We start from the raw sequence: 113,784 nt of genomic DNA, 5'->3' as shown, positions 1-113,784 counted from the left end.
CACAAAGAATATTATCTGCATGTAGTAGATTCTATCCAAAATGGCACAAAAGCTTTGGTAGATGGATTGGAGGGGCGTAAAAGCTTAGAGTTAATTGTCGCAATGTATGAATCCATAGAGACGGGCAAGGAAGTTTTTTTGCGATTCCACCCGCAAAAGTGCAAACTAGGGTATCAAAAATGAAAAAAATCGTTTTTTTGGGAGGCAAGGAGTTAGGAGCAAAATGCTTAGAGGAATTGTTTTCGCGTCAAGCCAAATTAGACTACGAAATTTTAGCTGTTGGTGTCGCACCTAGAGGGAAAGAAATTAAAGAGTTTTGCCAACATAAAGGAATTAGAATCTTAAGCGATATTCAAGAATTGTTGGAGCTAGAATTTGATATTTTGTTAAGCGTGCAATATCACGAGGTTTTATCATCCTTTCTTTTAAAGTGTGCGCAAGAAATTGCACTCAATTTGCATTTAGCACCCTTGCCAGAATATAGGGGGTGTAATCAGTTTTCTTTCGCGATTTTGAATGAGGATAAAGAATTTGGAGTAAGTATTCACAAAATGGAGGGAAGAGTGGATGGTGGAGATATAGCTTTTCAAGTGCGTTTTGAGATTCCTAAAAATTGTTTCGTGGGAGAACTTGTAGATTTGGCAAACAAAAAAGGCTTTGAGTTATTTTGTGATTCTTTGCCTAAAATTTTAAAAGGTGAATATTCCCTTATTTCCCAAGATTCTATTTATTCTTGTAGGCGTGAATTTCACACAAGAGCAGAGATTGAGAATCTTAAAAATATCCATTTAGAATCTTGCGGGGGGGGGGGCTTTAATTGAAAAAATCATCCGCGCCACGGCAATGCCGGGATTTGAGCCACCCTATTGTTTCATCGGAGGGAGGAAATTTTACTTTGTTGAAAAGTCAGATTAAAGATGTAAAAATGGGCAATAATGTTAAAATTGTAGAACCTTGCAATCTCTATGAATGTGAGCTTGGCGATGAAGTGTTTGTTGGTCCCTTTGTAGAGATTCAAAGAGATGTGAGAATTGGGGCAAAAAGTAGAATCCAAAGCCATAGTTTCATCTGCTCACTTGTGGAGATTGGGGAATCTTGCTTTGTTGGGCATGGGGTGATGTTTATCAATGATTTGTTTGAGAAAGGCTGTCCGGGCAGGGATTCCACATTTTGGAGAGAGACCAAAATTGGGAATTGCGTGAGCATTGGTTCTAATGCTACAATATTGCCTGTTGAGATTTGTGATGGAGTGGTAATAGGTGCGGGTAGTGTGGTAACTAAGAATATTACCAAAAAGGGTATTTATGCGGGGAATCCTGCGCGATTAATAAGGGAGTTATAAGGTAAGGGTATGGAAAAGATGAAAGTAGCTTTGATTGGTTATGGCTATTGGGGGATTAATTTGGCAAAAACGATTGTGGCAAATGATAGGTTGGAGCTTTATAGTATTTTTGATTTGAGTTTAGATAGACTAGAGGAGGCACGCAAATTATACGCTTTTAAGGAGTTTAGAAACCTTAAAGATTTGCTTGGTGATGAGAATATAGAGGCGGTTTTTATCGCAACGCCCCCCCAAACACATTTTAGCGTAGGGTTACAAGCTCTAAATGCTCAAAAGCATACTTTCATAGAAAAACCTTATACGACTAATTTAAGTGAAGCATATCAATTACTAGAAATAGCCGATAAAAATAATCTTATCACAATGGCAGACCATGTCTTTGTGTATTCTGAACCCGTAAAATATCTTAAGAAAAATTTATCCAAATTTGGAGATATTATTTATATTAATGCGCGGAGAATCAATCTTGGCTTATTTCAAAGTGCTGTTGATGTTTTGTGGGATTTGGCTGTGCATGATTTGTCTATCATTGAGTATTTAGTGGGGCTTGATATTAAAAGGGCTTCAGCTTTTATTAAAAAATATGGGACTTTCCCCAATAATGCTTTTGGTGATGTCAATTTAGAGTTGGCTAATGGTGTGCTAGTGGGTATCAATGTTTCATGGCTTAGTCCTGTTAAGATTCGTGAAATGATTATTGGAGGGACGAACCTCACCGCACTTTATGATGATACCAAAAACGATAAGATTCGGCTTTATAACGCTGGAGTAATACTCAATGAAGAGTTTGGCAAGGCGAAATTGTATGAAAAAATGGTGCAATATCGCTATGGTGAAGAGGAGACTCCAAAGCTACTAAACAAAATGTCTTTAAGTAATTCTGTGGATTATTTTGTAAGTTGCATTATGGATAAACAAAAACCAAGGGAGAATCATCAAGGGATTATTTCCGTGATTCAAGCATTAGAGCTTATTTCAAAGATAGGATAGAGTATGGTAAAATTTTTGGATTTAAAAAAGCAGTATTTGGGTATTAAAGAGGAAATAGATAGCGCAATCACGCGCGTGATTGAAAGTGGTGCATTTGTCGGTGGTAGTGAGGTTTGCGCGTTTGAAGAAGAGTTTGCGCAGTATTTAGATGATAGGAGCAATGCGCTTAAGGCTTTGGGTGTCGCTAATGGCACGGACGCGCTTGAGATTGCAATAGAAGCGTTGCATTTGCCAAAGGATTCTGTGGTGCTAGTCCCGGCAAATACCTTTGCCGCAAGTGCCGAAGCGGTCGTGCGCAATGGACTTAAAGTGCAGTTTGTGGATTGTGGAGAGGATTATACGCTAGATTTAGAGGATTTACGCTCCAAAATCACTCCGCAAACAAGTGCGATTTTGGTTGTGCATTTGTATGGACAAAGCGCTAAGATAGACGAGATTTTGGAGATTGCTAGGCAGAAGAATCTCCGCGTGATTGAAGACTGTGCACAAGCGCATGGAGCGCGGTTTAATGGACAATGTGTGGGAAGATTTGGAGATATTGCGACTTTTAGCTTCTATCCCGGAAAGAATCTTGGTGCGTATGGTGATGGCGGGGCGATTGTAAGTTGCAATGCAGAATTGCTAAAGCATTGTGAAGAAATCGCGCATCATGGGGGGTTGAAGAAATATGAGCATAGAATCGTAGGGAGAAATTCAAGACTTGATAATCTACAAGCTGCGATTCTGCGCGTTAAACTGCGACATTTGGAATCTTGGAATATAAGGCGCAGAGAGGTGGCAAAAATGTATTTAGAGGGGCTTAAGGATTGTGAAAGTATTGTTTTGCCCCACATTAAAGATTCTTGTCTGTGTGCGTGGCATTTGTTTGTGATTCGCGTGAAGAATCGTCAAGCGGTGATGGAATCTCTTAAAAAAAGCGACATTGAATATGGTTTACATTATCCTATCGCGCTGCCAAATACTCCTGCTTACTCTAATGTGCCCTTTATTGCGGAATCCAAATGCAAAAACGCTTCTCTTTGGCAAGATGAGATTCTATCGCTTCCAATGGGTGAGCATTTAAGTGATTTGGAAGTATTAGAAGTGATTAAGGCGGTAAAGGAAGCCGTATGTGGGTAAAAGAGGGTAAAGGACTTGTAGTTTGGCTTTGTGGCTTGGCAGGAAGTGGCAAAAGCACACTTGGTAAGGCATTATATGAGGCAATCAAAAGCGAGATTCCAAATGTCGTTTATTTAGATGGTGATGAATTGCGTGAGCTATTGGGACATTTTGAATACGATAAGCAGGGAAGGATTGAAGTTGCGCTCAAACGCTCAAAATTTGCGCATTTCTTAAGCTCACAAGGTTTGGTTGTGGTTGTAACCACAATTTCGCTTTTTGATGAGATTTATAAATACAATAGAGAAACTTTGCAACACTATTTGGAAGTTTATGTGGAATGTTCTTTAGAAGAATTGCAAAGGCGCGACCAAAAAGGGCTTTATAGCGGTGCTTTAAAAGGCATAATCCAAAATGTTGTAGGTGTGGATATTCCTTTTGTTGAGCCAAATGCAGATATAATTTTGCAAAATTCCTCTCCAAATGGATTAGAACAAAAAGTGCAGGATATTTTCAATCAAATTGAAGAGTTTTTATCAATTTGTAAGGAGCAAGAATGCACATAATGAAGCGACATATCATCTCGCAGAGAGATTTTAGAGAATCTGCAATTTTATCTTTAGGAGGTTTGAAATGAGACAAGGTGATTTTACGCAAGTGGCGAAACATTATCATAATCGCCCCGCTTATAGTCCGATGCTGTTGTCAAAATTGATTGCTTGTATCAATGATACGCAAAAGCCATTAGAAAATCTACAAATCGTAGAAGTCGGCGCAGGCACAGGGAAGCTCACCAAAATGCTAAGTGAGTTTGGAATGCAAGTGATTGCCGTAGAGCCAAATGATAATATGCGCGAGGAGGGCATTACCTACACCAAAGGCACAAATATCAAATGGCAAAAAGGCAGCGGAGAGGAAACAGGTGTGCAAAGTGGAATCGCGGATTGGGTGATTATGGCAAGCTCATTCCATTGGACTGACCCTGCAAAATCTTTGCCAGAATTTGCGAGAATCTTAAAAGATTCTAAGGCTTCAGAATCCCGCGCGGGGGGGGGGCAATACTTCACTGCTATATGGAATCCTAGAAATATCCTAGAGGATTCTGTATTTTATGAAATTGAAGAAGAGATTAAACATATTGTTCCAGAGCTTGCTCGAGTGAGCAGCGGGACACAAAATGTAAAAAAATGGGAAGAGATTCTGCTCTCCACGGGTGATTTTAAGGATTATTTTTTTATGGAATGTGATTATGTTGAGGTAATGGACAAAGCGCGTTATCTTGGAGCGTGGCATTCTGTCAATGATATTCAAGCTCAAGCGGGAGAGCAGAGGTGGAAGGAGATTCTAGTAATGATTGAATCTAAAATCAAAGGATTAGACATCATAGAAATCCCCTATAAGATTCGGGCTTGGAGTGTGAGGAAAGCATGATGTGATTCCTTATCGCTCTAGCCTTAAGAGTGATAAGGAACACAACAATGGAAAAAATCGTAGAACAAGTTTGGGATTATACAAAACATGCAAAATATTACAGCTATCGCCCTAATTACGCACCAAAAAGTATTGATATGCTCATAGCTTTAGCCTCTGACAAGGGTGCGAAGTCCATAAAAGTAGCCGATATTGGCGCAGGCACAGGGAATCTAAGCATTATGCTTTTGGAGCGTGGGTGTGAAGTCGTGAGTGTCGAGCCAAATGACGCAATGCGTGAGATTGGGCTAGAGCGCACTAAAGGGCAAAAGATAGAGTGGGTGAGGGCTACAGGTGTGGATTCTACTTTGAAGAGTGGGAGTTTTGATTGGGTTACCTTTGGAAGCAGTTTTAATGTCATGGATAGGGTAGAAGCCCTCAAAGAAGCGCACCGACTGCTTAAGGAGAATTGTTATTTTTCTTGTATGTGGAATCATCGGGATTTGAAAGACAAGATTCAAGAAGCGGCGGAAAATGTGATTATGGAAATCGTGCCAAACTACACACGAGGTGTGAGAAGAGAAGACCAAAGACCGATTATCGAAGAGCATAAAGAGCTGTTTGATAATATCCTTTATCTTGAAGAGGATTTTTATTTTCACCAAAGTTTAGAGAATTATCTCAATGCGTGGAAAAGCGTCAAGAATCCTTATTGGGATTTGGAAACCAAAGAGGGGCAGGAGATTTTTGCCAAAATCACAGCCAAAATGCAAGAAGCCTTGCCCAAAGAATTTGACATCAAATACACCACGCGGTGCTGGAGCGCAAGGAAAGTTTAGTTTGTTTTAAGATTGTGTGGATTACTTTGTCGCTACGCTTCATACAATGACACAAGGCAATGCGAAACAATGCAGAATCCCAAAAAGTCAAATACTAATGAAAGCAAACAAGCAATAAGGGAAAGGGATTCCATAGTAGAATCCCTTTGATTCAACATCGTAGATTTGCATAGCGCGGGTAAAATTTGCTTCACAAATTGCACACCACCAAGTTGCATTGAGTAACTTCTTGCAATGACACAAGGCAAAGCAAAGCGCAATATGAAATCCCAACCCAATGTTTCTCTTATCAAAGCATAAATAAGCTATAATACCACCCAAGACTTTTAAAAAGGCAAAGAATGCAAAGATTATCATTTGTTTCCAAAGCGCAAAATCTCTTAATGCTGCAAACAATCCTGAAAAATGCCAAAGTTCTACCGCTTGTTATTACCAGCATGAAAGAGATTCAAGAAAATGAAGACAAAGTGTTAGAATCTATTGCAAAGCTCACCCAAAATAATCCTACAAATCTTTTGATTATCCGTAGTTCTTCCAAGAGTGAAGATAGTGTGGAATCCTCCAATGCAGGTGCATTTTTGAGTATCCCAAATGTCGCTCCCAATGACATAGAAACCTTAAAAGCAAGTTTGGTAAAGGTTGGTAATTCAATGCCAAATTTGGACGATGAAATTTTAATCCAGCCAATGTTGGAAAATATTGCAATGTGTGGTGTGGCAACGAGTGCGGACAAAGATACACTCGCACCTTATTATTGTATTGAATACGATAAAAGTGGGTCTAATAGCTCCATTACAGATGGGAGCGCAAAGGGATTAAGCTTTTTTAGCCATAAAGACGCGGAGTTACCTAATGATTTCGCGCTTCAATCTGTCATAAAAATGCTTAAAGAGTTGGAAGTTTTATTTGATTGCCCATTTTTAGATGTGGAATTTGCCATTGATAAAAAGCAAGATTTGTATTGTTTGCAAGTGCGTCCTTTAGTGATTAAATCTAAACTAAATCTTTACAATGCGTTGCCATTGGAGGTTTTGGAGAGGCTACAAAAGCGTTTTGTTTCCTTGCAAAAGCAGACTCCTGATGTTTATGGGAAGCGCACTATTTTTGGCGTAATGCCCGATTGGAATCCTGCAGAGATTCTGGGGCTTAAGCCCAAGCGACTAGCGTTGAGTTTGTATAAAGAAATTATCACGGATAATATTTGGGCGTATCAGAGAGATAATTATGGATATTTGGCTTTGCGTTCGCACCCGCTAATGCACTCTTTTTTGGGGATTCCATACATTGATGTGCGGCTTTCGTTTAATTCTTTTATCCCCAAAACTCTAAACAAAAAAATCGCCTCCAAACTTGTAGATTATTATTTGGATACATTGGAGGCAAACCCACAATTTCACGATAAAATAGAGTTTAATATCGTATTTTCTTGCTATGATTTAAATATCCCAAATAAACTTAGAGTTTTGCTTGAGAGAAGATTCAATGAAAATGAGATTAAGCGGCTAGAATTTGCTTTGTTGGAATTAACAAATTCTATCATTAATCCCAAAAAGGGCTTATATTTAAAAGACTTAAAAAAGATTCAAAAGCTTAAAGGAATCTATCAAGAATTAGAGGATTCTAATCTCCCAACACTTGATAAAATCTATTGGCTACTAGAATCTTGCAAAAGATATGGGACGCTGCCTTTTGCTGGGATTGCAAGGGCTGGATTTGTCGCAATGAGTTTGCTAAACTCTCTTGTAGAGATTGGATTCTTTACGCATCAAGAAAAGCATGATTTCCTAAATTCTCTAAGCACGGTGAGTAAGAATTTGAGCATAAAAGTCGCTCATCTTGATAGTGAAACAAAAGAAGAATTTCTAGCGGAATTTGGGCATTTGCGCCCTTCAACTTATAATATTTTAAGTCCGCGCTATGATGAGAGTTTTGAGAGTTATTTTGATTTGGATTCTAAACAAAAATTAAATCTAGAAGATTCCCATTTTGTTTTATCAAAACAAAAGCTAGAATCCTTAAATACACTTTTAAGCGAACATGGATTGAAGATTGAAGCAAAAGAGTTTTTAAAATTTCTAAAAAAGGCGATTGAAGGGAGAGAATATGCGAAATTTGAATTTACGCGATTGCTTTCCCGTGCGCTTGTATTAATCGGCGAGTTTGGGGAATACTATGGAATCCCAAAAGAAGAGATGGCACATTTGGATATTCAAAGTATCCTAAATCTCTATGCGTCTTTATATTCTAAAAGCCCTAAAGAGCGGTTTTTAGAAGAGATTAAGCGACACAAAGAGGAATACGCCTTGACTTTGGCATTAAAACTCCCTATGCTTATCACTGATAGAGCACAAATTATCCATTTTTTTGAGCAAGAAATCGTGCCAAATTTTATTACACAAAAGTCTATAAGTGCTATGGTGGCGCAAACTAGTCAGAGTGAGCTAGAGGATAAGATTGTCCTTATTGAGTCTGCTGACCCGGGATTTGATTATCTTTTTGCTAAAGGAATCGCGGGATTGATTACTTGCTATGGTGGCGCAAACTCCCATATGGCAATTCGTGCAAGTGAGTTAGGATTGCCTGCTGCTATTGGCGTGGGTGAAGAGGCGTTTGAAAAATATATAAAAGCAAAGCGCATTAAATTAGATTGCGAAAGTGGGCAGATTATCGTCTTATGAAACTCATCGCAATTTCTCAACGCATTATAGAAAACGAAAGTTATGTAGAAATAAGGGAAGCCTTAAGTGTGGAATGGGGGGAATTTTTCAATGCCTCTCTATTGGGATTCTTGCCTCTGCCATTAAGTTATGCGATTCCTTTTAAAACTTATGCGCAAACTTTAGGCGAATCTTTAGCGGGGGTGATTTTAAGTGGTGGGAATGATTTAGCTTCTTTAAATGATAATCCCATTTCCCAAATGCGTGATGATTATGAGGGTGAGATTATCACGCATTGTATGCAAAAATCTCTTCCCTTGCTTGGAATCTGTCGCGGGGCGCAAAGAATCGCGGAGTATTTTGACTCTACTTTAAAATCCCTAGATGGGCATATCGGCAATCATCAAGTGATGGAATCCCAAAGTAACAGAGAATTTATCGTAAATTCTTTTCATAATTATGGAATTACCACACTCGGGGATTCTTTGCAGTCTCTAGCGAAGGCACAAGATGATAGCATAGAGGCTTTTAGGCATAAAACTAAGCCGATTTTTGGGCTAATGTGGCATATTGAACGCACAAATGGTATGGAAAATGACAAAATTTTTCAAGAATGGCTTGGAGTGGCAAAGAAATCTTTCGGGTAGTTTTGAATTTATTAAAATCAGGTTGGGCTAATTTTGTCTAAAAGTTAGAGAAATTCATAAGGAGATTGAGAGTGAAAGCATTGATTTTAGCAGCGGGGTTTGGCTCAAGGCTTATGCCATTAACCAAAGGGAATCCAAAATGTATGGTGGAATATTGCGGGAAGAAAATTATTGATTATGAGATTAGTGCGCTAAGAGAAGCGGGGATTAGCGAGATTGCAGTTGTGGGCGGGTATTTGTTTGAAGTCTTGCAAACTTATGTGCAGGAGCGATTTGACATTACAAAACTTTATCAAAATCCCAAATTTGATAAAACTAATATGGTGCAAACGCTTTTTTGTGCGCGGGAGTTTATAGAATCTTGTGTGAGAGAGAAACAGGACTTGGTCGTGTCGTATGCGGATATTGTGTATAGTGCAGACATTGTGCAGACATTAGCGCAATCGCAAGGAGATTTAAATATCGTTGTGGATAAGGACTGGCGCACATTGTGGGAAAAGAGATTTGAAAATCCTCTTGATGATGCGGAGACATTGAAGCTTGAATCTGGAAACATCAAAGAGCTTGGCAAAAAACCTATGAGTTATGAGGAAATAGAGGGGCAGTATATCGGGCTTTTTAAGTTTTCGTGTGAGTTTTTGCCACAAGTTTTAGGATTCTATGATAAGCTTGATAGAAATGCGCTATATGATGGTAAGGACTTTGATAATATGTATATGACAAGCTTTTTGCAGGGATTGATTGATGCATTTGATAATGCTAAAGCGGTGGAGATTTATGGTGGTTGGTGTGAGATTGACTTTAAAAGCGATTTGGAGATTTGAGAGTAAATTTGTATGAGATTTAGTTAAAATATAGTTATGCAATAAACCACGACACAGAGTTTTATAAGACTAGGAGAAAATATGTTCCATATTGTTTTTAGTGCGGACGAAAATTATATTCCCTACACAGCAGTTTTGATGACAAGTATTATCCAAAATACCAATGCCAAACAGACATTTAAAGAAATTTGTGAGACTAAAACTTTAAGTGCGGAGTTTGGAGAGACTTATGCAAATGTGCGGAATTTTGATTTTGCAAGTTTAAACAAAGAAAATCAAAATGAGGGTTATGTTTTTCATATTTTAAGCAATTCTATCAGTGGGGTTGTGCGTCAAAAGCTTAACAATCTAGCAAAGCACTTAAGTGCGACTTATCCTTGTGCATATTATGAATGATAGCGACTTCGCAAAATACCCAAAATGTGGTTCAGCACATAGCAATTTTATGACCTATTTTGGGTTAAAAATTGATAAATTTTTAGACAAAATGCCCCACTAGATTTTTAACTTCTCTCATCTAAGATAATTCTTGAACCTTGCAAAAACACTTTGTGTTTAGCAAAATCCAAATGGTCTTTGATAAAATGAGGCTCTAATATCATATCCCCATCAATGATAATGCAATACTCTCCTATTGCAGCTCCGATGGCTTTGTTTCTAATAGCACTCAAGCGGAATCCCTCATCTTCTTGCCAAATATGTTTTAAGGGACAAGGGAAGTTTTGCTGATATTCTTGAATCAGCGCGGCGGTGTCTTCTGTGCTTCTATCATCTGCGATTAAAACTTCATTGGGATAAAACTCAAGCTTTTTGACGCTCTCAAGCACCAATTTCAAGCAGTCCTTGCTGTTATAAGTTGTGATGATGAGCGAACAAGTCGGAATCTTACGCTTTAGCTCATACAGCTTAGCGTATTTAAAAAACACGCCCAAAGCATTGCAAAAGCTTATCACAAAGCCTTTATAACCATAAAAGATTCCTTTCTTTAAAAAATAATCCCTAAAAAACTTCCAAATACTACGAATCACAGCTTGGCTCATTGAAGTTTTTTTGTGCAGATTCTGTTGCGCCCAAAGATTAGAGTATTTTTGGCATTTTTCTAGCAAACCATAAATGCTATCATACGCGTAATGCCTCAAGCCGTTTTGGGTTTTGATAATCTTCGTATTGGGTTGGCAAATCAGGCTTTCATGGACTGCATTATCGTTAAAGCGCGTCCAAGTTTTGTTAAAAAGGCGATAGACATAATCAGGATACCAGCCACATGCCTTAATCCATTCGCCTCTGTAGAGATCCTTTCTAGGCAGTGCGAGGATATTTTCTTTTTCAAGCGAAAGGCTTTTAAGCTCCTCTAGGAAGCTAGATTCCAAAACTTCATCAGCATCAATGCTTAAAATCCATTCATTTTTTGCATAAGAGAGGGCTAGGTTTTTCAAAGGACCAAAGCCGATAAATTCGCTACTATAAATGTGGAGATTCGGGAAATTTTCTTTGAAATTTGTAGCAATCTTTAGTGTATCATCGTCGCTTTGGTTATCCAGCAGGATAATTTCATCAAAATTTTTCAAAGATTCTAGGCATTCTAAGAGGGTTTTTTGGGCATTTTTGACAAGTATTGTAACAGAAATTTTAGAAAAATCCATTTTTGTATAGAATCCTTACAGCTTAGGTTTGCGTCTTGCTATTGTATCAAATTTTTTTGCGATTCTTTAAGTTTGGGCGAAATTTTGATAAGCTTTAAAGTTTAAATTGGATACAAATTAAACTTGATTCAAGCACAAAGGCAAACCAATGCAACATTTACTCTATCAATGTGCGCTCATCGCGCTTCAAGCCGGGAAAGTCGCCATGCGATATTATGGGATAAAGGATTTTGAACTCAAAAGCGATTCTTCGCCGATTACTCAAGCGGATTTGGAATCCAATGCGCTTCTTATGCGCGAATTAAAAGCGCATTCTCCCTATCAAGTCTGTTCAGAAGAGGCGGTTTTGGACTTTAAGGAGCGCGAAAATTTAGAGTATTATTGGTTGATTGACCCGCTTGATGGCACGAAAGATTTTTTAGCCCAAAATGGCGGTTGGACGATTAATATCGCCTTAATCCATCAAAAACGCCCGATTCTAGGTGTCGTCTATGCGCCGGCATTTCATCAACTTTTTATTGCGTTAAAAGACTTTGGGAGTTTTGGTTATGAATCTACTATGCTACAAGACGCGCTAAATTCTAAAGGCATTGATGCCCAATGGCTAGAATCGCGCAAACGCAAACTTAATGGCGATAGAATCGTGCAAGATTCAGGAATCATCGCGTGTGATTCTGTGTTTCATAGCGCGAAAGAAACGCAAGAATTTATCCAAAAATACGATTTAAAAGTGCAAAAGTATGGTTCATCGCTTAAAGTCTGCGCACTTGCAGAGGGCAGGGCGGATATTTATCCGCGCTTTAATGGCACGAGCGAATGGGATACCGCAGCAAGTGATATTATTCTAGAAGAAAGCGGTGGCGTTATGCTTGATTGCCTCACCAAAAATCCTTTGGAATACAACAAACCAAGCGTGAGAAATCACCATTTTATCGCGTTTGCTAAAGCTCAAGTAGGCGGTGCGATTTATAGGGATTTTGTGAGGGATTAACAAGAGCGCAATGAAGCCCTAGTCGTCATTGCGAGACTTCGCAGAAGTTGCGGCAATCCACACTTTGCATACCAAATAATTTACAATGAAATCTTTTAAAGAATCTTGAAATTTTAGTGTAAATTTTTGTATGATTAGAAAATTTTAAATCATTAAAGTTTTAAGGTAAGAGATTTTGAAAAGTTTAATTATCGTGGAATCCCCGACAAAAGCAAAAACAATCAAAAATTTTTTGGGCGGAAAGTATGAAGTGATTGCCTCAAAAGGGCATATTCGTGATTTGCCAAAACACACTTTTGGAATCAAAATAGAAAACCAAACTTTTATCCCAGAATACAAGATTGACGAATCGCACAAGGCAGTAGTGAGTGAGCTAAAGAAATTGGCGAAAAATTCCAAAGAAATTTATATCGCGACCGACGAGGATAGAGAGGGAGAAGCGATTGGTTATCATATTGCTACAGCAATAGAAAAAGACCCGCAAAAATTGCCTAGAATCGTGTTTCACGAAATCACCCAAAAGGCGATAGAGGATTCTTTGAAGAATCCGCGCTTGATTGATATGGATAAAGTCAATGCACAACAAGCAAGACGATTGCTAGATAGAATCGTAGGCTATCGTTTAAGCCCTTTGATTTCCTCTAAGATTCAGCGCGGTTTAAGTGCGGGTAGGGTGCAAAGTAGCGCGTTAAAAATTATCGTAGATAGAGAAAAAGAGATTCTAAACTTCAAGCCTGTTATTTATTATGTGATTGAAAGCAGTTTTGGTCAGTTAGAGAACAAAGCAAGTGGGATAGAAGCGGAGTTGGTAGAATTTGGCGGTAAGAAGATGGAAAAACTAAGTATTCAAAGTCAAGAAGAAGCAAAAAACATCGTAGAATCCCTTAAAAAATCAAATTTCAAGATTCAAAAGATTGAAAACAAAAAACGCAAAAGTGCAACGCCTCCGCCTTTTATGACTTCTACTTTGCAACAAGCGGCAAGTTCTAGTTTGGGATTCTCACCCTCTCGCACAATGCAAACTGCGCAAAAGCTTTATGAGGGGGTAATGACACATAAAGGCTCAATGGGAGTGATTACCTATATGAGGACGGATAGTTTGAATATCGCCAAGATTGCCCAAGATGAAGCAAGGGCGGTGATTGCCAAGACTTATGGTAAGGAATATGTGCCAAGTAAGCCCAAAATCTATGCGACTAAATCCAAAGGCGCACAAGAAGCGCACGAAGCGATTCGTCCGACTTTAATGGACTTCACGCCACAAGTTGCAGCGCAGTATTTAAAAGGTGATGAATTAAAGCTTTATGCGCTCATCTATAAGCGATTCTTTGCTTCGCAAATGAGTGATGCGGAGTTTGAATCGCAAAGTTTGTGGATTGCAAGTGAGAGTGCGTTACTAAAAGCACAAGGGCGCAAACTCGTGTTTGATGGCTTTTATCGTGTACTTGGTAGCGAGGATAAAGACAAATTGCTACCACTTTTAAAAGTCGGAAGTGCGATGAAATTAGAAAAATGCAAAGAACAAAAAAATCAAACAGAACCACCTGCGAGATTCTCTGAAGCGAGTTTGATTAAGACTTTGGAATCCTTAGGAATCGGGCGTCCAAGCACTTATGCACCCACGATTTCTTTGCTAACTTCACGGGATTATATCGCAATAGAAAAAAAGCAAATCAAGCCTCAAGAGATTGCGTTTAAAGTCGTAGAGTTGTTGGAGCAACATTTCAATGAAATTGTGGATTCTAAATTTACTGCGCAGTTAGAGGAAAAGCTAGACGAAGTTGCGGAATCCAAGCAAGATTGGCAGCAGTTGCTATGGCGTTTTTACGAGCCATTTATCCAAAAAATTAGCGAGGGCAAAACAAAAATTCAAAGCCAAAAAATCGCAATCCCAACAGGCGAATTTTGTCCGCTTTGTGGTAAAGAATTGGTGCGTAGAAGTAGCAGATATGGTGAGTTTGTCGGGTGTAGTGGTTATCCGAAATGTAAATTTATCCAAAAGGATTCTAATGCCACAGATGAGGAATCTGAAGATTTGGGCGTATGCGAGAAATGCGGTAAGCCTATGGTTAAAAAACGCGGAAGAAATGGGGAATTTCTCGCGTGTAGTGGCTATCCTGAATGCAAAAACGCCAAACCGCTCAATCCTGCGCAGAGATTCGTTCCGCAAAAGCTAGAGAATGTAGAGTGTCCTAAATGTGGGGGAGAGATTTTAGAGCGTATGGGAAGACGCGGGAAGTTTTATGGTTGTGCGAATTATCCTAAATGCGATTTTTTGGCAAATTTCCCTCCGACAAATTATCGTTGCCCCAAATGCCAATCCTTAATGGCAAGGCGCACATTCCGCAAGAAGCCGATATTAGAATGTATTTCTTGCAAAGAAAGAATTGACGACCCCGAGGCATAAGGGGAATTAAAATCTTAAAACAAAAAGGAATCAAATGACACAAGAAGTTTTAGAATTTTTGGATAAAAATGTAGGATTTTTGGCGACTAAAGGCACATGTGGAAATCCGCGTGTGCGCCCGATTCAGTCTCCTTTGTTTTATGGAGGGAAGCTTTATTCTTGCACTTCTAATAAAAAAGGCTTGTTTAAGCATATTCAAAGCTTTCCAAATGTGGAGCTTTGCGCTTATGATAATGTCGGCACTTGGATTAGAATCCGCGCGGAGATTGTGTTTGAAGACAATCTTGCTGTTAAAGAGGCAATGTTTGCAAAATATCCTTTGGTTAAGCAAATCTGCCAAACGCCACAAAATCCGGAGTTTGAAGTATTTTATTTTAAGAATCCTAGCATTAAGATTCAAAGTTTTGATGGACGCGAAGAAGTCCTCAAGGAATCCAAATGAGTCCGATTTTTTTATGCACAATCTGCAATGTTTCAAGTGGAAGTTGTGCCGAAGATTGTGCGTATTGCACACAGAGTGCGAAGTATAATGCAGACATAGACCGCTATAAATACAAGCCTATTCCTCAAATCCTAGAAGAAGCCAAAAGGGCGAGTGAAAATGGTGCGCTTGGATTCTGTCTTGTTACAAGCGGACGTAATCTTGATAGCAAGAGAACAGAATATATCGCAGAGGCGGCGCGTGAAATCGTAAAAAGCGGATTGCATTTGCATTTGATTGGTTGTAGTGGAATCGCGAGTGTTGAATCGCTGATGGAGCTAAAGAAAGCTGGAATCGCGAGTTATAATCATAATTTAGAGACAAGCCAAAATTTCTTTCCTAAAATTTGCACTACGCATAGTTTTGCGGAGCGGTATGAGACGAATGAAAATGCCCTAAAAGCTGGGCTTGGATTGTGTAGTGGTGGAATCTTTGGGCTTGGTGAGAGTTGGCAAGATAGGATAGATTTACTCTCTGCTTTGCGCACATTAAACCCACACACCACGCCGATTAATTTTTTTATCCCTAATCCTGCATTGCCTCTAAGCCAAGAGATTCTAAGCCAAGAAGAAGCCTTAGAATGCGTAAAGTTGGCGCGTGAGTATTTGCCTAATGCGCGATTAATGATTGCTGGAGGGAGGGAGCGAGTGTTTGGAGATAACCAAAAAATGCTGTTTGAATGCGGGATTAATGCAGTGGTCTTGGGGGATTATCTGACAACTAAGGGCAATACCCCAAAAGACGAAGTGGAGCGCATTAAGTCCTATGGATATGAAATCGCAACAAGCTGTGAGTAAAATTTTATTATTGTGGTGTTGTAGATGTTTTTACTTGTAATGGCGGAATCATCGGTTTTGATGGATTAATAACAAAAGGATAGCAGTGGAATCGCAACACGAAGAAATCAACGAAAAAGGCAGCAAAATTTCGCGTTTATTGGAGTGGTTTGGCACAGAGTGGCTGGAGGGTATTGGCAAGAAGCTTTGGTTTCTTGTGCGGTATTTGTATGTATTTTTAAAGGGTGATTTGCTGTATTTTGCCTCTTCTCTTAGTTTTTATACGATTTTCGCGCTTCTTCCTATGCTGTTGATTATTTTTTCTCTCGTCGCGGCAATGCCGGAGTTTAAGGAATATTTGGAGAGTTTTAAGAATCTGATCATTGCAAATTTCATTCCTACGCATTCTGATGTGTTTTTAAACTATATGGATAGCTTTTTGCAAAACTCTACAAAGCTTGGCGGAATGGGATTCCTCTACGCGTTTATTACTTCTATTTTGTTTTTCAAAAACTATCAAGATATTGCTGGGAAAATTTTTCATTCTAAAGCGCGTGGTTTTTGGGATTCTATCTCGGTATATTGGACTTGTATGACGCTTTTTCCATTGGGGATTTTGTTTTCTATTTATCTAAGCGCGAAAGCCTATGCGTATTTGCAAGAAATCGGCTTTAGCACCTATATTGCTTGGTTTTTTCAACTGATTCCTTATTTGGTTGTGTGGGCGGTGTTTTTTATGCTTTTTAAAATCTCCGCAAATACGAAAATTAGCAACAAAAACACTCTGACAAGCTCCCTTATTACTGCGCTTTTATGGTCTATTTGTAAATGGGGATTTGTGTATTATGTGTTTTATAACAAAGCCTATTTGACGCTTTATGGTTCGCTTAGTATTTTGCTATTTTTGTTTATTTGGGTGTATCTCTCATGGGCGATTCTGCTTTTTGGTATGAGCTTGAGTAGGGGCGTTGATGAGGTGTTTATCCGCGAGTTAGAGGGAGAAAACGAAGAGGCAGAATCTCAAAATAACGCGAGAAAATGTGAAATATAAGGCTTAAAACTAAAAAGTGATGAAAAGTGAAATAAGATTAAAAAAGATGGATTGAAGATAAAGTTTTCTTTCGTTAAAAAAATTATGCTAAAATTGCAAAATTTTCTATTTTTCCATTTTTAAAGGAGTTTTTTTGGATACCGAGTCGTTTCTTTTGGCTCTTTTTGCATTGTTTTTGGTGCTATTAAATGGTTTTTTTGTGCTTTCTGAATTTGCAATCGTCAAGATTCGTCGCTCCCGCCTAGAAGAATTAAGCAAACGCGAAGTGCCAAGCGCAAAACTAGCTCTTAAGATTACAGGAAAATTAGATTCTTATCTTTCTGCAACGCAACTCGGCATTACACTTTCTTCTTTGGGATTAGGTTGGGTAGGAGAACCCGCGATTGCGCGTTTGCTTGAAGGTTCTTTTAAATATTTTTTGGGAGATAATCCTGTATTGCTTCATTCGGTGAGCTTTGTGATTGCTTTTAGTTTGATTACGCTTTTGCATGTTGTAGCCGGTGAGTTGATTCCTAAATCTGTCGCGATTGCCAAAGCCGAAAAAGCTGTTTTGTTTGTCGCGAAGCCTTTGCATATGTTTTGGATTCTTTTCTTCCCATTGATTCGCATTTTTGATTATCTTGCTATTTTTTCTTTGCACAAAATGGGCATTAAACCCGCAAGTGAGGGAGAAGAAAACGCGCATTCTGAAGAAGAACTTAGAATCATCGTAGGAGAAAGCCTTAAAGGAGGCTATTTGGATACAATAGAAAATGAGATTATCCAAAATGCCGTGAGCTTTTCTGATACGATGGCAAAGGAGATTATGACGCCCAGAAAAGATATGATTTGCTTGTATGATGATAATACTTATGAAGAAAATATGAAAATCGTAACTTCTACAAAACACACGCGTTATCCTTATTGTAAAGAGGGCAAGGATAATATCATCGGAATGGTGCATTTGCGTGATTTGCTTGAAACAATGCTAAGCGAAAATTCTTCCAAAGATTTAGAAAGTCTGATTCGAGAGATTATCATCGTGCCAGAGAGTGCTTCTATCTCTAATATCTTGATTCAAATGAATCGTCGTCAAATCCATACTGCGCTTGTTGTAGATGAATATGGCGGGACAGCGGGATTGCTCACAATGGAAGATATTTTAGAAGAAGTCATTGGCGATATTAGCGACGAACACGACAAAAAAAGCGAGGACTATCACAAAATAGATGAGGATTCCTATTCTTTTGATGGTATGTTGGATTTGGAGCGTGTGGCGGATATATTGGGGATTGAGTTTGAAAAAGATACCGAACAAGTAACCATTGGAGGATATGTGTTTAATTTGTTGGAGCGTATGCCTGTGGTGGGAGATATGATTAGTGATGAATATTGTGAATATGAAGTGTTGGCGACACAAGGCGCGAGAATCGTGCGGTTGAGAGCTACAAGAAAAACTTCAAAGGAATCGTGATGTTTGCTTGGTTTTTAATGCTGTTGCAACTTCTTTTTATCGGGTTAAAATTGGCAGATAAGATTCAATGGTCTTGGTGGCTTGTTTTAATGCCGACTTTTATTTATTTGTTTTTTTATTTATTTTTATTCACTTTAGTAGGCGGATTTTTATTAGGGCTTGGGCTTTCGCTATCAGCATTATAAAAGGAGAAATGATGGAATTTGTAGCAATTTTAATGGGAAGTAAGAGTGATTATGAAGTAATGAGTGAGTGTATTAAGGTTCTTAAGAAGTTTGATGTCGCTTATGAAGTGATTATTAGCTCCGCGCACAGAAGCCCTAATCGCACGAAAGAATATGTCCAAAATGCCGAACAAAAAGGCGCGAAAGTGTTTATCGCAGCAGCAGGTATGGCAGCACATTTAGCAGGAGCTGTTGCTTCCATGACAACGAAACCCGTAATTGGCGTGCCACTTAAAGGAGGCGCATTAGAGGGGCTTGATGCGTTGCTTTCCACCGTTCAAATGCCCTCTGGTATGCCTGTTGCTACGGTGGCTTTGGGCAAGACAGGCGCAGTCAATAGCGCGTATCTCGCAATGCAAATCTTGGCACTAAGTGATGCAGAATTGGGCGGAAAACTCAAAGAAGATCGTGTGATGAAAGCCAAAAATGTAGAATTGGATTCTAGTGATATTGAAGTGATTTTAAAGGCTTGATAATGGAAACTTGGGTCATAATAGATGAGTTTATGAAATTGGCGCAGTTAGAAAAGGAAAAAGTGCTAGAAATGGTGGCAAATGGGACACTCAAAAGCAAACAAGAAAATGGGCAGTTTTTCATTGACGCAGGAAGTGGAACACAAGCTTTGGTTAAAAGTGGCATTACAAGCGGTGGCGCAGTGATGGTGCAAGGAGATACGGCTGTAAGTAGCGCGGTGGATAGTGGATTCGTGGAGAAAACTATCGGCACTATTTTAAGTTTGCACGAAAAAGTAGTGAGTTCTAAAGAAGAGACGATTTCAAGCGTCAAGAACGAAAACCAATTTCTAAAAGACGCGCTTTTTAATACACAAGAAGTCTATGAAGATGACAAAAAGACGATTGCGATTCTGCGAGAACAACTGCGTGCAGCGCAAGAAGAGATTGATTTCTTGAAACGCAAATATAAGCTGATGTGGGGTAGGGCGATTGACGCTAAGGCTAAGGAATCCGGTGAAGAACAAGGTGCTGTGCAAGAGGATTTGCCAAAGCCTTAAAAGTCTGTAAAGGATTGAAGATTTACTTAACTTATGAGTGTTTAGAATGTTTGCTAAAACAAGCACAATCTACTGCAAGAATCCTATGCAAACAATCTGATAAGAATCTGCAAGATTCCTTTGAAATGGAACAAAAAGCGCGTGAGGCAGTCAAAGCTATTTTTGAAAACTTGGAGGATTTTCAAGAGTTGAGATTCCAAGACGCGCATAATGAAAATTACACATTGACACCAAAGGATAAGAGAAGATTGCAAGATTTGCTGCGGGAGTTTTTTGAAACCCAATACGCAATCTCATTGACTTCTTCTAAGCACGAGATTCCAAAGAATCCTAAATATCAAATTCCCGATGAGAAATGGGAAGAAGATTTGGAAGAAAATGATTTTGAGATTCCCCCGACAATGTTAGCAGTCCTCGTATATGATGAGATTTGTAAGGCATTAAATACCTCTGCACCTTATGCGCAAATCAAAAAACAAAGTATTGACAAAGCAAGACTTTACAAACAGCAATTCTTAGAATCCCTGCAAGATAAATTGCAAAATAACGCTAAAGCAAGGGAAGTTTTGGAATTTGCGATTCGGATTTGTGTGCTTGGGAATGTCTTAGATTATGGCGCACAAACGCAGTTTAGCCTAGAAGAACAGGCACAAAAGATTCTACAATCTCCCTTTGCTGTTTTTGATTTAGAATCTTTTATGTGCGGTTTAGAAAAGGCTAAGAATCTCATAATTATAGGAGATAATGCAGGAGAAAATGAGTTTGATGAGGTTTTGATTTGTGTGCTTAAGGCACTCTATCCGAAACTGAAGATTTTTTATTTCGTTCGTGGGGCAGAAATCATCAACGATATTACTTTGGTGGATTTAAAAAACACGGATTCTGCAATTTTTCATCTCGCAGAAGTCGTGGATAGTGGAGTGATGAGTCCGGGCTTTATAAAATCTTTCGCTTCTAGTAATGCAAGGAATCTCTACGAACAAGCTGATTTGATTTTGGCAAAAGGTATGGGGAATCTTGAATCTATGGAAAGTGCGGCAAGACTTGATAAAAGAGTTTTTTTCTTGTTTAAAGTTAAATGCGATGTGGTGAAGAATTATTTACAAAAAAACTTGGGGGATTTTGTGTTTTGGAATCCTAATTCACACGCGATTCTAAATTCAAAGAATCCTTGCTAGTTTTTAAGTCTATATTAAGTAAAATTCCCTTTTAAAATTTTCACAAAGGCAATCAATGCTAACCAATCCTGTTGTTGTGTCCATTTTTTTGATGGGAGTGCTGTGTTTAAGTCGTCTTAATGTGCTTCTTGCGATTCTAATTTCTGCTTTGGTTGCGGGAGTGCTTGGGGGAATTGGTCTAGAGAAAAGCATTAGTTTGTTGATTTCTGGAATGGCGGGGAATCTTGAAACCGCGTTGAGCTATATTTTACTTGGTGCACTTGCAAGCGCGATTGCAAGGACAAATCTTACTGCGATTCTAATTGCCTATATTGCTAGATTCGTGCGCAATCGTCGCCTAATGTTTTGTCTTTCCATTGCTTTTTTTGCTTGTTTTTCGCAGAATCTCATTCCTGTGCATATTGCATTTATTCCGATTCTGATTCCGCCTTTGTTGCCTTTAATGAATCGCTTAAAAATTGATAGACGCGCGGTTGCTTGTGCACTTACTTTTGGTTTAAAAGCTCCTTATGTGAGTTTTAGTGTTGGATTTGGTTTGATTTTTCATAATATTTTGCGCGACCAACTAAACCAAAATGGGGTTATTGTCAGCGCGGCAGATGTATCAAGCGTAATGTGGATTGGGGGATTGAGTATGCTTGTAGGTTTGCTTTTGGCGATTTTTGTGTTTTATCGTAAGCCGCGTGAGTATCAAAACACTTATCTTGATGAAACTTCTCTTGCAATGCTGGAATCCCCTCGTATGCAACGCAAAGACTTTGCGGTATTGTTGGGCGCGATTGTGGCTTTTGGTGTGCAGCTTTGGCTTGGCTCATTGCCTCTTGGAGGATTGTGTGGAATCCTTGTAATGGTATTGCTTGGCGGAATCGCTTGGGGTGAGATTGATGAAGTCGTAGAAAATGGCTTTAAGATGATGGCGTTCATTGCTTTTGTGATGTTGGTTGCTGCGGGATTTGGCGCGGTTTTGAAAGAAACAGGAGCAATCCATTCGCTCGTAGAATATGTTGCAACTCTTGCGGGGGGAAAATTAGGTGGAGCTTTGATGATGTTGCTTGTGGGATTATTGGTTACAATGGGGATTGGCACCTCTTTTGGGACGATTCCAATTATCGCGGCAATCTATTGTCCGCTTGGGACTGCGCTTGGTTTTTCACCTGCTGCAATTATTCTGCTAGTTGGAATCGCAGGTGCATTAGGTGATGCAGGAAGCCCCGCAAGTGATAGCACTTTAGGACCTACTGCGGGATTAAATGCAGATAAGCAACACAATCATATTTGGGATACTTGTGTGCCAACTTTTTTAATGTATAATACCTCATTGATTATTGGTGGAACGATTGGCGCGATTTTATTGTAGAGGAGAGAAAAATGCAAGATTGGACTAACATAGCAAAAGAAGTGTTTGATTTGGAATCGGACGCGATTTTGGGGTTGAAATCTTTTGTAGGAGAAGAATTTAATGCGGTGATTGCAAAAGTTTTGAATCTTAAAGGGCGTTTGGTGATTAGCGGTATGGGAAAATCTGGACATATTGGGGCGAAGATTGCCGCAACTCTAGCAAGCACAGGAACGCCTAGTTTCTTTCTGCACCCAGCAGAAGCGTTGCATGGGGATTTGGGTATGCTAACAAGCGAAGATGCATTGCTTGCGATTTCAAACTCCGGAGAAAGCGAAGAGATTTTGCGCTTGATTCCCTCTATCAAAATGCGTAAGATTCCTTTAATCGCAATGAGTGGCAAAGCGGATTCCACACTTGCGAAAGAAAGCGATTATTTTTTGAATGTCAGTGTATCTAAAGAAGCTTGTCCTTTGCAACTTGCGCCAACTTCCTCTACAACTGCAACACTTGCGATGGGAGATGCAATCGCAGTGGCTTTAATGCGTGCGCGTAAGTTTATGCCGGAAGACTTTGCATTATTCCACCCCGGTGGGAGTTTAGGGCGCAAACTGCTAACGCGTGTCAAAGATATAATGATAAACAAAAATCTACCGCTTGTTGCGCCAAATACGCCTTTTAAAGATTTGATTTCTGAAATGACTTCTAAAAAACTCGGTATGTGCTTGGTAGTTGAAAATGATAAATTGTTAGGAATCATTACAGATGGGGACTTGCGGAGAGCTTTGAGCGCGGAGAAGTTTGAAAGCGCAGCGTGTGAGATTATGACGCAAAATCCTAAGACGATTCCAAGTGATACAATGGCGACAGAGGCAGAATCGCTAATGCTAGAACACAAAATCAAAGAATTAGTTGTCCAAGATAATGGGCATCTTGTAGGCGTCGTGCAGCTTTATGAAATCGGTAGAGTGTAGTTTGGGATTCTTTGGTAGTGTTTTTAACTCTATTTTAATGCTATGTTTTGCTTTTTGGAAGCTTAAATTCTAAAGAATCCCTTGAGATTCTGCATTGCAGAGTGCTTTTCTGCGAGATAGAATGCAGAATCCAAGATCCTTAAAAACCAAATCAAAAATGATTTAGCAGATTTTCAAGGCTAAAATTTCATAAAATTCGTTGTGTGAAAATTTCCTGAAATTATGCTTAATATCAGCTTTCATTTACTATTTGTTTAATTTTAAGCTTATGATTATGCAGATTTTTATAAAATACAAAATTCTCTATAAACATTATTGTGAGGGAAATCTTAGAGGAAGGAGCAAATATGCAATCAAATCCTGCGTTAGAGTATGATTACTCCATTGCAAAATTATTTCTTTTTGCAACGATCGCATTTGGTATTGTTGGATTGTTGTTGGGTGTTGTGATAGCTTGTCAAATGGCATTCCCAGACCTTAATTATTTAGCCGGTGAGTTCGGGACATTCGGACGCTTGAGACCTTTACACACAAATGGAATCATTTATGGATTTACATTGAGTGGTATTTGGACAGCCTGGTATTATTTGGGACAGAGAGTTTTAAAAATTTCTTATAATGAGCATTCATTTTTAAAAGTGATTGGGCATTTGCATTTTTGGGTTTATATCGTGCTAATGGCGTTGGCAGTTGTCAGCTTGTTTGCCGGTATGAGCCAATCAAAAGAATATTCTGAACTCGTATGGCCCCTAGACTTATTGGTCGTTGTTGTGTGGGTATTGTGGGGGGTTAGCCTCTTTGGTTCAATGGGCGTAAGACGCGAACAAACTATCTATATTAGTTTGTGGTATTTTATTGCAACATTTGTAGCGATTTCCGCGCTTTATATTTTTAACAACCTTTCAATTCCAACTTACTTAGTTTCCGGGGTGGGCTCTATTTGGCATTCTATTTCCTTGTACGCAGGGACAAACGATGCGATGGTTCAATGGTGGTTTGGACATAATGCGGTTGCTTTCGTCTTTACTTCAGGTATTATTGGTGTGATGTATTATTTCTTACCAAAAGAATCCGGACAGCCTATTTTCTCTTATAAATTGACTTTATTCTCATTTTGGGGATTAATGTTTGTTTATATTTGGGCAGGAAGCCACCACCTTATTTATTCCACAGTTCCTGATTGGATGCAAACAATGGGTTCAATTTTTTCAGTTGTATTGATTTTGCCTTCTTGGGGAACAGCAGTAAATATGCTTCTAACTATGAAAGGACAATGGCATCAGCTTAAAGAATCTCCATTGATTAAATTCTTACTTTTAGCTTCTACATGGTACATGCTAACGACTTTGGAAGGACCGATTCAATCTATCAAATCCGTAAATGCTTTGGCACACTTTACAGATTGGATTATTGGGCATGTTCATGATGCGGCATTAGGTTGGGTTTCATTTACAATTATTGCAGCTTGTTATCATGTGACACCAAGATTGTTTAAACGAGAAATCTATTCTAAAAAATTAATGGATATTCAATTCTGGGTGCAAACTATCGCAATCATTCTTTATTTTTCAAGTATGTGGATTGCAGGAATCACACAAGGTATGATGTGGAGAGCAACAGATGAGTTTGGAAGCTTGGCTTATTCATTTATTGATACTGTAACCGTGTTGATGCCATACTTTACAATTAGGGCAATTGGTGGAGTATTGTATTTTGTAGGCTTTATCATCTTTGTTTATAATATTATTATGACCATTGTTGCTAGTCGGGAACTTGAAAGCGAACCCAAATATGCAACTCCAATGGCAGCGTAAAGGAGGCTTGTGATGTTTCATTGGTTGGAAAAAAATCCGTTTTTCTTTACGGTAGTCTTTTTATTGGTATTTTCTATTGCAGGATTGGTTGAGATTCTACCAGACTTTGCGAAGGCTTCACGCCCAACAGAGAATCTTAAGCCTTATACTCTTTTGGAAACTGCAGGGCGTCAGATTTATATTAGCGAAAGCTGTAATGCTTGCCATTCGCAGTTGATTCGTCCATTCAAAGCGGAAACAGACCGCTATGGTGCTTATAGCTTAAGCGGTGAATATGCTTATGATAGACCATTCTTATGGGGTTCTAAAAGAACAGGACCAGATTTACATCGTGTAGGCGATTATAGAACAACAGATTGGCATGAAGAGCATATGCTAGAGCCAACTGCAGTAGTTCCTGGTTCTATTATGCCAGCATATAAACACTTGTATAGCAAAAATGTAGATGCAGAAACCGCTTATGCAGAAGCTTATACACAAAAAGTTGTTTTCTCTGTTCCTTATGATACAGAAAACAATCCTAAATTAGGAGATTTAGAATCAGCAAAAGCAGAGATTTTAGCAGAGGCAAAACTTCTTGCAGAAGATATGAAAGATCCAGAAGTGAAAGCTGCGCTTGAGAGAGGTGAGATTAAGCAAATCGTAGCATTGATTGCTTATTTGAATAGCTTAGGACAAAAAAGAAGGGCTAACTAATCGTGGAATATGAAACGATAAGAATCATTCAGGGCTATGCCTATTGGTTTATTACGATTCTTTTGGTAGTTTTATTGTATGGATATATTTATTATCTTTATAAAAGCCAAAGAAGCGGAAAGATTGATTATGAAAAATATGCAAGGCTTGCATTAGATGATGACTTGAATGATGCTTTAGTGGAAAAACGAAACAATAAAGACGAAAAGAAGGAGAGCTAAATGGAATGGTTTAACTTGGGCGACAGCGTAAATCAACTTGGATTACTTGGCGCCGTAGCAATTTTAGCTTTGACTATTTTCATTGTCGGTGGTTACATCAAAAAGATGAAAGATAGCAAGGCAGAAGGTGAATTAACAAGTGAAGATTGGGATGGTATTAAAGAGTTTAAAAATGACATTCCAATCGGTTGGGGTGCAACTTATCTTGTGTTGTTGATTTGGGGTTTGTGGTATTGGTTTGTAGGTTATCCTCTCAATACTTATTCTCAAATTGGAGAATACAACGAAGAAGTGAAAGCTTATAATGCAAAATTTGAAGCGCAATGGCAAAATATTGACGCAGCAACTTTAACTAAAATGGGGCAAAACCTATTTTTAGTTCAATGCTCACAATGCCATGGAATTACAACAGAAGGTATGAATGGCACAGCTGCTAATTTGACAGAATGGGGTAGAGAAGAAGGTATTATCACAACCATTAAAAATGGTAGTAAAGGCTTAGGTTATATGCTTGGAGATATGTTGCCACTTAGTGAAGTTGCACCGGGTGTGTTAGATAGTGAAGAATCTCAAAAAGCAGTTGCTGCGTATGTGATGGCGGAGATTTCTGAAACAAAAAGCACAAAATACCCAGAATTGGTAGCTAAAGGTAAAGAACTTTATAGTGCTGCAACTTGTAATGCTTGTCATGGTGATGATGGCGCAGGTATGGGAGGTATGGCACCAGACCTTACTAAATACGGAACTCCAGCATTTGTAGCTGAAGTGCTCGAAAAAGGCAAAAAAGGACATATTGGTATTATGCCAACCTTTAAATCTCAAATGCTAACAGATAAGCAAAAAGAAGCCTTGGCGCATTTTATCTATTCAGAGAAAAACTAAGGAGGTTTGAGTATGAATGGTTTATTTGGAGTTAATGGACTTTTGGGCTATATCGTAGCAGTTGTATTATTGCTTAGTATTGTTTTTTGTTTGGGTTATGCAGCAGTGGTAACACAAAGTGCGCAAGCAAACAATCCTTATGCGATTGAAAATGCGAATACCCTACAAATGAAAAGTATTGATAATGCACAGCATTATAAAGAAGTAGGAGCAAAATAATGATGAGATATAGTGGATTAGAAAAAATTCTTTTTGCGGCTCATATTGTAGTTATCATTGCATCTATCGCAGTTGCTTTCATTCCTGATATGCTTCTTTATGTTGGGTAATGAATGTTAAAAATGCTCAAAATAGGGATTCTTTCCCTATTTTTTTGCACATTGGCGATAGGTAAGCCCTATGTGTTAGAAAATCAAAATCAACTTCTTGATAAAACAACAAATTTTATGGAAATTTTATCTGATGAAGTCTTTGAAAAGACAGGAGTCTCTCTATATGTTGTTGCTCTTGAAAGTTTAGGAACAATGAATCTTGAAGAGCAAGAACAAGAATATTTAAAGAATCTTAAAAGCCCTTTTGTCCTCTTATTTTTTGTGCGTCAAGAAAAAAAAATAGATATTCGTGCGAGCAAGGAAGCAGAAGAATTATTTGATAAAAAGTCTGTTTATTGGGATTATATTGTGCCTTTGATTCCTAAAGATGACAAAGAATTGACCAAACAAAATGTATCCGCTTTTTTGTTGAATGGTTTTGTGGATATTGCAGATAGAATCGCAGACTCAAAAAATATCACGCTAGAGCATGGTTTCCCAAAAGAAAATAAAGGTGTGAAAATTGCAGTGCGCACGACTCTTTATGTGATGTTGTTTGTCTTGCTTTTGCTTTTCTTGTTTGTGTATTTGAGGAGAAATAAATGAAAAACTATTGGCCCCTTGGAATTTTTTTACTTGCGATGGTGGTGGTGGGCTTAATTATCTTGACGATTAAAGTTGCCATTACGAATCCTGTGGAATTACAAAGCCTATGCCAACGCAATTCGCAAGATATTGATGCAAATATCAATGAAATAACTCAAAAAAATGAGATGTTTTTGAAAAAGTATAATGTCTCTTTTGAAGGAGCATTGGAGCAAGAGATACAAAGCTTTCGTCAAGTTTTTGTGCGTTTAAGCAATAAAGCAAACAATAAAATAGAAACGAACGCTAAGGTAAGCTTTTTTATCACACGCCCCCATACCACTAAAGAGGATCAAATCTTGGGAGAAGGGGAGTTGGTTGATGGTTTGTGGCAAAGCAAGACCTTTGAAGTGCAGAATCTAGGACGCTATCAAAGTGAAGCATTGGTAGAAGTTGGTGAAGATTCCATCTGCATTTCTCAAGAATATTTTATTCAAAAATAATTTCCAATCAATGCGTGATTTATTAGTCCTTATCATAGCGGAATCCTAAATTAATCCTATGTTTGGAATCTATGTATTTAAAATAAATCATCGCAAACTATCTTTTATCTAGGAAATGTTATGCAGAATCTTCAAGCAGATGATTCAATAAATTCTCATTGGAAAATGTGGTTAGCAGTTCTTACAATTAGTTTCGCTGCATTTACTTTTAATACCTCCGAATTTGTGCCAATAGGGCTTTTGAGTTTAATTGCTGATGATTTTGGTGTCAGTGAAGCGGAAGCTGGATTTTTGATTAGCCTTTATGCGTGGGTAGTGGCTTTGGCTTCATTGCCTTTGATGTTGGCTTGTTCGCGTTTTGAAATGAAGCGACTTTTGCTTGTTGTGGTTGCACTTTTTGTCTTAAGCCACATTGGTTCTGCACTTGCGAATGGGTATTGGACGCTTATGCTTTCGCGTCTTGGTGTTGCGTGTGCGCATGCGTTATTTTGGTCAATCGCCGCGCCTTTGGCAGTGCGTGTTGCGCCTAAGGGCAAGGAGAGTTTGGCTCTTAGTTGCATTGCCACAGGCACAAGTATTGCATTAATAGCAGGATTGCCTTTAGGTAGAGTGATTGGGCTTCACTTAGGGTGGAGAATGAGTTTTTTCGCAATTGGAATCGTGGCGTTTTTGCTTTTACTGATTTTGTTTAAAAGTTTGCCGAATGTCCCAAGCGGAGGTGCGATTTCTCCAAGAAGTTTGCCTAAATTACTGAAAACTCCCAAATTAATCGGCATTTATGGAATCACTCTTTGCCTTGTGAGTGCGCATTTTATTGCTTATAGCTATATTGAACCTTTCTTGATGCAATATGCAAATTTTGGGGAAAATGTCGTTACTCTTGTGCTGATTGTCTTTGGTTGTGTTGGTTTTTTGGGAAGTTTTTTGTTTTCCAAATATTACGATACACATCAGGGATTCTTTTTGAATTTCGCAATTTTTGGGATTTTTATTGCATTAATGAGCCTTGTTGGAGTGAGTTTTGGTTTATTGAGTGCTTTGTCGATTTGTGTGCTTTGGGGCTTGTGTGTTACGATTTTTAATCTTACTTTCCAATCCAAAGTCCTCAATCTTGTCCCTATTGGCACTTCTGTGGCAATGTCAATGTTTTCGGGAATCTATAATGTTGGAATCGGAAGCGGAGCATTTATCGGTGGAATCGTGATTGGGCATTTGGGGATTGAAAATATTGGTTATGTGGGTGCTGCAATTGCACTTTGTGTTTGCATTTATTATAAAGGTTGGTTTGCGAAGTAAGTGTATCTTTAGGAGTAAAATGTATCGTCTAGGTGGAATCTCGTAATTAAGATTCCACAATGAATTTAAATGTGGTCGGCAATCACACTTCCCATACGCTCACAAGAGCAAATTTCTTTGGCATTAAAGTTTGCAATGTCTTTAGTGCGGTAGCCCTCTTTCAAGACTTTTTCAATAGCGGCGTCTATCGTGTTGGCGGCTTCTTGTTCTCCTAATGAGTAACGCAGCATCATTGCAGCACTTGCAATGGTGGCAATGGGGTTTGCGATTCCTAGTCCAGCAATATCTGGCGCACTTCCGTGGATTGGTTCATAAATCGCCGCTTTGCCCCCAATGGACGCAGAGGGTAGTAAGCCAATAGAGCCACTTAGCATACTCGCTTCATCGCTTAGAATATCCCCAAAAAGATTTCCTGTTAGAATTACATCAAACTGCTTAGGATTCCTAATTAACTGCATTGCAGCATTATCTACATACATATGGCTTAATTCCACATCAGGATATTCTTTTGCCACTTCGCTGACGACTTCGCGCCATAGTTGGCTCACATCTAACACATTTGCCTTATCCACAGAGCAGACTTTTTTGTTGCGTGTTTGTGCGGCTTTAAAGGCGCAATGCGCAATGCGTTCCACTTCTTCTGTGCTATACACCATTGTGTTGTAGCCCCGATTTTTGTCGCGTCCTTTTGGTGTGCCAAAGTAGATTCCGCCGATTAATTCACGCACGACAAGAATATCTACTCCTTGCACAACTTCTGGTTTTAGAGTGCTTGCTTCAAGAAGTTCATTATAGACTTTTGCAGGACGAAAATTCGCAAAAACCTCTAAACTTTTTCTTAGACGCAAAAGTCCGCTTTCAGGTCGTAATTCTCGTGGCAAATTATCCCACTTTTCGCCACCAATAGCACCAAAAAGCGTTGCGTCTGCATTCAAACAACCCGTGATGGTTTCATCAGGAAGAGGATTTTGTGTCAAATCATACGCGATTCCGCCCATCAAAAAATCTTCAAATTCAAACGCAAAATTGAATTTTTGCGCAGTAGCCTTTAAGACTTTGATTGCTTCATTAATAATTTCTGGTCCAATCCCATCACCTTTAATCGCAGCGATTTTATAAGTTTTCATTGTTTTTACCTTTTAAATTATTGGGTTACATTTTGCGCTTTAGCATAAGGAATTAATCCTCCGCTTTTTAGCAATTCAAGCATAAAAGGAGGAATCGGCGCAAAAGGATAAGTGCAATTTTGGGTTTGATTTTTGATGATTCCTGCTTCTAAATCAATCTCTAAAATATCGCCCTCATTAATAGAATCCGCTTGTTCAATCTCTAAAATAGGCAAACCGGTATTAAAAGCATTGCGATAAAAAATACGCGCGTAACTTTTGGCAATCACCGCGCTGATTCCTGCTTCTTTGATTGCCACAGGAGCGTGTTCGCGACTAGAGCCACAGCCGAAATTTTCACCTGCTACGATAATATCGCCTTTGTGGATAATATCCACGAATCCTGCGCGTGCATCTTCCATTAAATGCGAGGCTAAAATTGCCTTGTCGCTCGTGTTAAGATACCTTGCGGCGATAATTAAATCCGTATCAATATTATCGCCAAATTTCCAAGTTTTTCCGCTAAATTGTTTTTGCATAAACGCCCCTTAAAATTTGAAAAATTCTAAACATTATAGCAAAGCAAATATAAATTTTAGGTATTGACAATCGTTATATATTAAAATATAATTTGCTTGTTTTGTTTCGGTTTTAAAAAGCAAAATTTAAGTTTTGGAGGCAAAAATGCAAGTGCAAGGAAGACTCTGGATTAAAGAGCAAGACAAAAATTTCTTAGGGACGGGCAAAGTAGAGTTGCTAGAACGCATTGCGCAAAGTGGTTCTATCTCCAAAGCGGCAAAAGAAATGAAAATGAGTTACAAAGCGGCTTGGGATAGCATTGACTTGATGAACAAAATCACAAAAGAACCCTTAGTTGTGCGTGTAACAGGTGGTAAGGGTGGCGGTGGAACGCAGATTACACAAAAAGGCTTAGAAGCAATCCGAATCTTTCGCGAAATGGAACGCGTGCAAAAGGAGCTTTTTATGCTTTTTGAAGGTAATTTGAATGAATGGGATTCCGTGATGGATTATTCCAAATGGAAACAATGCGTTAAAAGGAGATTTATGATTAAAACAAGTGCAAGGAATCAGCTATTTGGCGAGATTGTCTCTATCAAAGAGGGCAAAGTAAATGCGGAAATTGTGTTGCAAATAAATAAGACAACGCAAATTACTAGCACAATTACTTTGCATTCTTTAAAAGAATTGGGATTGAAAGTCGGAATGGAAGCCTATGCGCTTATTAAGGCAAATTGGATTGTTGTATTCACAGAAGAACCCAAAGGCATTTCGTTAAAAAATTGCATTGGCGGTGTGGTAAAAAACATCGTAGAAGGTGCGGTGAATTGCGAAGTGGAAATGGAAAGTGATAAGACAATTTTTAGCGCAGTGATTACGGAAGATTCTAAAGAGAATCTAGCACTCAAAGTAGGACAGAAAGTTTGGTTTGGATTCAAAGCAAACAATGTAATTTTAGGAATTTAAAGGAGAAAAAATGAATTTTGTAAAAAAATTTTTAGCCGTTGGAATTTGTGGGGCAGTTTTGTCTTTAAGCGCACAAGCAGAAGAAATTAAAGTTTTGGGTGCTGCTTCGTTGAAATATGTATTAGAAGAAATCAAAAATGATTTTCTAAAAGACAAGCCAAATGATAAGATTGAAATTTCTTATATTTCAAGCGGTAAAGCTTATGCGCAAATCAAAAATGGTGCGCCAATTCATCTGTTTGTCGCTGCAGATGTGAGTTATCCCGCAAAACTCTATGAGGAAAAACTTGCACCGGCTAAAGAGGAGATTTATGCGAAAGGTAAATTAGTGCTTTGGAGCAATAATGAGAACTTCAAGCTTAAAGAGTTCAAAGATATTCTCAATCCAAAAATTACGCATATTTCTATCCCAAATCCAAAAGTTGCTCCTTATGGTAGAGCTTCTGTGGAGGCATTAACCGCAACCAAAATGCTAGATGCAGTAGAATCTAAATTTGTAACAGGTGAAAGCATCGGCGCGGCAACTACTTATGTAGAATCCAAAAATGCAGAAGTTGGCTTCACTGCGCTTTCTATGCTTGGAGAGGGCGGAATCAATACGCCAGAGATGAGTTATGTCGCCATTGATGAGAAATTGTATAAGCCTATTGACCAAGCGTTAGTGATCCCAAATTATGGCAAAGATTCTAAACTAGCTCAAGATTTCAAAGCTTATATTCTAGGCGCAGAAGCGAAAGAAAAATTCCTAAAATTTGGTTATAGCGTTGAATAAGCTATATGGGATTTTAGAGAATTTCATAGAACAAAAAGGCATTTCGCGCCTTTTTGTGCGATGTTGGGATTTTATGTGTGTGCAAGAATTGGAGTGCGCACAAAATGTAGAATCCCAAAATTGCATTGCAGTGCTATTGTTGGAAGATTCTAATTTCATTGCCCCGCTACTCCATCAGCCCTTGCAATTGGGCTTTAAAGAAAGCAATGTTGTAGTGGCACTCAAGCTAGAGGGCGTGTGCAATGCTTTTAGGGCGGAGATTCTACAAATAGATGAAGACAATCTTTTCGCGCAATTGACGCTTCAAGTAAAAGAAGCAGAAAATGGCGTAATTTACGCGCTTTGTGATTTGGATTTCATCAAGCGCAATGGATTAAGAGTGGGGGATTTTGTTTTTTGGCATATTCCAGAGAGTGAAATTATGCTCTTTTTTGATACGGAAAAAATGCAACCCAAAGATTGAAAAAGAGAATCCAAAAAGGGCATAGGAGGCAAAATGGAAAACTTCAATGATTTTTTAATCACAATGTTTTTGACTTTTAAAGTCGCTTTGATTACAACCTTTGTCTTATTGTTGATTGCAATTCCATTGGGCTATTTTTTGGCTTTTACGCGAAGTCGCGCGACGCCGATTTTAGAAGCGATCGTCTCTATGCCGCTTGTATTGCCGCCAAGTGTGCTTGGATTCTATCTTTTGATTACTTTTAGTCCGCAAAGTCCTTTGGGGAAGTTTTTGCTAGAAACTTTTAATTTGAAGCTTGTTTTTAGTTTTGAAGGCTTGATTGTAGGTTCGGTGATTTTTTCGCTTCCTTTTATGGTGAATCCTATTCAAGCGGGTTTTGCCGCTTTGCCAAAATCGCTTTTTGAAGCGGCTTTGACGCTTGGCAAAAGTCGCATTAGGATTCTTTATTCTGTTTTGTTGCCCAATATCTCGCGTTCTGTGCTTGTAGGAATTGTCGTAACTTTCGCTCATACGATTGGAGAATTTGGGGTCGTAATGATGATTGGGGGGAATATTCAAGGACAAACGCGCTTGGCGAGTATTGCGATTTATGATGAGGTAGAATCTCTTAATTACGCACTTGCACATCAATATGCCCTGACACTCTTTGTGATTACTTTTTCTGTATTGCTCATTACTTTTTATCTCAACAAAAGAAAAGCAAAATGATATTTTTGGATTTTAAAAAGCGTTTGCATAGCACACAAGGTGATTTGACCTTAGAAGTTTGTTGTGAGTTGAAGTCTCAAGATTTAATTACGCTGTTTGGTAAAAGCGGCGCAGGAAAAACTACGATTCTGCGCATTTTAGCGGGGCTTGGTGAGCCAGATTGTGGAATCATTCAGGTTAATGGTGCGACTTGGTATGATTCTAAAGCCAAAATCAATCTACCGCCACAAAAGCGCGGAATCGGATTCGTATTTCAAGATTACGCGCTTTTTCCTAATATGAGTGTAGAGGAAAATTTGCGCTTTGCTTTGCCTAAAAATGCACCTAAGAATCGCATAGAATCCTTGTTAGAGATTACCGAGCTTGGGGCTTTACGCGACTTAAAGCCTGATATGTTAAGTGGCGGACAACAACAACGCGTAGCATTGGCGCGTGCGTTGGTTCGCTCTCCGGAAATACTACTGCTTGATGAGCCATTTTCTGCACTTGATTATGCGATGGCGCATAAATTACAAGAGGAGTTGTTGCGTATTCATCGGCATTTTAAGCTCACTACTTTTTTGGTAAGTCATAATTTTAGCGAAGTGTTTTTTCTGTCCAATTTCGTTGTGCATTTGGAATCGGGCAAGATTGACAAGCTAGGATTGCCAAATGAAGTCTTTTTGGACGGATTGCCAAGCGGGAAGTTCCGTCAAAATGGACAAGTGTTGGAAGTTAGGGAAAATGGTTTGGTGTGTGTTGTGAGTGTGTTGGTGGGAAATGAGATTATTCAGATTACAACAAGCAAAAAAGAAGCGGAAGGATTGCAGAGTGGGGATTTGGTGATGATTGCCTCTAAAGCGTGGAATCCTGTGTTTGTCAAGATAGGGCATTCTCGTTAGCTTCTAATAGATTCTATGATTGCAAAAGTTGGCAAAACTTTGTTGTAATAATTTGCATTGCAATTTCAGGATTCTAACTTTAAAATAGAATCTAAAAACAAAATTAAGATTCTGCGATTCTACATTTTTTCTTGTAGGAAAAATTGAATTTCCTTTAATGGTTTTATCCTGCAGAATCTTTAAATAATTAAACAATGCTTGAAGTTTAAGTGAGTCATTGAAAGACTTTAATAGTGGAAAATATTTTAAAGTTAAAGAATCTTTTTATTGGATTGATGAGAAAAAGAAAGGGTGGTACGCCCAAGAGGATTCGAACCTCTGACCTACGGCTTAGAAGGCCGTTGCTCTATCCAGCTGAGCTATGAGCGCACTTGGTACCAAAGGGGAGACTTGAACTCCCGACCTCCGGCTTATGAGACCAGCGCTCTAAACCAGCTGAGCTACCTTGGCATACCAAAAGCGGAAATGTAATTTTATCGTTTTTTCTTTAAAGAGGCATTAAAAGTATCATTTGGATTGTATTTTTAGTCACATAATGGCGTGAGGATTGCACTCCAATCTTGGCAGAGTTGATTGAGATTCCACCGCGCATTTGCTGGGCTTGTAGAGGGTAAGGCAGTATGCGGCAAAAGAAGAATCGCAGAATCCTTAAAGGCTTGTTGGTAGATTTGCGCCGCTTTTTTGCCATTAAAGAAAATATGGCGGATTTGCGTGTTTTGAATCAGAGATTCTAGTGGCGCAGTTTTGATGGGTTTGAGAGTGTTGTCGCTCGACTTTGTGATTTTGCATTCTAAGCAAACATCAAAAAGCGCAATTTTGTGCATTTGCAGAAATGAAATTTTTTCTTCGCGATTCTTATCTTGTAATTCACAGGAAAATAATCTTGCTAATACTTGCCAAAAACGATTGTGTGGATTGGAGTAATAGAAATTTTGTTCGCGCGAGATAATGGAGGGAAAAGAACCTAAAATAAGGATTTTGGAATCATGATAGAAAATTGGCGCGAAAGGGTGGAGCAAAATAGAATCCGAAGTTTGTTTGTTGGCATTATGCGTTTTCATTGGGAGATTGGCGTTAGGATAAAAATTGCTCATAAAGCAACTTTGCCGCCATAATAAAGGACATAATAACCACAAGAGGTTTGATGATGCGGATTCCATAAGTGATTGCCACGCGAGAGCCTAAATTTGCCCCGATGAGCTGTCCTATTCCCATAACAAAGCCGATTACCCAAATGATTTTACCACCGAGTGCGAAGAAAATTAGGGAAGCAATGTTGGTAGCGAAATTGTAGAATTTGGCTTGCCCGAGACTTTGAGTGATTCCAAATCCACCTAAAAGGATTAATGCTAGAATGAAAAAAGAGCCTGTGCCCGGTCCAAAAAAGCCATCATATAACCCAAGAAAAGCAAGGGCTAACATTAGGAATCCTTTGTGGATTGTGGTAGCTTTTTGCTCCTCGCTGATTCTTGGAGAAAATAAAAAATAGATTCCAAAGAGGAGAATCAAAAAAGGTAGAATCTTAGAGAGAAATTCTGTGTGGATAAACTGCACTCCAATCGTCCCGATTGCCGAAAAAACAAAGACAAGGATTGCAAAGGGGAAATAGCGTCTAAAATCTATATAGCCTTTTTGATAGAAGTGGTAAGCTGCTGAAGCACTGCCAAAAGTGGATTGTAGCTTGTTGGTGGCTAAGGCTTCAAGCGGTGGGATTCCGCTAAGCAAAAGGGCGGGGATTGTAATCATTCCTCCACCTCCTGCGATAGAATCCACGAATCCCGCGACAAATGCCACGCAGAATAAACTTAAAAGCAGGAAAAAGTCAAGATTGGAGAAAACTTCTTGCATTAAGATTCCTTAGGTTTTGTCTGTTAAAGCTAGATTGCAAGGCATAAACTTTAATCAAAATCCTTGCATTCCAAAGTGAAATTCGGAGGCTTGATTGAAGTTTATCCCCTCCAAAACATTCTTTAAGAATGTGTTGGGGAGTTTAAGGGGAGCTAGTCTATTTGTCTGCGTATAAATGCAGGAATCTCTAAATAGTCTTCATTGACACATTCTCCCCCGCTAACTTTTTTTCTTACGCGAAGAGCATTGTCTTGTTGATTGATTTTTTGGCTCATATCTTTTGGGTTCACAAGCTTTAGCGTGGAAGCATCTTCCGTGCTACTTACTTCTGAAGTTGTAGCGGTAGTTTGTGCAACATCACGCTCGAATCCTGTGGCTACGATTGTAATACGCACTTTATCTCTTTCTACGCTTGAATCGGTTGTTGTTCCAAAGATGACCTCTGCTTCTGGGTCTGTATTGCTTTCTACGATTTCCATTGCATTGGAGATTTCCGCTAAAGGATAATCAGGATTGAAATAAAAATGCACCAAGACGCCTTTTGCGCCATTAATAGACATATTATCAAACAAGGGAGATTCAATCGCCATTTTGATTGCCTCTTTCGCAGCGTCTGCACCGCTAGATTCGCCAATCCCCATAAGTGCCATACCTTTGTGGTGCATCACGGTTTTAACATCAGCAAAATCCACATTAATATCCCCTGCGCTATGAGATAAAATTACACCACTCATTCCATTAACCGCACGCACAAGCACATCATCAACGATTCTAAAACTATCTTTAAGCCCAAGATTTTTATCTACAATAGAGAGGAGTTTTTCATTAGGAATCACAACGATAGAATCACTTTCTGCTTTGAGTTCGCGATAGCCTTCTTCTGCGAGTTTTGCGCGTTGTCTTCCTTCCCAACGAAAAGGCTTAGTTACGATAGATACGGTGAGTGCGCCTACTTCTTTAGCTGCTTTGGCGATGACAGGTGCAGCTCCTGTGCCTGTCCCACCACCAAGCCCAGCGGAGATGAAAACAATGTCAGTATTCTCTAAAAATTGTTTGAGTTCTTCATAGCTTTCTAATGCTGCATCTTTGCCCACTTGAGGTTTCATACCTGCGCCTAAACCCTTTGTAAGTTTCGCCCCGAGTTGGATTCTAATAGGGGCATTTGAACTACTAATCGCTTGTGCGTCTGTGTTTGCAACCGCTAATTCAATACCCTCATAAGTGCCTGTATTGATTAAATGCCCAATCATATTGCTACCACCGCCACCAACGCCAATCACTTTAATATTTGCGCCGAATTTTGGATTGACTTCTTGAATTTCTATCATTGCTTTACTCCTCCTAAATTAAATCAAAACATTTGTGTAAGTTTTTGCCACAGTTGTCCAAAGAAATTGTTATTTTTGGTGTGAATCTTCTTGATTTCTTTGATGTCGCTTAAATCTTGTTTAATATCTGACCCACTTTTTGGCACGCTATTTACGGGATTTGGAATCGTTTGTTGCTTTTCCCTTAATGGATCAAAAGGGAGAATGTTTTTTGTAAATGGTGCAACATCTTCTTCTAACTTCTCATTATGATAGCGAATCCGCTTTTCCGAATCTATTTCATAGTTTGTGTATTTACCTGAAGCATAGAGGATTAATCCGATTCCTGTGGAGTATTCTGGTCCTCTTAAATCTGTAAATAAACCATCAATTTCTATGGGTTTGGCAAGGCGAACAGGGACGCCAAAGAGTGCCATTGCCAAATCACGGATTCCATCTAATTGGGTCATGCCTCCTGTGAGCACGACCCCACTTCCTAATTGATCTTTTAAGTTGCTGTGTTCTAGGGATTTGGCTAGAAATTGTAAAATTTCTTCCACACGCGCATAACTAACACTATACACGGTGGCAAGAGAGACCTGATGTTTGCCACTATCTCCACCGCCAATGCTTGGAATCTCAATAAGATTTTCTGTGTCCTCTGAAGCTTTTGGGAAGCCACCATATTGGATTTTTACTTGTTCTGCAATAGAATGTGGAGTATGGAGTGCCACCGCTAAGTCGTTGGTAATATGATTAGAACCCAAGCACAAGAAATCATTGTATCGCAGAGAATTTCCTACATGAACCATTAGTTCACAAGTGCTTCCACCCATATCAATACAAGCAACTCCTAAGTTTTTCTCGTCTTCGCTTAAAACAGCAATGGAAGAAGCATAAGAGGAAAGCACAATGTTGCTAATTTCAATCCCCGCACCCTTGATAGCCTTTTTAAGGTTTCCTAGACTTGATTTTTGTGCTGTGATGATACGGACTGAAACTTCTAAACGACTACCACTCATACCCATAGGATCATCAATAAAGTCTTGGTCGTCTAGCTTGAAATTATAAGGTAAAATATGCACAACTTCGTATTCGCTAGGGATAGACGCATTATAAAGGGCGGTTTGGATTACGCGGTTAATTTCTTTTATGCCAATTTCATTATTGGGAATATTGACAACTCCGTTGCTGTTGGTGCTTTTGGTATAAGCACCAGAAATGGAGATTGCTGCTTTATTGATATTTGTCCCTGCTACGCGCCTCGCGTCATTTACGGCGTCTTTGATTGCCCGACTTGCTTGTTCTATATTGGTGATAGAACCTTTTTTGAGACCTTGTGATTTATGGAATCCTGTGCCGATGATATGCGGGATTCCGTCTTTGCAAGTGGCGATAATTGCGCAGATTTTTGTTGAACCTATATCAATACCTAAGAGTGTCTGCTCCAAATCCTTATCCTTTGTTCCAAATCATTCTATTATTTTACCATACTTTTAGATTTTTCTAACGATTTTATAAGTTTTTAATAAATATTCCATCAAAGCGACATCTGCTAGTCTTGACTTGACTTGCATACCGCTTTGAGTTAAAAAATCTAAATTTTTCGCCATTATATCAGAATTTTTTAGTCTTTGGTCAAGGATTTCATATAAAATTATCTTATCTTTTAAGAAAATATAATTTTTTGCCTGTGTTTTGGTAAAAAGTTGTGCGATAAATTCTTGACTTTCTTGCTCGTCCAAACCTTCAAGTTTGATACGACTTTCACGACTTAAATAACCAACATCTATGCCCTTAAAATCAGCTAATTGGGCTTTGGCTTTTTCTTCTAGTAGTTTTGCTTTTTCAAAATTAATAAAATCTTCTGTGGCGTCTAATTTGGCGGCTTCATAGGATTTTGGCTCACTTGGAATGATTTTAATCACCTTTGCGGTGATATAACCCTCTTTGGTTTTGATTGGTTTAATTGTGCTTTGTTCTTTTGTCTGGCTTAAGATATTTAAAAGCTCTACCTCATAATGTGTATCACCTTCGTAAATAACGCTCGTTTTGGCATTAGGATTCTCTCCTTTGCGTAGGGAAATATATTCTTTTAGGGATTCTTTTTCTGCTTGGGCGTCTTTATATTTTTCTAAAACCTGCTCCCTAGCTTCTTTGAAAGGCAGAAGTTGTCCATTAGAATCTAAGAATTGGTTTTTGAAATCCTCATAATATTTTTTCAAGCTTTCTTCATCGGCTTGGATTTGGTTGGGAGAGATTAGGACGCTTAAAATTTCATAGCCGCGCTCCGTCTGATAAATATCTTGATTCTCTTCCCAATATTTTTTGATGGCTTCTGATGTGGGTGTGAAAAGAATATCGGATTGTCTTAGAATCTGAATTTTGATATGATCTTCTGTGAAATACGCTGCACTCATCATTTGTGTTTCAAGCGGTGTGAGCGGAATCTCTAAAAGCACATTTAATTTCTCTAGCAACAAACTTTCGCCTACTTCTTCTTCAAAATCTTTAGGACGCAGTTGGTTGTCTGCCAAGAGGCGTTTATAGATTTCATTGTCAAATTTTCCATTGTTTTGGAAAGTATCCATTGAAGCAATCATATTGACAATCTCTTCTTCGCTGACGCGCAAACCTAAATCATAAGCATAGTTAAGTCTTAAAGCGCGTGAAATGAGATTGTTTAAGGCTTGTTCCTCAATTCCTATTTTTTTGGCTTGTTCATTATCTAACGAGCCATTAAAGAGTTGATTGTAGAGGTTGTAAAGTTTGGCGTATTCTCGTTGTAGTTTTTCAATGCTGATTTGTCTTTCTCCTACGATGGCTGCGGCATTGCTCGTGCTTGAAAAGCTATAACTCCCCCAACCTACGAATCCTGCCCCGACAAATGCAATCGTGCTAATCCAAATCGTGATGATTAAATATTTTTTGTGTTTTTGCATCCAACCAATCATAAAAAAACTCCAACTATCATTTAAAATTATTAAAATCTCAATTTTATTTTTGAAATAAGCTTGGGATTCTATTCTAAAAACATTTAAAAAGCGGTAAAATAATCTTATTTTTTGTTTTATTCCTTAAAAAGAGAAGAAAGAATGTTAAGATTATTTTTAGGTGCTTCTTGTGTGCTGGTTTCTTTTGCGCTTTGTGTATCTTGAATCACGCTATCAATTTCTCTTAGCTCAATTTCAAAACCTGTAAGCATAGAAGCAAGACGAATATTGATTCCGCTCTTGCCGATTGCTTTTGGTTTTTGTTCATTTGTAATACTTACGATTGCTTTGTTTTCTTCTATTACAACACTAATTACAAGCGCGGGTGAAAGCGCACGAGCAATGTAGATTTCAGGTTGTGGAGAGTATTCTATGCAATCAATACTTTCGTTTTTTAACTCTTTGGAAACTGCATTGATGCGCACACCTTTGATTCCAACTGTCGCGCCTACGGGGTCAATTTTGGCAGAAGTAGTTTGCAAAGCGATTTTGGCGCGTTCTCCGGGAATTCTTGCGCAATTTACGATTTCTACTTCCCCGTCTTTAATTTCTGGCACTTCTAGTTTTAAAAGCTCTTCTAGCATTTTAGGTGTGGTGCGGCTTAATTCAATCATAATCCCATTTTGGCGGTCAATCCCCACATGTTTAAGCACTGCCCCAATAACTTGCCCGACATTAAACTCTTCGCCTTTAATGCGATTCTTTTTAGGCAGAATCGCACGGATTTCGTCAATCTCCACGAAAGTATTTCCTAGATTGTCAATGCGCACGACATTTCCGCTGACGATTTTGCCAACTTGTGATTTGTATTTATCAAAGAGCTGTGTTTCAATGAGGCGTTGGATTTTAAATTCAAGCTCACGAAATAGCATATTTACCGCACTTCTACTCATGTCTTCTAAGCTTAATTCATAGCGCAATTCATCGCCGACTTTAATTTCATTATCGTGTTTTTTCGCTTCTGATAAAGGAATGAAATTGTTTTTGTCTTCGGTGTTGGGGTCGTCATTCTCGCACACGCGAATCACTTGATAAAGGTGAAGTGTTTTGTTTTTTTTATCAATCTCTGCTTCATAGTAAATGTTAGAATCCAAAGTCTCTTTGGCGACTTTTATCACCGCTTCTTTCACTGCTTCAGAAACATTCTCAATCGGTAATCCCTTTTCATAGGAGATACCTTCAATAATATCCAATATTTTTTCCAAAATCTATCCTTGAAAATTTTTTGTCCAATATCTTAAGTTGTCATTGTGGTTGATAATCTTAAAAATAACTTTTCAATTCTAGCTTATATTTCATTTATAATTGCTTTAGCGTAAGAAGATATTGGGGATAAATTAAAGATTTTGCACTTTAAACCATAGAATCTTATGAGTATTTAAGGGCTTTAGCGCAAATTATTTTGATGTTGGAATCCCTAAATCAAAGTATATTTAAAGAATTGAATCAATTTTTAAGTAAAAAATCTGTATAATCAAATATTTTTCTAAAAAAGTTAAGGGTGAAATATGGATATTAAATTAGCACGCGAACATATCAACGAAAAGCCAATGAAAGTTACAATCAAGAAACTAGAAGAAATGCTAGAGGATAAAAACACGGATATTTTTTATTGCGACAAAGAAAATTCCCACAAAGAAATGCAATCTTTGCTAGAATATTTTGAAAAAAAGGGTAAACGAGCGTATTTTAGGGAAGTTCGCTATGGATTAGACGAGGGCGATTATATGTATGAAATGCACATTTTGTAAGTAGCCCCTTTGAGCAAAAAGCTTTATATTGAAACTCTTGGTTGTGCAATGAATGAGCGTGATAGTGCGCACATTATTGCAGAGCTAGAAGAAAAGGAACATTACTCATTAACGCAGAATCCCAAAGAAGCGGATTTGATTTTGATTAACACTTGTTCAGTTCGTGAAAAGCCTGAAAAAAAGCTATTTTCAGAAATTGGACAATACGCAAAGATTAAGAAAGAAAATGCAAAGATTGGCGTTTGTGGCTGCACAGCAAGTCATTTAGGGGATTTGATTCTCAAAAAAACAAAATCCGTTGATTTTGTGCTAGGTGCGCGCAATGTTTCTAAAATCACGCAAATTATCCACGAAAAGCGTGTTGCTTGGGTGGATATTGATTATGATGAAAGTGCTTATGTTTTTAGCCCAAATCCCCATTCTCCATTAAAAGGTATGATTAATATCTCTATTGGTTGCGACAAAAAATGCACTTATTGTATTGTCCCACACACGCGCGGAAATGAAATTTCAATCCCAGCCGATTTGATTTTAGAGGAAGCAAGGCGTATGGTGGAAAATGGCACAAAAGAGATTCTGCTTTTGGGACAAAATGTCAATAATTATGGCAAATACTTTTCACACAGCCACCGCGCGATAAACTTTACGCAACTTCTTAATGAAATCTCGCAAATTAATGGCTTGGAGCGCATTCGCTTCACTTCTCCGCACCCTTTGCATATGGACGATGATTTTATTATAGAGGTAGCGCAGAATCCCAAAATCTGCAAAGCAATCCATATGCCTTTGCAAAGCGGTTCTAGCGCGATTTTGCAGAAGATGAGGCGCGGATATAGCAAGGAATGGTTTTTGAATCGTGTGGAAAAAATGCGTTCTTTGATTCCGAATTTGAGTATCGGGACGGATATTATTGTGGGATTCCCCACAGAGAGTGAAGAGGATTTTTTGGATACTTTAGATGTGCTAGAAAAAGTGCGTTTTGATACGCTTTATAGTTTTATTTACTCTACGCGTCCGCATACACAGGCGCAGAAATGGCTAGAAGTGGATAGAAGTGTAGAGTTAGTAGAAGAGCAAATCGCAAAAGAGCGTCTCTTACGCCTTAAAGACAGGCATAAAGAAATCTTAACAGAAGATAATTTAAAGCAAATAGGCAGAGTGCATAAGATTTTGTTTGAAAGTTTTGATGCAACACATTCTTTACTTGAAGGTCGCAGTGATACCAATAAGCTCGTTAGGGTTAAGGCAGAGAGCGGTTTGGTAGGAGAGATTTGCGAAGTTAGAATCAGCCAAGTCAAAGGTGCGCAGCTTCTAGGGGAGCTTATTTCATAGATTATTTAAGAATCCGCAATGTATTTGATAGATCCAGCAAAATTAAAAAATTTTAAAAACAAATTGAAGCATAAGAAAAGAGAGGTTTTTATCAAGATTCTTCCTCCAATTTTTGCTTGTATTATCAAAGTTTTATCATATTTGGTTCGTTTTGAATTTCAGATTTCCCCAAAAGTCTTAGAAAGAATCCAACAAAATCAAGCGTTCATCATCGCATTTTGGCATGGAGAATTGTTGCTGCAACCTTTGGTGTGCAATAAATTTTGCAATCAAAATCAAAAGGTTTCTGTTCTCATCAGTCAGCATTTTGACGGAGAGCTAATCAGTAGGACGATTCGGTATTTTGGCATTGATTCTCTGCGTGGTTCAAGTTCTAAAGGAGGAATCCGCGCACTTTTAGAGGCAATAAGAAAGATTCAGAATCAAGAATATATTGCTATTACTCCTGATGGTCCTAGCGGTCCTTATCATAGTGTTGCCGATGGAATCGTGCTTTTATCGCAAAAGTCAAAAACTCCTATCGTGGTTTCAAGGATTCTATATCAAAATGCTTGGGAGTTTAAAAGCTGGGATAGATTCAAGATTCCAAAGCCTTTTAGTAAGGTGCTTTGCGTGATAAAAGAGCCTTTGGAAATAGAATCTTTGGAGCTAGAAGAAGCAAAGAATCTCATTCAATCCAAAATGGAAGAGGATTAAAACTTAACAAGAGGTAATTTTGACGATGAAATGGGCGGCGTGGGGTTTTGTTTTATTGGTTTTGATTGCGGGATATTTTTACTTTTCGCCCTCTTATAGTTTAAGCCGTGAGGCAAAGAGGGAGTTTGCAAAGGGTAATTTTGAAGTTTCTTATCAACTTGCCACACAAGCTTTAGAAGCTGACCCTTATAATCGTTCTGCTTTTGGCATTTCTAGTCAATCCAAACAACGCATTAATATTCAGAATCTTTTACAAAAAACAAAACAAAATTACGAACAAGCTTTAGAGATTCTAAAGCAGGGAAGTTTAAGCCCTCAAGAGTTTTTGCAGTTGCGTTGGATTGTAGAAGAGTTTGATAGAGATTATCACGCGGTTTTAATGCTCAATAATCCAAATCAAGAGGAAGAAATGCAGCTCCAACAATACCAAGATTGGTTCTTGCAACTACAAAATCGCCTAGAAGAGGCGCACGAATCCATACAAAAAAAGCAGGTTCAAGCAAAATAGGCTAAGAATCTTAAGAATATGTTTTATTTTTATTGAAAACTTTATAAATTTTAGATAGAATTTATTTCTTGCATTTAATTCAATATTTTTTAAGGTATCCAAATGAAAATCTTTTATTCTCTCTTATTGATTGCTACTTTTGGGTTTGCAGAATTTGGCGTTATGGGCTATGATACGCATAGTGAGGAAGTCCTAAAAACCTTTGATGTAGAGCCGGAATTTCTAAATAATGAATATTTTGTTGATGTGAAAAACACTTTTTTGAGTGAAGCGCGACAAGATTATTTGTTGGCTAAATTTAAAAATGGCTATGAATTTATCCCCACGCTAAAAGAAATGTTTTTAAAAGAGGGAATCCCGCAAGAGTTTTTGTATCTTGCGATGATTGAATCGGGCTTTTCTCTCACAGCGAAGTCTAGCAAACGCGCAACAGGAATGTGGCAGTTTATGCCCCAAACTGCAAAATCTTTGGGCTTAGAAATCAATGCGCAAATTGACGAGCGCAAAGATCCGATTAAATCCACCAAAGCCGCGATTGCTTACCTTAAAACGCTTAAAGAAAGTTTTGGTAAATGGTATCTTGCTGCGATTGCCTATAACTGCGGTGATGGACGACTAAGACGCGCGATTGAACAAGCTGGTAGTGATTCTCTTAGTGTATTGCTTGACCCAGAGATTAAATATATTCCCCTTGAAAGTCGTATGTATATTCGTAAAATCCTCTCTGTTTCTTTGATGTTTGCCAATGTGGATATACTTAAAACAAGTGATTATGATTATTTTTTAAATCGTGGAGCGACCTCTTTGCTTACCGCGATTGAAGTCCCACCGGCAACTCCTCTTAGTAGAATCGCCTCGCAAACAGGATTAAGTTTGCAAGAATTGAAATATTATAATCCACAATTTAAGCGTAATCTCACGCCAACTTATGCCAAAACTTACGCAGTATATGTGCCTTACCAATTTTTGGCGCGTTACAAAGAAAACGCACAAAATCAAGAAAAACTCCAAGTGAAACCTTACCTAGTTCATCGCGTTAGAAAAGGAGAAACGATTTATTCTATCGCTAAACATTATGGGGTTTCTAGCAAACGCATTGCGCAATACAATGAAATTAAAAATGTCAATGCTCTTTCTATTAACCAAGAAATTATTATCCCGCTTGATAAGGACAAAGCGTGAAAAATTTTTGCAGGATTCCATTAAGTTTTGCGATTTTTTTTGTTGTTGGATTAGGTTGGAGCGGTTGTTCGTTTGGCGAAAATAATGTTTATTATAATCCTTCTCCTACTTCTGCAACAAGCACCCCTGATTATGGAGTGATGAATAATAGCCAACAAGCGCAAAAAGCGACAATGAAGCCTTATAAAGTCAATGGTAAATGGTATTATCCTACCAATGTGGCACTTGGGGAAACTTATGACGGAATCGCAAGTTGGTATGGTCCGAAATTTCATGGCAAAAAAACTTCCAATGGTGAGACTTATAGTATGTATGCGCATACAGCTGCACACAAAACTTTACCAATGAATACGATTGTGCGCGTAACAAGCAAAGAAAATGGCAAATCTACAATCGTGCGCATTAACGATCGTGGTCCTTTCGTTGCAGGAAGAATCATTGATTTGTCCAATAGCGCGGCAAAAGATATTGAAATGGTGGGCAAAGGCACGGCAAGAGTGCGCATAGAAGTGATTGGATTTAATGGGGCGATTTCGGATTCTATGCCATTAAATCAAGAAACACTCGCACGAAGCGAATATAAAGTCGCACATACACAGCAAAGTATGCAGCTTTCCCAATTCCTCGTGCAAATCGGTGCTTTTAGAAAAAAAGAGGGGGCGATTAGCTACCAAAAAACCCACGCAAAGCAATACGATTATCAAGTGGTGATTAAGGAATATATGTTGCAAGGTTCAGTGATTTATCGTGTGATGTTAAGCGGGTTTAAAAGTGAAGCAGAAGCGAGAGATTTTGTCGCTTCACAAAAAATTACAGGCGCATTTATCACGACCGATTAAAGAAAGAATCTTAAAGGTTGAACTTTTATCAAGAAAAGGCGGATTATGGAAACTCTAACACGCAATACCAAAGAAACGCAAATCACAGCGACTTTGGAAGTTTATGGCGAGGGCAAAGCAGAGATTGAAACAAAAATTGGATTCTTTAACCATATGTTGGAATCCCTTTGCAAACACGCAAACTGGAATCTGCAATTACAATGTATTGGGGATTTGGAAGTGGATTTTCACCATAGTGTAGAGGATTGCGGAATCGTGATTGGGAGTTTGCTAAAATCCTTGCTTTTTCCTATTCAAAAAATTGAACGATTCGGCAATGCTTCTATTGTGATGGACGAAGCGTGTGTGGAATGTGATTTGGATATTAGCAATCGTCCTTTTTTGGTTTTTGATTTAGAGCTTGATGGTAAAGTAGGGGATTTTGATTGTGAATTAGTAGAAGAGTTTTTTCGCGCAGTCGTGATGAATGCCGGAATTTCTGCGCATATCATCAAAAAACGAGGCAAGAATAAACACCATTTGATTGAAGCCGCTTTTAAAGCATTTGCAGTGGCTTTGCGTCGCGCAAGTGCCAAAAATGAAACACTTGGAATCCCAAGCACAAAAGGGGTTTTATGATTGAATTAATCGTGTTAGATGTTGATGGCACTTTGAGTGATGGGAGTTTGATTTATAGCAATGAGGGCGTGGAGCTGAAAGCCTTTAATGTCAAAGACGGCTTAGGAATCGCGGCTTGGCTTAAACTTGGAAAAAAAGTGGCGATTATCACAGGCAGAGAATCTAAACTCGTCAAGAATCGCGCAGAAGAGCTAAAGATTACTTATCTAAAACAAGGCATTAGCAACAAAGCAAAGGCACTAGAAGAGATTTTAAAAGAATCCCATCTCACACTTAAAGAAGTCGCAGTCATTGGCGATGATTTGAATGATTTAAGTATGCTAAAGCGTGTGAAATATTCCTTTGCTCCCGCAGATGCGGTTAAAGAAGTGAAGAAGAGCGTGTATAAGGTTTTGAAGCATAAAGGCGGCAAAGGTGCAGTGCGTGAGATGATTCAATGGTTGATTAAAAAAGAAAATTTACAAGCCAAACTCTATGAAATCTTTGCCTAATTCCTTTAAAAGTGGTCGTTTAGTCCCGATATTTTTCCTCTTTCTTTGTGTTTTTAGCCTTGTAATGGTGGTTGTTTTGGGAGGCAAGAGAGCGCAAAATGCTAAAAACATAGAAGAGATTTCAAGGTTTGAAATTTTTGATTTTGAATATTATAGAATCGGAATGCAAGGCGTGAGCATTGTTGCATTTGGCAAAAAAGGGCGTGAGAATCCCCAACAAATCAACGAATTAGAGCATTTTAATGTGAGCAATTTCACTTTTGCCTCTCAAGAAAATACAAAAGGTATGGAAGAGAGTTTGCAATCTAGTTTTGCACTCTATGATAATCAGGAGATTTTTTTCCCACAAGGCGTGAATTATCAGCGAGATAAGACGGAGTTTTGGAGTCAAAAAGCGCGGTATAATCCGGACAAAAAAGAATTAAAGGGCGCGGGAGAATTTATTATCTTAGATGAAAACTATAAGATTCGCGGACAAGATATTACTTATATCGGCGACAAAGTCTATGCCCAAAATATTTATGGAATCCTAAGGACGAATCCATGAAATTTCTAGCGGGATTCTTGTTGGTTTTCTTTGTTTCCTTTGCGTGGGCAGATGAAATTGAAGTGAGTGCAAAAGAGCTGATTGGAGATGAAAAGCGCAAAATGACACAGCTTAAGGGAAATGTAGAAGTCAAACGCGCAAACGATTTGTTAAAGGCAAATGAAGCTTGGATTTATTTGGATTCTAATAATCGTCCTAACAAAATGCAGGCAAAAGGAAATGTGCGTTTTTGGCTTACTTTGCAAGATGGGCGCAAGATTGAAGGAGAAGCCAATGAAGCCCTTTATTTCCCAGCAAATCAAGAATATCAGATTCTAGGAAATGCGATGGTCAAGGAAATTGCCAAAAACAATATCGTGCGCGGAGATAAAATCATCATTCGTTACAAAGAGGGCTTTATCAATGTTATAGGCAACGACGCTAAACCTGCGCGTTTGATTTTTAGATTAGAAAAAGAGCAACAATGAGCCAATATTCTCTTAAATCTGCACGATTCCTCACTTCAGCACAAAATCTTGCACAATGCCCTCCGCCGATGATTTCAGAAGTCGCATTTTTGGGGCGTAGCAATGTGGGTAAAAGCACATTGATTAACCTCATTTGTCAGCAAAAAAATCTAGCAAAAAGCTCTTCAACGCCCGGAAAAACGCAGTTAATCAATTTCTTTTTAAGCGAGTGGAGAGAAAAGTCTCTAAAGGAATCCCAACAAGAATCCAAAAAGATTCAAAATTCTGATTCTGCAGAATCAGAAATCCTCAAAGTAATGTTAGTGGATTTGCCGGGCTTTGGTTATGCCAAAGTCGCCAAAAGTCAAAAAGAATTGTGGAATCGCAATCTAGTAGAGTTTTTGCAAAAACGCGATAGCATTCGTTTGTTTGTGCATTTGGTGGATAGCCGACATACGGATTTGGAGATTGATTCTAATTTGGTTGCATTTATTACGCAATTCCTTAGGGGCGACCAGCAAATCATTCGGATTTTTACGAAGTTTGATAAGCTCAACAAAACAATGCAAAACAAGCTAAAATCCGCATTTCCTGACGCGTTATTTTCTAGTTCTTTGCAAAAACACGCATATAATAGAATCGCGGATTGTATTGTCGCAAAAGTGCTTGGGCGTGAGATTCCAAAAGAATCTATGGAGGCAGTATGATTATTGGACGACCGATTTTAGATGATATTTCTATGATGCGCGAAATTGTGCGCCCAGAAGTTGAAGGTGGCGTGATTTTAGAACGATCTGTTGAAATTATGGCAAATATGATTCGTTCTTATCGTGTGGCGTGGGAAGAAGAATCCGTGCTAGAAGTGGCGATACAAAAACAAAGTAAATTAAAAAGAGAATCCAAAAGTTTTAAAGAACTTCAAAAGCCTATTATGTTAGGATTCTGTGCTTTGCATATTCATTCTTTGGAGTTGGCTGAAATTCGCAGTCTCATCGTTGCGCCAAATGCTAGAAAATTGGGTGTAGGAAGCGCGTTGATATTGGATTGTGAGCTTGAAGGCAAGGCACTTGGAGTTAAGGAAGTTTTGGTTTTGACTTACCAACGCATTTTGTTTGAAAAATTGGGTTTTTGTGAAATCAGTAAAGAAAACATACCCAATCAAAAAATATGGGCGGATTGTATCTTATGCAAACATTTTCCACTATGCGAAGAAATAGCACTAATCAAAAAAATATAAAATACTTTTTTTTGGTGGTTGCGCTGATTGTTTATGTCGCGCTAACAGATATTTTTTATTTTTTGCCCCCGCTTTTGGGTGTAATGTATGTCTTGGCGCAAGAAAATTACGAAGAACATTCAGTAGAAGTTTTTTATTTTTTAGTGCCATTTTTTCTTTATTTTGAAGCGAGTAAGGGTTTGCCATTTTTAAGCTTGATTTTATTTATGGCAGTTTCGTTTGAAGTGGTGTTGCCAAAATTTCGTAAGTTTTTTGGTTCTAGTAAAATCTTCATTCCTTTGTTTATTGTGTATGCGTATTTGGGGTATTTCGCATTTTTAGAGATTTTTGGCTTGTTTTTGGAAGTAGATATGCCACAGATTTCGTGGCTTATGGGGTGGTATATCGCTTGTGAAATCATTTTGGTTTGGTTTTTTATGTGGATTTTGTTATGAATGTGCGATTAAGTGTTATTTTTGTAGCTTTTGTATTGTTTTGGATTGTGTTGTTAATAAGAATCTTTGATTTGAGCATTTTAAAGCAAAAGAGTTTTGAAGAACAAGCGCAGAATAATATCTTGCGTGAGGAATACATCGTCCCTGTGCGTGGGCAGATTTTAGACCGCAATGGAGAGCCGCTTGCGACCAATAATGTAGGCTTTGCGCTGTCCTTGCCACCGCGAATGTCTTTGCGCTCCAATTTGCCTTTGTTGGAGCAAGAAATAGAGCGACTTTTGACATTTTTTCCAATGTATTCTAAAGAAAAATTGATTCAAGAATATAGCAAAAAAGATTCGCCCTATAATCACGATTATATTCCTATTATTGAATTTGTAGAGCATTCTTTCATCTTAGAGCATTACACGCAACTTTCCCAAAGCGAAAGATTGCGCATTACTCCATTGGCGCGGAGATTCTATCCTAATACAACTTCTGCTTCCCATGTGATTGGTTATGTCAGCAAGGCAAATCAAAAAGATATTGAAAGGCAACCCATTGCAAAATACACAGGAAATATTGGCAAAGAGGGGCTAGAGCGGCAATACGATACTTATTTGCAAGGTGAAGTTGGGAAGCGTGTTGTCAAAGTAACTGCACTAAATCAAGAAATGGAAGTCGTTTCGCATAAAGAAGCGACTGAAAACAACAACCTCACCACCACGCTAGATATTAGAATCCAGCGCGTAATGGACGAGATTTTTGAAGATAAAAATGGCGCGGCTATTATTATGGATATTCATAGCGGAGAGATTCTAGCTGCAGGGAGCTATCCCGAATATAATTTAAACCATTTTGTCGGAGGAATCTCGTATGAGAATTGGAATCTTTTGCGCAATAGCCCCTATAAGCCTTTGATTAACAAATTTATCAATGGCTTATATCCGCCCGGTTCTGTCATTAAAATGGGAATGGGATTAGCACTTTTAGAATACGCCGGGATTAGTGAGACGACAGAGATAAAAACCCCCGCTTTTATAGAGCTTGGAGGGAGGAAGTTTCGGGATTGGAAAAAGGAGGGGCATGGAAGTGCGGATTTGTATAAAGCAATCAAGCGAAGCGTAGATGTGTATTTCTATATTCTTTCTTTGCGCACAGATTTTGAAAAGATTGCAGGGGTGCTGAAAACTATGGGATTGGGGCAAAAAACGGGCGTGGATTTGCCCAATGAATTTACAGGAATCGTGCCAAGCCCAAGTCTTAAAAAGTCGCGCTTCAAACAAGATTGGTATTCGGGTGATAATATCGTCAGTTCCATTGGGCAAGGATTGTTTCTCACTACGCCTTTGCAAATTGCCAATTACACCGCTTTGATTGCGAGTGGTAAGTTGCCCGTGCCGCATTTTGCCAAAAAAATAGAGCATGATATTTTTTATAAGCCTAGAGATGTGCTAAATGAGTTTCAAAAAAGCAAACTTCCTGTGCTTAGAGAGGGAATGCGTCAAGTTTGCTCCGAAGTAGGTGGCACAGCAAACTATGCGACAAGAGAATCCAAAGCTTATCTCGCGTGTAAAACCGGAACTGCGCAAGTTGTCGGGATTTCACAAGCGGATAAAGAGCGTATCAAAGAAAAAGATATGGATTATTTTCATCGTTCTCAAGCTTGGATTACAAGCTTTCTTCCAGCGGATAATCCGCGCTATGTGATTACGATAATGGTGGAACACGGAGGTAGCGGAAGTGGGACAGGCGGACCGGTATTAGCTAAACTTGCTAATGTTTTGGTGGATTTAGATTATGTGAAGCCACGCGGGGTTAAAACACCCAAAGTCATTAATGCTGCGGATTCTACCTTTGAAGCGGAGGCGGAATAAAATGCAAACAGAATCCCAAATAGAATTTATAGAATCCTTGCCCAAGTTGCTTAATGGCAAGAAGATTATCGTAGGTGTGTGCGGTAGTGTCGCGATTTATAAGACTTTAGAAGTGATTAGAATCTTGCAAAAGCTAGGTGCAAGTGTGCGCGTGGTGATGAGTGCAAGTGCGCAGGAATTTATTAAGCCTTTGCTTTTTGAAGCGATTTCGCATTTTCAGGTTTTGACGCAAGAATCGCAAAGTTGGGGGAGCAATCCTTGCAATCACATTGAACTTGCAAACTTTGGCGATGTGTTTTTAATTGCACCAACAAGCGCGAACACGCTAAATAAACTTGCCAATGGAATCAGCGATAATGTTTTGTTGGAGAGTTTTTTAGCGTTTGATAAAACAAAGATTCTAGCCCCAGCGGCAAATACCAAAATGTTAGAAAATCCTGCAACACAAGAATCCTTAAGTATTCTACAAAAGCGTGGTGTGCAGATTGTTTTGCCAGAATGCAAGGAGTTAGCGTGTGGAGTGGTGGGCAATGGCGCGTTGGCAAATCCGCTAGAAATTGTGTTTTGCACTTTACGCGCGTTGCTTCAAACGCCTTTTTGGGAGCAGTGCGAAGTCTGCGTGAGCGGAGGCGGAAGTAGGGAAGCATTGGATAGTGTGCGCTATCTCTCTAACTTTTCTAGTGGCAAAATGGGAGCTTCTTTGGCTTTAGCGGCGTATTGTTTGGGGGCGAAAGTTTGCTTTGTAAGCTCACAAATTCCTTATCCTTTGCCTCTAGGAATAGAGATTCAAAGGGTAGAATCTAGCAATGAGTTTTTAGAGTCAATCCTCAAATGGCAAAACCATAAGCCTACGCCAAAAAAACAATCGTTTTTGTTTATGAGTGCTGCGATGAGCGATTATGTCCCGATTCAAAAAGTGAGAGGGAAATTAAAAAAACAAGAAATTGGCAAAGTTTGGAATCTCCAACTTCAAGAAAATAAAGATATTTTAGCTTCTTTAGAAAAGAAACAAAAAACGATTGGATTTAAACTAGAATCTAGCGCGTTAGAAACAAGCGTCCAAAATGCACAAAACGCCTTGAAAGCCAAGAATTTAGACGCGGTTTGTTTAAATACTATCACAGATTCTAGCAATCCTTTAGAATCCCAACACAACCAAATCTTTTGGATTCGCGATTCTTTTAAAGTAGATTTGGGATTTAGCGACAAGTTTAGCCTAAGCTTTAAAATCCTGCAAGAGGCGCAAAATCTATGATTAAGCAATTAAGCCAACTTTCGCAAGTCCAAAACACGCTACAAAACTCCGTGAGTAAGCCCACGCAGTTTAACGCCGCGCTTCCGATGAAGTTAGAGGTTATGGAGAAAATGCAAGGAATCCGCTATATGCTAAAAGTCGGCAATATTGCAATGGAGACTAAAAGCCTTAAAGAATTGGAAGTTGGCGGGAAATATTGGGCGCAAATGGGGCGCGGAAGCACGGGGGCGATTACGCTATCCAATCTCATCAAACAGCCCGATTTGCTAAAAGACCAAAATGTCCCGCTTAAACTTAGTAGCGAAGTGATGCAGCAGTTTTTGGAGGGTGAGAATCCTTTTGAAGCGATGAAAGGGTTTTTGAGTGAGCGTTTGGCAAGTTCGGAATCTCGGTGGGAATTTGCTTTTTTGAGCCATATGTTAATGTCGCTAAAACAAAAGGTTTTGACGATTCCTTTGCATTATGATGATGAAAGCAAAGATGGCTTAATGCAACTACGCAAAAGACGCGTGGGAAGCGAGGAGTGCTTGGAGTTTTATTCTGTGTTTTCAAATCTTGGCGCGACTTGGGGAATGCTTTGGAATTTCAAAGAGGGCGTGAGGCTAGATATTAGCGTGATGTATGAGGGAGTGGCGCGGCTTTTGCGGGAAAATCTAAACGAGCTTGAATTTATCCGCGAAACCAATATTAGCGTAGATAGCGCAATCGTGCCTCTTTATGATTTTAGCGATTCTTTGTTGGATTTAGAGGGTTAGGAATGTTGCGGCATTTAGCGTTGATTATGGACGGCAATGGCAGGTGGGCGAAACAACGCCTAAAACCGCGCATTTTTGGGCATAAAGAGGGGGCGAAAAAGCTAAGAGAAATCACGGAGTTTTGTGCCAAAAGTGGAATCCAATATCTAAGTCTTTATGCGTTTTCTACGGAGAATTGGAAGCGTCCCAAAGCAGAAGTGGAATACCTGATGAATCTCTTAGGGGAGTATTTGATACGCGAAAAAACTACTTATTTGCGTTCTAATATTATCTTTAAAAGTATCGGGGATATTAGCGCATTAAGTGAGGAGTTGCAACAAAAAATCCAATCGTTAGAGGCGCAAACGCAGGAACAATGCAATGGAATGACGCAGATTCTAGCGTTAAATTATGGAGCAAAGGACGAGTTAAGACGCGCTTTTGTGCGTTTAATGGAGGGTGGAATCGCGCCAAATGAGCCAAATCAACTAAGTGAGCAAGATATTTCCTGCGCACTAGATACTAGCAAAATCCCAGAAGTAGATATGCTCGTGCGCACAGGCGGTGAAATGCGACTTTCTAACTTTTTGTTGTGGCAGAGTGCTTATGCGGAGTTATTTTTCACGCAGACTTTGTGGCCTAGTTTTAGCGTAGAAGAGTTGGAAGCTATGATGGTAGAATTTCACCAAAGAGAACGCAGATTTGGGGGATTGTGAGGATTCTGCAATGGAATCTAAAAGCAAATTTAGGCTTTAAGATTCCTACTGCGTCATTGCGAACGAAGTGAAGCAATCCACACTTAGAATCTCGCATTCAATCACAATCCTAACCAAAGCCTAATGCAAAACTCACAAACAAGAAAAGGTAACCTTGATTTTCTCTAAAACAAGTTTTAGGAAAATCTTTCCTTATTGCCTGTTCGCTTTCATTAGGCTTTGTCTTTGTGAGGCAAAGCCTAGGTAATCCATAATGTGGAATCTCACAATGACAGGCTAATTACTTTCATTGCTCACGAGGAAGCGTTGGGGTTTCTCATTATGGATTGAAAAGAAGTTTTGAAAGATTTGCGCTCTGTTTTGCAATCTAGCAAAAGAGCGCGAAAGGTTTGCAATGTTTTGTAAGGAAAGCAACTTAGAATCCAAAGAATCCTTTAGATTCCAAAGTTTAGAATCCCAATTTTGGAATCCTAAGCGTAGATTCTATAAATCCACGCTTAGAATCCTTAAAAATTAAAGTCAAAGTAATGCAAAACTCACAAACAAGAAAAGGTAACCTTGATTTTCTCTAAAACAAGTTTTAGGAAAATCTTTCCTTATTGTCTGTTCGTTTTCATTAGTCTTTACCTTTTTGTCATTGCGAGGATTGCAATGACGAATGGAGGATTTGTATTTTACGCTTCGTTCGCAATGACTGCGCCACCTCTCTCGCCCCTCGCAATGACGACTAGGCAATCCACACCTTAGCGATTGTTCCTAACTATTGTTTAAGTTGGAGCAAGGTGTTTAGGATTTGGTCTGAAGTCGTAACAGACTTAGAGCTTGCTTGGAATCCTCTTTGCACGACGATAAGCTGTGTGAGACCGCGACTTAAGTCGGTGTTACTCATTTCTAGCTTAGACGCTTCAATACTTGCTCTACCGCCTGTCCCTGCTGCGCCTATTGTCGGACCGCCGGAGTTTGGAGATTCTGCATACAAGTTGTTGCCACTCTCTTGTAAGCCCTCATAGTTGGCGAAAGTTGCCACAGCGACTTGCGCTAAAGCTAAGTTTTGTCCATTGTCAAAGATTCCTATCATTGTCCCTGTGCCATCGAAATAGAAGTCTTTGAGCATACCTGAAGCATAACCATCGCCTCCTACTTCATTGGCTTGAGATTCTGCGGCAGTAGAAGTCAATCCGTCATAGCCTCCGCCTGTCCCGAAGTCTAAGTTAATAGCTTGTGGGAATCGCGCCCCATTGTTTGGTTTAAACTGAATGGTTGAAGGGTTGAATCCCAAAAGTTCACCTTGCTCACCAAAGGTTACATTTCCGCCCTCTAAGATGTTTGGTCTCTGTGCTGTTGCGCCTAGCAACTCTGCAGGTTCAGGCACGGTGATACGCCAATTCCATTGGTTTCCTTGCACTTTGGTAAATTCAATCTGCATTTCGTGTTTGTTACCCAAACTATCAAAGATTTCCACAGTTTGCCCATAAGTCGCCATTCTGATTCCGCCTGTGCTTGTAACATTTCCGCCTTCTACTAGCACACCTGTGTTCATTCCTTTCATCACGGTTTTGAAAAGCACATTGGTAGTGTTAAGCGCGTCATTGTAGCCTGAAACGAAAATGTTTAGGTTGTCATAAGTCGCTTGAGTGCCTCCGGGTGTCCAAGCTGCTCCTGTGGTCAATCCGTCTTGTTTGTTGTTGATTTCAAATTGTCCAGAGTTATTCAAAACTACGCTCACGCTATAATTACTTTGTCCAAAACCTGCAGCAATTCCCGCTGCTGCTGCTGCGGAATCTCCACCAAATGCTTTGACTTTGTTTGCATCTTGTTGGATTACTGCTCTTAAATCTTCAGTAGTGCGGAATTGTCCAGAGGCAGAATCCGCATCGGTTTGTGTGGTATAGATATATTTAAACGCAGTGGTTACGGTTTGGCTATCTTGCAAATTATTACCTGTGCCATCAATATCGAAGCCGCCGCCGCCGAAGATTCCATTATCAAAGCCTGTGGCGATAATGTTTTTGTTGCTTCCATTGCCATCTAGTTGGTTGAGGTTTTGTAGAATCAACATTCCATTTTGCGTAAGGGCTTCAACCCCTGTTTTGTCTTTTAGATTGTTAATTGCTACTTGAGCAGCCAATAGATGTGAAGAACCAGAAACTGCCGCGTCATTTGTCCAAGTAATGGTTTGCCCATTGATGGTAACAGTGGTAGTAACTGCACCTGCTGCTGGATTGCCTAAAGCAATTCTTGCAGAAGTTGCGGTTTGATAACTTACCCAAATCCCTTGTCCTTCTTGAAGCATTAAGGCTTCACCGCTTGCGTCAAACATTACGCCCATATCTTGTTCTACTTCAAGTTGTTTGTCTTTGGTATCATAGATTCTATCTAATCCACCGGCGATATAGTTGTTTGCTGCTGTGCTATCCAATGGGCTGGGGCAAGTGATGTTTTCTGTTTTTCTACCGCTCGTGAGGTTGATATTGCCTGTTACATTAGCAGTTGCTTTCGCTGGGATTGTCATACGCGGGTCAATCGTGATGTTGCCTACCGGACCTGTGGAATCTACGCGATTGATAGAGCCACTACCACAAGAACAACCTAGATTAGAGAGGTCTCTCACCCAACCTTGCACGATAAAACCGCTTGTAGTAACGAGATTTCCCACCGCGTCAAAGCTAAACGCGCCATCACGCGTATACATTCTAGTATATCCGCCGTTGTTACTCACAACAAACATACCATTCCCACTAAGTGCTAAGTCCGCTTTCCTATCTGTGTTTTGCATAGAACCTTGTGAGAAAACCTTAGTCGTTGTATTAATGCTTGTTCCAAGTCCTACGGAGTAGTCATTCACCCCACCATATCCTGCATAAGGAATCGTAGCGGAACGGCGAGTTTGGCTTACCATTGTAGAGAAGTCCGCACGCGCGTATTTAAAACCATTGGTATTAACATTGGCGATGTTGTTAGATTCTACATCAAGGGCAACTTGATGCGCCTGCATACCGCTTACACCTGACCATAATGATCGTAACATTTGCAATCCTTTAGAAAAGTATTTGCAAAAGCTAAAGCAAGTATTGTTCCACTTTTGGGATTTTAGGTTTTGAAATTTTGGATTTTTGGTGTTTGGGTTGCAGTTTAGGGTTTTTGTTTTGAGTGTTGGGGATTTGGATTTGGATTTCGCGGAATCCCAAGTCGTCATTGCGAAGAATAAAGCAGTAGCTAATGCTTCATTGCGATTTCACCCCGCCGTCATTGTGAGTGAGCAAAGCGAACGCGGCGCACACTGCGTTAGCAGTTTGCCCACACTTGCAAATCCATAGTCCAAAGTCTCGCCTTTAAGATTCTACATTTAAAAATGCGAGGCAAAAGAAGGCTATCTTAATTGCCCCATTCCTGCAAAATTGCAACAATGGGGCAAATTTTTCCTTACTGCCTCTTGATTTTCAAATGTAGAATCTTACAATGACGCAATATTCGCCATTTCGTCATTGTGTGGAACGAACGCAGTGAGAAATATGGCAATTCACGCTTTAATACGCTAAAAAAGTTACTATGGAATTTTTATAAGAATATTGAATGGGTTAAGGATTTGGTAGCGGGGGGCGGATTTGAACCACCGACCTTTGGGTTATGAGCCCAACGAGCTACCGGACTGCTCTACCCCGCGATGAAAATTTATAAAAGATTATAAATTAAAGAGAAGTTTAATAAGTGGCTGGGGTACAAGGATTCGAACCTCGGAATGGTTGGACCAAAACCAACTGCCTTGCCACTTGGCGATACCCCAATGAATTTAAAAGCGGAATTATAGCCTTTTTATTTTAAAATGTCAATATGTTAAAAACTTTTTGTGAATTTGTGCTATACTAAGCCCTTAAATCAATAAAACTTAAAGGTTTATCAATGCAAAATGAAGTATTTTTACGCGTAGAAGCGGCAATTAATGCGATTAAAAATGGAGAAATGATTATTGTAATGGACGACGAAGACCGCGAAAATGAGGGCGATTTGGTTCTTGCTGGAATCTTTAGCACACCGGAGAAAATTAACTTTATGGCGCAAGAAGCGCGAGGATTGGTTTGCGTTTCTATTACAAAAGAAATTGCGACAAAGCTTGATTTGCCTCCAATGGTGAGTCAAAACAGTTCCAATCACGAAACTGCTTTCACGGTTTCCATTGACGCGAAAGCCGCTAAAACCGGCATTTCAGCCTATGAGCGGGATTTGACTATCAATCTTATGTGTAAGCCCAACGCCAAACCAGAGGATTTTGTCCGACCCGGACATATTTTCCCACTTATCGCAAAAGAGGGTGGAGTGTTAGAACGCACAGGACACACAGAAGCGAGTATTGATATTTGCACTCTTGCGGGGCTAAAGCCGGTGAGTGTGATTTGTGAGATTATGCGAGAAGATGGGCAAATGGCAAGAAGAGGGGATAAGTTTCTAACCGAGTTTGCGCAAAAGCACCATTTAAAGATTCTTTATGTTTCGGATTTGATTGAATATCGTTTGCAGTTTGAGCAACTGATTCAAAAAGTCGGAAGCACAAAGTCTGAATTTTTGGGTGCGAGAGTAGAAAAAGTTCAATTCCAAGACCATTTGGGCAGAATCCACACTGCCTTTGCGTTTGGCAATCCCAAGATTCCTCTTGTGAAATTTCATATCGTCAAAGAAGACTTGGAGCTTTTTGAGAATCAAAATGCGTTTAATGGGCTAATTTATGCGGTTGAAAAGCTGAAAATTGAGGGCGGGTATTTGGTGTTTTTAAAAACCCGCGATAGTCGTGATATTAAAGGGTTAGGGATTGGTGCACAGATTCTAAAGGCTCTTGAAATCAAGGATTTTAAGCTTTTGAGTGTCTCACAGGTTGATGAGTCAGAATATAGTGCTTTGAGCGGTTTTGGGCTTAAGATTTTAGAAAGAGTGGAAGTGTAGGGATTCTACAATACAGAATCCAGCCCTTGCGTCATTGCGAGCGCAGTGAAGCAATCCATAGTCTAAAATCTCGCCCTTAAAGATTCCATTGTAGAATCTCATTTAAACGAAATATTATAGATTGCCACGAGATTCTAACGAATCTCTCGCAATGACGAAAGCACTATTTTAACGATTTCGTGCAATGGCGCGGTGGCTATACCTCGTTCCTTGCGGGATTCTATTATTTACTTTCGCGCCTATATCGCCCAATCCAAACATACAAAGCAATGCCAAAGAAGACAAAAACAATCAGCCCAAAAGTAATCCAATGCAAATATTCTTTTAAAAGTTCTTCGTTTTGCCCCAAAAAATAGCCAAGCGTGGTTAGAATCGCAATCCAAATCCCCGCACCTAAAGTTGTAAAAAGGCAAAAACGCGCAAGTGGCATTCTGCCAAGCCCTGCAGGAAGCGAAATGTATTGTCTCACGACAGGAATCAAGCGTCCGCTAAAGGTGGAGATATGCCCGTGTTTGGCAAAGAATGTTTCCATTTTTTCCATTGTTTTTGCGTCAAAAAACACATATTTGCCATATTTTAAGAGAATCTCACGCCCCAAAAATAAAGCTAAATAATAATTTAACAAAGCCCCAAAAAGTGAGCCCAATATCCCACAAAGGATTACAAGAAAGAAGTTCATTTCGCCCAAATGCGCTAAATATCCCGCCGGTATCATCACAACTTCGCTTGGAAATGGGATAAAGCTACTTTCTAAAAACATTAGAAAAAAGATTCCAAAATATCCAAAAGTATTAATGGATTCTACTAATAAATGAAGAATTGTTTGCAAAATTTCCCCACGAATCAAAAAATTAATTAAGATTATAACCAAAATAAGCTATAATCGCAGAATTTTAACTTAAATTTCAGATTCAAAATCTAAGGGGTAAAAGTGGCGAAGAACAAATGTCCAGCTTGTGATTGTCCTCAAGGCGTTCCGTTGTGGCTTGGGACTTATGGAGATATGGTTACTCTGATTCTTACCTTTTTTATTTTGTTGCTTTCTATGGCGACCTTTGATACACAGCGAATCGCACTTGCTATTGGCTCATTGGAGGGTTCTTTGGCGGTTCTTGAAAAGGGTTCGCAAACGCAGATTAATCCCCCTGCACCTATTAAAGCTACGCCAATGGAAACAGAAGTTGAAATGGATAATGTTGTTAATATTTTTGCAAGTTTGATTACTGATTATAATGAAGTCAATAGAATCTCTAATGGACCCGCAGTAGAGCTAGAAGAAGCCGAAAAAGGCGTGATTATTAGGATTCCAGACGCGCTGCTTTTTGAAAGTGGCAGTGCGGTTTTGCAAAATCCAAGTGGAATCGCACTCATAAAGCGGCTTTCAATGGAGTTTGCAAAGCTCCCCAATGCCGTGCTTATCAAGGCAATAGGACATACCGATAATACGCCTTTGCGGGAGGATTCTCTCTTCGCGGATAATTTAGAATTATCCCTTGCGCGCGGCGTGAATGTAGCGGATTTAATCCTTGCGCAAGGAGTTGCAAAGTCGCGTGTAATGGGTGGAGGAGAGGGAGAATTTTCTCCGATTGCTAACAACGAGATTCCCTCAATGCGTGCCAAAAATAGACGCGTGGATTTATATGTTTATAGTGTGGGCGAAGATTTGTCTTCTGCGATGGAAAGCCTCACAAAAGTTACACCTTAAAGCCATTTCAAGGATATTTTGTTGAATCGGAATCCCAAAAAAGAAGTGATAAAATCCCAAGCAAATTTATCAGAATCCAAATCTGCTTCCAATGCTCAAAACACTATTGATTTGCTTTTTGAAGGCGTGATCAAGTTCAAAGAAGAAAATTTTTTAGCCTATAAAGAATTGTTTGAAAATCTTAAAAGTGGGCAGAATCCTCACACGCTTTTTGTGGGTTGTGCAGATTCGCGTGTCGTGCCAAATTTGATTACAAATACTTTGCCCGGAGAGCTTTTTGTGGTGCGCAATATTGCTAATATCGTGCCACCTTATCGCGCGGCAGATGAATATCTCGCGACGACTTCTGCGATTGAATATGCTTTAGAAGAATTAGAGGTTGAAAACATTATCATCTGTGGGCATTCGCATTGTGGAGGTTGTGCGGCACTTTATGAGGAATCGCCGCATTTTGTGAATATGCCAAATGTTAGAAATTGGCTAAAACTCATTGAATCTGTTAAAACACAAGTGCTATCACTTAACCCCAAAACAACGGCAATGCGCGCGTATTTGACAGAACAAATCAATATTGAGCGTCAGATTATGAATCTCTTTACTTATCCAAAAGTCAAGGAAAAATACCTCGCACGCACCTTAAATCTCTATGGTTGGCATTATATTATAGAAAGTGGGGAAGTCTATAATTATGATTTTAAGAGACACGAATTTAATTTATTAAAAGGATAAAAATGATAATAGTTGCAGGACCATGCGTTATAGAAAATGATGAGATTTTAGAGGAGATTGCAGAATCTCTAAAACCTCTTAATGAAAATCCAAAGATTGATTTTTATTTCAAAGCAAGTTTTGACAAGGCAAATCGGACGAGCTTGGAATCCTATCGCGGACCCGGACTTGAAAAAGGGCTAGAATCTCTAGCAAAAATCAAGGCAAAATTTGGCTATAAATTGCTTACAGATATTCACGAAACGCACCAAGCCGCTCCTGTTGCGGAAGTTGTAGATATTTTGCAGATTCCGGCGTTTTTATGTCGGCAAACAGACTTGATTGTCGCTGCGGCGCAAACTAATGCAGTGGTAAATATCAAAAAGGGGCAATTTATGAATCCCACCGATATGAAATATTCTGTGCTAAAAGCCCTTAAAGTGCGCGCAAAAGCCAAAAATGAAGTGGTAGAAGAGGCGACTTTGGAAAACGCCTTGAAATACAAGGTGTGCTTAACAGAGCGTGGCAGTAGCTTTGGCTATGGAAATTTAGTTGTGGATATGCGCTCACTCGTGATTATGCGTGAGTTTGCCCCCGTGATTTTTGACGCAACCCACGCAGTGCAAATGCCGGGTGGTTTGAATGGTAAAAGCGGGGGCGATAGTCGCTATGCGCCGATATTAGCTCGTGCCGCAGCGGCAGTTGGGATTGATGGGTTGTTTGCTGAAGTGCATTGCAACCCTAAAGCCGCGCTAAGTGATGGTCCCAATATGCTAAAGCCTAAAGAGATTTTAAATCTTGCTTGGCAGATTTTAGAGATTCAATCTTTAATAACAAAGGAAAATTATGCAAATCATTGAGGGAAATTTATCCTTACTTGGCGATGAGAAAATCGCAATTATTTCAAGTCGTTTCAATCATTTAATTACAGATAGATTAGTAGAGGGTGCGAAAGACTGCTTTTTGCGCCATGGAGGTAGAGAGGAGAATCTCGCGCATATTTTAGTGCCGGGTGCTTTTGAGATTCCTTTTGCTTTAGAAAAAGTCCTTGCACAAGGAGATTATGATGGCGTTTGTTGTTTGGGGGCAATTATACGCGGTGCAACTCCGCATTTTGACTATGTTAGCGCAGAGGCGACAAAAGGAATCGCTAATGTTACGATTCGTTACGGCGCAGCGGTAACCTTTGGTGTGCTAACCACAGATTCCATTGAACAAGCGATTGAACGCGCAGGAACGAAGTCGGGCAACAAAGGCTTTGAATCTATGGCAAGTTTGATTGAATTGATTAATCTTTATCGTAAGATTGGGGCATAAATGGCGACAAGAAGTCAAGTGCGTGAAGTGGTTGTGCAGTTTTTGTATGCCTATGGTAGTGGAAATGACGGAATCTCAAGGTTTATTGATGAGATTTTAGAGGAACACAAAATTAAAAATGCACAAAAAACTTTCGCGCTTAACTTGTTTTCTGGCGTGGTTGAAAATTTAGGAATTTTAGATTTGCGCATTACGCATCAGCTTACGGGTTGGGATTTTGCGCGTATTGGTGAAGTAGAACGAGCGATTTTGCGCTTGGGGGCTTATGAGATTGTTTTTAGCAAAACAGACCAAGCAGTCGTGATTAATGAAGCATTGGAGATTGCCAAAAATTTCGGCTATGAGCTATCAACGAAGTTCATCAATGGTGTGTTGGATGGAATCGCAAAAAATCGTGAAACACCAATGGAACAAATCAAAGAATCCTTGAAACAACAAAAAGTTGTAACAGAGGCGTTAGAGATTCCTCGCGCACAAGAAGATTTGAAAGAATCTAAACCCAAATCTTACAAAAAACCGCAGAATCAAGTTGCAAAACCTAAAGCAAAATATCCCTCTAAAAATAACTCCAAAGAATCCAAAAAAGATTTCAAAGTGCGCAAAACTCCGCAAAAAAGCAAAAAGAGCGTTTAATCCATAGCGTTATGAGAGATTCTGTATTATGGATTGCTTCGTTCGCTTTGCTGCCTCGCAATGACGAAAGGGCGAGATTCTACTACTGCATCATTGCGAGAATTGCAATGCGATTTGTCGCAACCCTGTGTGCCTTTTAATGAGGGTGCAAGGGTTTTATCAATGAGATTCAAACATTTTTTATGATTTTAAGGCTATGATTCTAGTAAATTTAATCCAAATTTTGATAAATGGATTAAAAGGAGGATTAATGAAACTTTGTGTTGCGTTGGATTTGCCAAGTGCAGAGGAGAATCTAGCCCTAATGGAATCCCTAAAAAGCAAGGATTATTTATGGGTTAAGGTAGGGTTGCGTAGTTTTATCCGTGATGGGGCGGCGTTTTTGGAGCAAATCAAAGCAATCAATCCGCTTTTTCGTATTTTTTTGGATTTAAAACTTTATGATATTCCTAACACAATGGGTGATAGCGTAGATGAGATTGCAAAGCTTGGTGTGGATATGATTACGATTCACGCAAGTAGCGGTAGAGAGGCAATGTGCGAGGTTGTAGAACGACTTAAGAAAACCCCGAATCCCCCTTTGATTATGGCGGTAACTGCATTGACGAGCTTTGATGAAAAGGGATTTTTTGAGATTTACCATACAGGATTAGAAACACAAGTGTTGGAGTTTGCGAGGTTGGCAAAAGAATGCAAACTTAATGGTGTGGTGTGTTCGTGTGCAGAATCCAAAACGATTAAGGAACAGCTTGGTGCGGAGTTTTTGACGCTCACACCCGCGATTCGTCCTTTTGGTGAAAGTAGCGGAGACCAAAAACGCGTGGCAACGCTAGAGGACGCAAAAGAGGCGCAGAGTGATTTTATCGTTGTAGGGCGTCCGATTTATAGGGCGCAGAATCCAAAGGTGGTCGTAGAGGAGATTTTAAGAGAGATTTAGAGGATTCCTAGTGAGTAATCAAGGATTCTACTACTGCATCATTGCGAGGAATGCAACGCAATTCGTGGCAATCTACAATATAGAATCTCGCTTTTAGAGACTCCATTGCAACACTTTTTTGGTATGCAGTATTATAGATTTGCAAGTGTGGGTGAAGCTTGTTTCACAAATTGCACACTACGAGATTGATTCTAGCGAATCTCTCGCAATGACGGCGGATTTGTTTTACTGCATCATTGCGAGGCTAAGCCAAAAAGCAATTTATAATGTTTGGATTCAAAGGGATTCTCTTGTCATAACGCAGTAGTTGAGCCTCTCCCTATGCTTCTTTTTCAAACTTCGTGGCTCTTAGTTTGTCTTTTTCTTCTAACTCTGCAAACTTTACCATATCTTCTACGCTTTGGATTTTGTATAAATCCGAAGCGATAAGCGTAGTATCGTCCCCTTTGGTTAAGACAAAGCCGATTTTGCCACTTTTAAACATTTCTTTTTGGATAAATTCTATGCCCAAATCTGCCAAAGATAAGACTTCATTGTATGTTTGCACTCCTATTTGCATGAAATCCAGCTTATTAAGTTCTTCATCGCTAAGGCTTGTAGTCTCACTCATTATGCTTGTTTGTTCGCCCTTGCTCGTTACATTAAACTCCCCATCACTGACATATAAATCCTCAAAAGCAACCTCTATGCTCCTGCCGGAATCAAATTTGAATGTAATCATTCCATTATCATTGAGCTTCATCGCCACCACAGAGTCTGTATCTTGAAGCGCGTTAGCGTATTTGGTAGCAGTTACCGCATTATTTAGCCCATTATAAAACTCATTAAACTTCTCTTCGCTAAACTTCATTCCGGTAATGGTTTGAAACTCGCGTTCTATGGCAAGTTTGTTGCCCCCGCCATAATAGTCTTGATACATAGCCGCAAAGCGTTCTTTTTTGTCTATAATATAATTTTTACTTAAGTCTCCATTACGCCCATCATAGGCATTAAATCGTAACACTTCTAGCCTATCTACGCCGTTGATTCCCTTTTTGTTGTAGGCAAGATTTAAGGAGTTCATAAGGTCGCCATAGACTAATTGTTCTAGCCCACCCTCATCTCTGTAAGTTTTTCTAAAGTCTATCCAACCACTCTCATCGGCGTTATTTTTAAACATTTCTCTAAAATTTTTTTGTTGCTCCTCATTGATTTGCTTATAGCTTAATTCAGGGCGAAAAAGAGAAGTGCCATTTTGTTTTGTATCGACAAACTGCGTTAAATCTAGCGAATTATACAAATCAGTGAGTTTCAAAACTATTTCTTCGCCACTAGAGTTATAGCCTCTAAGCTTGATTTTATCAAAGAAATCATCATCAGAATTTAAGATTCCGTCTTGATTAATATCTAAATTAATCAACTGCCCGACATAATCCAAGCTCCCCACGCTGTATAGGTCATTATCATCGTCCAAATCCAAAAATACTTCCATTTGCCCCACAGGCGTATCTAGGTATTTGCTCACTCCTTTGGCGTTAAAATAGCTTGGCATTGCTCCAGCATTTTCAATCTCCCTATCTTCAGAGTATGTAGCATATCCAGAGAAGTTATATTGCATTTCTTTTGTTAATGAGTTGTGTGTAACGCTAGTAGAATGCAAATTTTCAGTAAAATAATTTAACTTTTGGGCATTTAAGCCATAGTTGGATTGAAGCCCAACCCCTTCAACCAACTTAGAATGCAAACCCAAAATATTATCAACACGCGCCTTTGTTTGCGCTATTTTGGCTTCGCGTTCTTCCTGTGCTTGTGCTTCTGCGGCTCTAGCTTCTGCGATTTTATTCTCGCGTTGTGGCGCGTTTGCCTTATAATCTTGCAAGATTTTTTGGTCTAGTTTAATTGTGGTAGCATTCTCTACTTCTAGCTTCGTGGGGATTGGTGTTGCGACTTTGCCTATCATTGTTTCTCCTTAATTTTTTACTCTAAAATCTACTGCAAGAATATTGCCTGTGGCGTCATCATAATAAATATCAAAAAATACCAAACTACTCCAAGGATATAGATTCCCTCCTCTTGCACCTTTTTTACTTTAAAGCGCACTTTTGCTTTCCTTCGGGAAATTTTGTAACGCTTTTTTCGCTTCTACTCCGCTTAAAGGCTTACTGATTTGCATTTTGGATTCTGTTTGCGCATAAAGTAACGCACCAAAAACACTAGCAAACACTAAAGCAAATATAGCTTTTTTAGCATTTTCTCCTTCTTTGTAATTATAAAATATCTTTATTATATCGGATTTCTTACAAAAAAGTTAAGAGAATGAGGGAAATATCGTGGAATCCTTTTGAGCAAGATTCTACTGCCGCAAAAGTAACACACAAAATATGTAAAAACTCAAATTAAGATTCATTAAAATTCAAATTTCTAAATAATAAACTTTATTAATTAAAAATTTTATGCTATAATTTCAACTTAAATTTTAAAACTAGAAAGGATTTGTTGATGAGACAATACGAAACTTATAAATGCCAAAAATGCGGCAATGAAGTAGAAGTGCAAAATGTCGGTGGTGGCACACTTAGTTGTTGTGATGCAGAGATGACCTGTATTACCACAGATTTAACCGCAGTAAATTTGATGAAAGCTTTTGCGGGTGAATCCATGGCGCGTAACAAATACGATTTGTTCGCTGATGTAGCGCAAGAAGAGGGTTGGCATAGAGTTGCTGCGCATTTTAAAGAAGCGGCAGAAAACGAAAAATGGCATGCAAGAGCGGAGTTTAAAGCGTATCATAAAATCGTAGATGGCAAAGAACTAGAAATCACTGCGAAAAACTTGCTTATCGCCGCAGAGGGTGAAAACTATGAGCATACAACTATGTATCCAAATTTCGCTAAAATCGCAGAAGAAGAGGGCAAAAAAGATATTGCAAGACTCTTTACAGCTATTGGCAAGGTAGAAGTAGAGCATGAGAGAGAGTATTTAGAGCTCAAAAAAATGCTTGATGAAGAGGGATTCTTTGAAAGCGGAGAAGAAGAAGTTTGGGTTTGTGAAATCTGTGGGCATATCCATAGAGGCAAAAAAGCTCCCGGCGCATGTCCGCTTTGCAAAGCTTCACGCGAATACTTCAAGCGCGAATTTTTGGGCTAAATCCGCGTCAAGCCAAAGCCTTTTGGGCTTTGGGATTCTTTATTTATGATTCAATTTTCTTTTTGTTTGCTTTTTGTTAATGAAACCTAAAAAAGCTTTGGGTAAAATGACATTTTTAAATTTTGATTTTAGGGAAAAATATGAATCCAATACGATTTTTTATCCGCAATATTATAAAGGGATTCTGTAGTTTTTTTGTTACGATTGTTTTGTTGATTGCTTATGGGAGCGCGTGTGCGGTTGCGACATTTGTAGAAAATGATTTCGGCACTTCTAGTGCTAAAGCATTGATTTATGGTGCTTCTTGGTTTAATTTGTTGCACTTGCTTTTAGTGTTGAATCTCATTGGTGTTTTGGTGCTTTCTCGTGCTTGGCAGCGTCAAAAATACGCTTCTTTGTTGTTCCACTCTGCTTTGGTTGTGATTTTTGTCGGTGCAGCCATTACGCGCTATTATGGCTTTGAAGGTGTAATGCACATCAGAGAGGGAGAGAAGAGCAATATCATAGAATCGCAAGAAGAGTTTATCACGATTTTAGCCAAAAAGGACGAGACTCTTTATCGTGCTATTTTTCCCACTACAATCACGCCTTTAGTGCAGAAAAAATTTAATCAAACATTGCCTTTTGAGCAAGATGAATTGTTGGTGCAGTATTTAAACTATATCCCAGCGGTGGATAAAATGGATAGTGATAGACTGCAAGTAGAAGTGAGATTCAAAGGAGAGAGCCAACAGATTGAATTAACAAAAAACACACATGGAGAAACGACGATTCCTTTTGTGCTTGGCGGAATGAGATTCGCATTAGAATGGGGTAGCAGAATCGTATCTTTGCCCTTTTTTATAGAATTAAAAGATTTTCAACTTGACCGCTATGCGGGTTCTATGAGCCCTTCTTCTTATGCTTCGGAGGTTGTTGTGATTGACCCTGCAAACAAAGTAGAAAAGCCTTATAAAATCTTTATGAATAATGTTTTAGATTATGGGGGATTCCGCTTTTTTCAATCTTCTTATGATTTAGACGAGGGAGGCACGATTCTATCCGTAAATCGCGACCCAGGCAAGATTCTAACCTATATTGGCTATACCATGCTAGTGATTGGGCTTTTGTGGGAATTTTTTGCTAAAAATGGAAGATTTGTGCGCTTAAGTGCTTATCTAAAATCGCAAAACTTAGCGATTGTATTCGCGCTTGGATTGGGCTTTGGTAGCTTACCTGCTGTGGCGGATTCTGCACTTACACAAAATACGCAAAGTGTGGAATCCCATAGTGCGCAAAATATAGAATCCCAAAATGCAATTTCAAACAATCCTCACACGCAAGAAGAAATAGAAGCTATGATTCCACCAATCACAGAAGAGAGTGTTTTGGATTTGATTAAGAATCTTAAAAGCAAAAGTGGCGCACATTCGCAAAAATTTGGAAGACTTTTAGTGCAAGATTTTGGTGGGCGCGTGAAACCTGTGGATACTTTGGCTATGGAATATGTGCATAAAATGACAAAAAAGAATGACTTTTTGGGGTTAAAACCTATGGAGTTGTTTTTGGGAATGATGGTTTATCCTGAAGAGTTTAAAAAAGTCAAAATGATTGCAATTTCTACCCCAAAATTAAAAGAAGTTATTGGAGTGAGTGAGGGAGATAAGCATATTGCTTTTGAGGATTTGTTTGTGGGGGATACTTATAAACTCACAAACTTCCTAGAAGATGCCAATCGTAAAAAACCCGCAATGCGGGATAAGTTTGACAAAGATGTTATTAGTGTAGATGAGCGCGTGAATGTCGCGTATTTGATTTATACGGCACAAAGTTTGCGAATCTTGCCAAGCTTTAGTAGTGAAGAGAAAAAATGGTTTGCCCCAAGTGATGCGATTGCTAGTTTTGATGCGCAAAGCGCAGAACAGCTGCAAAAACTCTTTGGAGCTTATTTTAATAGTTTCCATTATGGCTTGGTGGAAAACAAATGGGAAAATGCAGACTTGGCACTTGAAGCGTTAGAGAAGATTCAGCACAAATTTGGCGCAGATTTGATTCCATCGCAATCACGCCTTGATTTGGAAATATTTTTGAATCATTTTAATGTGTTTGAAAACCTTATGCCAATTTATTTGATTTGCGGAATCTTGCTTTTTGCAGTTGTTCTCGTGCAAATTTTTAGACGCAAAAAAGTAGATATTGGGGCAAGTCGTTTGCTTTATTGGGTAATTTCACTTGCGGTATTTTGCCATGCAGTCGCACTTGGAATGCGTTGGTATGTCGGAGGACACGCACCTTGGAGTAATGCCTATGAATCTATGATTTATATCGCTTTTGCTGCGGGAGTTGCTGGGGTTGTGTTTTTCAAAAAGAGTTATTTGGCGCAGAGTTTGGCGAGTTTTCTAGCTGGAATCTCACTTTTTGTTGCACATTTAGGATTTATGGACCCACAAATTGGCAATCTTGTGCCGGTGCTAAAGTCTTATTGGCTTAATATCCATGTTTCTATTATTACTGCAAGTTATGGATTCTTGGGGCTTTGCTTTATGCTTGGCGCACTCACTTTGTTTTTGTTTATTTTCAGAGATGAAAAATATCCTGAATTAGACCGCACGATTCTTACTTTGCACACAATTAATGAAATGGCGATGATTTTAGGACTTGCCATGCTAACAATCGGGAATTTCTTAGGTGGTGTTTGGGCGAATGAATCGTGGGGAAGATATTGGGGGTGGGACCCTAAAGAAACTTGGGCTTTAATTTCTATTGTTGTGTATATTATCGTATTGCATACGAGATTTATCCCCAAAGGCGATAATCCTTATGTTTTTGCGGCACTTAGTGTTGTGGCGTTTTATTCTATTTTGATGACTTATTTTGGGGTGAATTTTTATCTCTCTGGATTGCATTCTTACGCAGCTGGAGACCCTTTGCCGATTCCTGTATTTTTGTATTATTTTGTTGGTTTTACGATTCTACTTATTGTTTGTGCGGCTAAGAAAGGAGATTTGGCGTCTCCTAAGCTTCCCTAAAACGCATATTCTTGTGCAATCCTGCAAAGATTCAAGACTTTTAAGTGTGAATTATTCATTTTTTTGCTATAATCCACACTTATTTTTTAATCTGTAAAGGGCGATATTCTATGTCTGTAATCATTGGTATCAAAGCAAAAGGTGCAGTTTATGATACACAAAGTGCGGAAGAATTGGGATTAGAGGGTGAGCCGATTTATTTTGATAATTCCGAAGATTCACTTGCTATCATGCGCCACACTTGTGCGCACTTAATGGCAGAAGCAATCAAATCACTTTATCCTGAAGCGCAATTTTTCGTAGGTCCTGTGGTAGAAGAGGGATTTTATTATGATTTTCGCATTGCTAAAAAAATTGGCGAAGAAGATTTGGCAGCCATAGAATCTAAAATGAAAGAAATCGCTAAAAAAGGCGAAAAAGTCGTCAAATATCACCTAAAACGCGAAGAAGCTATTGTGAAATTTCAAAACGACGATTTAAAACAAGCAGTGATTAGCAGGATTCCATTGGGAGATGGGACTTTGAGCATTTATTCGCAAGGAGATTTTGAAGATTTGTGTCGCGGTCCACACTTACCAACTTTGAAATTACTTAATGCCTTTAAACTTACCAAGATTGCAGGGGCTTATTTAGGCGGTGATGAAAAGGCAGAAATGCTCACAAGAATCTATGGCATTGCTTTTGCAGACAAAGAATCCTTAAATACTTATTTGCGACAATTAGAAGAGGCGAAGAAGCGCGATCATCGTAAAGTGGGTATGGAAATGGAGCTTTTCACCTTTGATGAAGAGATTGGAGCGGGATTGCCGATTTGGTTGCCCAAAGGTGCTAGATTGCGCAGGAATCTTGAAAATCTTCTCACCCAAGCTTTAATTGAACGAGGATACGAGCCTGTGCGTGGTCCTGAAATCTTAAAAAGCGCAGTTTGGAAAACTAGCGGACATTATGCAAATTATGGCGAAAATATGTATTTTACAACGATTGATGAGGTAGAATATGGCATTAAGCCTATGAATTGCGTGGGACATATTAAGGTTTATCAAAGTGCATTGCGTAGCTATCGTGAATTGCCTTTAAGATTCTATGAATACGGCGTGGTGCATCGCCACGAAAAAAGTGGCGTGTTGCACGGATTGTTGCGTGTGAGGGAATTTACACAAGATGATGCACATATTTTTTGCCGTCCAAGCCAAATCGCAAGTGAAGTAAAAAACATCATTGATTTTACGCAAAAAATTATGAATGCTTTTGATTTTACTTATGAAATGGAAATTTCCACGCGCCCCGAGAAGTCTATCGGTAGTGATGCGGTATGGGAAGAGGCGACAGAAGCTCTTAAGAGTGCATTAAATGAATGTGGCATTGCTTATAAGATTGATGAGGGCGGAGGGGCGTTTTATGGTCCTAAGATTGATATTAAAATCACCGATGCGATTGGGCGTAAATGGCAGTGTGGCACGGTGCAGATTGATATGAATCTACCCGAACGATTTGATTTGGCTTATACCGATGAGAATAATACTGCGCAGCAGCCTGTGATGATTCACCGCGCAATTTTGGGAAGCTTCGAGAGGTTTGTCGCGATTTTGACAGAACATTTTGGCGGTGAATTTCCATTCTTTGTTGCACCAACGCAAGTGATTATTATCCCTATCAATGAAGCACAAAATGCCTATGCTAGGGAATTACGCAATATGCTTTTAAAAGTGGGCGTATATGCCGAGATTGAAGACAAAAACGAAACACTCAATAAAAGGATTCGCAATGCAGAGAAGCAGAGAGTTCCGATGATTGCAGTATTGGGTGCTAAAGAAATGGAAGAAAGAAAAGTAGCAGTGCGCAATCGTCGCACAAAAGAACAATCTGAAATCAGTTTTGATGATTTTATCCAATTAAATAAGGAGAAAATGCGTGAGGTTAGCTTTTGAGTAAGAATGACGATATAGTCCTCAATGAGGAGATAGATTTTCCACAAATTCGCTGTGTAGGAGATGATGGTGAGCAATATGGGCTAATTAGCTCGGAAGAGGCTTTGAAGATTGCTGATAGCAAGGGATTGGACTTGGTGTTAATAGCGCCCGATGCTAAACCACCTGTTTGTAAGATAATGGATTATGGGAAATTCCGCTATCAGCAAGAAAAGAAACAAAAAGAAGCGAAGAAAAAACAAAAACAGATTGAAATCAAAGAGATTAAGCTTTCTGTTAAAATTGCGAGCAATGATATTAACTATAAAGTGAAACACGCAAAAGAGTTTTTAAAAGAAAATAAACATGTGCGATTCCGCGTATTTTTGCGTGGGCGTGAAGTCAGCGAACCTCAAGCCGGTTTTGAAGTGTTAAACAAAGTCGCTTCAATGCTTGAAGAAGTTGCGAATATTGACAGAGACTACAAAGTAGAGGGTCGTTATGTCAATATGCTTGTAACACCTAAAAAATAATTTATCTTATGAAAGGAGAGAAGCAATGCCAAAGATGAAAACAAATCGTGGTGCAGCAAAGAGATTCAAACTCAAAAAAAATCTCATTAAACGCGGTTCAGCTTTTAAAAGTCATATTTTGACTAAAAAGCGTCCAAGAAAAATTGCGAATTTGAATGCGCCAAAATATGTTCATGATGCCAATGTAGAGTCAGTTAAAAAACTGCTTTGTATGGCGTAAGTAGAAGTTTCATACATTAAGTATGTCATTCCCCAATTTTTTGGGCAAGTTTGGTAGTAATACCACACCACAATATGGTAAAGGATTAAAATGGCAAGAGTGAAAACAGGTGTAGTGCGCAGAAGACGCCACAAAAAAGTTTTAAAACTAGCGCGTGGATTTTACAGCGCAAGACATAAACATTTTAGAAAAGCAAAAGAGCAATTAGAGAGAAGTTTATGTTACGCATTCCGTGATAGAAAACAAAAGAAAAGAGACTTCAGAAAGCTTTGGATTGTCCGAATCAACGCGGCTTGCAGAATTAATGCAATCAGTTATTCAAGATTTATGTTTGGACTTAAAAAGGCTGGAATTGCATTAGATAGGAAAATCTTAGCAGATATTGCAATGAATGAGCCTACTGCATTTGCAAAAATCGTTGAAAGTGCCAAAAAAGCACTCTAAATGGTAGGATTCCTTAGGGGGAATCCTAGCTTCTTTTAAAATTTGAATTTTTTCCAATTAACACAATTTGTTTGTCTAGATAGGTTTATTTGAAAGGATTTTTATGTTAAAAAGATTTGTTTTTATGCTTTGCTTTGGTGTGTTTGGCGTAGCGAATGCAGAAATGCTCATCAAGCAGAATCTAAGTGTAAGCGTAGAAGTAGAAGCCACCAAGTATGTTAGCTTTATTAGTGTTAGTGGTAATGAGGCTTTAAGAAAACTCAAAACTTTAAATGTAAGTGATAAAAATGCAATCATTAAAACTTACAATAATATCAATGAATTTTTGGGTAAAGAAAGCATTTGCAAAGGCGGGAGTTTCGAGATTCAACCTATTTATGAATACAAAAACAACCAAAGAATCCAAAATGGATTCACAAGCAATTATAGTTTAAATTGTGAGTTTTTTGAAGCACAAAAAGAGGATTATGATAAGATTCTTCGCAAAATTGAAAATGAAGTGCAAAAAAATCCCTATTTGCTTTTTGCGCTTCCTAATGTTGAAAAAGTATTGGATGAAAAGTCGCTGACAACTCTTGATGAGCAACTCAATGTTAAATTGCTAGAACTCGCCTTGCAAAAAGCCAAAGAATATTCAAATCTTTCGCGCCACAAATGCACGATTAAGGAAATCAATTTAGGTGCTTTTGCGGAGGAAGTGGCAGTGCCTACAATGAGAAAAATGAATTTAAGTATGGCAAAGAGTGAGGCGCAAGATTTGGCAAGTGTGAGTTTGCCAACTGCTAAAAATACTCAAAAAACAGCGCAAGGGAATGTGGTTTTTAGTTGCCGCTAAATTAACAAGGAATGTTAGGTTTAAAAGGGATTCTGTGGGTTATAGAATCTTTCGAATCCCTTAAGGATTTCATTTTTTATTAATTGCAAAAGATTACAAATGTGAGCGTTTGCTTCATTTGTGAGATAATAAACCAATAAACGCTTCTTTGATGTGTCCTCTAAATACTTAAGCCTCAAGTAAACCAAGTCTAGTAAATCCCAATAGAATCCTAAAGCTGCTTGCCAATAGTTTGGTCATCTAGGTGTTTTTTGCGCACTAGATCAATAATAGCTTGTTCTCTTGAATTGGCGCGTTTGCAATGGTTTTTTTGAAACCAATCTGTTACTTTTATTACGATTTTTGCCCAGCGTTTATCGCGTTCTCTCCACGCGTGAGAAGAGACGGATTCCCACGCATAGCCATTAAATAGAGTTGCATTGACAAAATGATCTAAAGCACGCACTCCTTGTCGCACGCGCGAAACTTTGCCAAAAGTCCCAACGATTACAATCAACAAATAGCCAATAATCATCAGTGGCACAAGTGCGCAAAGCAATATCGTTCCTGCTAATTTTTCTTTCATCAATCTTTTCTTCTTGTAAATAAAATCTGCATTCCATTGGCGGAACGAATCGTAAGTCTTCCCACGACATCAGGCACGAAGCCTTCTTGTAATTTAAGCTGATAAGTTCTTAAAATATTCGCCAAAATCAAAATCGCCTCTTGCATTGCAAACCCTTGCCCAATGCAAATGCGTTCTCCCATTCCAAAAGGCAAATAAGTGTCTTTTAGAATCTTGTCTTTTTCTTCAAAACGATTCGGATTAAATTCGTGAGGCTTATCCCAATAACTTTCGTGTCTTTGAATCAGCCAAGGAGCGACCACGATGCCAGAACCCTCTTGAATCAGTTTATTTTGAATCTTTACTTCTTCGTTGGCAGTTCTTGCAAAAAATCCAACAGGCGGATAAAGACGCAAGGATTCCTTGAAAATATTAGCAACATACTTTAACTTCCTAATATGCTGTAAATTCAGCTTCTCATCTCCAGCGATGGAATGAATCTCTTGATAAGCTTTTTCTTGCTCTTTTGGTGAAATGCTTAGGATATACAAAGTCCAAGTTAGCGCACTTGCGCTCGTTTCGTGTCCTGCTAGAAACAACATCGCGACTTGATCTAAAATCTCTTCAAAGCTAAAGCGTTTGCCACTTTGTGGCTCTACTACTTCTAGCAAAGAAGCCAAAATATCTTCGTATCCTCCCTCTTTATTGTTGCTTACTGCGTCATAGCGCGGTTTAATAATATCTGCCAAAACTTGCCGAATTGTATCTCCAGCTTTTTTGCGTTTGCGCTCACCCAATAGATAGGAAATCCATTCAGGAATGCAAAACATTTTGCGAATCGCAGTATGCACGGTTTGTTCCTGAAACACCACAAAAGCATCTAAAACCTTTTTGCCCTTTTCCTCATCTAGCCTTTGGGATAGAATTGTGCGAAAAATCACATCAGCCGTTACAAAAGTCATCACTTCGTCAACTTCTATCATCGCTCCATTAGGATAACAAGAGAGTTTTTGCATCATTTCATCTACTGCCTCGCTCATTAGTCCAAATACTTTTGTAATACGCGCTTGTTCGAAGCTTGGACGCAAAAGTTCTCGCTGTTTGCGCCACACTTCACCATTGGTGGTGAAGATACTCTCTCCAAGCAAAGGCTTGAGGAGTTGGTGTAGCCAATTGCTTTTGGGGAATTTTTGCACTTCATCTACCATAATGCGCCGCACATCTTTTGGGTGGTTGGCGATATATAAATCAAAGCCGGGCATTTTGACTTGTCCGGATTTCATCTTGTAGCTTTTTTCATAAAGCCCATCAAGCCAAGAGCGTCTTTTTAAGAAAAATGTCGTTAGCAAACTCGCCTTGTTTTTGTGCGGTTTAGGAAAAAATGGACATTGCCCCATTAAATCGCTCCTATTTTGGATTCTAAAGTATTTTTGCCACCAATAAAATTAAAAAAATCATATTTGCCCAAAATTTCATTGGCATATAAATATAAAAAATGCGCTAAATACCAATTATAGCGAATTTTTTTATAAGTTTGTGGAGTAAAAAGCTGATGGAATCTTGGAGAAAGAAATTTTGGCTTAAAGTTGGCTTGGATTCCAGAAGCACAAAAGAAATCCACCATTGGAAAACAAGCACCATCAATCTTGGAAGTAAAATCAAACCAAACAAGCGGCACACTTCCAAGTGCATGTAAATCTTCCTTGAAAGTCTCGCAAGTTTTTTGAAAACTCACAAGCGGGATACATTGCCCAAGAGTTAGAATCTTAAAACAAGCCAAATTGAGATTCTGCTTTTGCGCAATTCTCACGACCCTCGCGGCAACTCCTACTGCCAAAATCGTCCCTACACTATGCGAACATAAAATCAATTCATAATTTTTCGTTGTTTGATTTTTGTGCAAAACCTTCAAAATCGCATTGCTAAAATCCTCTATCAAGCCTTGCGATTCTATGATTTTCCCTGTCGCGTATTTTGCACAAAACGCGTAAATATTGGACAACCAAAACACCGCGAATTTTTTGCCTCCATACAAAATTATCTTCGTAAGTCCCCATACGCAAACCAAAGCGCAAAGAATCGCGGCAAAAAGATTCCAACTTGCTACGATTTGATACAGATGATAGATTCCAACAAAACCAAGCGCATAGCTTAAGCAAAAATATAGAATCGGATACAAACCCGCAATAAGTTGCGTTTTGGATTCTTTGATAAAAATTCTAAGAATGCCTGAAAACACATATTGCTTCACACAATAAGCAAAATCATAAAGAAAATCCAACAGGCTTTTTGCCCAATATTTTTGGACGATTTTATCCCATTGTAAGAAATGATAATGGACTGCTGATTGTGAACTAGAAATTACACAATAAGGAATTTCACCCTCTTGTGTGCAAGGCGAAATGCTCAAATCTAATCCATTAAGTTGATTTTGTTTGTAGAGATTCCGTTTTAAGAGTGCATAATAATAGCGATAGCTGCGTGGGTCATAACCTGCTAGATAAAATACATCTTTTTGATTTTCCATTTTTAAACTTTCTTAATCTCTTATCGCAATTTTTTATTTCGCATTTGTTTTTGATTGCAAATTATAACATTAATCCCTGCAACTATGCCAATTTTGTTAAGATTCCTCTTTGTATTGTGAAATATCCGGCTGAAATTTATAGATTTTGTTTTTTACGCGCACAAGTAATCCTGTATTAATTAACTGATGAAAAGTCTTTACCACGGTGGGTTTACTCACGCCAACTTCTTGCACAATATCTTCATACGAACCATAAAAAATATTCTCACTATCGCTATGCTCCATTAAATACTTAATAATTTCAATCTTTTTGCCACCTACAAAAACCGAAATCGCATTTAAAAGGGTATTTTTAGCGCGTAATTCATTGGCTTGATATTTGGGTAAAGTCGCGCGTAAAATGGTTTTAAGCAATTCTTCCACATCAATAGGCTTCAAAATATATCCATCAACTCTTAATTCAATGCAATCCAATAAATAACGCGTTTCAGTATGTGCAGTTACAACAATCACTGATAAATCCAAAAGCGGATTTTTGCGAATCTCACGCAAAAGCTCTATGCCATTAAGTTTTGGCATTAAAATATCTGTAATCATCAAATCAAACGCTTGTGTTTTAAGAATCTCTAAAGCCTCTTTGCCATTACGCGCAACCACGAGTTTATCTACATAATCCTCTAAAACCATAGAGGCAAACTTCAAAATATCCTCTTCATCTTCCACATAAAGAATCTTTAGTTTCTTTAAAATCTTTTCATCGTTTTTGGATAGCATATTTCCTCCTCACTCTTCACTTTTGAGCGGAATCGTGATTATAAACTGCGCCCCACAAGTGCCGTCTTTTATGGGGCATTCTAGTGGACATTTATTTTCTTGGCATACATTGTCGCACAAATCCGATTCGCCATTATAGCGAACATTGCGCACTTCGATGCTTCCCTGCATTTGTTTTTCAATGATTTGTTTGGACATATATAGTCCAATCCCTGTGCCAACAGATTTATGCTTGGTTGTGAAGTAAGGCTCAAAGACTTTTTGAATATCCTCTAGCTTAATGCCACCGCCATTATCTGTAAAGAGAATTTTAACACAACCTTTAGAAGATAATTCTTGAAGCAACCCATGATTTTCTATGCTGACATCAATGCGGATTCTTGCGGGAGCTATCAAACGCTCTTTTAAAATATCCTCTGAATTTTTAATGAGATTTAAAATCACCTGCGAAAAAGCACTTTTGTAGCCATAAAGTTCAATATCTTTTGGGCATTCTACTGCAATGTTAATTTCGTTTTGCCTCAAAAACGCATCAACCAAAGAAATGGAATCTTGAATATTCTCTCTTAGATTAAAAATCTCTTTGTCGCTAGAAGAATGGAAGAAATTCCGAAAATCTTCAATTGTTTGCGACATTGCTTTAGCGATTTTTAATCCGTCATTGACTTGCAAATCAATAAATTCCTGCGTTAATTTCCCATTTTGGGATTTGACTTTAAAGGTTTGAATCAGCAACATTAACGCATTAAGAGGCTGCCTCCATTGGTGGGCAATATTGCCAATCATTTCCCCCATACTCGCAAGTCTTGCTTGTTGATACATAATTTGGTCTTTTTTGCGACTCTCTAGCACTTCTTGTTTGATTTTTTCTTGCAAGGAATTGTTGAGATTCTGCAATTCTTTCGTCTTTTCCTGAACCTTTTTTTCGGACATTGCGTGTAGGCTTTTGATATTGCGTAAGATCAAAAAGCTTAGCAGGATTGTTGTGAGCATAATCAAACACATCATTACCAAAACGACCTTATGCACGACATTGTGCAAAGTATTATTGCGCACTTTTTTAATCTCTACAAAATGCAAACTCGCATCAATCATTCGCGAAATTTCTTGATTTAAATAATTCGCCCCTTGTTGTAAGGATTCTTCAATATTTGGAATCCCATCAATTGCATTTTGCAACAATATAAGATATTGATGAATCGCATTGTTGAGATTGTTTTGTTTGGTTTGGAAATTAGATTTTTCTTGCAGATTCAAATCTTCTTTACCAAAGAGATAGTAGATTTTCAGCAAAAAATGCGTGAAATCGCTTTCATTTAGAAGATTGCTTTGGAGGTTTAAATAAGTTTCCCATTGTGTTGTAATGATTTTTTGCGCCTTTAAAATTTCTTCTTCTCTTTGTTGTGAAGCTAAGATGTTTTGGACATTATTAGCGCATTTGTGTAGTTCTTCTAAGCTAATGAGGGATTGACTATATTCTGTGAATAAAACATCATAATCGTATTTTAAACTAAAATAATAGACATAAGAAACAACTGCTAAAGAAAGCAAACCTGAAGCGATATTAAAGACTAATACACGCGCTTTTGCTTCTAAAGTTGTCCCAAAAATCCTAAATATTTTCAAAAATCTAATCCCTTTGAATGAAGAATCTACAAATAATTTGTGCGACATTGTAACACTAATTTTTGGGATTCCATATAAAATGCCAATGAAAAATGCTTTAAACTTGGATAATTTTCAAAAAAAATCAAGAATCTTGTAAAATTTTAGAATTTTTTTATACTAAAAAGATATGATTGCAAATGCACTTAAATCTTTTTAAAGGAGTTATTATGAAAAAGATTTTGTTAGGAATTGTATTAGCAGCAGGCTGTTTGATGGCAAACGATGGTGCAGCAATCTACAAAAAATGTATTGCTTGTCATGGTGCAAATGGCGAGAAAGTTGCTCCCGGAAGCAAAGGTGGTGTAACGATTGCTGGAATGGACAAAGCAAGACTTGTAGAACAACTTAAGGGTTACGCAGCAGGCACAGCAGATAATGGTGGTGCAAAAGCGATTATGTATGCGAATATGAAGAACTTCAAGCTTACAGACGCAGACATTGATGCAGTAGCAGATTTCATTTCTCAACTTCCCGCAGTAAAATAATCCTTTCCCCTTTGCGGGGGATTCTTTTATGCCTTACTTACAGATAGATTCTCAAAAATTTCTGCATAATTATCAAGTAATCTTAAACGCGATTGCTCCAAATAATCCAGAAAAGATTGCGATTGTTTTAAAAGACAATGCCTATGGACATGGAATCAAAGAAATAGCAAAACTTGCGCATTATCTTAAGATTGAAAATGCGTTTGTTAAAAATACCGATGAAGCCCTGCAAGTCGCGCCCTTTTTTCATCACACTACGATTTTATATCCCTATTCATTGCCAAGTGATTCTTTGTTGCAACAATCCTTGCAGAATCCCAAAATTTATTTTTGTGCGTCTAGTTTGGAATCCCTAAAAGATTATCCCAAAAACACGCGAATTGAACTCAAAGTAGATAGTGGAATGCACCGCAATGGAATCGCCAAGGAAGAATTAACTCAAGCATTTCAAATCATAAACCAAAACAATTTACAGCTGAAAGGGATTTTCACACATAATGGATTTGGGGACGACTTAGGAAGTGAATTTTATACGCAAAATGTAGCATTTCTTAACATCAAACAAGAATCCTTGCAGCTTTGCGCTCACTATAAAATCCCAAAGCCAAGATTCCATTCTCTAAATTCCTCTGGAGCTTTTCGCGCTAAAGATTCGCATACGCATTTAGTGCGGGATTTGCAAGATGATTTATTCCGCATTGGAATCGCATTTTATGGCTATTTATGTCAAGATTCTGCGTTTTTTGCGCCAAAGCTTAAACCTATCGGCGCACTTTATGCGCAAAAAATTTCTACTTTGAATCTTGAAATTGGTTCAAGAATCGGCTATCGTGGCATAAGCACTTTGGAGAGAAACAATGTTTCAACCTATGATATTGGTTATGGAGATGGTTTGTTTCGTGTGCGTGAGGGTATGGAGGTTTATAGTGCGGAGGGATTTAGGATTCTGCCTCGCGCTTCTATGGATTGTATTAGCATAGAATCCACGCAAGAAGAAGTTTGTATTTTTAATGATGCGCGTCCATTGGCACGAATCTTTGGCACAATCCCTTACGAGATTCTTGCGCATTTACATGCTTATATCCCAAAAGTTGTAATTTAGCTTTATTTTAGATTATAGATTGCCGCGCCGCTTATTTTGTTCGCTCCTTGCGATGATGTAGTAGTAGAATCGTAAGCAACCCAGCCGTCATTGCGAGGTAACGCCGAAGCAATCCATAGCCTTATCTGCCTTGCGTTTTCTATCCTGTTATTACGAGAGATTTGCTAGAATCTCATGGCAATCCATAATATAGAATCAGTCAAGTGGAATCTTTAAGTTAGCCTTTTAACTCTAACAAAACTTGTTTTTCTAGCTCATAAAGCTCGTAACGAATCTTTTTGAATCTCTCGCTTTCTTTAATGGAATCTAGCTTTAAAATCTCTTCAAGCACACGCGCGGATTCTTGAGTTCGCTTAAAATTGGCAATCAATACGCTTTGTAAGTTTTCGCGACTTTGTTCTTCTTTGGTAGAAACTTTCAAAACATCATTTTTAGAATCGCGCAATTCTAGCAAATCCAAATACGATTCTAAGCGGCATTGATGGCGAAGATGTTTGAGAGTTAAGGCAAAAGACTGATGATTTAATCCATAGCGCAAAATATCTTCAATCACGCGGATTCCCTCACGCAGACGATTGAGGTTTGCGTCCATAATGCGCAAAGTGCGCATTGGAGCATTGCTTGGATTAGTCTCTAGAGCTAAAGATTCCAAGAATTTGAAGCAAAGAAATAAATAAATTTAAAAAGTCTAAATAAAGACTAACTGCCGCCATTACAGGGCTATCATAGAGACCACGCATAATATTTTGTGTATCATAAGCGATAAAAATACTAAATAAAATTGCGCCAGCTCCTGCAAGTGCGACTTGTAAAATTGGGCTTCCTAAAAACAAATTAATCAAAGAACCAATGACGACAACGATTAAAGCAATGAAGAGTGTTTTGCCCATACTTGCCAAATCTTTTTTAGTGCGTAATGCAAAAATGCTCATTACTCCAAAAATCGCCGTAGTTAGCAAAAACGCCTGTGCGACAATCGCCGCTCCACCGGGTAAGCCTAAGATTCTGCTAAGAATCGGAGTGAGCGTCAAACCGGTCGTAAAGGTAAAGGCGAAAAGCAAGATGAGATTGATGCCCGGTTTGGATTTTGCAAACATTAAACCAAACAATAATGCAAACTCTAAAATCACAAAACCAATATAATATTGTGAAACCAAATCACCAAATGTAGAGATTCCAATATACGCACCTGCTGTTGCGGCGAGTAAAGAACCTGCAAAAAGCTGATAAGTTTGCTTCACAAAAGCAATCAGCGCAACATCATTTTGCGTAAATGCCGCATTATTTGCATTTGCTTGATAACCATCATAATTTACTTGTTGGGGTTTTCTATCATATAATGACATTCTGTAATCCTTTCATTTGAAATTAAGCTCGGAATTATACCCGATTTTACTAAGAATCGCATTAAATATGCTACAATTTTGCCTTTATTTAAGGATTAAATGGAAAGCGATAATGAAAAAAATTAAAATTTTTATTAATGGATTTGGCAGAATCGGACGCTGCATTGCGCGTGTCGCACTCTGTGAAATGCAAGATAAAATTGAAATTGTTGGGATTAACGATCTTGCAAATCCGGAAATTTTAAAATATCTCTTGACGCACGATTCTGTGCATCAAAGCGCAAAAATTACTGACAAAAACATAGAGATTCCTTTCTCACAAGCTAAAACGCCAAAAGAAATTGATATTTTAGGCGCAGATGTTGTGATTGAAGCAAGTGGATTGTTTTTGACACAAAACGAAGTGGAATCCCATTTGCAAAAAGGAGCGAAACGCGTAATCTTTTCCGCTCCGGCAAAAGACGATACAAAAACCTTTGTGTTAGGCGTCAATCATCAAGAATATAAACAAGAACAAATCCTCTCCAATGCAAGTTGCACAACTAACGCGCTTGCGCCTGTGGTGATGTTGCTTGATGAAGCATTTGGGGTAGAAAAAGGAATCTTAACTACCATTCATAGTTACACCAACGACCAAAATCTCATTGACGCGGCACATCGTAAAAATGATTTTCGTCGCTCTCGGGCTGCTGCAGTCAATATTATTCCTACGACAACAGGTGCTGCAAAGGCGTTGCATTTGGTTTTGCCACAGATGAAAGGCAAGTTGCATGGACATAGTGTGCGTGTGCCTGTACCTAATGTCTCTATGGTGGATTTGAATGTTAATTTGCTCCATAAAGCAACCAAAGAAGAAATTAATGCGGTTTTTGAAGAGGCGGCTAAGGGTAGGCTCAATGGAATCTTAGGGGTAGATTCTCATTTTGGTGTCTCGCAAGACTTTGTGAATTGCCCCTTAAGTGGCGTTGTCGCTCTTGATTTGACCTTTGTGTTAGAGGGAAATATGGCAAAAATTATGACTTGGTATGATAATGAATGGGGCTATTCTCACCGAATCTTGGAAATGGCTCACTATATTTTAAAGGACGAAATTTGAAAAGTATGAAAATCTTAATTTATTTCTTGCTTAGTTTGTGTTTGATGAGTGAAGTTGCCTTTGCGGTAAAGGCTAAAACAACCACAAAAGAAGCTCCTAAGAAAAATACTCCCTTTGATGTGTATGAATTAAAGGGCGAACAAGATGGAAGCACTTTGTTGGTGATTGGTGGGATTCATGGAGATGAGCCGGGAGGATTCTTTGCGCCCGCTCTTTTAATGGACTTATATAAGGTTAAAAAAGGCAAAGTAATTGTCATACCTAATTTGAATCCCGATAGTATTCTTGCCTTTAGACGCGGAATCTATAAAGATATGAATCGTAAATTTGCTTCTATTAAACGCAATGATCCAGACTTTGATAATGTCCAAGCAATCAAAAAAATCATCACTAGCGAGGAAATAGATTTTATTATTAACTTGCACGATGGGCATGGGTTTTATAGGGAAAAATGGGAAAACTCTATTTTTAACCCAAAAGCATGGGGGCAAACCTATGTGATTGACCAAAAGACTTTGGATAATGTGCCTTTTGGAGATTTGGATTCTATCGCTAAGCAAATTGAATCTAAGCTTAATCAAAGTTTGCATTATGATTTTCATACCTTTGGGGTGCGCAACACAGAAACAAGAATCAAAGATGAAGAACAACAAAATTCTTTAACATTCTTTGCGATAACACACCTAAAACCTGCTTTGGCGATTGAAACAAGCAAAAATATCACAGAATTACCTCTCAAAACATTCTATCAAATCAGCTCAATTGAAGCATTAATGGAAATCTTAGGCATTGAATTTGAAAGAAAATTTGAACTTAATTTGGAGAATGTTGCGAAAAAAATCAATGATTTTGGCACTTTGGTAATCAACGATAACATCACCCTTGAATTAAGTGATATTAGAAATATCATCAATTTCACACCGCTTTTAGCACAGAAAAATCATTTTGAATTTACCCACCCATTAGGGCGCACCAAAAGGACAAAAGAGGGCTATGAAGTTTATATCGGACATAAACGCATTACGCTTTTAAGACCCGATATTTTTCCTATGCAGTGTGATGTGAAAGCACTAGAAATAGAGCTAGATGGTAAGGCGTCTCAAGCGAAGTTTGGAGAAACTTTAGACTTCCAACAAAATTTTTTAGTGAAAAAACTTGATGGAGTGCGTATTAATGTGATTGGATATTCTAAAAAAGGCATTGTGAGCGAACATGATATTCTTATTAATAAGGCAAACATTGATGGGAGATATTCTTTGGATAAAGCCAAAAGTATTTTTCGTGTAGAAGCTTATCAGGGAAGAAATTTCTGCGGTATGGTTAATCTACGCGCTACAAAATAATGGAATCTAATAATTTCTAAGGAAACTATGATGGCAGAATTAAATCCAGCACAAGATTTGCTAGATACTTCTAGCTGTCAAGATTCCAAAAATTGTGCAATCGTCTTATTGAATATGGGCGGACCAAATTCGCTTTTTGAAGTCAAAATGTTTTTGCAAAATATGTTTTCTGACCCTTATATTTTGCCAATTAAAAGTGATTTTTTACGCAAGATTATCGGGAGTTTCATTGTCAATAGACGCCTAGAAGAATCGCAAAATAATTACCAAAAAATTGGAGGGAAATCCCCGCTTATCGCCCATACTTTTGCACTTTGCGAGAAGCTAAAACAACTCAATCCTAAATATTACTACACTTATGCTATGCGCTATACACCGCCTTTTGCCTCTACAATAGCGGAGGAATTAAAGCAGAAAAATATAGAGGAAATCGTGCTTTTTAGTATGTATCCGCACTTTAGCCATACTACGACGACTTCTTCTGTTCAAGATTTTTTAAATGCACTTAAAACGCACCATTTCGCGCCAAAGATTAGAATCGTCAAACATTATTATATGCAAGAATCTTATAATAATGTCGTGCTTAATAGAATCCTAGAATCCCTCAATAATGAGGATCCTAAAGAGTTTCATCTCATTTTTTCTGCGCATTCTTTGCCTCAAAAAAACATTGCTCAAGGCGACCCTTATCAAAAAGAAATCCTAGCAAATGTTAAGATTCTAAAATCTATGTTAAGCCAAAAGGGAGTTGAATTTGCAAGCATTAAGGTTGCTTATCAATCAAAAATTGGACCTATCAAATGGCTTGAACCCAATTTGCAAGATATTTTGCCACATTATGCAGAGAAAAAAATATTGATTTGCCCGATTTCTTTTACTATGGATAATTCAGAAACAGATTTTGAACTCTCCTATCAATATAGATTGGAATCGCAAAGGTATAGCATTAAAGATTATCGCGTGGCAAAATGCCCCAATGATTCGCAAGATTTTGCTGCGTGTATTTTAGAATTATCTCAAAATGCCGAATCTTTGTGCGAAACTAACTTAAGTTAAGAATTGACTTTAGGCTAGAGGTTTTACAATAGAATCCTTAAAACTTTGGCTTTAAACAAAAATATTGCGGAAATAGGGCTTATAAAATTACTTTGTTGTGCGCTGGTTTGGTTTATAGTAAAAAGGAATTAAAGAAAAATAAAGAGTAGTATGCAAAGGCGAGAATCTCGCACTTTTGCATTTTGTTTTAAACTTTAGCTTCTTCGCGTCTTTGTAAATACTCCCAATATTCATCAACATTTTTTTGCCATTGCTCAATAAGGTATTCGTTTTCTGGCTTGAAGAGGTGTTTGAATCTCGCTTGTGCGCCAAGATAATCACGCACAGGCACGACATTTTTAGGGCGATAAGTGATTCTAAGTTCTCTTCCATTGATGATTTCAAAAAGAGGGAATACAAGCGAATCTACCGCTAAATCACTCATTTCAATCGTTTGATTGGAAGGGAATCTCCATTCTGTGGTGCAAGCACTCATTGCGTTGATAAAAGTCGGACCTTCTGTTTCAATGGCTGTTTTGATTTTTTTGCTCATATCTTTCCATTTGTTAGGAGCTACTTGCGCTACATAAGGTGCGCCATGTGCAGCCATAATGAAGAGCAAGTCTTTTTTTCTGTCTTTTTTGCCATAGCTCACTCTACCTGCTGGAGTTGTAGTCGTAGAAGCACCTAGGGGAGTAGAGCCACTTCTTTGTCCTCCTGTGTTTGCATACACTTCATTGTCCAAACAAACATAAGTGAAGTCGTGTCCGCGCTCAAAACATCCGCTAATGAATTGGAATCCAATATCATAGGTAGAACCATCGCCACCAAAAGCTACGAATTTTGGTTCTTTTTCACTATAAAGCCGATTCTTTCGTTTTAAGGCTTTATACATTGCTTCCGCACCTGCAATCGCAGTGGAGCTATTTTCAAAGCCGATATGAATCCAAGGCGTATCCCAAGAAGTGTAAGGATAAACCGCAGTGCTAACCTCTAAACAACCTGTTGAAGTTGCAATGAGCAAGGGGTGATCGGTCGCATTTAACACTTCGCGCACAATCATTCCATGCGCACAACCCGGACATAAAAGGTGCGCACCCTCAAATCGCTCACTTGCTTTTGAATATTGTTTCAAATTTTTAATTTCACTCATTTTGCGCTCCTTAATTGAATCCAAGTTTTGGACCTCTAAGTCCAATAAATTGTTGTGTTGGGTGTGTTAATTTTCCTGCATTTGCATTAACTTGCAATTCTTTAAAAATTTCTTGCAAATGTTTTTGGGTCAAATCTCTTCCGCCCAATCCATAAATATAATTGCTAACAACAGGCTTATTAGAGCCATGATAAAGCGCAGCAACGCCTTCATTATAAAGCATTCCCATAGCACCTGCTGGCAAACTTCTATCCAAGAATGCGACGGCTTTTACTCCGCTTAATGCTTTGCAAAACTCCAAATAAGGGAATGGTCGGAGAGAGCGAATGCTGACAACTCCCGCTTTAATGCCATTTTTTCTTGCTTCTTTTGCTGCGATTCTTGCGGATTCCACCGTTGTGCCAAGTGCGACAATAGCAACTTCCGCATCTTCCATATCGTATTTTTCTACAAGATGATATTTGCGTCCTGTGAGTTTTGCAAATTCCTCAAAAGTCTTTTCAATCACTTTAGAAGAGTTCATAATCGCATTGTGCAGTTGCGCTTTGTGTTCAAAATGCCAATCTTCTTCTGTTTGTGCTCCATAAGTTGCGGGGCGGTCGAAATCTAACATTGCGTTTTTGGGTTTATAATCGCCAATGAATTTATATGCTTCTGTGTCTTTTAAAGGGCGCACACTTTGGGCAGTATGAGAACAAATAAATCCGTCTTGATGCACCATAACAGGCAAACGCACATCATAATCTTCCGCGATTTTAAAAGCCATAAGGTTAAAATCATACGCTTCTTGTGGATTGTAGGTGCAGAGGTTTATCCAGCCCGCATCACGCCCCAAATACATATCTGAATGGTCACCATTCACATTTAATGGACTTGCAAGTGCGCGATTGACGACATTTAAGACGATAGGCAAACGCATACCGGAGGCTTGGTAAAGCACTTCAACCATTAAGGCAAATCCTTGTGAGCTAGTCGCTGTCGCTACGCGCCCTCCTGCGGCTGCCGCACCCACACAGCCACTCATTGCTGCATGTTCGGATTCCACCATCACAAACTCACCATCAATATAGCCATTGGACAAAAACGATGCGTAATTTTGCACAATGGGCGTAGAAGGCGTGATTGGATAAGCGGATACAACATCAATTTGTGCTTGTCTCATCGCATGGCTTGCTGCCATATTGCCGTCCCAAACTTCGACTTCTTGTAATTCATAAACTTCTGCCATGATTAATCCTTTTTCTTTTCTTCTTTGAGGGGCCATTTTGCGAGGGCGTTTTCGTTACTCTCATAATCGCTAAACATTAAAAGCGATTTTGGATTCGTTGGGCATACATCTACGCACACACCACAGCCTTTGCAATGCACATAATCTACACCTGTCATTTTCTCGTCCCGAACCAAGATTGAAGAATCCGGACAATAAACCCAACAGAAGTAGCAATTAATGCAATGTTCTACATTATGCACGGGTTTTTCTACACGCCAGTGCGCTACACTTGCCTTGTAAGAGCTATCTTGACGATAATTCCTAGAATCCGCGTGTTTTTCCACCATTTCATTTCCACTTTTATCAAATGGGAACAATACTGAACCTGCTTCAAATTCATTCCAGCCTTTATAATCCATTTTTACTCCTATTTTACTTCATTATATGCTTTTCTGATGACTTCCATATTCGCATCAATAATTTTTTGTGGAAGTTTTTTTCCTAATACTTTCTTGAAAGATTCCAAGAAAAAGTCTAACTCAAGTGCGCCAGAAATCTTTAAAAATGCTCCAAGCATTGGCGCGTTAGGAATGGACTTGCCAAAAGCTTCTAGTGATAATCCGATACAATCTAAAGTATAAACTTCTTTGCCTTTAAGTTCTGGTTTGGATTCTAAAAATTCTTCCTTGCTTAAATGCGTTGTGATAATGTATTTTGTAGAATCTTTTTCGTTTTCACAAATATCTGTAATATACACTAAACCCGGGTCAATCACCAAGATATAATCTGGATTCATAAATTTTTCGTGATTAAGAATCGGGCTTTCATCAATGCGGTTATAAGCCGTCATTGCCGCACCTCTTTTTGCTGAACCATAAAATGCAAAAGCCTGCACTTCTTTGCCTGTCCCTGCAATCACATCTGCTAAACCTTTTGCTCCGGTTACTGCGCCTTGTCCTGCACGGCTATGCCATCTAATTTCAAGCATAATGCCTCCTAAATTTTAATTTTAAAGTTACAGCTTAATTGTAAAAAAACCGCACTTAAAAAATCGCCTTTTGTCGTCATAGAATCGCAAAAATCTATACAATGTGTAAAAACAACTCATTTTAGAGTGAGAATCCTTATCGTAAGGTTGTGTTGAAAGTTATCTTGTGTTAGAATATTGTGGAGAATTAAGAGAGTTTAGAATCTTGGCGGTTTAAGAATCCTAAGCCCATTAACGGGCTTATTGGATTATTTTTTGTTTTCTTTAATGTATTCCATCACCATTGCATAGGCTTCATCTTTTAGCTCTAGTTTTCTTCGTTTTAATTCTGCTAACTCCATACTTGTCGCGTGTTCTCTGCCCTCTGAAATATCTTGAATCTTTTGGTCTAGCTCATTATGCTCGTCAAAGATTTTAGCAAAATGTGCATTTTCTTGTTTCAAAACACTGATTTCATCTCGGTATTCGTGTAACATTGGCTCTCCTTAAAAGGTAAATTAATATTTAATTATAGACAAAGTTGCCTTAATAACTTGCCACTTTTGAAAATTTTTAACGATTCTTTTTAGGAGCGATAATCTGCATTGATTTTGACATATTCATGCCCCAAATCACAACCATAAGCGATAAAGGATTCCGTTCCTTTGCCAATTTCGCAAATGATTCTAAAGGAATCTTGTTTTAAAACTTCTGCAGCTTTTTGTTCGTTTTGGCTGTCAAAATAAATCACTCCTTGCTTATAAACACAAACTTCATCAAAATAAATTTCTAAGGTTTTAGGATCGCAAAGAATCCCACTTGCCCCAATTGTTGATGCGATTCTTCCCCAATTTGGGTCGCAACCAAATAATGCGGTTTTTACCAATAAAGATTGACTTAATGCCTTGGCTGCTTTTTTAGCTTCTTTAGCATTTTGCGCACCTCTCACTTCAAAAGCAACAAGCTTGGTCGCGCCCTCGCCATCACGCGCAATATCGGTTGCAAGTTTGTGCATTAATTTTTCTAGGACGAATCCAAAGGCTTCCTTATCATACGCACCACTTTTACCATTGCTTAAGAGTAAAATCGTATCATTTGTAGAAGTATCTCCATCTACGCTAATTGCATTGAAAGTCGTCTCTGACGCGGTTTGTAAAAGCTCTTTCATATCAGATTTTGGAATCTGCGCATCAGTAGTGATAAAGCACAGCATGGTAGCCAAAGAGGGGTTAATCATTCCTGCACCTTTGCACATTGCGCCGATTTTAAAACTTGTTTTGTCTTCTAGCACGACTTCAAAAGCAATGGTTTTGCTAAAGCGGTCTGTCGTCATAATCGCCTCTGCTGCGCATAAATCTTCTTTTTTCTTTAAATCAAACTTCTTAAAAGATTCTATGATTTTGTCTGTTGGTAACTGCACACCAATCACTCCGGTAGAACTCATTATTGGATTTTGAATCTTTGGAAATTGATTTTGAATCTCTCCTAGAACTTTTTTAACATTTTCTACGCCTTCTTCGCCTGTGAGCGCATTTGCATTTTTGGAATTTACCAACACGAAATTTGTTTTGAAATTTTCATCGTATTCCCAATAATGCAGAATCGGAGCAGCACAAAATTTATTTTGTGTAAAGATTGCCTCTACTTCGCACAAAGAATCTACATATATGAAAGCTACATCTGGTTTCCCATTGCCCTTTAGCCCGGCACTTACGCCATCACAATAAAATCCCTCTGCCGCTGCGATTCCGCCTTGTATTGGAAAAAAACTAAACATATTTTAACTCCTCTGGTTTGTCTTTTTTGGATATGAGTTGTTTGGTGAGGCGCACACCATGCGAAGTGCCAATCACAAGGAGTTTGCACTCACTTGTTACAAGCGTGTCGCCATTAGGCATAGAAATGAATTTCCCGTCTTTTTGCGTGATTCCGACAATAGAAGTTTGTGTGATTTCGCGCACATGCGCTTCTTTTAATTTTTTTAGCACAAGCCAAGAATAGCGCGGGACGACGATTTCTTCCAAATCAAGCGGTGTATCTTTTTGGTAAGCGAATCTTTCTAATAGATTCTCCATATCCGGGCGCGTTGCCATAGCATTCACGCGTTGCGCAAATAGCTTAGAGGGAGAAACTGCACAATCTGCACCAAGTTTTTTTAGTTTTTCCTCGTCCTCGTTGTTTTCGGCATTTCCAATGATGAAATAGGGTTTTCTTCCAAGCTCTCGCTCGTAAAGCCTAACCGAAGCGATTTGCGCAATATTATCTGCAATGTTATTAGAAAGTGTAATTACGCCCCGCGCACTAGAAAGGTGGCATTTTAGCATTGCAATTTCCGTATGAGGGTCTTCGTTAATGAAAAATGGATAATGATATTTTTGGGCAATATCTTCCAAAGAATCGTTGCGATCCACCACGACAAAAGGGATATGCGCTTCACGAAATTGTTGTGAGAGTTGAATCGCATATTCGTTATGATAGCAAATGATGAAATGATTTTTCAAACGCGCAATTTTATAAATCATATTTTGCTCCTTGATGATTGGAATGAGTTTTCCACGACTAAGTATATCAATTACGCTAACAACACAGAAGCTTAAGACTAGCGAACCCGCCAACATTACAAATGCGGTATAAAAGATAGATAAGCCATCAAACTCGTTTTCTTTTAATGCACCAAAGCCTGTTGTGGTGAAAGTATAGGAAGCCTGAAAAAATGCGTCAATAAGGCTATAATCGGTAACAACTAGATAGCCAAGTGTGCTAAGGATTAATCCCGCAAAGATTAATAGAAAAGACGCGCGGAAAGGCTTTAACTGCTCGTAAAGCAAACCAGACATATCAATATCCGGCTTTTGAGCACCTTCCCAATGGAGAAATTTTTTGAGCCTATCAAAAGCCACAGCCCAATCCTAAATTAAGGATTAAGAGTGCTTTTTCATTGTGCGCAATGTAGAAGCTGCGATTCTAACTTTCATTGTTCTGCCATCTTCTAGCTTAATTCTAACGGTTCTTAGGTTTGGCAAAGATCTTCTTCGTGTTTTGTTGTTTGCATGACTTACATTGTTGCCAACCATTGGACCTTTACCTGTGAAAAAACATTTTCTTGCCATTCTCTATCCTTAAAAATTGCTAATAAAATAAACTTTGGATTCTATCTCAAACTAGATAATAGAAAGTTTAAACTTCCTAATTTAAAGCCTTTTTTTGATTTCTTGCACGATGTCAAATCCATGATTAAGCGCAGCAGCGATAGAACCACCATTTTTATACAAAATATCTCCCGCAATATAAACGCCATCTACGGAGCTTTGATGTTTCGCGTCAATTAATGGAACACCATCGGCGTCTAATGCCACTCCGCATTTGCGTAAAAAATCCACCGGTGCCATTCCGCCGATTGCGTAAATTACTCTATCATAAACCATACTCGTGCCATCGGTGAAATTCACCTTGACTTTGCCACCTTCATCTTCTAGGCTTTCAATGTCAATGCCAAGCTTTGGTTGGATTTTTCCATTTTTAAAGCAAGATTCCAAATTTTCGTGGTTAGCTTCGTTGATTCTTGTAAATTCTTTTCGGCGATAATTCAGAGTTACAGGATTTGTCTCACTTAAGACACAAGCATATTCTACTGCGGAATTTCCCCCGCCAACAACCAAGATATTTTCGCCATCTACGCAACTATTAGCGTTAAAATTCACCAATCCTTTAACACTGCTTGGAATCGCATAGCTTGGCTTATTGGGTTGCCCCATTTTGCCGATAGAAATCACGATAAATCTAGCTTTGAAATCTGTATTTTTTGCAGTATGCACGACAAAAAAATCCCCTTGTTTTTCAATGGATTCCACTTCGGTTTGGAATTGCACTTCAAAACCATTTTCTTGAATAATCTTATCAAACAAATCTAGTGTGCTTTCTTTTGTCCCATCGCAAAAATAAATATTGCCATTAAGCTCTACTTTTTGCCCTTTGTAATCTTTATCTACGCGTTTTTTATCTTTATAAAACTTTCGGATTGTAGTGGAATGTCCCTCTCCTTTTTCAAACAAAATCACATCTTTAATCCCTAGAATCAAAGATTCTACCGCTGATGCGATTCCGCCGGGTCCTCCGCCGACAATAGCAATATCATAAATTTCTTTCATTGGTTATCCTTTGTATTGTTTTTTGTCTCTTTTGCTGCAAGTCGCAAGTCTTCTTCGCTATCAAACAAAACTCCTTGCATCATCTTCTTCTCATCATCAAACTGCCCACTTTTCAAACCCCACAAAAATGCAATCAAACCAATAAGTCCAATTACAATAGAGGTTGCAAGCATTACCGCGACCATTGTTGTATTCATTTTGCAATCCTTAAGAATGGCAAAAAGGATTCTATATGTAATCCCATTGCGTTAGAAGTCGTGCCAATTTGACGCTTAATGTAGTTTTGGTGGAATCCCTCCACCATTACCGCACCTGCCTTGTTCGCCCATAAACCGCTTTGGAGATAGGATTCCAAATCCTTTTGGGTAAAAGGCAGAAACTCAAAGCAAGTTTGGCTTAAATCCATATAAAAAAACTTTTCACAATGCAGAATCGCACAAGTAAGAATCTTAAGCGTCTTTCCGCTTTGGGATTCCAAAAATGCGCGTGCTTGCTCTTCGTTTTTTGCTTTGCGTTGCAAAACTTCCCCGCAATCTATCACACTATCTACAACCAAAAGTGGCAACTCTAACCCATATTGCTTTAACGCGCTTTTGTGTTTGCCGAGTGTCGCTTGATAAACAAAATTTCTAGGTTCGCATAGAGGTAATTGCTCTTCGTCAAACCCGTTATCACATTGGATAAAAGGGATTTTGTGTTGCTCTAAAATTTGCTTACGCGATTGGGAGGTAGAACACAAACGCAACATTTCATTCCTTAAGATTCCAAAGATAAACCTGTAATTATAGTCTTATTAAAATTATATTTTAATAAGTTTTATTAATTTTTCAGACTTGCTGCCACGACAGCAATCGCGAATCCGCCATCGTGCGAAATAGAAAGGCTTAGAGAATGGAGGTTGAAATATTCCCATTTTTCCGCGCTTAGATGAATCTCTGGTGCACCTTTTTTGTCTTTAGAAATCCACATATCACAAAATCGCAATTCCTTTCCGATTCCGCATTTTAGTGCTTTCGCACAAGCTTCTTTTGCAGCCCAAAATCCCGCAAGTCTTTGGGGGGTTTTGGCGATTTTCATCTCATCATCGTTTAAAAACTTGGCGATTCCTTTTTCTCCAAATCTTGCCACTAAGGATTCTATCCGCGAAATTTTGACAATATCCACCCCAACTTCAAGCATATAAATTTACTGCACAACAAATTCAGTCAAAAAGACATTTGCGATTCTGCCATCTACTAAAAACTCATTGAGTCGTTCTATAATCTCTTCTTTAAGCTTTTGTTTGCCTTTGGTTGTTTGCACTTCTTCAAGGGTTTTTGAACTAAGAATCGTGATAATCACATCACGCACAATGCTACGCTTGGTATCAAGCTCTGTTTGCAGATTTTGCACACTAAGCTCTAATTCTATGGAAGTTTTAAGATAGCGTTTGCCGCCGCCTGAAGTCATCAGATTGACGATAATTTGGTCTAAAGGATACATAGGACCTACGCTTAAAAGATTGCTATTTGGATTCGCCGCACTGCCTTTGTTTGCTGCACTTTGTTGTTGTGGAGCGGCAACCCCTGCTTCTGGCTCATCGCCTCCGCTGAAAATTAGAATCGCAACAACAATCAAAATAATCAAAAGCAATGCAACAACGCCAATAATAATAAACAGCAACATTTTGTTCTGTTTTAAGCCCTCTAGTTTGGATTCTTTTTTGCCTTCTTCTTCTGCCATTTTTTCTCCTTAATAAAAGTTTATTATATAAATCTTTTTTTAAATTTTCAAGTAGCTACCTAGCCATTTTAATTCATTGGGGTAGCGTTTGAATAATTCTTTGACATTTGCATCATCAATATGCCCATCAATATCAATAAAAAAGCAATAATCAAAGTCTTTTCCAGCGCGTTTTGGGCGTGATTGGAATAAAGTCATATTGATATCCAAATCCTTAATATCATAAAGCAAACGATAGATTGCTCCGGGTTTGTCATCGTTTGCCAAAAGCGCACATAAAGAAGTTTTGTCCCTACCGCAAGGCTGATTTTTGAAATCGCTAATCACAATAAAACGCGTTTTATTATCCGAATCGTTTTCAATGTTTTCAAACAAAATCGGCGTGTTGTAGAGTTTTGCAGCAATAGGCGAACAAATCGCCGCGCATTTTGGATTCTCTCCTGCAAGTTGCACTGCGCGCGCGGTAGAATCCACTGCGATTCTTTGAATATGGTCTAAGGAATGCTCACTTAAAAAATTAGAACATTGCCCAAAAGCAATGTCTTTAGAATAAATAATTTCAATCTCTTGAATCCTATGTGTTCGACTTGCAAAACAATGATGGATTGGCATATAAATTTCAGCGACAATTTTCAATTGTGTCTCCCGCAATAAATCCAATGTCTCGCCAACCGAGCCATTTTGACTATTTTCAACAGGAATCACCGCATAACTCGCGCGTCCATCTTCAACGCTTTTTACTGCTTGCATAATAGTATTGTGAGAAAAATACTCGCACATCGCGCCAAATCTGCTTTCGGCTGCTTGATGTGTATAGCTTCCAAGAGGTCCAAGATAAGCCACGCGTTCAGGTAATTCAAGGTTACGACTGACAGCAAAAATTTCTAAATAAATCGCTTCAATCGCGGATTTGCTTAATAATAATGAGCCTTTGGAGCTTAATCTATCAATAATCTCTTTTTCGCGCTCTGGACGATAAATCGGAGCGTTGCTTTGGAGTTTTGCCTTGCCGATTCTTTTGACAATCTCCATACGCTTTTCTAGCAAACCTAGAATCTCATCATCAATCTTATCAATTTCTGCTCTAAAGTTTTGCAAATTCATCTTTAGGATTCCTTTATAAATAGTCTTTTTCTAATGCAATTAAATCTTCAAAATTTTCTCGCCTACGAATCAATCGCGCTTCTCCTTTTTCTATCGCAACCTCCGCGCTGCGTGGGCGTGTATTGTAGTTGCTAGACATACTAAACCCATACGCACCGCTGCTTAACACGGCTAAAATATCTCCGCTTTGCAATGGAGGGAGAGAAATGTTTTTGCCCAAATAATCTCCGCTCTCGCAAACAGGTCCTACGACATCTGCGCTTGTTGTTTCCTGCAATTCCGCATTGAGTGGGACAATCTGGTGGTATGCGTTATAAAGGCTTGGGCGAATCAAATCATTCATTGCGCCATCTACAATTACGAATCGTTTGCCTTGATGTTCCTTTTGATAAAGCACTTTGGTCAAAAACACTCCGCTATTACCTACGATAAATCTGCCCGGCTCACAAATAATCGTCAAATCTAACCCGCGCAGTTCCTCTAAAATCGCTTGTGCGTAGTCATAAGGGTTAATTGTTGTCTCATCGCTATAAGTGATTCCGATTCCACCGCCAATATCAAAAAACTTAATATCCATTTTAAGCGCAAGTAAACTGTGCGTGAGTTGTGCTATTTTTTGCGCAGATTCGGAGACTGGCTTTAATTTGGTTAATTGGCTTCCAATGTGAAAATGAATCCCAATAGGCTCTAAATAAGGCGAATTGTGCGCATATAAGTAGATTCCTTTCGCTTCTTCAAGATTTACGCCAAATTTATTTTCTTTTAAACCCGTAGAAATATAAGGGTGCGTTTGCGGGTCAATATCTGGATTAACGCGCACAGAAATTCTCGCAGGGATTCCTAATTCTTTCGCGCAAGATTCTACAAGCAACATTTCTTCCTTGCTTTCTATGTTGATAAACAAGATTCCAAGCTTTAAAGTTTCTTTGATTTCAAATTCTTGCTTACCCACACCGCTATAAATGATTTTATATTTAGGAATCCCGCCTAAAATTGCGCGTTTTATTTCTCCTAAAGAAACACAATCCGCGCCACTTTCCAAACTTGCCATTTTTTTAATCACGCTTAAATTGGAGTTTGCTTTTAAGGCGTAGCAAATCATTGCTTTGCGTCCGCCAAAAGCGAGTTTAAGTTGTTCGTATTTCGCCGTGATTCTATCTAAATCATAAACATACAAAGGTGTGCCAAACTGCGCTGCTGCTTTTTGCAATAAAGCTTTGTCAAAATTCCCACAAAGTTCAGGGATATTTAAAGCCCCAATATTTTTCATCACTTCACTCTTTTTAGGTTTTAAGTTTAAAAGATTTGGATTATAATCAAAAATGCCTTAAATCTGCGCGTGTTTCTAGCAAAATAAACAAGATAAAACCATAGAATCGCAAAGGTTTGCTAGAGAATTTTAAACTAAAATGCGTTAAACTTAAGACTCTACATTAATGATTTTAAGGAAGTCAATGAAAAACAAGATTATTTTATTTGATTTAGATGGCACATTGATTGATTCTACGGAGGCGGTTTATGAAGGAATCTGCGAGGCTTTTAAGCATTTTAACCAAACTGCCCCGACTTATGAATTTGCAAGTGCGCAAATCGGATATACTTTAGAAGATATGTTCCATACATTTGGTGTAGAAGATTCTAAGATTCCGGAATTTATCGCAATTTACAGAGAGCATTATGGCAAAATCTGCAACGCCAAAACGCATTTGTTAGAAAATGCACAACAAGCCATTAAAAAGGCTTATGAGTTCGCTCATTTGGGCGTAGTAACCACAAAAACCGCCAAATACTCTAAGATAATTTTGGAGCATTTAGGCGTGTTGGAATACTTTGTCTGTGTTGTTGGTAGAGAAAATACACTAGAGGCAAAACCAAGTGCACAGCCTATTTTATTAGCTTTGGAATTTATGCCAAAGGAAATTGCAAAGAATAATATTTATATGATTGGCGATACGCCTTTGGATATTCAAGCAGCAAATAATGCAAAGATTCAAAGCATAGGCGTTTTAAGTGGTTATGCAAGTGCGGAGTTGTTGCAACAATACGCTCATCATATCGCCAAAGACGCGCTAGAGGCGATAGAGAGAATCCAAAAAAGCTAAGCGCGTGGATTTAAAATTTATAATGTTTTGCAAGTCGTTTTGCTTTTTAGGATTCTATGAAGTAGAACCCTAAAAAGCGCAAACAATCAAATTAGTTACTTTCAGCTTCGCTTAAGGGTTTCCTTTGTTGGTTGCGGGGGGGGGGATTTTTGGATAATGTGCCATAAAAGCTGCCATTGATTTGGTTATGGTCAATCAGATATTCCCGAAAATTAGTATAAAGTTGTTGGTTGATTTTAAATTTTTTCGCGCTACTCCAAAACTTACTTAAAGGTCCTTGAAAGGTTAGTCCTTCAATATCGTAAAAAGAGCGACCGCATACTTTGGTGGGGCATTTGTGCAGAATGCTTGAAAGTCCTGTAGTGCTGTTAATCACAATGCAACCCAAAGCATTATGCAAAAAATCAGGCAAGTGAATGTCGTGTAGATAGATTACGCGTTCTTTGACATTGTATTTTCTTGCTTGTCGCTTAATGAAGATTTGATAGTTTTTGTATCCTCTATCCATTGGGTGGTGTTTGATAACCAAAAAATGCTGTGGTTTGGAATGTTGCGCAAAGGAACGAATGGAATTTTTAATGAAATTTTCAATCCTCTTGCCTTTGAAGTGGTTTTTGATTTGTGTATCATTATGCACTTGCAAGATTAAAGCAAAATATTGTTTTTTGGATTCTAAAACAAATTCAACTTCTTCTTTTTCGCTGATTTTATAAACTTGTTTTCTAATGAGCGAAAGAAACCAAGGAAACATCTCCATACCACTTAAACTGCGGTGGTGTAGCTGGTTGTTATAATACAATCCACACCAAAAAGAAGCAAACCAATAAAGAAAAGAAAACCACGCCATATTTCTAAAGGAATGTTCTACGCCGCATTCTTTTGTCTTATTTTTGGGGAGATAATTAAGAAAGGTTTGTGGGTCTTTGGAAAGTGTGGAGTTTGCATTCACTCCCTCATATTCTAAGGTGATAAAATTTGGACGAATATAGCCCTCTTCAAAGATGAAGCATGGAATCCCTTGTGATTTGGCAACTTCAATAGCGATTTTATGCAGCGGACGACAATCATTAAACATAAAGATGATTTGAATCTTATGTTCGCGATAAAAATTTCTAATAAATTCTCTGAAATTTTCCATTTTACCGCGATAATTTTTTGCCCCAAAAGGAAAAAACAAGAAGTCTCCACCATTGAAATTAAGCTTGAAAACTTGATTGTTGAGGCGTTTGAGATTCTGCGCTAAATGATAAAAAAATGGACCCACTGGTCCTTGCAAAAGAAGAATGTTGGAATCCTTAAATTGTGAGATTGCATCATCTAATTGCATTGAAAGGATTCCACTTGTTTAGATTAGAGGTCTAAGATAACTTTTGTAGCGATTGCAACTTGATAAAGAATTTGCGTTAAAGCACTTGTGATTTGCAATCCGCGCCCTGTTTCAATCTCTGGCAACACGAGCAAGGAATCCCCCGGTCGCATTGTAGGAGCATTAGAGAGTGCTAACCAACTGCCATTATATCGTTCTGCCTTGCCATTGGAGCGAATGACGAGAATCCGCTTTTTGTTAGCGCGTTCTGTGAAATCGCCCGCTAATTTGATATAGTCTTGTAAGTTTTTCGTGCTATCATAAACAAATGCACCGGGCAATGCCACCTCTCCTTGAACCAAAACAAGATTCGTTTTAGCAGGAATATTAATCACATCTCCTTCTTCAAGAATCGTTGTTGTGTAGGATTGCTTGTTTTCTAAAACAACTTGACCTTTGGGCTGGACATTTTTAGCTCTTTCGATAAATTCTAAAATCATCTTAGAATGACTTGCGCGCATACTTGCTTCTTGAGAAGTAACAGAAGAAGAGGTTAGAGCGAGTGTTTCAAGCTCCTTTAGTTGCGCTTCAATAAGCTTCTTTTGTGTTTGGGCGACGCTTAAACGATAAACTTGCACGGCGTCCATATTGGATTGTGCGTTGGGTTTTAGTTTTAAGACTACTTCTGCTAAACTCGTCCCTTTTTTGACAACCATAGAATGTAAGCCATTGTGTTCGCCTTCAATTTTGATATTGATATTTTGGGCGTTATAATCTGGGCGAAACTCTACTTCATCGCCCACCCTTAAAGGAACGGATTGAAATTCTTTTTTGTTATAAGAAGCAATATCCATCGTGTGATTAGGCAAGTAAGAACGCACAACTGCGTTTGTTACAACAGGTTTTGCTCCAGCAGCGTCAGCTAAATCTTGGAGCGTTTTAATGTCATCTTTAAGCTCGAATCTAAAAGGCTTTTGCACATCACCCTCTGCAAAAGCATAACTCTCGACATTTTTTACTAAAATGACATCACCTGTTCTAAAAGGAAATAACTGCATTTTTCCATTGAAAAGAAAGTCGTATAAATCTACATTTAACACGATTTTGTTGTTGCGTAAGATTTCAATATTCCGAAAACTTCCATATTCTAAATTGATTCCACCTGCTTTATCTAAATATTGCACCACAGAATCCGAGCTTAAACCTTGATAAAGCCCCGGTTGATTGACATTTCCGGTAACAAAAATTGAGACATTTTGATAAACATTCATATCCGCATAAACAAAAACATTTTGTTTGTAGATTTTTGCAATATTGGCTTTGAGGACTTTGACTAAATCGCTATTTTTGACGCCTAATAGATTGACCGCGCCTACGCTTGGCACAAACACATTACCTTGAGAATCCACCATAAGCTCTTGTTGAAACTCTACTGCGCCCCACATTCTGAAGTTGATTTTATCTCCTACTGCGATTTTATAATCTGGATTATAGAGGGATTGGGAAGCTTGTGTGAAGTTTCCGTTAAACAAATGCGCACCAAAAACAGGAGGAAGTTGCGGAACGATGGGATTCTGCGTATTTTGCTCATTTGCAAAATTAGCATTGGGTTGCTGCATTTGGTTTTGGCTCATTTGAGCGGGATTTGTCTCTTGCATTTGTGCGTTTTCGGTTTGTGTTGAGTTTGTGCTTGGAATCACCGAAATAGATGAGACATCAACCGCTTGAGCAAAGCAAGTCAATAAAAGACTATGAATTAATAAGGTTTGGACGATTTTTTTCATTAGTATCTATGCTCCTCTATAATCATTGCAATCAGTTTAATAATGCCATAAACCATAGACATTATCACAAAAATAGTAACGATGTTATACAATCTCTTTGGATATTCCGGAGATTGTGGCTCACTCGCATTTTGAATGATTACTAAATGCTTGATTTTACGACTAGATTCAATTCTTGTGGTTTCAATGGAAGTTAATGCCACCGTGTAAGTATCTTGGGCGAATTGCGCCTCGATTGTCAAGTCTTGAAATTTTGCTGCTAAGTCGTTTAGTCTTTTGGAGTTGCTAGAAGCAACAATCTTGGAAGTTTCTTTGGATAATTGTTTTTTGAGTGCGTTAATCTCGGAGTTTAGCATTACAATTTGTGGGGCATTGTCATTGAGATAAGTGCGCATGGTCGTAAGCTGTGTTTCTTTTTCGGAGATTTTGCTTTCAATGCCTGTGGTTAGGTTGGCTTTCGCTTCTGCTTGTTTGAGTGGGTCAAAAACACCATAGCGACTTTGAAAAGATAACAACTCATTTTTGGCAGTTTGCAGACGCGTTTTTGCCTTTAGAAGTTCTTGTTCAGCGAAGATCATTTGTTCTCTTGCAGCACTTTGCGAAATCTCATTCACAAAGCGTTCGGATTCTTTTAGAATAGCCTCTGCGATCATCTTGGCATCTTGCGGTGAGAATCCCTCTACATTCACTTGCAATAATCCAGAAGTTTCATCAAGAGCAATTTGCACTCTATCTTGATAAAACTTCAAAAAGCTTTCTTGGCTTGAATTGGGAAATAACATAAAGAAAGGGTCTTTTTTCTGCGATTCGTAGAGTTTTTTTAGTTGAATCTCTTTGTCAAGTATGTGAAGCATATCTAAAGAATGAATGTATTGTTTTAAGAATTGCACATCTTCTCTTGAACCTGTATTGACTCCAATCAAGGAAGCCAAACCGCTAACAGGAGCAATATCGTTATTGATAGAACGCACACTAATTGTAATAGAGCTTACATAGCGGTCTGCTGCAATTAGCAAATAATAAAGAATCACAAAAACCATCAGCACATAGACGACTTTAAAGCTTTGGAAAAAAGGCAAAAGCTTTTGGGAGCGAGGTTGTTGCAAAAAAGATTTTAAAAAAGCCATTTATTGTCCTTGATATGCCTTGATGCCCTCATCGACATCGTCATAAACTTTTATTTCGCCATTTTGAAGATGAATGATTTTGTGGCACCATCGTTTGATTTCTGAAACACTATGAGAGACTAAAATCACTTTAGAAGAACTTAGTTTTTCTTGATAGAGTTTTTCACTCTTTTTCTTAAAAGCCGGGTCGCCTACTGCTCCTGCTTCATCAATCAAATAATAATCAAAATCAAATGCCATACTCATTCCAAACAAAACGCGTGAGCGCATTCCTGATGACAAAATACCGCTAGGTTCGTCAAAAAATTTACCAATTTCGGCAAACTCTTCAACAAAAGCGATTTTTTCTCTCAAAGCATCGCCTTTGTAGCCATAAACACGCGCGAGAAATTTAATATTATCTTTCGCGCTTAAAGTGCCTTGAAAAAACGAACCAAGCCCGATAGGAAAGGAAATTTTCTTGTCTGTGATGACTTTGCCTTTATCAGGCATATCCATTCCGCCTAATATGCGCATAAGAGTTGATTTACCAGCTCCGTTGCGCCCCATAAGCCCGATACTGCAATCATCGGGAAACTCAAAAGTAAAATCTTTAAAAACATAATGTCTTCCTTTATTTAATGGATAGGATTTTGTGATATGGTCAAGCTTTATCATTTAATTTGCCCTAAATATTTGTAGCGGAAATAATAATACCAAAGCCCAATAAAAAGCAAAACAATGGAAAAAGTAAAAGGATAGAGGAAATCAATCCCTTGTGTTAGAGGATAGTTAGGGAAATAATTGCCTCTTAGCATTTCAAGAAATTGCAAAACAGGATTATAAATCAAAAATTCTACAATATGGTTTGGCATAATCCAAAGCGGATATAAAACCGCAGAGGCGAAGTATAGGATATTGATTCCATAGCTGATGAATATTTTTGCATATTCTACTTCGCTGTCCAAAAATGCCAAACAAACTCCAAGTGCGAATCCCAAAAACGCTAAGCCAACAAAGGCAATCAAAACTTCTAAGAAATTAATGGGAAGTATCGGCAAGTCTAAAATCCAACCAAAACCAAGCATAAAAATCACAAACACAGAAAAATAAATGCAGATTTCAAGAAGCGCACGAGCGATAAAAATATGAATCGGTTTAACGGGCTTATAAGCTATTAATCCGAGGTTTGCTTGCACGCCAGACATAATTTGTTGGACAATGTTTCTAAACATAAAAAAAGGCACAAAACCCGTAACCAAAAACATTTCAACAGGCACTTGCGGGATAGATCTTGCGCGAATCATAGTGAAGATAATCAAGAAAAAAAGAATATGCGACATAGGTTCTCCAATAACCCAAAAATACCCTAGTCGCTTGTTTTTACCAAAACGCGTCTTTAATTCTCGCAAAAATAATGCCTGCACAACATGTGTCATTTTCCAGCAAAGCCCTTGAAACTTAGATAATTTTAAAAAATAAAATGGGGGTATTATAAAAAAAGTTTGCTTGATTAAGCATAAAATTGACAAAAAAATCAAATTTATTATAAAATGCAGATTTTATTCACTATAACTTTGGTATCAATCCATGAAATTAAATAAAATTTTACAAAATATTTTTTTTGTAGCAATATTAGCTTCTTGCTTTTGGGGAGGGGATTTTAGGAATCTTTCCAAAGAGAGTTTGTCGGATTCTTTAGAATTTAAAAATAATGAAAAGCTAAAAGTGCTGATTTTGGACGAAAATATGCAGCTTTTAGAAGTCTTAGAAGTCAATACAGACCAAACAGACCAGCTGACATTAAAGCTTCCTAATGACAAAAAAGTCTATGTTACTTTTATCGCGCCAAAAGATGAAGAAGTCGCAAATAGTCGCATTTCTATCCAATCACCGAAGAATCTCTCCAAAGAGAAGATTCAAGAGGGGCTTGTTTCTTCTCTAAAGCAAGAGAATCTAAAGCAAAATTCTAGTGTAGCTCTTGATACAAATGCTGTGGCTTCAAGCGAAAAAACTCTCTATGAGGGGAGGTTTGAGCGGAATAAATTTATGGGCGGATTGTTGGGGTTTGAACCACACAAATTTAATTATATTCTTCCAGCAAACATAAGTTCAGCTAAAGAACCAAATCAGCGCAAACAAGTGGAAACGAAATTCCAAATTAGCATTAAAAAAGAATTATTTGATGATTTGTTTATCAGAGATTTGGATTTGTATTTCGCCTATACGCAACAAAGTTTTTGGCAACTCTATGACAATCAAAACTCTAGACCTTTTAGAGAAAGCAATTACGAGCCGAGCTTGTATTTTAGCTATCCTTTGAATGATTACGATTTGTTTTTTGACCGCATAGATTTTGGTTATTTGCACCAAAGCAATGGCGGAGATGTGAGCCATTCGCGCAGTTGGGATAGACTTTTTGCGGAGGGGATTTATAGTTATAAAAATTTCGTAATGGCTTTAAAAGCGTGGTATAGAATCCCAGAAAGTGCTGATAAAGATGATAATCCAGATATTACGCGCTATCTAGGCTATGGCGAATTAACGCTCGGGTATTTGTGGGATAAACACCTCTTTAGCGCGACTTTGCGCAACAACCTACGAGAAGACAATAAAGGCTCTATTTCGTTGGATTATTCTTATCCGATTTATAAGAATCTTTATTTGTATTTGCAGTTTTTCAATGGCTATGGGGAGAGTTTGCAAGATTATAATAATTCCATCAACCGCTTTGGAATCGGGATTTTGTTTAATCGTTAGTTGGTTTTGTTGCAAACTTGTGCATTGTGAGGATTCCATTGTAGTGCTTTATTGCCTGTTCGTTTTCATTAGCCTTTGACTTTGTCTCTCGTCATTGCGAGAATTGCAACGCAATTTGTGGCAATCTACAATACTGAATGAAAGGAGACTTTACAATGGAATCTTTAGGGCAAGATTCTAGGCGTGGATTTGCAAGTGTGGGCAAACTGCTAACGCAGTGTGTGCCGCGTCATTCGTTTCATTTCTCGCAATGACGGCTGGGTAATTTCATTCGTCATTGCGGAATTTGACCCTTAAACAAAAAATTCTGTAATTTCTACTTTTAGGATTTTAGAGATTTTATAGAGATGTTCAAGATTAAAATGAGTTTTGTTGTATCCTGCTTCTGCTCCTGCGACTAGCGAGACAGATTGGTAGCCTAAGGCTAGGCTTAGTTCTAGCTGGGAGATGTTTTGACTTTTGCGAATCCTAGCGACATTTTTGGCGATTTTATAATAAAAGTTTTTAATTTCTTCTGTGCTGGGTTGTTCCATATTTCTTATTGTCGTTTTACTCATATACTCTACTATAATAGATTTTTTTAAGTTTAACTATTTTATAATCCTTTTTCACTCTACTATGATAGAGTATTTTGTGATGACAAATCACTAATCAGGACAAAATAAAGCTTTCATAAGGATTCCTATGCAATTATCTATTATCATACCATTTGGGACAAGCACACAGCGACCTTATATCAAAGAACGCGTGATAGACAAAGCCCAAAATGCCAAACTAACGGGCAAGATAGAATATCTCTTCGTAGAGGGGTATTCTAGTGATATTTGCGAGGAGTTGCCAACGCTTATTCAAGATAAGGGGCATCAATATCTAAAAGACGAATCCCAACAAGAGGCAAAAGCCTTTAGTCTAGGAAAGTGTCGCAATATAGGAATCGCACACGCAAACGCGCCTGTGGTTATGGTGCTTGATGTGGATTATTATCTTTCTTTAAAAGCTTTGGAAAAAATTTTAGAAATCATTGAGATAAAGCAAATCGCAGAGAATCCTAACGCTTTTTTGATTTTGCCTTGCGTGTTTTTGAGCAAGGAGGGAAGTGAGAATCTCCTAAGCGTTGAAGAGGATAAGCGCGAATCTCTTTTAATCTATGATATTAATAGCGGGAAGAATCTTTTAAATAAGTTTTTTACTCCCGCTTCTAGCTCTTTTGTGATGAATCGGCACAAATTTTTAGAGATTGGAGGGAATGATCCAAGCTTTGTTGGGCATGGGTATGAAGACTTTGATTTGATGTTTAGGATTTTGAAAACTTGTGCGACTTTTGAATCCTTGCCAAAAGATTTGGATTTTGATTATAGAAATTGGAATTTCAGAGATTTTAAGGGCTTTAGAGCGTGGTTTAGTGTCGTGGGATATGAAAGTATTTTTTATGGAATCTGGCTTTATCATCTGTGGCATATTGAACCCAATCAAGATGGTTATTTGGATAGGAGAGAAATTAACCATCAAAAATTTTATAAAAACTTAAAACGATTCAAAAAACTCTCCGATAGCGTTGATTGTCTGCAAGATAAAGAAGCAATCAATAAAAAAGTGTTAGTTTTTACTCAAGAAAATTCTAGCACCTATCAGGCATTGAGAGGGGTCAGTATTTATATTGGGGAACTAATTTGCAAAAGAGAATATGAATTTTTCTGTGAATTGCCCGAAAAATCATTACAAGATTCCTTTGAAAAAGAAAGGTTTTTATCATTTTTGAGGGACAATGAAATCTCGTATGTGTTATTTCCAAATTCCTATGGCAATGAACAAAGAATCGTTATTTATCAGTTTGTTAAGGAATCTAGGATTCCATATATCGTATTTGAGCGGGGAGCATTTGCAGATTCTTGGTTTTTTGACACTAGGGGTTGTAATTATGATTCTACTTCTTATGCGCCAAAATATTGGGATAAACCACTCTCGCCTTTGCAAATCTTGCAAACTCAAGAATATATCCAAACACTCTTGCAAGATGAGAAATACTTAGAAAAGCAAGGAGAGAGGATTGGCGGAAGTGCGTTAAGAAGAAAGCTTGGAATCCGCCATAAAAAGGTGATTTTTGTTCCCCTGCAACTTCCTAGTGATACGGCTATTTTGCACTTCACATACGAGCCTTTTAGCTTTGATGGGTTTTTGGAGGTTGTAGAGAGAATTGCTAAAGAATACGAAAAAGATGATGTGGTGTTTGTTGCCAAAAAGCACCCATTGCATTTTGGACTAGATAAGGAGAGGCACAAAGCCTTGAGATTCGTGCCTGATGAGACGAATTTTTTAGACTTGCTAGAGATTGCTTGTGGGGTTGTGTTGCTTAATTCTGGAGTTGGAATGTATGCGATGATTGCCAAGAAGCCTTGTGTGGTGTGTGGAAATGCGTTTTATCATCATCAAGGCTTGAATCTACAAGCAAGAGATGAGGAGGAGCTAAGGGAGCAGGTGGGTAAGGTTTTGCGAGGGGAATTTGTAATAAATAATGAGAAAATGCTGCGTTTTGTGCATTATTTGTGGAAGGAATTTTATAGCTATGGGGTTTCAAAAGTGCGCTTCATAAAAAAAGAAAATAGGCTGTGTAATCAAGTCGTTTCTATGGATTATTACCGAATCGTGATAGATTCTAAAGTTTATTTGGACGCTAAAAATGCAGAAAAAAGCGTTTATAATCTCAATGCTTTAGCCTATAAGCCTTATTTGTATGAGATTTTGCACACCAAGCCTACATTGGATATTTCTAGGCTTTTGCTCTTTGGCAAAGTCGGCTCTGCAATTTCGCATACAAAGTGCTTTAGATTAACACAAAAGCTAATCCATAGACCAAAGGATTTTGTAATGGATTCTAAAAACCCTTTGATAAAGCCATTTAGAATATTTGTAAGGAGATAATATGCAATATAAATTTGGGATTCTTTTGGCTGCTACAAGAGATAGTGCTTTTAGCATTGGCACGCTTTTGATAAATATTCAAGCAGTGATGAAAGATAAGGTGGATATGTTTTATATCGTCCATGATGGATTTGTGGAATCCGATAAAAAAGCAATGACAAAAATTGTGCGGGGGGGGGGGGGTTAAATTTGTTGATTTTAGCATTGATAAATTTGAAGAGAATATTAAGCAATATAATCCCCTTGCTAAAGTGGATAGGGGAAGCTCTATTTTGAATCGCTATACACATATGGCTTATGCGCGGTTTGAAGCGTTGAGATTTTTAGAAGAATGCGAAGTGATTGTGTATTTAGATTTTGATATGTTGCTCTTAAGAAGCATAGAAGAGTTGGGTTGTATTGGGGATTTTGATGTGGCTTGTTTTCGGGGTAGCGCGACACTATTGCAAGGCTTTGGTATGCTAACTCCTGATGATTTAAAAGCTATTAGGAATTATTCAACCGGGATTATTGTCTTTAATAGCATAAAACTAACTGAAATGTATGAGTTTGTTTATCGGTTTATCGCGGAGCATTATAAGGACTTCTTTACAGAAGCAAAGCTAGGCGACCAAGCTCTCTTTAGTCTCTTTTTGCTCAAGAATCCATTGAAAATCAAAGAATTGTCCGATGATTATTATGGGAATATCTCTTGGAAAAAGTCTAATAATGCGTCTATTATCCACGCGTGGGGGGAGAAAAATCGGTTTTGGAACAATAAGCTTTGTGCTTTAGCTTGGCAGCAATGGTGGGTGTATTATAAACAATGGTTAAGTTTTGGCGGAAGCAAGTATGAGGGAGGCTGGAGGGCAAATTTAGAAGTGCCACTAAGCGGGGGAGATGTGTTTCAGTATTTTGAGAGGATACGATGGGCAAGGGAGATTTTGGCTATTGATTTGCAACCTTATGAGTTAGTTTTGTTGGCGGATTTTGGGCAAAAGGTGAAATTCAATTTCGCATGTTTTTCTAAAGAACTTATGCTATGTGTTTATTCTAATTCTATTTATAATTTTGTTTTGGAGTTTTGCTATGGGGCTAGGGTTGTCGTAAGTGAGACAATAAAGCGAAAGGAGTTGGCAGATGAGCTGCCTCGCTTCGTATCCAAACAGCTTTGCGCTTATCAAACAAGTGCAATCCAACGCGCCAAAAGCAAGTCAAAAGGAATCCTAAGCAGGATTTGCCTTGCTGGATTAAGCTTAATTAATATGAGGAGGAAAACTTGATTTTCAAAAGTTGTGATTTACTAGAATTATCTGATAAGAATCTTTTGGAGTTTCGCGCTTCAGAAAATGTGTATGAATTGCCTTTGTGTGTCCATTTGGAGAAGATAAGTTTTAAGTTTGCGGAGGAATTATCTAGCGCGGTTGTTTTTGAGTTTATTAAAGATGAAAAGCTTGTAGGTAAAGAAGAATTAGACTTCAAAGGGGAGATTTGTTTCCAAATATCCAAAGAAATTTCTAAAATCAGAATCTATTTGGCAGATAAAAGGGCTTTTAGGATTCTTGATTTTAAGGTTTGGTATCGGAAATACAAAGGACTTCTTGTAAGCATCACAGATGATGGAATCGGTGTGCGGCTTATGAATATGATGGTAAGTTGGTATTTGGCTGGTATAGCTGGATATAAGTTTGGATTCGTTTGGAATCCCAAAATTAATCCTTGTGGGACGGACGACTTAAGAGACAATCTAAACAAATACAAATATAATATTCTTTTACCACAAATAGAAAATGAAGAATATATTTTTAGTCAATCTTTTATCAAAGAACATTCTTATACTAAAGTTATCGCAAGAGAAAGGAAGCATTTGGCGCGTGGAATCTCTTTAGAAAAATTACAACAGCTTCCATTTGCTGGAGCTTTTGGCTGGAGCTATCAAGATAGTGGAATGCAGATACAAGGAGTAGGGCAAGATTATCTGCTAGAGTTGCCCAAAATCTACTCACAAATCCCCTTTAGCCCACGCATTACAGAAGTGATAAATCAAGCAAAAACACTCGCTAAAGACTTCGGGGGGGGGGGGGGATTTTATTTGCTTACACTTAAGAGGTGGCGATGTAGTTTATGATATTTGGATTCGGAGTTGCGGGAAGCATATAAAGAAAAATATGCCTATTGAAATTGCCTTTGGGATTCTTAATAAATATCATCGCACACACAAGATTATGCTTTTTTCAGATGATATTGAGACGATGAGTGCTTTATACGATTACGCAAACGCGAATTTGACAAATGCTAGGATTCATAAAATCATAGATTTTTTGCCAAAATATTCAGAAGTAGAGAGAATCTTTTTTGAATTTACCTTTATGTCTTATGCAACAGAAATCTTTTCAGCATATTCGCATTTGCCGTATCTTGCAAGTGTGATTAGTCGTGGGAGAGAGCAGAATTTCCACTTTAAGTTTTTTGATGAACACACACAAGCACAAATGATTATGGAGAATTTAGAGAAAATCAAAATTCACCCCATAGCGCAAGCCTTATCTTATTTTAATCTCTATATGCTCAAAAAAACAGAAAGCGATTTTGGGATTCTAAAAGCTTGGATAAATAGGGCAATAGAGCTTGATGGGGAGAGTTTGTTATATAAAATCGCAAAGTTGAATCTTTTGATTTTGGAGGGGAGATTGGAGGAGGCAGAGGGTTTGGCGGAGGTTTTGCAAGGCAATGAGAAGTTTTATAAGGTTTTTTCTAATTGTGTTTTGTTGGAGGATTTTAAGCGGTATGACAGAGAGACTTTAGAATCTCTTTTTGGTTATAAATGTCTTAGGGATTTGGGTGTTTGGATTCTATCAAATCTAAGTGTCAATGCAAAATATGGTGCTGTAAAAAGAGTGAAAAATTACCTTTCTTACAAGCTTGGAGAGGCTTACTTGCGAGAAAACAAGCTTTGGAGGTTACCCTTTGTGTTTTATAGAATCAAAAGAGAACATCTTGTTTATATAAAACTTCACCAACAAATGGTGGATTGGGGGCTTTTGCCCACACCTCCACCCCTTCATTGCTTTGCGGATTTTATTGAGGCTTTGCAAGTGAAGCAAACGCTTGAGTTTAAGCTCGGAGAAGAGATAATCAAAGCAGACAAAAGCTTCTTGAAGCTTGGTTTTTTGCATTTTGGCTTGAATGTTTTAAGGGGAAAATATAATCAATATTGAAGTAAGCAAAATCCGCATTCAATCGTAATCTTAGTCAAAGGCTAATGCGAAACTCACAGACAAGAAAAGGCAATCTTGATTTTTTCTAAAACAAGTTTTAGGAAAATCTTTCCTTATCGCCTGTTCGTTTTCATTAGCCTTTGACTTTGTCTCTCGTCATTGCGAGAATTGCAACGCAATTTGTGGCAATCTACAATACTGAATGAAAGGAGACTTTACAATGGAATCTTTA

General features: G+C 38.4%; 126 protein-coding genes, 4 tRNA genes and 1 pseudogene (1 of these 131 only partly in view). 83 read left to right on the top strand and 48 right to left on the bottom strand.

The window, feature by feature from the left end; genetic code table 11:
- The 8 genes from LS69_RS02780 to LS69_RS02745 form a co-directional block, all read left to right on the top strand.
- A protein-coding gene (locus LS69_RS02780; RefSeq protein WP_138121875.1) for a Gfo/Idh/MocA family oxidoreductase crosses the window boundary here: on the top strand, positions 1–183 show its end. The gene continues 885 nt to the left of window position 1, outside the view; only the last 183 of its 1,068 coding nucleotides appear in the window; the start codon falls outside the window, past its left edge; the stop codon is at positions 181–183.
- Positions 180–821 carry a formyltransferase family protein gene (locus LS69_RS02775; protein ID WP_238699076.1) on the top strand — a complete coding sequence of 214 codons (642 nt, stop codon included), beginning with the start codon at positions 180–182 and terminating at the stop codon, positions 819–821. The genes LS69_RS02780 and LS69_RS02775 overlap by 4 nt, the downstream gene beginning before the upstream one ends.
- A gap of 104 nt (positions 822–925) precedes the next feature.
- Positions 926–1,342, top strand: a complete 417-nt coding sequence (locus LS69_RS02770; protein WP_138121874.1) for an acyltransferase — start codon at positions 926–928, stop codon at positions 1,340–1,342.
- A 9-nt stretch (positions 1,343–1,351) separates the two neighbouring features.
- Positions 1,352–2,332: a Gfo/Idh/MocA family oxidoreductase gene (locus LS69_RS02765; RefSeq protein ID WP_238699075.1), complete on the top strand. Its 981-nt coding sequence runs from the start codon at positions 1,352–1,354 to the stop codon at positions 2,330–2,332.
- A 3-nt stretch (positions 2,333–2,335) separates the two neighbouring features.
- Positions 2,336–3,451, top strand: coding sequence for a DegT/DnrJ/EryC1/StrS family aminotransferase (locus LS69_RS02760; RefSeq protein WP_138121873.1), 1,116 nt, complete (start codon positions 2,336–2,338; stop codon positions 3,449–3,451).
- Positions 3,442–3,996, top strand: coding sequence for an adenylyl-sulfate kinase (locus LS69_RS02755; protein WP_138121872.1), 555 nt, complete (start codon positions 3,442–3,444; stop codon positions 3,994–3,996). The genes LS69_RS02760 and LS69_RS02755 overlap by 10 nt, the downstream gene beginning before the upstream one ends.
- A 67-nt stretch (positions 3,997–4,063) precedes the next feature.
- Positions 4,064–4,861 (top strand): class I SAM-dependent methyltransferase, encoded by a 798-nt coding sequence (locus LS69_RS02750; RefSeq protein WP_138121871.1) that lies wholly within the window; start codon positions 4,064–4,066, stop codon positions 4,859–4,861.
- Between the two features lie 47 nt (positions 4,862–4,908).
- Entirely contained in the window at positions 4,909–5,679 is a 771-nt protein-coding gene (locus tag LS69_RS02745) for a class I SAM-dependent methyltransferase (RefSeq protein ID WP_138121870.1), read from the top strand.
- Between the two features lie 32 nt (positions 5,680–5,711).
- On the opposite strand, the gene LS69_RS02740 is transcribed toward LS69_RS02745, so the two are convergent.
- Entirely contained in the window at positions 5,712–5,897 is a 186-nt protein-coding gene (locus tag LS69_RS02740) for a hypothetical protein (protein WP_138121869.1), read from the bottom strand.
- Positions 5,898–6,020: 123 nt separating this feature from the next.
- On the opposite strand from LS69_RS02740, the gene LS69_RS02735 reads away from it, so the two are divergent.
- From LS69_RS02735 to LS69_RS02720, 4 genes are all read left to right on the top strand, one after another.
- The gene (locus LS69_RS02735) at positions 6,021–8,357 is read left to right on the top strand and encodes a PEP-utilizing enzyme (protein WP_138121868.1); all 2,337 of its coding nucleotides are present in this window, start codon (positions 6,021–6,023) and stop codon (positions 8,355–8,357) included.
- A complete protein-coding gene (locus LS69_RS02730; RefSeq protein ID WP_138121958.1) occupies positions 8,354–8,983 on the top strand; it encodes a gamma-glutamyl-CDP-amidate hydrolase in 630 nt (209 codons plus the stop codon). Before LS69_RS02735 ends, LS69_RS02730 begins: the two co-directional genes overlap by 4 nt.
- Positions 8,984–9,054: 71 nt before the next feature.
- Positions 9,055–9,807 (top strand): phosphocholine cytidylyltransferase family protein, encoded by a 753-nt coding sequence (locus tag LS69_RS02725; protein WP_138121867.1) that lies wholly within the window; start codon positions 9,055–9,057, stop codon positions 9,805–9,807.
- 81 nt (positions 9,808–9,888) lie between these two features.
- Positions 9,889–10,203, top strand: coding sequence for a hypothetical protein (locus tag LS69_RS02720; protein ID WP_138121866.1), 315 nt, complete (start codon positions 9,889–9,891; stop codon positions 10,201–10,203).
- Positions 10,204–10,316: 113 nt separating this feature from the next.
- Here the strand turns inward: LS69_RS02720 and LS69_RS02715 are convergent.
- Positions 10,317–11,450 (bottom strand): annotated as a pseudogene (locus LS69_RS02715) (glycosyltransferase); the annotation flags it as partial.
- A gap of 148 nt (positions 11,451–11,598) precedes the next feature.
- Between LS69_RS02715 and LS69_RS02710 the strand changes: the two are divergent.
- From LS69_RS02710 to LS69_RS02615, 20 genes are all read left to right on the top strand, one after another.
- Entirely contained in the window at positions 11,599–12,441 is an 843-nt protein-coding gene (locus LS69_RS02710; protein ID WP_138121864.1) for a 3'(2'),5'-bisphosphate nucleotidase CysQ, read from the top strand.
- Between the two features lie 175 nt (positions 12,442–12,616).
- Positions 12,617–14,848, top strand: coding sequence for a type I DNA topoisomerase (topA, locus tag LS69_RS02705; protein ID WP_138121863.1), 2,232 nt, complete (start codon positions 12,617–12,619; stop codon positions 14,846–14,848).
- A 34-nt stretch (positions 14,849–14,882) separates the two neighbouring features.
- Positions 14,883–15,290 (top strand): pyridoxamine 5'-phosphate oxidase family protein, encoded by a 408-nt coding sequence (locus LS69_RS02700; protein ID WP_138121862.1) that lies wholly within the window; start codon positions 14,883–14,885, stop codon positions 15,288–15,290.
- On the top strand, positions 15,287–16,126 hold the full coding sequence (locus tag LS69_RS02695) for a biotin synthase (RefSeq protein ID WP_138121861.1): 840 nt from the start codon (positions 15,287–15,289) through the stop codon (positions 16,124–16,126). Before LS69_RS02700 ends, LS69_RS02695 begins: the two co-directional genes overlap by 4 nt.
- An 85-nt stretch (positions 16,127–16,211) precedes the next feature.
- The gene (locus tag LS69_RS02690; protein ID WP_238699074.1) at positions 16,212–17,156 is read left to right on the top strand and encodes a YihY family inner membrane protein; all 945 of its coding nucleotides are present in this window, start codon (positions 16,212–16,214) and stop codon (positions 17,154–17,156) included.
- Positions 17,157–17,289: 133 nt separating this feature from the next.
- Positions 17,290–18,609, top strand: coding sequence for a hemolysin family protein (locus LS69_RS02685; protein ID WP_138121860.1), 1,320 nt, complete (start codon positions 17,290–17,292; stop codon positions 18,607–18,609).
- Positions 18,609–18,794, top strand: coding sequence for a hypothetical protein (locus LS69_RS02680; RefSeq protein WP_138121859.1), 186 nt, complete (start codon positions 18,609–18,611; stop codon positions 18,792–18,794). The genes LS69_RS02685 and LS69_RS02680 overlap by 1 nt, the downstream gene beginning before the upstream one ends.
- Before the next feature lie 11 nt (positions 18,795–18,805).
- A complete protein-coding gene (gene purE / locus LS69_RS02675) occupies positions 18,806–19,306 on the top strand; it encodes a 5-(carboxyamino)imidazole ribonucleotide mutase (RefSeq protein WP_138121858.1) in 501 nt (166 codons plus the stop codon).
- Positions 19,307–19,308: 2 nt separating this feature from the next.
- The gene (locus LS69_RS02670) at positions 19,309–19,845 is read left to right on the top strand and encodes a DUF3972 domain-containing protein (RefSeq protein WP_138121857.1); all 537 of its coding nucleotides are present in this window, start codon (positions 19,309–19,311) and stop codon (positions 19,843–19,845) included.
- 14 nt (positions 19,846–19,859) lie between these two features.
- Positions 19,860–21,023 carry an ARMT1-like domain-containing protein gene (locus tag LS69_RS02665; protein ID WP_238699073.1) on the top strand — a complete coding sequence of 388 codons (1,164 nt, stop codon included), beginning with the start codon at positions 19,860–19,862 and terminating at the stop codon, positions 21,021–21,023.
- Positions 21,024–21,078: 55 nt separating this feature from the next.
- Entirely contained in the window at positions 21,079–22,380 is a 1,302-nt protein-coding gene (locus LS69_RS02660) for an SLC13 family permease (RefSeq protein WP_138121856.1), read from the top strand.
- An 11-nt stretch (positions 22,381–22,391) separates the two neighbouring features.
- Entirely contained in the window at positions 22,392–23,333 is a 942-nt protein-coding gene (locus tag LS69_RS02655; RefSeq protein WP_138121855.1) for a KpsF/GutQ family sugar-phosphate isomerase, read from the top strand.
- 347 nt (positions 23,334–23,680) lie between these two features.
- The gene (gene ccoN, locus LS69_RS02650; protein WP_138121854.1) at positions 23,681–25,147 is read left to right on the top strand and encodes a cytochrome-c oxidase, cbb3-type subunit I; all 1,467 of its coding nucleotides are present in this window, start codon (positions 23,681–23,683) and stop codon (positions 25,145–25,147) included.
- A 12-nt stretch (positions 25,148–25,159) separates the two neighbouring features.
- Positions 25,160–25,843: a cytochrome-c oxidase, cbb3-type subunit II gene (gene ccoO / locus LS69_RS02645; protein WP_138121853.1), complete on the top strand. Its 684-nt coding sequence runs from the start codon at positions 25,160–25,162 to the stop codon at positions 25,841–25,843.
- A gap of 2 nt (positions 25,844–25,845) precedes the next feature.
- A complete protein-coding gene (locus tag LS69_RS02640; RefSeq protein ID WP_138121852.1) occupies positions 25,846–26,064 on the top strand; it encodes a cytochrome c oxidase, cbb3-type, CcoQ subunit in 219 nt (72 codons plus the stop codon).
- Complete coding sequence (locus tag LS69_RS02635; RefSeq protein ID WP_138121851.1) at positions 26,065–26,946, top strand: c-type cytochrome; 882 nt, start codon at positions 26,065–26,067, stop codon at positions 26,944–26,946. It abuts the gene before it with no gap.
- 12 nt (positions 26,947–26,958) lie between these two features.
- Positions 26,959–27,165, top strand: coding sequence for a DUF4006 family protein (locus tag LS69_RS02630; protein ID WP_138121850.1), 207 nt, complete (start codon positions 26,959–26,961; stop codon positions 27,163–27,165).
- Positions 27,166–27,278: 113 nt separating this feature from the next.
- A complete protein-coding gene (locus LS69_RS02625; RefSeq protein ID WP_138121849.1) occupies positions 27,279–27,863 on the top strand; it encodes a TPM domain-containing protein in 585 nt (194 codons plus the stop codon).
- Positions 27,860–28,345: a hypothetical protein gene (locus LS69_RS02620; protein ID WP_138121848.1), complete on the top strand. Its 486-nt coding sequence runs from the start codon at positions 27,860–27,862 to the stop codon at positions 28,343–28,345. The genes LS69_RS02625 and LS69_RS02620 overlap by 4 nt, the downstream gene beginning before the upstream one ends.
- Before the next feature lie 120 nt (positions 28,346–28,465).
- A complete protein-coding gene (locus LS69_RS02615; RefSeq protein WP_138121847.1) occupies positions 28,466–29,641 on the top strand; it encodes a sugar transporter in 1,176 nt (391 codons plus the stop codon).
- A gap of 65 nt (positions 29,642–29,706) precedes the next feature.
- On the opposite strand, the gene leuB is transcribed toward LS69_RS02615, so the two are convergent.
- Complete coding sequence (gene leuB, locus LS69_RS02610) at positions 29,707–30,768, bottom strand: 3-isopropylmalate dehydrogenase (protein ID WP_138121846.1); 1,062 nt, start codon at positions 30,766–30,768, stop codon at positions 29,707–29,709.
- Between the two features lie 17 nt (positions 30,769–30,785).
- On the bottom strand, positions 30,786–31,286 hold the full coding sequence (locus LS69_RS02605) for a 3-isopropylmalate dehydratase small subunit (RefSeq protein WP_138121845.1): 501 nt from the start codon (positions 31,284–31,286) through the stop codon (positions 30,786–30,788).
- A 145-nt stretch (positions 31,287–31,431) separates the two neighbouring features.
- On the opposite strand from LS69_RS02605, the gene LS69_RS02600 reads away from it, so the two are divergent.
- The 5 genes from LS69_RS02600 to LS69_RS02580 are packed head-to-tail and all read left to right on the top strand — an operon-like array spanning position 31,432 to position 35,056.
- Positions 31,432–32,232, top strand: a complete 801-nt coding sequence (locus LS69_RS02600) for a TOBE domain-containing protein (protein ID WP_138121844.1) — start codon at positions 31,432–31,434, stop codon at positions 32,230–32,232.
- Between the two features lie 10 nt (positions 32,233–32,242).
- Entirely contained in the window at positions 32,243–33,004 is a 762-nt protein-coding gene (gene modA, locus LS69_RS02595) for a molybdate ABC transporter substrate-binding protein (RefSeq protein ID WP_138121843.1), read from the top strand.
- Entirely contained in the window at positions 32,997–33,467 is a 471-nt protein-coding gene (locus LS69_RS02590) for a molybdate ABC transporter (protein ID WP_138121842.1), read from the top strand. Before modA ends, LS69_RS02590 begins: the two co-directional genes overlap by 8 nt.
- A 33-nt stretch (positions 33,468–33,500) precedes the next feature.
- Positions 33,501–34,175, top strand: a complete 675-nt coding sequence (gene modB, locus LS69_RS02585) for a molybdate ABC transporter permease subunit (RefSeq protein ID WP_138121841.1) — start codon at positions 33,501–33,503, stop codon at positions 34,173–34,175.
- Positions 34,172–35,056 (top strand): ATP-binding cassette domain-containing protein, encoded by an 885-nt coding sequence (locus LS69_RS02580; protein WP_138121840.1) that lies wholly within the window; start codon positions 34,172–34,174, stop codon positions 35,054–35,056. The genes modB and LS69_RS02580 overlap by 4 nt, the downstream gene beginning before the upstream one ends.
- Before the next feature lie 292 nt (positions 35,057–35,348).
- Here LS69_RS02580 and LS69_RS02575 read toward each other — a convergent pair.
- The 8 genes from LS69_RS02575 to nusA form a co-directional block, all read right to left on the bottom strand.
- Positions 35,349–35,425, bottom strand: a tRNA-Arg gene (locus tag LS69_RS02575).
- A gap of 3 nt (positions 35,426–35,428) precedes the next feature.
- Positions 35,429–35,506: transfer RNA gene (locus tag LS69_RS02570), tRNA-Met, on the bottom strand.
- A 74-nt stretch (positions 35,507–35,580) separates the two neighbouring features.
- Positions 35,581–36,150: a DNA-deoxyinosine glycosylase gene (locus LS69_RS02565; protein ID WP_238699072.1), complete on the bottom strand. Its 570-nt coding sequence runs from the start codon at positions 36,148–36,150 to the stop codon at positions 35,581–35,583.
- Complete coding sequence (locus LS69_RS02560; protein WP_138121839.1) at positions 36,131–36,904, bottom strand: TSUP family transporter; 774 nt, start codon at positions 36,902–36,904, stop codon at positions 36,131–36,133. Before LS69_RS02560 ends, LS69_RS02565 begins: the two co-directional genes overlap by 20 nt.
- Positions 36,905–37,056: 152 nt before the next feature.
- The gene (gene ftsZ, locus LS69_RS02555; RefSeq protein WP_138121838.1) at positions 37,057–38,232 is read right to left on the bottom strand and encodes a cell division protein FtsZ; all 1,176 of its coding nucleotides are present in this window, start codon (positions 38,230–38,232) and stop codon (positions 37,057–37,059) included.
- A 23-nt stretch (positions 38,233–38,255) separates the two neighbouring features.
- Positions 38,256–39,662, bottom strand: coding sequence for a cell division protein FtsA (gene ftsA, locus LS69_RS02550; RefSeq protein ID WP_138121837.1), 1,407 nt, complete (start codon positions 39,660–39,662; stop codon positions 38,256–38,258).
- A gap of 45 nt (positions 39,663–39,707) precedes the next feature.
- Positions 39,708–41,165 carry a peptidylprolyl isomerase gene (locus LS69_RS02545; protein WP_138121836.1) on the bottom strand — a complete coding sequence of 486 codons (1,458 nt, stop codon included), beginning with the start codon at positions 41,163–41,165 and terminating at the stop codon, positions 39,708–39,710.
- 116 nt (positions 41,166–41,281) lie between these two features.
- The gene (nusA, locus tag LS69_RS02540) at positions 41,282–42,409 is read right to left on the bottom strand and encodes a transcription termination factor NusA (protein WP_138121835.1); all 1,128 of its coding nucleotides are present in this window, start codon (positions 42,407–42,409) and stop codon (positions 41,282–41,284) included.
- A 303-nt stretch (positions 42,410–42,712) separates the two neighbouring features.
- Here nusA and LS69_RS02535 point away from each other — a divergent pair, with 303 nt between their 5' ends.
- From LS69_RS02535 to LS69_RS11045, 18 genes are all read left to right on the top strand, one after another.
- Positions 42,713–42,955, top strand: a complete 243-nt coding sequence (locus tag LS69_RS02535) for an HP0268 family nuclease (RefSeq protein ID WP_138121834.1) — start codon at positions 42,713–42,715, stop codon at positions 42,953–42,955.
- Positions 42,956–42,964: 9 nt separating this feature from the next.
- Positions 42,965–44,287 (top strand): tRNA (N6-isopentenyl adenosine(37)-C2)-methylthiotransferase MiaB, encoded by a 1,323-nt coding sequence (gene miaB, locus LS69_RS02530; protein ID WP_138121833.1) that lies wholly within the window; start codon positions 42,965–42,967, stop codon positions 44,285–44,287.
- A gap of 18 nt (positions 44,288–44,305) precedes the next feature.
- Positions 44,306–44,983, top strand: a complete 678-nt coding sequence (locus LS69_RS02525) for a lysophospholipid acyltransferase family protein (RefSeq protein WP_138121832.1) — start codon at positions 44,306–44,308, stop codon at positions 44,981–44,983.
- A 25-nt stretch (positions 44,984–45,008) separates the two neighbouring features.
- Positions 45,009–45,491, top strand: coding sequence for a hypothetical protein (locus LS69_RS02520; RefSeq protein WP_138121831.1), 483 nt, complete (start codon positions 45,009–45,011; stop codon positions 45,489–45,491).
- Positions 45,492–45,593: 102 nt separating this feature from the next.
- Positions 45,594–46,673, top strand: a complete 1,080-nt coding sequence (locus tag LS69_RS02515) for a lytic transglycosylase domain-containing protein (RefSeq protein WP_138121830.1) — start codon at positions 45,594–45,596, stop codon at positions 46,671–46,673.
- Positions 46,674–46,813: 140 nt separating this feature from the next.
- Positions 46,814–47,512 carry a septal ring lytic transglycosylase RlpA family protein gene (locus tag LS69_RS02510; RefSeq protein ID WP_138121950.1) on the top strand — a complete coding sequence of 233 codons (699 nt, stop codon included), beginning with the start codon at positions 46,814–46,816 and terminating at the stop codon, positions 47,510–47,512.
- A 45-nt stretch (positions 47,513–47,557) separates the two neighbouring features.
- A complete protein-coding gene (gene hisB, locus LS69_RS02505; RefSeq protein WP_138121829.1) occupies positions 47,558–48,130 on the top strand; it encodes an imidazoleglycerol-phosphate dehydratase HisB in 573 nt (190 codons plus the stop codon).
- On the top strand, positions 48,127–48,621 hold the full coding sequence (locus LS69_RS02500) for an HAD-IIIA family hydrolase (protein WP_138121828.1): 495 nt from the start codon (positions 48,127–48,129) through the stop codon (positions 48,619–48,621). Before hisB ends, LS69_RS02500 begins: the two co-directional genes overlap by 4 nt.
- Positions 48,605–49,168 (top strand): hypothetical protein, encoded by a 564-nt coding sequence (locus LS69_RS02495; RefSeq protein ID WP_138121827.1) that lies wholly within the window; start codon positions 48,605–48,607, stop codon positions 49,166–49,168. The genes LS69_RS02500 and LS69_RS02495 overlap by 17 nt, the downstream gene beginning before the upstream one ends.
- Entirely contained in the window at positions 49,165–49,635 is a 471-nt protein-coding gene (lptA, locus tag LS69_RS02490) for a lipopolysaccharide transport periplasmic protein LptA (RefSeq protein ID WP_138121826.1), read from the top strand. Before LS69_RS02495 ends, lptA begins: the two co-directional genes overlap by 4 nt.
- Positions 49,632–50,321, top strand: coding sequence for a GTP-binding protein (locus LS69_RS02485; RefSeq protein WP_138121825.1), 690 nt, complete (start codon positions 49,632–49,634; stop codon positions 50,319–50,321). Before lptA ends, LS69_RS02485 begins: the two co-directional genes overlap by 4 nt.
- On the top strand, positions 50,318–50,851 hold the full coding sequence (locus tag LS69_RS02480) for a GNAT family N-acetyltransferase (protein ID WP_138121824.1): 534 nt from the start codon (positions 50,318–50,320) through the stop codon (positions 50,849–50,851). The genes LS69_RS02485 and LS69_RS02480 overlap by 4 nt, the downstream gene beginning before the upstream one ends.
- A complete protein-coding gene (locus LS69_RS02475) occupies positions 50,818–51,285 on the top strand; it encodes a hypothetical protein (protein ID WP_238699071.1) in 468 nt (155 codons plus the stop codon). The genes LS69_RS02480 and LS69_RS02475 overlap by 34 nt, the downstream gene beginning before the upstream one ends.
- Positions 51,282–53,141 (top strand): penicillin-binding protein 2, encoded by a 1,860-nt coding sequence (gene mrdA, locus LS69_RS02470; protein ID WP_138121822.1) that lies wholly within the window; start codon positions 51,282–51,284, stop codon positions 53,139–53,141. The genes LS69_RS02475 and mrdA overlap by 4 nt, the downstream gene beginning before the upstream one ends.
- Before the next feature lies 1 nt (position 53,142).
- Positions 53,143–54,396 carry a bifunctional phosphopantothenoylcysteine decarboxylase/phosphopantothenate--cysteine ligase CoaBC gene (gene coaBC, locus LS69_RS02465; RefSeq protein WP_138121821.1) on the top strand — a complete coding sequence of 418 codons (1,254 nt, stop codon included), beginning with the start codon at positions 53,143–53,145 and terminating at the stop codon, positions 54,394–54,396.
- The gene (locus tag LS69_RS02460) at positions 54,393–55,151 is read left to right on the top strand and encodes a hypothetical protein (protein WP_138121820.1); all 759 of its coding nucleotides are present in this window, start codon (positions 54,393–54,395) and stop codon (positions 55,149–55,151) included. The genes coaBC and LS69_RS02460 overlap by 4 nt, the downstream gene beginning before the upstream one ends.
- Positions 55,152–55,153: 2 nt before the next feature.
- Positions 55,154–55,846 carry a di-trans,poly-cis-decaprenylcistransferase gene (locus LS69_RS02455; RefSeq protein WP_138121819.1) on the top strand — a complete coding sequence of 231 codons (693 nt, stop codon included), beginning with the start codon at positions 55,154–55,156 and terminating at the stop codon, positions 55,844–55,846.
- 394 nt (positions 55,847–56,240) lie between these two features.
- A complete protein-coding gene (locus LS69_RS11045) occupies positions 56,241–56,363 on the top strand; it encodes a hypothetical protein (protein ID WP_275050952.1) in 123 nt (40 codons plus the stop codon).
- 2 nt (positions 56,364–56,365) lie between these two features.
- Here LS69_RS11045 and LS69_RS02450 read toward each other — a convergent pair whose 3' ends face one another.
- Positions 56,366–56,581: a hypothetical protein gene (locus LS69_RS02450; RefSeq protein ID WP_138121818.1), complete on the bottom strand. Its 216-nt coding sequence runs from the start codon at positions 56,579–56,581 to the stop codon at positions 56,366–56,368.
- 25 nt (positions 56,582–56,606) lie between these two features.
- A complete protein-coding gene (gene flgE / locus LS69_RS02445; protein WP_138121817.1) occupies positions 56,607–58,874 on the bottom strand; it encodes a flagellar hook protein FlgE in 2,268 nt (755 codons plus the stop codon).
- An 88-nt stretch (positions 58,875–58,962) separates the two neighbouring features.
- Between flgE and LS69_RS02440 the strand changes: the two genes are divergently transcribed.
- Positions 58,963–59,163 (top strand): hypothetical protein, encoded by a 201-nt coding sequence (locus LS69_RS02440; RefSeq protein WP_138121816.1) that lies wholly within the window; start codon positions 58,963–58,965, stop codon positions 59,161–59,163.
- Positions 59,164–59,433: 270 nt separating this feature from the next.
- On the opposite strand, the gene LS69_RS02435 is transcribed toward LS69_RS02440, so the two are convergent.
- Together LS69_RS02435 and LS69_RS02430 are read right to left on the bottom strand one after the other, a co-directional pair.
- A tRNA-Met gene (locus LS69_RS02435) sits at positions 59,434–59,510 on the bottom strand.
- Between the two features lie 45 nt (positions 59,511–59,555).
- Positions 59,556–59,630: transfer RNA gene (locus tag LS69_RS02430), tRNA-Gln, on the bottom strand.
- 116 nt (positions 59,631–59,746) lie between these two features.
- Here LS69_RS02430 and LS69_RS02425 point away from each other — a divergent pair.
- On the top strand, positions 59,747–60,781 hold the full coding sequence (locus tag LS69_RS02425) for a bifunctional 3,4-dihydroxy-2-butanone 4-phosphate synthase/GTP cyclohydrolase II (RefSeq protein ID WP_138121815.1): 1,035 nt from the start codon (positions 59,747–59,749) through the stop codon (positions 60,779–60,781).
- Between the two features lie 223 nt (positions 60,782–61,004).
- Here the strand turns inward: LS69_RS02425 and LS69_RS02420 are convergent, their stop codons facing one another.
- Positions 61,005–61,610: a DedA family protein gene (locus tag LS69_RS02420; protein WP_138121814.1), complete on the bottom strand. Its 606-nt coding sequence runs from the start codon at positions 61,608–61,610 to the stop codon at positions 61,005–61,007.
- A gap of 102 nt (positions 61,611–61,712) precedes the next feature.
- Here LS69_RS02420 and LS69_RS02415 point away from each other — a divergent pair, with 102 nt between their 5' ends.
- The 5 genes from LS69_RS02415 (at position 61,713) to nusB (ending at position 65,144) form a co-directional block, all read left to right on the top strand.
- Positions 61,713–62,486: a flagellar motor protein MotB gene (locus LS69_RS02415; protein ID WP_138121813.1), complete on the top strand. Its 774-nt coding sequence runs from the start codon at positions 61,713–61,715 to the stop codon at positions 62,484–62,486.
- A 105-nt stretch (positions 62,487–62,591) separates the two neighbouring features.
- Positions 62,592–63,215 (top strand): carbonic anhydrase, encoded by a 624-nt coding sequence (locus tag LS69_RS02410; RefSeq protein ID WP_138121948.1) that lies wholly within the window; start codon positions 62,592–62,594, stop codon positions 63,213–63,215.
- Between the two features lie 2 nt (positions 63,216–63,217).
- Positions 63,218–64,054, top strand: a complete 837-nt coding sequence (gene kdsA / locus LS69_RS02405) for a 3-deoxy-8-phosphooctulonate synthase (protein ID WP_138121812.1) — start codon at positions 63,218–63,220, stop codon at positions 64,052–64,054.
- Entirely contained in the window at positions 64,041–64,511 is a 471-nt protein-coding gene (gene ribH, locus LS69_RS02400; RefSeq protein ID WP_138121811.1) for a 6,7-dimethyl-8-ribityllumazine synthase, read from the top strand. The genes kdsA and ribH overlap by 14 nt, the downstream gene beginning before the upstream one ends.
- Positions 64,512–65,144 carry a transcription antitermination factor NusB gene (gene nusB, locus LS69_RS11150; protein WP_138121810.1) on the top strand — a complete coding sequence of 211 codons (633 nt, stop codon included), beginning with the start codon at positions 64,512–64,514 and terminating at the stop codon, positions 65,142–65,144.
- A 26-nt stretch (positions 65,145–65,170) separates the two neighbouring features.
- Here nusB and LS69_RS10315 read toward each other — a convergent pair whose 3' ends face one another.
- On the bottom strand, positions 65,171–65,317 hold the full coding sequence (locus LS69_RS10315) for a hypothetical protein (protein WP_194145381.1): 147 nt from the start codon (positions 65,315–65,317) through the stop codon (positions 65,171–65,173).
- Between the two features lie 77 nt (positions 65,318–65,394).
- Here LS69_RS10315 and pyrF point away from each other — a divergent pair, with 77 nt between their 5' ends.
- Together pyrF and LS69_RS02385 are read left to right on the top strand one after the other, a co-directional pair.
- The gene (gene pyrF / locus LS69_RS02390; RefSeq protein WP_138121809.1) at positions 65,395–66,081 is read left to right on the top strand and encodes an orotidine-5'-phosphate decarboxylase; all 687 of its coding nucleotides are present in this window, start codon (positions 65,395–65,397) and stop codon (positions 66,079–66,081) included.
- Positions 66,082–66,226: 145 nt separating this feature from the next.
- Positions 66,227–66,388 carry a hypothetical protein gene (locus LS69_RS02385; RefSeq protein ID WP_194145380.1) on the top strand — a complete coding sequence of 54 codons (162 nt, stop codon included), beginning with the start codon at positions 66,227–66,229 and terminating at the stop codon, positions 66,386–66,388.
- 12 nt (positions 66,389–66,400) lie between these two features.
- On the opposite strand, the gene LS69_RS02380 is transcribed toward LS69_RS02385, so the two are convergent.
- Positions 66,401–68,020, bottom strand: coding sequence for a hypothetical protein (locus LS69_RS02380; protein ID WP_138121807.1), 1,620 nt, complete (start codon positions 68,018–68,020; stop codon positions 66,401–66,403).
- Positions 68,021–68,149: 129 nt separating this feature from the next.
- Positions 68,150–68,284: a hypothetical protein gene (locus LS69_RS11040; RefSeq protein ID WP_275050951.1), complete on the bottom strand. Its 135-nt coding sequence runs from the start codon at positions 68,282–68,284 to the stop codon at positions 68,150–68,152.
- A gap of 275 nt (positions 68,285–68,559) precedes the next feature.
- Here LS69_RS11040 and LS69_RS02375 point away from each other — a divergent pair, with 275 nt between their 5' ends.
- The 7 genes from LS69_RS02375 (at position 68,560) to LS69_RS02345 (ending at position 76,154) form a co-directional block, all read left to right on the top strand.
- On the top strand, positions 68,560–69,207 hold the full coding sequence (locus LS69_RS02375; protein WP_138121806.1) for a ferritin family protein: 648 nt from the start codon (positions 68,560–68,562) through the stop codon (positions 69,205–69,207).
- A 140-nt stretch (positions 69,208–69,347) separates the two neighbouring features.
- Positions 69,348–72,215 (top strand): cytochrome c biogenesis protein CcsA, encoded by a 2,868-nt coding sequence (gene ccsA / locus LS69_RS02370; protein WP_138121805.1) that lies wholly within the window; start codon positions 69,348–69,350, stop codon positions 72,213–72,215.
- Between the two features lie 110 nt (positions 72,216–72,325).
- Positions 72,326–74,143 (top strand): threonine--tRNA ligase, encoded by a 1,818-nt coding sequence (thrS, locus tag LS69_RS02365; protein WP_138121804.1) that lies wholly within the window; start codon positions 72,326–72,328, stop codon positions 74,141–74,143.
- On the top strand, positions 74,140–74,655 hold the full coding sequence (infC, locus tag LS69_RS02360; protein WP_138121803.1) for a translation initiation factor IF-3: 516 nt from the start codon (positions 74,140–74,142) through the stop codon (positions 74,653–74,655). The genes thrS and infC overlap by 4 nt, the downstream gene beginning before the upstream one ends.
- Before the next feature lie 25 nt (positions 74,656–74,680).
- Positions 74,681–74,875 carry a 50S ribosomal protein L35 gene (gene rpmI / locus LS69_RS02355; RefSeq protein WP_138121802.1) on the top strand — a complete coding sequence of 65 codons (195 nt, stop codon included), beginning with the start codon at positions 74,681–74,683 and terminating at the stop codon, positions 74,873–74,875.
- A gap of 90 nt (positions 74,876–74,965) precedes the next feature.
- Entirely contained in the window at positions 74,966–75,319 is a 354-nt protein-coding gene (gene rplT / locus LS69_RS02350) for a 50S ribosomal protein L20 (protein ID WP_138121801.1), read from the top strand.
- A gap of 103 nt (positions 75,320–75,422) precedes the next feature.
- A complete protein-coding gene (locus LS69_RS02345; protein WP_138121800.1) occupies positions 75,423–76,154 on the top strand; it encodes an SIMPL domain-containing protein in 732 nt (243 codons plus the stop codon).
- A gap of 211 nt (positions 76,155–76,365) precedes the next feature.
- Here LS69_RS02345 and LS69_RS02340 read toward each other — a convergent pair whose 3' ends face one another.
- The 5 genes from LS69_RS02340 to LS69_RS02320 all read right to left on the bottom strand — a co-directional run bounded on the left by LS69_RS02340 (position 76,366) and on the right by LS69_RS02320 (position 81,625).
- Positions 76,366–76,719 carry a hypothetical protein gene (locus tag LS69_RS02340; RefSeq protein WP_138121799.1) on the bottom strand — a complete coding sequence of 118 codons (354 nt, stop codon included), beginning with the start codon at positions 76,717–76,719 and terminating at the stop codon, positions 76,366–76,368.
- Positions 76,719–78,095, bottom strand: coding sequence for a cytochrome P450 (locus tag LS69_RS02335; protein ID WP_138121798.1), 1,377 nt, complete (start codon positions 78,093–78,095; stop codon positions 76,719–76,721). The genes LS69_RS02340 and LS69_RS02335 overlap by 1 nt, the downstream gene beginning before the upstream one ends.
- Entirely contained in the window at positions 78,095–79,225 is a 1,131-nt protein-coding gene (locus LS69_RS02330; protein ID WP_138121797.1) for a hypothetical protein, read from the bottom strand. The genes LS69_RS02335 and LS69_RS02330 overlap by 1 nt, the downstream gene beginning before the upstream one ends.
- A gap of 96 nt (positions 79,226–79,321) precedes the next feature.
- Positions 79,322–79,999: a DNA-binding response regulator gene (locus LS69_RS02325; protein WP_138121796.1), complete on the bottom strand. Its 678-nt coding sequence runs from the start codon at positions 79,997–79,999 to the stop codon at positions 79,322–79,324.
- Positions 80,000–80,008: 9 nt separating this feature from the next.
- Complete coding sequence (locus tag LS69_RS02320; RefSeq protein WP_238699070.1) at positions 80,009–81,625, bottom strand: HAMP domain-containing sensor histidine kinase; 1,617 nt, start codon at positions 81,623–81,625, stop codon at positions 80,009–80,011.
- A 209-nt stretch (positions 81,626–81,834) separates the two neighbouring features.
- Here LS69_RS02320 and LS69_RS02315 point away from each other — a divergent pair, with 209 nt between their 5' ends.
- Positions 81,835–82,152, top strand: coding sequence for a c-type cytochrome (locus tag LS69_RS02315; protein ID WP_138121794.1), 318 nt, complete (start codon positions 81,835–81,837; stop codon positions 82,150–82,152).
- 28 nt (positions 82,153–82,180) lie between these two features.
- Positions 82,181–83,254 carry an alanine racemase gene (locus LS69_RS02310; protein ID WP_138121793.1) on the top strand — a complete coding sequence of 358 codons (1,074 nt, stop codon included), beginning with the start codon at positions 82,181–82,183 and terminating at the stop codon, positions 83,252–83,254.
- Between the two features lie 217 nt (positions 83,255–83,471).
- On the opposite strand, the gene LS69_RS02305 is transcribed toward LS69_RS02310, so the two are convergent.
- Complete coding sequence (locus LS69_RS02305; protein ID WP_138121792.1) at positions 83,472–83,864, bottom strand: thiamine-phosphate pyrophosphorylase; 393 nt, start codon at positions 83,862–83,864, stop codon at positions 83,472–83,474.
- A gap of 16 nt (positions 83,865–83,880) precedes the next feature.
- On the bottom strand, positions 83,881–84,600 hold the full coding sequence (locus LS69_RS02300) for a Bax inhibitor-1/YccA family protein (RefSeq protein WP_138121791.1): 720 nt from the start codon (positions 84,598–84,600) through the stop codon (positions 83,881–83,883).
- A gap of 112 nt (positions 84,601–84,712) precedes the next feature.
- Between LS69_RS02300 and gap the strand changes: the two genes are divergently transcribed.
- Genes gap through hemH form a run of 3 tightly spaced genes read left to right on the top strand, consistent with a single transcriptional unit; the run spans position 84,713 to position 88,095 of the window.
- A complete protein-coding gene (gene gap / locus LS69_RS02295) occupies positions 84,713–85,696 on the top strand; it encodes a type I glyceraldehyde-3-phosphate dehydrogenase (protein WP_138121790.1) in 984 nt (327 codons plus the stop codon).
- Positions 85,697–85,701: 5 nt separating this feature from the next.
- Positions 85,702–87,039 carry a M99 family carboxypeptidase catalytic domain-containing protein gene (locus LS69_RS02290; protein WP_138121789.1) on the top strand — a complete coding sequence of 446 codons (1,338 nt, stop codon included), beginning with the start codon at positions 85,702–85,704 and terminating at the stop codon, positions 87,037–87,039.
- A 30-nt stretch (positions 87,040–87,069) separates the two neighbouring features.
- Positions 87,070–88,095, top strand: a complete 1,026-nt coding sequence (gene hemH, locus LS69_RS02285) for a ferrochelatase (protein ID WP_138121788.1) — start codon at positions 87,070–87,072, stop codon at positions 88,093–88,095.
- Positions 88,096–88,282: 187 nt separating this feature from the next.
- Here hemH and LS69_RS02280 read toward each other — a convergent pair whose 3' ends face one another.
- The 15 genes from LS69_RS02280 to lysA all read right to left on the bottom strand — a co-directional run bounded on the left by LS69_RS02280 (position 88,283) and on the right by lysA (position 99,648).
- Entirely contained in the window at positions 88,283–89,227 is a 945-nt protein-coding gene (locus tag LS69_RS02280; RefSeq protein ID WP_138121787.1) for a thiamine pyrophosphate-dependent enzyme, read from the bottom strand.
- Between the two features lie 10 nt (positions 89,228–89,237).
- On the bottom strand, positions 89,238–90,455 hold the full coding sequence (locus LS69_RS02275; RefSeq protein WP_138121786.1) for a 2-oxoacid:ferredoxin oxidoreductase subunit alpha: 1,218 nt from the start codon (positions 90,453–90,455) through the stop codon (positions 89,238–89,240).
- Positions 90,456–90,457: 2 nt separating this feature from the next.
- The gene (locus LS69_RS02270; RefSeq protein WP_138121785.1) at positions 90,458–90,856 is read right to left on the bottom strand and encodes a 4Fe-4S dicluster-binding protein; all 399 of its coding nucleotides are present in this window, start codon (positions 90,854–90,856) and stop codon (positions 90,458–90,460) included.
- An 8-nt stretch (positions 90,857–90,864) separates the two neighbouring features.
- The gene (locus tag LS69_RS02265) at positions 90,865–91,425 is read right to left on the bottom strand and encodes a pyruvate flavodoxin oxidoreductase subunit gamma (protein WP_138121784.1); all 561 of its coding nucleotides are present in this window, start codon (positions 91,423–91,425) and stop codon (positions 90,865–90,867) included.
- A gap of 248 nt (positions 91,426–91,673) precedes the next feature.
- A complete protein-coding gene (locus tag LS69_RS02260) occupies positions 91,674–91,901 on the bottom strand; it encodes a YdcH family protein (protein WP_138121783.1) in 228 nt (75 codons plus the stop codon).
- An 89-nt stretch (positions 91,902–91,990) separates the two neighbouring features.
- A complete protein-coding gene (argJ, locus tag LS69_RS02255; RefSeq protein ID WP_138121782.1) occupies positions 91,991–93,181 on the bottom strand; it encodes a bifunctional glutamate N-acetyltransferase/amino-acid acetyltransferase ArgJ in 1,191 nt (396 codons plus the stop codon).
- A complete protein-coding gene (locus LS69_RS02250; protein ID WP_138121781.1) occupies positions 93,174–94,304 on the bottom strand; it encodes a potassium channel protein in 1,131 nt (376 codons plus the stop codon). Before LS69_RS02250 ends, argJ begins: the two co-directional genes overlap by 8 nt.
- 21 nt (positions 94,305–94,325) lie before the next feature.
- Positions 94,326–94,514, bottom strand: coding sequence for a 50S ribosomal protein L28 (gene rpmB, locus LS69_RS02245; RefSeq protein ID WP_138121780.1), 189 nt, complete (start codon positions 94,512–94,514; stop codon positions 94,326–94,328).
- Positions 94,515–94,595: 81 nt separating this feature from the next.
- Positions 94,596–95,552, bottom strand: a complete 957-nt coding sequence (locus LS69_RS02240; RefSeq protein ID WP_138121779.1) for an NAD(P)-binding domain-containing protein — start codon at positions 95,550–95,552, stop codon at positions 94,596–94,598.
- Positions 95,549–95,749: a cbb3-type cytochrome oxidase assembly protein CcoS gene (gene ccoS, locus LS69_RS02235; RefSeq protein ID WP_138121778.1), complete on the bottom strand. Its 201-nt coding sequence runs from the start codon at positions 95,747–95,749 to the stop codon at positions 95,549–95,551. Before ccoS ends, LS69_RS02240 begins: the two co-directional genes overlap by 4 nt.
- Complete coding sequence (gene maf, locus LS69_RS02230) at positions 95,746–96,300, bottom strand: septum formation inhibitor Maf (RefSeq protein WP_138121777.1); 555 nt, start codon at positions 96,298–96,300, stop codon at positions 95,746–95,748. Before maf ends, ccoS begins: the two co-directional genes overlap by 4 nt.
- 71 nt (positions 96,301–96,371) lie before the next feature.
- Positions 96,372–96,731, bottom strand: a complete 360-nt coding sequence (gene acpS, locus LS69_RS02225; protein ID WP_138121776.1) for a holo-ACP synthase — start codon at positions 96,729–96,731, stop codon at positions 96,372–96,374.
- A gap of 6 nt (positions 96,732–96,737) precedes the next feature.
- Positions 96,738–97,274 carry a flagellar basal body-associated protein FliL gene (gene fliL / locus LS69_RS02220; RefSeq protein WP_138121775.1) on the bottom strand — a complete coding sequence of 179 codons (537 nt, stop codon included), beginning with the start codon at positions 97,272–97,274 and terminating at the stop codon, positions 96,738–96,740.
- Positions 97,275–97,313: 39 nt separating this feature from the next.
- Complete coding sequence (gene pheA / locus LS69_RS02215) at positions 97,314–98,378, bottom strand: chorismate mutase (protein ID WP_138121774.1); 1,065 nt, start codon at positions 98,376–98,378, stop codon at positions 97,314–97,316.
- A 13-nt stretch (positions 98,379–98,391) separates the two neighbouring features.
- Positions 98,392–99,648 (bottom strand): diaminopimelate decarboxylase, encoded by a 1,257-nt coding sequence (lysA, locus tag LS69_RS02210; protein WP_138121773.1) that lies wholly within the window; start codon positions 99,646–99,648, stop codon positions 98,392–98,394.
- 184 nt (positions 99,649–99,832) lie between these two features.
- On the opposite strand from lysA, the gene LS69_RS02205 reads away from it, so the two are divergent.
- Positions 99,833–100,480: an HAD family hydrolase gene (locus LS69_RS02205; RefSeq protein ID WP_138121772.1), complete on the top strand. Its 648-nt coding sequence runs from the start codon at positions 99,833–99,835 to the stop codon at positions 100,478–100,480.
- A gap of 91 nt (positions 100,481–100,571) precedes the next feature.
- Here LS69_RS02205 and LS69_RS02200 read toward each other — a convergent pair whose 3' ends face one another.
- The 5 genes from LS69_RS02200 to LS69_RS02180 are packed head-to-tail and all read right to left on the bottom strand — an operon-like array spanning position 100,572 to position 106,115.
- Positions 100,572–101,807: a capsular biosynthesis protein gene (locus LS69_RS02200; protein ID WP_138121771.1), complete on the bottom strand. Its 1,236-nt coding sequence runs from the start codon at positions 101,805–101,807 to the stop codon at positions 100,572–100,574.
- 23 nt (positions 101,808–101,830) lie between these two features.
- Complete coding sequence (locus tag LS69_RS02195) at positions 101,831–103,570, bottom strand: polysaccharide biosynthesis/export family protein (protein WP_138121770.1); 1,740 nt, start codon at positions 103,568–103,570, stop codon at positions 101,831–101,833.
- On the bottom strand, positions 103,570–104,697 hold the full coding sequence (locus LS69_RS02190; RefSeq protein WP_138121769.1) for a capsule biosynthesis protein: 1,128 nt from the start codon (positions 104,695–104,697) through the stop codon (positions 103,570–103,572). Before LS69_RS02190 ends, LS69_RS02195 begins: the two co-directional genes overlap by 1 nt.
- The gene (locus tag LS69_RS02185; RefSeq protein WP_138121768.1) at positions 104,698–105,354 is read right to left on the bottom strand and encodes an ABC transporter ATP-binding protein; all 657 of its coding nucleotides are present in this window, start codon (positions 105,352–105,354) and stop codon (positions 104,698–104,700) included.
- On the bottom strand, positions 105,351–106,115 hold the full coding sequence (locus LS69_RS02180) for an ABC transporter permease (protein ID WP_138121767.1): 765 nt from the start codon (positions 106,113–106,115) through the stop codon (positions 105,351–105,353). Before LS69_RS02180 ends, LS69_RS02185 begins: the two co-directional genes overlap by 4 nt.
- Before the next feature lie 151 nt (positions 106,116–106,266).
- Here LS69_RS02180 and LS69_RS02175 point away from each other — a divergent pair, with 151 nt between their 5' ends.
- On the top strand, positions 106,267–107,436 hold the full coding sequence (locus tag LS69_RS02175) for a phospholipase A (protein WP_138121766.1): 1,170 nt from the start codon (positions 106,267–106,269) through the stop codon (positions 107,434–107,436).
- Positions 107,437–107,729: 293 nt separating this feature from the next.
- Here the strand turns inward: LS69_RS02175 and LS69_RS02170 are convergent, their stop codons facing one another.
- Positions 107,730–107,993, bottom strand: a complete 264-nt coding sequence (locus LS69_RS02170) for a helix-turn-helix transcriptional regulator (RefSeq protein WP_238699069.1) — start codon at positions 107,991–107,993, stop codon at positions 107,730–107,732.
- 127 nt (positions 107,994–108,120) lie between these two features.
- On the opposite strand from LS69_RS02170, the gene LS69_RS02165 reads away from it, so the two are divergent.
- From LS69_RS02165 to LS69_RS02145, 5 genes are read left to right on the top strand one after another with little or no spacing between them, the layout of a single operon-like run.
- Entirely contained in the window at positions 108,121–110,355 is a 2,235-nt protein-coding gene (locus tag LS69_RS02165) for a capsular biosynthesis protein (protein ID WP_138121765.1), read from the top strand.
- A gap of 1 nt (position 110,356) precedes the next feature.
- Entirely contained in the window at positions 110,357–110,542 is a 186-nt protein-coding gene (locus LS69_RS02160; protein ID WP_138121764.1) for a hypothetical protein, read from the top strand.
- Positions 110,520–111,617 (top strand): hypothetical protein, encoded by a 1,098-nt coding sequence (locus LS69_RS02155; protein WP_138121763.1) that lies wholly within the window; start codon positions 110,520–110,522, stop codon positions 111,615–111,617. Before LS69_RS02160 ends, LS69_RS02155 begins: the two co-directional genes overlap by 23 nt.
- Positions 111,614–112,462, top strand: coding sequence for a hypothetical protein (locus LS69_RS02150; RefSeq protein WP_138121762.1), 849 nt, complete (start codon positions 111,614–111,616; stop codon positions 112,460–112,462). Before LS69_RS02155 ends, LS69_RS02150 begins: the two co-directional genes overlap by 4 nt.
- A 40-nt stretch (positions 112,463–112,502) precedes the next feature.
- Positions 112,503–113,552, top strand: coding sequence for a hypothetical protein (locus LS69_RS02145; RefSeq protein ID WP_138121761.1), 1,050 nt, complete (start codon positions 112,503–112,505; stop codon positions 113,550–113,552).
- The last annotated feature ends 232 nt before the right edge of the window (positions 113,553–113,784 follow it).

Source organism: Helicobacter sp. MIT 05-5294 (assembly GCF_000765675.1).
Taxonomy (GTDB): domain Bacteria; phylum Campylobacterota; class Campylobacteria; order Campylobacterales; family Helicobacteraceae; genus Helicobacter_D.
Note: the sequence above shows the minus strand (reverse complement) of the source record. Positions and strands in the feature narration are given on the sequence as shown.

What these genes read in the sequence shown, in the direction of transcription:
- LS69_RS02485 (WP_138121825.1), top strand. Translation starts at nt 49,632, where the DNA reads ATGAGCCAATATTCTCTTAAATCTGCACGATTCCTCACTTCAGCACAA.
- LS69_RS02695 (WP_138121861.1), top strand. Translation starts at nt 15,287, where the DNA reads ATGAGTCCGATTTTTTTATGCACAATCTGCAATGTTTCAAGTGGAAGT.
- LS69_RS02770 (WP_138121874.1), top strand. Translation starts at nt 926, where the DNA reads ATGGGCAATAATGTTAAAATTGTAGAACCTTGCAATCTCTATGAATGT.
- LS69_RS02305 (WP_138121792.1), bottom strand. Translation starts at nt 83,864, where the DNA reads ATGCGCACTTTGCGCATTATGGACGCAAACCTCAATCGTCTGCGTGAG.
- LS69_RS02745 (WP_138121870.1), top strand. Translation starts at nt 4,909, where the DNA reads ATGGAAAAAATCGTAGAACAAGTTTGGGATTATACAAAACATGCAAAA.
- LS69_RS02700 (WP_138121862.1), top strand. Translation starts at nt 14,883, where the DNA reads ATGACACAAGAAGTTTTAGAATTTTTGGATAAAAATGTAGGATTTTTG.
- LS69_RS02330 (WP_138121797.1), bottom strand. Translation starts at nt 79,225, where the DNA reads ATGGAAAATCAAAAAGATGTATTTTATCTAGCAGGTTATGACCCACGC.
- LS69_RS02190 (WP_138121769.1), bottom strand. Translation starts at nt 104,697, where the DNA reads ATGGCTTTTTTAAAATCTTTTTTGCAACAACCTCGCTCCCAAAAGCTT.
- LS69_RS02535 (WP_138121834.1), top strand. Translation starts at nt 42,713, where the DNA reads ATGGATATTAAATTAGCACGCGAACATATCAACGAAAAGCCAATGAAA.
- LS69_RS02460 (WP_138121820.1), top strand. Translation starts at nt 54,393, where the DNA reads ATGATTAAGCAATTAAGCCAACTTTCGCAAGTCCAAAACACGCTACAA.
- LS69_RS02630 (WP_138121850.1), top strand. Translation starts at nt 26,959, where the DNA reads ATGAATGGTTTATTTGGAGTTAATGGACTTTTGGGCTATATCGTAGCA.
- LS69_RS02455 (WP_138121819.1), top strand. Translation starts at nt 55,154, where the DNA reads ATGTTGCGGCATTTAGCGTTGATTATGGACGGCAATGGCAGGTGGGCG.
- hisB (WP_138121829.1), top strand. Translation starts at nt 47,558, where the DNA reads ATGGAAACTCTAACACGCAATACCAAAGAAACGCAAATCACAGCGACT.
- LS69_RS02565 (WP_238699072.1), bottom strand. Translation starts at nt 36,150, where the DNA reads ATGAGCAATTTTTATCCTAACGCCAATCTCCCAATGAAAACGCATAAT.
- rplT (WP_138121801.1), top strand. Translation starts at nt 74,966, where the DNA reads ATGGCAAGAGTGAAAACAGGTGTAGTGCGCAGAAGACGCCACAAAAAA.
- LS69_RS02625 (WP_138121849.1), top strand. Translation starts at nt 27,279, where the DNA reads ATGTTAAAAATGCTCAAAATAGGGATTCTTTCCCTATTTTTTTGCACA.
- LS69_RS02775 (WP_238699076.1), top strand. Translation starts at nt 180, where the DNA reads ATGAAAAAAATCGTTTTTTTGGGAGGCAAGGAGTTAGGAGCAAAATGC.
- LS69_RS02580 (WP_138121840.1), top strand. Translation starts at nt 34,172, where the DNA reads ATGATATTTTTGGATTTTAAAAAGCGTTTGCATAGCACACAAGGTGAT.
- argJ (WP_138121782.1), bottom strand. Translation starts at nt 93,181, where the DNA reads ATGTTTAGTTTTTTTCCAATACAAGGCGGAATCGCAGCGGCAGAGGGA.
- LS69_RS02180 (WP_138121767.1), bottom strand. Translation starts at nt 106,115, where the DNA reads ATGACACATGTTGTGCAGGCATTATTTTTGCGAGAATTAAAGACGCGT.
- LS69_RS02670 (WP_138121857.1), top strand. Translation starts at nt 19,309, where the DNA reads ATGGAAACTTGGGTCATAATAGATGAGTTTATGAAATTGGCGCAGTTA.
- LS69_RS02335 (WP_138121798.1), bottom strand. Translation starts at nt 78,095, where the DNA reads ATGGGGCAATGTCCATTTTTTCCTAAACCGCACAAAAACAAGGCGAGT.
- ccoO (WP_138121853.1), top strand. Translation starts at nt 25,160, where the DNA reads ATGTTTCATTGGTTGGAAAAAAATCCGTTTTTCTTTACGGTAGTCTTT.
- LS69_RS02205 (WP_138121772.1), top strand. Translation starts at nt 99,833, where the DNA reads ATGAAAAACAAGATTATTTTATTTGATTTAGATGGCACATTGATTGAT.
- LS69_RS02740 (WP_138121869.1), bottom strand. Translation starts at nt 5,897, where the DNA reads ATGCAACTTGGTGGTGTGCAATTTGTGAAGCAAATTTTACCCGCGCTA.
- LS69_RS02475 (WP_238699071.1), top strand. Translation starts at nt 50,818, where the DNA reads ATGCGAAGAAATAGCACTAATCAAAAAAATATAAAATACTTTTTTTTG.
- LS69_RS02345 (WP_138121800.1), top strand. Translation starts at nt 75,423, where the DNA reads ATGTTAAAAAGATTTGTTTTTATGCTTTGCTTTGGTGTGTTTGGCGTA.
- LS69_RS02240 (WP_138121779.1), bottom strand. Translation starts at nt 95,552, where the DNA reads ATGAAAGAAATTTATGATATTGCTATTGTCGGCGGAGGACCCGGCGGA.
- pheA (WP_138121774.1), bottom strand. Translation starts at nt 98,378, where the DNA reads ATGAATTTGCAAAACTTTAGAGCAGAAATTGATAAGATTGATGATGAG.
- rpmI (WP_138121802.1), top strand. Translation starts at nt 74,681, where the DNA reads ATGCCAAAGATGAAAACAAATCGTGGTGCAGCAAAGAGATTCAAACTC.
- ftsZ (WP_138121838.1), bottom strand. Translation starts at nt 38,232, where the DNA reads ATGATAGAAATTCAAGAAGTCAATCCAAAATTCGGCGCAAATATTAAA.
- LS69_RS02635 (WP_138121851.1), top strand. Translation starts at nt 26,065, where the DNA reads ATGGAATGGTTTAACTTGGGCGACAGCGTAAATCAACTTGGATTACTT.
- LS69_RS02520 (WP_138121831.1), top strand. Translation starts at nt 45,009, where the DNA reads ATGAAATGGGCGGCGTGGGGTTTTGTTTTATTGGTTTTGATTGCGGGA.
- LS69_RS02375 (WP_138121806.1), top strand. Translation starts at nt 68,560, where the DNA reads ATGAGACAATACGAAACTTATAAATGCCAAAAATGCGGCAATGAAGTA.
- maf (WP_138121777.1), bottom strand. Translation starts at nt 96,300, where the DNA reads ATGTTGCGTTTGTGTTCTACCTCCCAATCGCGTAAGCAAATTTTAGAG.
- purE (WP_138121858.1), top strand. Translation starts at nt 18,806, where the DNA reads ATGGAATTTGTAGCAATTTTAATGGGAAGTAAGAGTGATTATGAAGTA.
- LS69_RS02185 (WP_138121768.1), bottom strand. Translation starts at nt 105,354, where the DNA reads ATGATAAAGCTTGACCATATCACAAAATCCTATCCATTAAATAAAGGA.
- gap (WP_138121790.1), top strand. Translation starts at nt 84,713, where the DNA reads ATGAAAAAAATTAAAATTTTTATTAATGGATTTGGCAGAATCGGACGC.
- LS69_RS02720 (WP_138121866.1), top strand. Translation starts at nt 9,889, where the DNA reads ATGTTCCATATTGTTTTTAGTGCGGACGAAAATTATATTCCCTACACA.
- mrdA (WP_138121822.1), top strand. Translation starts at nt 51,282, where the DNA reads ATGAATGTGCGATTAAGTGTTATTTTTGTAGCTTTTGTATTGTTTTGG.
- LS69_RS02655 (WP_138121855.1), top strand. Translation starts at nt 22,392, where the DNA reads ATGCAAGATTGGACTAACATAGCAAAAGAAGTGTTTGATTTGGAATCG.
- ribH (WP_138121811.1), top strand. Translation starts at nt 64,041, where the DNA reads ATGCAAATCATTGAGGGAAATTTATCCTTACTTGGCGATGAGAAAATC.
- LS69_RS02760 (WP_138121873.1), top strand. Translation starts at nt 2,336, where the DNA reads ATGGTAAAATTTTTGGATTTAAAAAAGCAGTATTTGGGTATTAAAGAG.
- LS69_RS02525 (WP_138121832.1), top strand. Translation starts at nt 44,306, where the DNA reads ATGTATTTGATAGATCCAGCAAAATTAAAAAATTTTAAAAACAAATTG.
- LS69_RS02515 (WP_138121830.1), top strand. Translation starts at nt 45,594, where the DNA reads ATGAAAATCTTTTATTCTCTCTTATTGATTGCTACTTTTGGGTTTGCA.
- LS69_RS02500 (WP_138121828.1), top strand. Translation starts at nt 48,127, where the DNA reads ATGATTGAATTAATCGTGTTAGATGTTGATGGCACTTTGAGTGATGGG.
- LS69_RS02560 (WP_138121839.1), bottom strand. Translation starts at nt 36,904, where the DNA reads ATGCAAGAAGTTTTCTCCAATCTTGACTTTTTCCTGCTTTTAAGTTTA.
- LS69_RS02275 (WP_138121786.1), bottom strand. Translation starts at nt 90,455, where the DNA reads ATGGCAGAAGTTTATGAATTACAAGAAGTCGAAGTTTGGGACGGCAAT.
- LS69_RS02600 (WP_138121844.1), top strand. Translation starts at nt 31,432, where the DNA reads ATGCAAGTGCAAGGAAGACTCTGGATTAAAGAGCAAGACAAAAATTTC.
- modA (WP_138121843.1), top strand. Translation starts at nt 32,243, where the DNA reads ATGAATTTTGTAAAAAAATTTTTAGCCGTTGGAATTTGTGGGGCAGTT.
- ccoN (WP_138121854.1), top strand. Translation starts at nt 23,681, where the DNA reads ATGCAATCAAATCCTGCGTTAGAGTATGATTACTCCATTGCAAAATTA.
- hemH (WP_138121788.1), top strand. Translation starts at nt 87,070, where the DNA reads ATGGCAGAATTAAATCCAGCACAAGATTTGCTAGATACTTCTAGCTGT.
- LS69_RS02195 (WP_138121770.1), bottom strand. Translation starts at nt 103,570, where the DNA reads ATGAAAAAAATCGTCCAAACCTTATTAATTCATAGTCTTTTATTGACT.
- nusB (WP_138121810.1), top strand. Translation starts at nt 64,512, where the DNA reads ATGGCGACAAGAAGTCAAGTGCGTGAAGTGGTTGTGCAGTTTTTGTAT.
- fliL (WP_138121775.1), bottom strand. Translation starts at nt 97,274, where the DNA reads ATGGCAGAAGAAGAAGGCAAAAAAGAATCCAAACTAGAGGGCTTAAAA.
- LS69_RS02605 (WP_138121845.1), bottom strand. Translation starts at nt 31,286, where the DNA reads ATGCAAAAACAATTTAGCGGAAAAACTTGGAAATTTGGCGATAATATT.
- kdsA (WP_138121812.1), top strand. Translation starts at nt 63,218, where the DNA reads ATGATAATAGTTGCAGGACCATGCGTTATAGAAAATGATGAGATTTTA.
- LS69_RS02425 (WP_138121815.1), top strand. Translation starts at nt 59,747, where the DNA reads ATGCAAAATGAAGTATTTTTACGCGTAGAAGCGGCAATTAATGCGATT.
- LS69_RS02615 (WP_138121847.1), top strand. Translation starts at nt 28,466, where the DNA reads ATGCAGAATCTTCAAGCAGATGATTCAATAAATTCTCATTGGAAAATG.
- LS69_RS02145 (WP_138121761.1), top strand. Translation starts at nt 112,503, where the DNA reads ATGCCTATTGAAATTGCCTTTGGGATTCTTAATAAATATCATCGCACA.
- LS69_RS02265 (WP_138121784.1), bottom strand. Translation starts at nt 91,425, where the DNA reads ATGCTTGAAATTAGATGGCATAGCCGTGCAGGACAAGGCGCAGTAACC.
- LS69_RS02160 (WP_138121764.1), top strand. Translation starts at nt 110,357, where the DNA reads ATGCAATATAAATTTGGGATTCTTTTGGCTGCTACAAGAGATAGTGCT.
- coaBC (WP_138121821.1), top strand. Translation starts at nt 53,143, where the DNA reads ATGCAAACAGAATCCCAAATAGAATTTATAGAATCCTTGCCCAAGTTG.
- LS69_RS02620 (WP_138121848.1), top strand. Translation starts at nt 27,860, where the DNA reads ATGAAAAACTATTGGCCCCTTGGAATTTTTTTACTTGCGATGGTGGTG.
- leuB (WP_138121846.1), bottom strand. Translation starts at nt 30,768, where the DNA reads ATGAAAACTTATAAAATCGCTGCGATTAAAGGTGATGGGATTGGACCA.
- LS69_RS02270 (WP_138121785.1), bottom strand. Translation starts at nt 90,856, where the DNA reads ATGGATTATAAAGGCTGGAATGAATTTGAAGCAGGTTCAGTATTGTTC.
- LS69_RS02765 (WP_238699075.1), top strand. Translation starts at nt 1,352, where the DNA reads ATGGAAAAGATGAAAGTAGCTTTGATTGGTTATGGCTATTGGGGGATT.
- LS69_RS02175 (WP_138121766.1), top strand. Translation starts at nt 106,267, where the DNA reads ATGAAATTAAATAAAATTTTACAAAATATTTTTTTTGTAGCAATATTA.
- LS69_RS02165 (WP_138121765.1), top strand. Translation starts at nt 108,121, where the DNA reads ATGCAATTATCTATTATCATACCATTTGGGACAAGCACACAGCGACCT.
- pyrF (WP_138121809.1), top strand. Translation starts at nt 65,395, where the DNA reads ATGAAACTTTGTGTTGCGTTGGATTTGCCAAGTGCAGAGGAGAATCTA.
- LS69_RS02755 (WP_138121872.1), top strand. Translation starts at nt 3,442, where the DNA reads ATGTGGGTAAAAGAGGGTAAAGGACTTGTAGTTTGGCTTTGTGGCTTG.
- acpS (WP_138121776.1), bottom strand. Translation starts at nt 96,731, where the DNA reads ATGCTTGAAGTTGGGGTGGATATTGTCAAAATTTCGCGGATAGAATCC.
- LS69_RS02750 (WP_138121871.1), top strand. Translation starts at nt 4,064, where the DNA reads ATGAGACAAGGTGATTTTACGCAAGTGGCGAAACATTATCATAATCGC.
- ccsA (WP_138121805.1), top strand. Translation starts at nt 69,348, where the DNA reads ATGAATCCAATACGATTTTTTATCCGCAATATTATAAAGGGATTCTGT.
- rpmB (WP_138121780.1), bottom strand. Translation starts at nt 94,514, where the DNA reads ATGGCAAGAAAATGTTTTTTCACAGGTAAAGGTCCAATGGTTGGCAAC.
- lptA (WP_138121826.1), top strand. Translation starts at nt 49,165, where the DNA reads ATGAAATTTCTAGCGGGATTCTTGTTGGTTTTCTTTGTTTCCTTTGCG.
- LS69_RS02260 (WP_138121783.1), bottom strand. Translation starts at nt 91,901, where the DNA reads ATGTTACACGAATACCGAGATGAAATCAGTGTTTTGAAACAAGAAAAT.
- flgE (WP_138121817.1), bottom strand. Translation starts at nt 58,874, where the DNA reads ATGTTACGATCATTATGGTCAGGTGTAAGCGGTATGCAGGCGCATCAA.
- LS69_RS02325 (WP_138121796.1), bottom strand. Translation starts at nt 79,999, where the DNA reads ATGCTATCCAAAAACGATGAAAAGATTTTAAAGAAACTAAAGATTCTT.
- LS69_RS11045 (WP_275050952.1), top strand. Translation starts at nt 56,241, where the DNA reads ATGTTTTGTAAGGAAAGCAACTTAGAATCCAAAGAATCCTTTAGATTC.
- ccoS (WP_138121778.1), bottom strand. Translation starts at nt 95,749, where the DNA reads ATGAATACAACAATGGTCGCGGTAATGCTTGCAACCTCTATTGTAATT.
- LS69_RS02310 (WP_138121793.1), top strand. Translation starts at nt 82,181, where the DNA reads ATGCCTTACTTACAGATAGATTCTCAAAAATTTCTGCATAATTATCAA.
- LS69_RS02660 (WP_138121856.1), top strand. Translation starts at nt 21,079, where the DNA reads ATGCTAACCAATCCTGTTGTTGTGTCCATTTTTTTGATGGGAGTGCTG.
- LS69_RS02315 (WP_138121794.1), top strand. Translation starts at nt 81,835, where the DNA reads ATGAAAAAGATTTTGTTAGGAATTGTATTAGCAGCAGGCTGTTTGATG.
- LS69_RS02200 (WP_138121771.1), bottom strand. Translation starts at nt 101,807, where the DNA reads ATGCAATTAGATGATGCAATCTCACAATTTAAGGATTCCAACATTCTT.
- LS69_RS02735 (WP_138121868.1), top strand. Translation starts at nt 6,021, where the DNA reads ATGCAAAGATTATCATTTGTTTCCAAAGCGCAAAATCTCTTAATGCTG.
- LS69_RS02495 (WP_138121827.1), top strand. Translation starts at nt 48,605, where the DNA reads ATGAAATCTTTGCCTAATTCCTTTAAAAGTGGTCGTTTAGTCCCGATA.
- LS69_RS02510 (WP_138121950.1), top strand. Translation starts at nt 46,814, where the DNA reads ATGAATAATAGCCAACAAGCGCAAAAAGCGACAATGAAGCCTTATAAA.
- LS69_RS02340 (WP_138121799.1), bottom strand. Translation starts at nt 76,719, where the DNA reads ATGAAAGAAAAATTAGCAGGAACGATATTGCTTTGCGCACTTGTGCCA.
- LS69_RS02300 (WP_138121791.1), bottom strand. Translation starts at nt 84,600, where the DNA reads ATGTCATTATATGATAGAAAACCCCAACAAGTAAATTATGATGGTTAT.
- LS69_RS02280 (WP_138121787.1), bottom strand. Translation starts at nt 89,227, where the DNA reads ATGAGTGAAATTAAAAATTTGAAACAATATTCAAAAGCAAGTGAGCGA.
- LS69_RS02710 (WP_138121864.1), top strand. Translation starts at nt 11,599, where the DNA reads ATGCAACATTTACTCTATCAATGTGCGCTCATCGCGCTTCAAGCCGGG.
- LS69_RS02170 (WP_238699069.1), bottom strand. Translation starts at nt 107,993, where the DNA reads ATGAGTAAAACGACAATAAGAAATATGGAACAACCCAGCACAGAAGAA.
- LS69_RS02290 (WP_138121789.1), top strand. Translation starts at nt 85,702, where the DNA reads ATGAAAATCTTAATTTATTTCTTGCTTAGTTTGTGTTTGATGAGTGAA.
- LS69_RS02380 (WP_138121807.1), bottom strand. Translation starts at nt 68,020, where the DNA reads ATGATAGGCAAAGTCGCAACACCAATCCCCACGAAGCTAGAAGTAGAG.
- thrS (WP_138121804.1), top strand. Translation starts at nt 72,326, where the DNA reads ATGTCTGTAATCATTGGTATCAAAGCAAAAGGTGCAGTTTATGATACA.
- modB (WP_138121841.1), top strand. Translation starts at nt 33,501, where the DNA reads ATGGAAAACTTCAATGATTTTTTAATCACAATGTTTTTGACTTTTAAA.
- LS69_RS02545 (WP_138121836.1), bottom strand. Translation starts at nt 41,165, where the DNA reads ATGATTGGTTGGATGCAAAAACACAAAAAATATTTAATCATCACGATT.
- lysA (WP_138121773.1), bottom strand. Translation starts at nt 99,648, where the DNA reads ATGAAAAATATTGGGGCTTTAAATATCCCTGAACTTTGTGGGAATTTT.
- LS69_RS02730 (WP_138121958.1), top strand. Translation starts at nt 8,354, where the DNA reads ATGAAACTCATCGCAATTTCTCAACGCATTATAGAAAACGAAAGTTAT.
- LS69_RS02680 (WP_138121859.1), top strand. Translation starts at nt 18,609, where the DNA reads ATGTTTGCTTGGTTTTTAATGCTGTTGCAACTTCTTTTTATCGGGTTA.
- LS69_RS02480 (WP_138121824.1), top strand. Translation starts at nt 50,318, where the DNA reads ATGATTATTGGACGACCGATTTTAGATGATATTTCTATGATGCGCGAA.